The organism is Microbulbifer aggregans (genome assembly GCF_020524005.1).
GTDB classification, from domain to species: Bacteria; Pseudomonadota; Gammaproteobacteria; order Pseudomonadales; family Cellvibrionaceae; genus Microbulbifer; species Microbulbifer aggregans_A.
Genome location: NZ_JAIVKK010000003.1, coordinates 1 through 115,343 on the forward strand (window position 1 = coordinate 1; position 115,343 = coordinate 115,343).

82 protein-coding genes, 1 tRNA gene and 2 pseudogenes (1 of these 85 running past the window's edge) are annotated in these 115,343 nt (G+C 54.0%); 31 read left to right on the plus strand and 54 right to left on the minus strand.

Annotated elements, in window-relative coordinates; translation table 11 throughout:
- Nucleotides 1-237: 237 nt before the first annotated feature.
- From LC093_RS05100 to purU, 10 genes and pseudogenes are all read right to left on the minus strand, one after another.
- Nucleotides 238-972: an MHYT domain-containing protein gene (locus LC093_RS05100; RefSeq protein ID WP_226662901.1), complete on the minus strand. Its 735-nt coding sequence runs from the start codon at nucleotides 970-972 to the stop codon at nucleotides 238-240.
- Nucleotides 973-1,349: 377 nt separating this feature from the next.
- Nucleotides 1,350-8,987, minus strand: coding sequence for a calcium-binding protein (locus LC093_RS05105; protein WP_226662903.1), 7,638 nt, complete (start codon nucleotides 8,985-8,987; stop codon nucleotides 1,350-1,352).
- Between the two features lie 89 nt (nucleotides 8,988-9,076).
- Entirely contained in the window at nucleotides 9,077-9,382 is a 306-nt protein-coding gene (locus LC093_RS05110) for a hypothetical protein (RefSeq protein WP_226662905.1), read from the minus strand.
- 21 nt (nucleotides 9,383-9,403) lie between these two features.
- A pseudogene (locus LC093_RS05115) lies at nucleotides 9,404-9,676 on the minus strand (transposase); the annotation flags it as partial.
- Nucleotides 9,677-10,168: 492 nt separating this feature from the next.
- The gene (locus LC093_RS05120; protein WP_226662909.1) at nucleotides 10,169-14,521 is read right to left on the minus strand and encodes an RHS repeat-associated core domain-containing protein; all 4,353 of its coding nucleotides are present in this window, start codon (nucleotides 14,519-14,521) and stop codon (nucleotides 10,169-10,171) included.
- 200 nt (nucleotides 14,522-14,721) lie between these two features.
- Complete coding sequence (locus tag LC093_RS05125) at nucleotides 14,722-26,124, minus strand: fibronectin type III domain-containing protein (RefSeq protein WP_226662911.1); 11,403 nt, start codon at nucleotides 26,122-26,124, stop codon at nucleotides 14,722-14,724.
- A gap of 3,731 nt (nucleotides 26,125-29,855) precedes the next feature.
- The gene (locus tag LC093_RS20425) at nucleotides 29,856-30,731 is read right to left on the minus strand and encodes a transglutaminase-like domain-containing protein (protein ID WP_226662913.1); all 876 of its coding nucleotides are present in this window, start codon (nucleotides 30,729-30,731) and stop codon (nucleotides 29,856-29,858) included.
- On the minus strand, nucleotides 30,721-31,530 hold the full coding sequence (locus LC093_RS05135; RefSeq protein ID WP_226662915.1) for a hypothetical protein: 810 nt from the start codon (nucleotides 31,528-31,530) through the stop codon (nucleotides 30,721-30,723). The genes LC093_RS20425 and LC093_RS05135 overlap by 11 nt, the downstream gene beginning before the upstream one ends.
- Nucleotides 31,531-31,726: 196 nt before the next feature.
- On the minus strand, nucleotides 31,727-32,122 hold the full coding sequence (locus tag LC093_RS05140; protein WP_226662917.1) for a hypothetical protein: 396 nt from the start codon (nucleotides 32,120-32,122) through the stop codon (nucleotides 31,727-31,729).
- 152 nt (nucleotides 32,123-32,274) lie between these two features.
- Nucleotides 32,275-33,111, minus strand: a complete 837-nt coding sequence (purU, locus tag LC093_RS05145) for a formyltetrahydrofolate deformylase (RefSeq protein WP_226662918.1) — start codon at nucleotides 33,109-33,111, stop codon at nucleotides 32,275-32,277.
- Nucleotides 33,112-33,221: 110 nt separating this feature from the next.
- Between purU and pepQ the strand changes: the two genes are divergently transcribed.
- The gene (gene pepQ / locus LC093_RS05150) at nucleotides 33,222-34,526 is read left to right on the plus strand and encodes a Xaa-Pro dipeptidase (protein ID WP_226662920.1); all 1,305 of its coding nucleotides are present in this window, start codon (nucleotides 33,222-33,224) and stop codon (nucleotides 34,524-34,526) included.
- Between the two features lie 337 nt (nucleotides 34,527-34,863).
- The gene (locus tag LC093_RS05155) at nucleotides 34,864-36,909 is read left to right on the plus strand and encodes an amidohydrolase family protein (protein WP_226662922.1); all 2,046 of its coding nucleotides are present in this window, start codon (nucleotides 34,864-34,866) and stop codon (nucleotides 36,907-36,909) included.
- Between the two features lie 68 nt (nucleotides 36,910-36,977).
- Here the strand turns inward: LC093_RS05155 and metE are convergent, their stop codons facing one another.
- On the minus strand, nucleotides 36,978-39,212 hold the full coding sequence (metE, locus tag LC093_RS05160; protein ID WP_226662924.1) for a 5-methyltetrahydropteroyltriglutamate--homocysteine S-methyltransferase: 2,235 nt from the start codon (nucleotides 39,210-39,212) through the stop codon (nucleotides 36,978-36,980).
- 617 nt (nucleotides 39,213-39,829) lie between these two features.
- Between metE and LC093_RS05165 the strand changes: the two genes are divergently transcribed.
- Both LC093_RS05165 and LC093_RS05170 read left to right on the plus strand, forming a co-directional pair.
- Nucleotides 39,830-40,750, plus strand: coding sequence for a LysR family transcriptional regulator (locus LC093_RS05165; protein WP_226662926.1), 921 nt, complete (start codon nucleotides 39,830-39,832; stop codon nucleotides 40,748-40,750).
- A gap of 41 nt (nucleotides 40,751-40,791) precedes the next feature.
- Nucleotides 40,792-41,340, plus strand: coding sequence for a cytochrome b (locus tag LC093_RS05170; protein WP_226662928.1), 549 nt, complete (start codon nucleotides 40,792-40,794; stop codon nucleotides 41,338-41,340).
- A 91-nt stretch (nucleotides 41,341-41,431) separates the two neighbouring features.
- Here LC093_RS05170 and LC093_RS05175 read toward each other — a convergent pair whose 3' ends face one another.
- From LC093_RS05175 to LC093_RS05205, 7 genes are all read right to left on the minus strand, one after another.
- The gene (locus tag LC093_RS05175; protein WP_226662929.1) at nucleotides 41,432-43,195 is read right to left on the minus strand and encodes a DEAD/DEAH box helicase; all 1,764 of its coding nucleotides are present in this window, start codon (nucleotides 43,193-43,195) and stop codon (nucleotides 41,432-41,434) included.
- Nucleotides 43,196-43,937: 742 nt separating this feature from the next.
- Nucleotides 43,938-45,182: a capsule biosynthesis protein gene (locus tag LC093_RS05180; RefSeq protein ID WP_226662931.1), complete on the minus strand. Its 1,245-nt coding sequence runs from the start codon at nucleotides 45,180-45,182 to the stop codon at nucleotides 43,938-43,940.
- Nucleotides 45,183-45,386: 204 nt separating this feature from the next.
- Nucleotides 45,387-46,415: a phytanoyl-CoA dioxygenase family protein gene (locus LC093_RS05185; protein WP_226662933.1), complete on the minus strand. Its 1,029-nt coding sequence runs from the start codon at nucleotides 46,413-46,415 to the stop codon at nucleotides 45,387-45,389.
- A 38-nt stretch (nucleotides 46,416-46,453) separates the two neighbouring features.
- Nucleotides 46,454-46,690 carry a hypothetical protein gene (locus LC093_RS05190; protein ID WP_226662935.1) on the minus strand — a complete coding sequence of 79 codons (237 nt, stop codon included), beginning with the start codon at nucleotides 46,688-46,690 and terminating at the stop codon, nucleotides 46,454-46,456.
- 432 nt (nucleotides 46,691-47,122) lie between these two features.
- The gene (locus tag LC093_RS05195; protein WP_226662937.1) at nucleotides 47,123-49,195 is read right to left on the minus strand and encodes a capsular polysaccharide biosynthesis protein; all 2,073 of its coding nucleotides are present in this window, start codon (nucleotides 49,193-49,195) and stop codon (nucleotides 47,123-47,125) included.
- Nucleotides 49,186-50,148, minus strand: coding sequence for a glycosyltransferase family 1 protein (locus LC093_RS05200; protein ID WP_226662939.1), 963 nt, complete (start codon nucleotides 50,146-50,148; stop codon nucleotides 49,186-49,188). Before LC093_RS05200 ends, LC093_RS05195 begins: the two co-directional genes overlap by 10 nt.
- 46 nt (nucleotides 50,149-50,194) lie before the next feature.
- Complete coding sequence (locus LC093_RS05205; protein ID WP_226662941.1) at nucleotides 50,195-51,928, minus strand: SLC13 family permease; 1,734 nt, start codon at nucleotides 51,926-51,928, stop codon at nucleotides 50,195-50,197.
- Nucleotides 51,929-52,440: 512 nt separating this feature from the next.
- On the opposite strand from LC093_RS05205, the gene LC093_RS05210 reads away from it, so the two are divergent.
- The 7 genes and pseudogenes from LC093_RS05210 (at nucleotide 52,441) to tnpC (ending at nucleotide 58,097) form a co-directional block, all read left to right on the plus strand.
- Nucleotides 52,441-53,328: a hypothetical protein gene (locus LC093_RS05210; protein WP_226662942.1), complete on the plus strand. Its 888-nt coding sequence runs from the start codon at nucleotides 52,441-52,443 to the stop codon at nucleotides 53,326-53,328.
- Nucleotides 53,329-53,370: 42 nt separating this feature from the next.
- A complete protein-coding gene (locus LC093_RS05215) occupies nucleotides 53,371-54,546 on the plus strand; it encodes a hypothetical protein (RefSeq protein ID WP_226662944.1) in 1,176 nt (391 codons plus the stop codon).
- Nucleotides 54,547-54,627: 81 nt separating this feature from the next.
- The gene (locus tag LC093_RS05220; protein ID WP_226662945.1) at nucleotides 54,628-54,795 is read left to right on the plus strand and encodes a hypothetical protein; all 168 of its coding nucleotides are present in this window, start codon (nucleotides 54,628-54,630) and stop codon (nucleotides 54,793-54,795) included.
- A gap of 177 nt (nucleotides 54,796-54,972) precedes the next feature.
- Nucleotides 54,973-55,733 (plus strand): annotated as a pseudogene (locus LC093_RS05225) (IS3 family transposase); the annotation flags it as partial.
- 83 nt (nucleotides 55,734-55,816) lie between these two features.
- Nucleotides 55,817-56,149 carry an IS66-like element accessory protein TnpA gene (tnpA, locus tag LC093_RS05230; protein WP_226662947.1) on the plus strand — a complete coding sequence of 111 codons (333 nt, stop codon included), beginning with the start codon at nucleotides 55,817-55,819 and terminating at the stop codon, nucleotides 56,147-56,149.
- Nucleotides 56,146-56,481 carry an IS66 family insertion sequence element accessory protein TnpB gene (gene tnpB, locus LC093_RS05235; RefSeq protein ID WP_226662948.1) on the plus strand — a complete coding sequence of 112 codons (336 nt, stop codon included), beginning with the start codon at nucleotides 56,146-56,148 and terminating at the stop codon, nucleotides 56,479-56,481. Before tnpA ends, tnpB begins: the two co-directional genes overlap by 4 nt.
- Nucleotides 56,482-56,567: 86 nt before the next feature.
- Nucleotides 56,568-58,097: an IS66 family transposase gene (gene tnpC / locus LC093_RS05240; protein ID WP_226662950.1), complete on the plus strand. Its 1,530-nt coding sequence runs from the start codon at nucleotides 56,568-56,570 to the stop codon at nucleotides 58,095-58,097.
- Nucleotides 58,098-58,886: 789 nt separating this feature from the next.
- On the opposite strand, the gene LC093_RS05245 is transcribed toward tnpC, so the two are convergent.
- The 24 genes from LC093_RS05245 to gltX all read right to left on the minus strand — a co-directional run bounded on the left by LC093_RS05245 (nucleotide 58,887) and on the right by gltX (nucleotide 84,277).
- Nucleotides 58,887-59,552 carry a CatB-related O-acetyltransferase gene (locus LC093_RS05245; RefSeq protein WP_226662951.1) on the minus strand — a complete coding sequence of 222 codons (666 nt, stop codon included), beginning with the start codon at nucleotides 59,550-59,552 and terminating at the stop codon, nucleotides 58,887-58,889.
- Nucleotides 59,553-59,800: 248 nt separating this feature from the next.
- On the minus strand, nucleotides 59,801-62,053 hold the full coding sequence (locus LC093_RS05250) for a glycosyltransferase family 2 protein (protein ID WP_226662952.1): 2,253 nt from the start codon (nucleotides 62,051-62,053) through the stop codon (nucleotides 59,801-59,803).
- 95 nt (nucleotides 62,054-62,148) lie between these two features.
- Nucleotides 62,149-63,291 (minus strand): glycosyltransferase family 2 protein, encoded by a 1,143-nt coding sequence (locus LC093_RS05255; RefSeq protein ID WP_226662953.1) that lies wholly within the window; start codon nucleotides 63,289-63,291, stop codon nucleotides 62,149-62,151.
- 44 nt (nucleotides 63,292-63,335) lie between these two features.
- Nucleotides 63,336-64,322 carry a hypothetical protein gene (locus tag LC093_RS05260; RefSeq protein WP_226662955.1) on the minus strand — a complete coding sequence of 329 codons (987 nt, stop codon included), beginning with the start codon at nucleotides 64,320-64,322 and terminating at the stop codon, nucleotides 63,336-63,338.
- A gap of 447 nt (nucleotides 64,323-64,769) precedes the next feature.
- Complete coding sequence (locus LC093_RS05265; RefSeq protein ID WP_226662957.1) at nucleotides 64,770-65,699, minus strand: KpsF/GutQ family sugar-phosphate isomerase; 930 nt, start codon at nucleotides 65,697-65,699, stop codon at nucleotides 64,770-64,772.
- 2 nt (nucleotides 65,700-65,701) lie between these two features.
- The gene (kdsB, locus tag LC093_RS05270; RefSeq protein ID WP_226662958.1) at nucleotides 65,702-66,469 is read right to left on the minus strand and encodes a 3-deoxy-manno-octulosonate cytidylyltransferase; all 768 of its coding nucleotides are present in this window, start codon (nucleotides 66,467-66,469) and stop codon (nucleotides 65,702-65,704) included.
- A 1-nt stretch (nucleotide 66,470) separates the two neighbouring features.
- Nucleotides 66,471-67,016 (minus strand): KdsC family phosphatase, encoded by a 546-nt coding sequence (locus tag LC093_RS05275; RefSeq protein WP_226662959.1) that lies wholly within the window; start codon nucleotides 67,014-67,016, stop codon nucleotides 66,471-66,473.
- 2 nt (nucleotides 67,017-67,018) lie between these two features.
- Complete coding sequence (kdsA, locus tag LC093_RS05280; RefSeq protein ID WP_226662961.1) at nucleotides 67,019-67,843, minus strand: 3-deoxy-8-phosphooctulonate synthase; 825 nt, start codon at nucleotides 67,841-67,843, stop codon at nucleotides 67,019-67,021.
- 88 nt (nucleotides 67,844-67,931) lie between these two features.
- Entirely contained in the window at nucleotides 67,932-68,636 is a 705-nt protein-coding gene (locus LC093_RS05285; protein WP_226662963.1) for a hypothetical protein, read from the minus strand.
- 145 nt (nucleotides 68,637-68,781) lie between these two features.
- Entirely contained in the window at nucleotides 68,782-69,429 is a 648-nt protein-coding gene (locus LC093_RS05290) for a hypothetical protein (RefSeq protein WP_226662966.1), read from the minus strand.
- 34 nt (nucleotides 69,430-69,463) lie between these two features.
- The gene (locus LC093_RS05295; RefSeq protein ID WP_226662968.1) at nucleotides 69,464-70,591 is read right to left on the minus strand and encodes a glycosyltransferase; all 1,128 of its coding nucleotides are present in this window, start codon (nucleotides 70,589-70,591) and stop codon (nucleotides 69,464-69,466) included.
- A gap of 21 nt (nucleotides 70,592-70,612) precedes the next feature.
- Nucleotides 70,613-71,008: a hypothetical protein gene (locus tag LC093_RS05300; protein ID WP_226662969.1), complete on the minus strand. Its 396-nt coding sequence runs from the start codon at nucleotides 71,006-71,008 to the stop codon at nucleotides 70,613-70,615.
- The gene (locus tag LC093_RS05305; RefSeq protein WP_226662972.1) at nucleotides 71,001-72,314 is read right to left on the minus strand and encodes a GT99 family glycosyltransferase N-terminal domain-containing protein; all 1,314 of its coding nucleotides are present in this window, start codon (nucleotides 72,312-72,314) and stop codon (nucleotides 71,001-71,003) included. Before LC093_RS05305 ends, LC093_RS05300 begins: the two co-directional genes overlap by 8 nt.
- A gap of 66 nt (nucleotides 72,315-72,380) precedes the next feature.
- On the minus strand, nucleotides 72,381-73,445 hold the full coding sequence (rfbB, locus tag LC093_RS05310) for a dTDP-glucose 4,6-dehydratase (protein WP_226662974.1): 1,065 nt from the start codon (nucleotides 73,443-73,445) through the stop codon (nucleotides 72,381-72,383).
- 158 nt (nucleotides 73,446-73,603) lie between these two features.
- Nucleotides 73,604-74,464, minus strand: coding sequence for a dTDP-4-dehydrorhamnose reductase (gene rfbD / locus LC093_RS05315; RefSeq protein ID WP_226662976.1), 861 nt, complete (start codon nucleotides 74,462-74,464; stop codon nucleotides 73,604-73,606).
- 332 nt (nucleotides 74,465-74,796) lie between these two features.
- Nucleotides 74,797-75,345, minus strand: coding sequence for a dTDP-4-dehydrorhamnose 3,5-epimerase (rfbC, locus tag LC093_RS05320; protein ID WP_226662978.1), 549 nt, complete (start codon nucleotides 75,343-75,345; stop codon nucleotides 74,797-74,799).
- Nucleotides 75,346-75,394: 49 nt separating this feature from the next.
- Complete coding sequence (rfbA, locus tag LC093_RS05325) at nucleotides 75,395-76,309, minus strand: glucose-1-phosphate thymidylyltransferase RfbA (RefSeq protein ID WP_226662980.1); 915 nt, start codon at nucleotides 76,307-76,309, stop codon at nucleotides 75,395-75,397.
- A gap of 144 nt (nucleotides 76,310-76,453) precedes the next feature.
- On the minus strand, nucleotides 76,454-78,088 hold the full coding sequence (locus tag LC093_RS05330) for a polysaccharide biosynthesis/export family protein (RefSeq protein WP_226662982.1): 1,635 nt from the start codon (nucleotides 78,086-78,088) through the stop codon (nucleotides 76,454-76,456).
- 46 nt (nucleotides 78,089-78,134) lie between these two features.
- Nucleotides 78,135-79,352, minus strand: a complete 1,218-nt coding sequence (locus tag LC093_RS05335) for a hypothetical protein (protein WP_226662984.1) — start codon at nucleotides 79,350-79,352, stop codon at nucleotides 78,135-78,137.
- A 24-nt stretch (nucleotides 79,353-79,376) separates the two neighbouring features.
- Nucleotides 79,377-80,081 carry an ABC transporter ATP-binding protein gene (locus tag LC093_RS05340; RefSeq protein WP_226662985.1) on the minus strand — a complete coding sequence of 235 codons (705 nt, stop codon included), beginning with the start codon at nucleotides 80,079-80,081 and terminating at the stop codon, nucleotides 79,377-79,379.
- The gene (locus LC093_RS05345; protein WP_226662987.1) at nucleotides 80,078-80,869 is read right to left on the minus strand and encodes an ABC transporter permease; all 792 of its coding nucleotides are present in this window, start codon (nucleotides 80,867-80,869) and stop codon (nucleotides 80,078-80,080) included. Before LC093_RS05345 ends, LC093_RS05340 begins: the two co-directional genes overlap by 4 nt.
- A 412-nt stretch (nucleotides 80,870-81,281) precedes the next feature.
- A tRNA-Ala gene (locus LC093_RS05350) sits at nucleotides 81,282-81,357 on the minus strand.
- 167 nt (nucleotides 81,358-81,524) lie between these two features.
- Complete coding sequence (galU, locus tag LC093_RS05355) at nucleotides 81,525-82,436, minus strand: UTP--glucose-1-phosphate uridylyltransferase GalU (RefSeq protein WP_226662989.1); 912 nt, start codon at nucleotides 82,434-82,436, stop codon at nucleotides 81,525-81,527.
- A 365-nt stretch (nucleotides 82,437-82,801) separates the two neighbouring features.
- Nucleotides 82,802-84,277 (minus strand): glutamate--tRNA ligase, encoded by a 1,476-nt coding sequence (gene gltX / locus LC093_RS05360; RefSeq protein WP_226662991.1) that lies wholly within the window; start codon nucleotides 84,275-84,277, stop codon nucleotides 82,802-82,804.
- Nucleotides 84,278-84,602: 325 nt separating this feature from the next.
- On the opposite strand from gltX, the gene LC093_RS05365 reads away from it, so the two are divergent.
- Genes LC093_RS05365 through LC093_RS05375 form a run of 3 tightly spaced genes read left to right on the plus strand, consistent with a single transcriptional unit; the run spans nucleotide 84,603 to nucleotide 88,786 of the window.
- A complete protein-coding gene (locus tag LC093_RS05365) occupies nucleotides 84,603-85,145 on the plus strand; it encodes a hypothetical protein (protein ID WP_226662992.1) in 543 nt (180 codons plus the stop codon).
- Nucleotides 85,146-85,191: 46 nt separating this feature from the next.
- Nucleotides 85,192-87,705 (plus strand): TcfC E-set like domain-containing protein, encoded by a 2,514-nt coding sequence (locus tag LC093_RS05370; protein ID WP_226662994.1) that lies wholly within the window; start codon nucleotides 85,192-85,194, stop codon nucleotides 87,703-87,705.
- Complete coding sequence (locus tag LC093_RS05375; RefSeq protein ID WP_226662996.1) at nucleotides 87,689-88,786, plus strand: hypothetical protein; 1,098 nt, start codon at nucleotides 87,689-87,691, stop codon at nucleotides 88,784-88,786. Before LC093_RS05370 ends, LC093_RS05375 begins: the two co-directional genes overlap by 17 nt.
- A 24-nt stretch (nucleotides 88,787-88,810) precedes the next feature.
- Here the strand turns inward: LC093_RS05375 and LC093_RS05380 are convergent, their stop codons facing one another.
- The 9 genes from LC093_RS05380 to fliD form a co-directional block, all read right to left on the minus strand.
- A complete protein-coding gene (locus LC093_RS05380) occupies nucleotides 88,811-89,488 on the minus strand; it encodes a fimbria/pilus periplasmic chaperone (RefSeq protein WP_226662999.1) in 678 nt (225 codons plus the stop codon).
- Nucleotides 89,489-89,572: 84 nt separating this feature from the next.
- Entirely contained in the window at nucleotides 89,573-89,902 is a 330-nt protein-coding gene (locus LC093_RS05385; RefSeq protein WP_226663000.1) for a hypothetical protein, read from the minus strand.
- Nucleotides 89,903-90,256: 354 nt separating this feature from the next.
- On the minus strand, nucleotides 90,257-90,820 hold the full coding sequence (flhC, locus tag LC093_RS05390) for a flagellar transcriptional regulator FlhC (protein ID WP_226663002.1): 564 nt from the start codon (nucleotides 90,818-90,820) through the stop codon (nucleotides 90,257-90,259).
- 12 nt (nucleotides 90,821-90,832) lie between these two features.
- Nucleotides 90,833-91,144 carry a flagellar transcriptional regulator FlhD gene (gene flhD, locus LC093_RS05395; protein ID WP_226663004.1) on the minus strand — a complete coding sequence of 104 codons (312 nt, stop codon included), beginning with the start codon at nucleotides 91,142-91,144 and terminating at the stop codon, nucleotides 90,833-90,835.
- A gap of 546 nt (nucleotides 91,145-91,690) precedes the next feature.
- Nucleotides 91,691-91,972: an EscU/YscU/HrcU family type III secretion system export apparatus switch protein gene (locus LC093_RS05400; RefSeq protein ID WP_226663006.1), complete on the minus strand. Its 282-nt coding sequence runs from the start codon at nucleotides 91,970-91,972 to the stop codon at nucleotides 91,691-91,693.
- Nucleotides 91,962-92,858 carry a flagellar hook-length control protein FliK gene (locus LC093_RS05405; RefSeq protein ID WP_226663812.1) on the minus strand — a complete coding sequence of 299 codons (897 nt, stop codon included), beginning with the start codon at nucleotides 92,856-92,858 and terminating at the stop codon, nucleotides 91,962-91,964. Before LC093_RS05405 ends, LC093_RS05400 begins: the two co-directional genes overlap by 11 nt.
- Before the next feature lie 38 nt (nucleotides 92,859-92,896).
- A complete protein-coding gene (locus LC093_RS05410; RefSeq protein ID WP_226663007.1) occupies nucleotides 92,897-93,283 on the minus strand; it encodes a flagellar protein FliT in 387 nt (128 codons plus the stop codon).
- Nucleotides 93,280-93,696: a flagellar export chaperone FliS gene (gene fliS, locus LC093_RS05415; RefSeq protein ID WP_226663009.1), complete on the minus strand. Its 417-nt coding sequence runs from the start codon at nucleotides 93,694-93,696 to the stop codon at nucleotides 93,280-93,282. Before fliS ends, LC093_RS05410 begins: the two co-directional genes overlap by 4 nt.
- Nucleotides 93,697-93,714: 18 nt before the next feature.
- Nucleotides 93,715-95,070 carry a flagellar filament capping protein FliD gene (gene fliD, locus LC093_RS05420; RefSeq protein ID WP_226663010.1) on the minus strand — a complete coding sequence of 452 codons (1,356 nt, stop codon included), beginning with the start codon at nucleotides 95,068-95,070 and terminating at the stop codon, nucleotides 93,715-93,717.
- Nucleotides 95,071-95,335: 265 nt separating this feature from the next.
- On the opposite strand from fliD, the gene LC093_RS05425 reads away from it, so the two are divergent.
- The 4 genes from LC093_RS05425 (at nucleotide 95,336) to LC093_RS05440 (ending at nucleotide 101,844) form a co-directional block, all read left to right on the plus strand.
- Nucleotides 95,336-96,439, plus strand: a complete 1,104-nt coding sequence (locus tag LC093_RS05425; RefSeq protein WP_226663012.1) for a FliC/FljB family flagellin — start codon at nucleotides 95,336-95,338, stop codon at nucleotides 96,437-96,439.
- A gap of 215 nt (nucleotides 96,440-96,654) precedes the next feature.
- Nucleotides 96,655-97,794: a FliC/FljB family flagellin gene (locus tag LC093_RS05430; RefSeq protein WP_226663014.1), complete on the plus strand. Its 1,140-nt coding sequence runs from the start codon at nucleotides 96,655-96,657 to the stop codon at nucleotides 97,792-97,794.
- 228 nt (nucleotides 97,795-98,022) lie between these two features.
- Nucleotides 98,023-101,436 carry a tetratricopeptide repeat protein gene (locus tag LC093_RS05435; RefSeq protein ID WP_226663020.1) on the plus strand — a complete coding sequence of 1,138 codons (3,414 nt, stop codon included), beginning with the start codon at nucleotides 98,023-98,025 and terminating at the stop codon, nucleotides 101,434-101,436.
- A gap of 57 nt (nucleotides 101,437-101,493) precedes the next feature.
- Nucleotides 101,494-101,844, plus strand: a complete 351-nt coding sequence (locus LC093_RS05440; RefSeq protein ID WP_226663021.1) for a flagellar protein FlaG — start codon at nucleotides 101,494-101,496, stop codon at nucleotides 101,842-101,844.
- 6 nt (nucleotides 101,845-101,850) lie between these two features.
- On the opposite strand, the gene fliE is transcribed toward LC093_RS05440, so the two are convergent.
- Nucleotides 101,851-102,180, minus strand: coding sequence for a flagellar hook-basal body complex protein FliE (gene fliE, locus LC093_RS05445; protein ID WP_226663024.1), 330 nt, complete (start codon nucleotides 102,178-102,180; stop codon nucleotides 101,851-101,853).
- Nucleotides 102,181-102,402: 222 nt separating this feature from the next.
- On the opposite strand from fliE, the gene fliF reads away from it, so the two are divergent.
- From fliF to fliR, 13 genes are all read left to right on the plus strand, one after another.
- The gene (fliF, locus tag LC093_RS05450) at nucleotides 102,403-104,106 is read left to right on the plus strand and encodes a flagellar basal-body MS-ring/collar protein FliF (protein WP_226663026.1); all 1,704 of its coding nucleotides are present in this window, start codon (nucleotides 102,403-102,405) and stop codon (nucleotides 104,104-104,106) included.
- A complete protein-coding gene (gene fliG / locus LC093_RS05455) occupies nucleotides 104,099-105,133 on the plus strand; it encodes a flagellar motor switch protein FliG (protein WP_226663028.1) in 1,035 nt (344 codons plus the stop codon). The genes fliF and fliG overlap by 8 nt, the downstream gene beginning before the upstream one ends.
- Complete coding sequence (locus tag LC093_RS05460; protein WP_226663029.1) at nucleotides 105,126-105,830, plus strand: flagellar assembly protein FliH; 705 nt, start codon at nucleotides 105,126-105,128, stop codon at nucleotides 105,828-105,830. Before fliG ends, LC093_RS05460 begins: the two co-directional genes overlap by 8 nt.
- A gap of 53 nt (nucleotides 105,831-105,883) precedes the next feature.
- Nucleotides 105,884-107,230, plus strand: coding sequence for a flagellar protein export ATPase FliI (gene fliI, locus LC093_RS05465; RefSeq protein WP_226663814.1), 1,347 nt, complete (start codon nucleotides 105,884-105,886; stop codon nucleotides 107,228-107,230).
- Entirely contained in the window at nucleotides 107,227-107,691 is a 465-nt protein-coding gene (fliJ, locus tag LC093_RS05470) for a flagellar export protein FliJ (protein WP_226663031.1), read from the plus strand. The genes fliI and fliJ overlap by 4 nt, the downstream gene beginning before the upstream one ends.
- A 30-nt stretch (nucleotides 107,692-107,721) precedes the next feature.
- Entirely contained in the window at nucleotides 107,722-108,966 is a 1,245-nt protein-coding gene (locus tag LC093_RS05475; RefSeq protein WP_226663032.1) for a flagellar hook-length control protein FliK, read from the plus strand.
- A 234-nt stretch (nucleotides 108,967-109,200) separates the two neighbouring features.
- On the plus strand, nucleotides 109,201-109,686 hold the full coding sequence (gene fliL / locus LC093_RS05480) for a flagellar basal body-associated protein FliL (RefSeq protein WP_226663034.1): 486 nt from the start codon (nucleotides 109,201-109,203) through the stop codon (nucleotides 109,684-109,686).
- Nucleotides 109,687-109,697: 11 nt separating this feature from the next.
- The gene (gene fliM / locus LC093_RS05485) at nucleotides 109,698-110,750 is read left to right on the plus strand and encodes a flagellar motor switch protein FliM (RefSeq protein ID WP_226663036.1); all 1,053 of its coding nucleotides are present in this window, start codon (nucleotides 109,698-109,700) and stop codon (nucleotides 110,748-110,750) included.
- On the plus strand, nucleotides 110,747-111,217 hold the full coding sequence (gene fliN / locus LC093_RS05490) for a flagellar motor switch protein FliN (RefSeq protein ID WP_413231489.1): 471 nt from the start codon (nucleotides 110,747-110,749) through the stop codon (nucleotides 111,215-111,217). The genes fliM and fliN overlap by 4 nt, the downstream gene beginning before the upstream one ends.
- Entirely contained in the window at nucleotides 111,214-111,612 is a 399-nt protein-coding gene (fliO, locus tag LC093_RS05495; RefSeq protein ID WP_226663037.1) for a flagellar biosynthetic protein FliO, read from the plus strand. The genes fliN and fliO overlap by 4 nt, the downstream gene beginning before the upstream one ends.
- Before the next feature lie 83 nt (nucleotides 111,613-111,695).
- Nucleotides 111,696-112,400, plus strand: coding sequence for a flagellar type III secretion system pore protein FliP (gene fliP, locus LC093_RS05500; protein ID WP_319004910.1), 705 nt, complete (start codon nucleotides 111,696-111,698; stop codon nucleotides 112,398-112,400).
- Between the two features lie 248 nt (nucleotides 112,401-112,648).
- Nucleotides 112,649-112,879, plus strand: a complete 231-nt coding sequence (gene fliQ / locus LC093_RS05505; protein WP_413231492.1) for a flagellar biosynthesis protein FliQ — start codon at nucleotides 112,649-112,651, stop codon at nucleotides 112,877-112,879.
- 40 nt (nucleotides 112,880-112,919) lie between these two features.
- Nucleotides 112,920-113,705, plus strand: a complete 786-nt coding sequence (gene fliR / locus LC093_RS05510; protein ID WP_226663041.1) for a flagellar biosynthetic protein FliR — start codon at nucleotides 112,920-112,922, stop codon at nucleotides 113,703-113,705.
- A gap of 83 nt (nucleotides 113,706-113,788) precedes the next feature.
- On the opposite strand, the gene flgL is transcribed toward fliR, so the two are convergent.
- Together flgL and flgK are read right to left on the minus strand one after the other, a co-directional pair.
- Entirely contained in the window at nucleotides 113,789-114,985 is a 1,197-nt protein-coding gene (gene flgL / locus LC093_RS05515) for a flagellar hook-associated protein FlgL (RefSeq protein ID WP_226663042.1), read from the minus strand.
- Between the two features lie 77 nt (nucleotides 114,986-115,062).
- Nucleotides 115,063-115,343: the final stretch of a flagellar hook-associated protein FlgK gene (gene flgK / locus LC093_RS05520; RefSeq protein WP_226663043.1), read on the minus strand. It continues 1,339 nt past the right edge of the window; only the last 281 of its 1,620 coding nucleotides appear in the window; its start codon lies beyond the right edge, outside the window — the gene reads right to left on this strand; the stop codon is at nucleotides 115,063-115,065.

Here is a 115,343-nt window from a genome sequence, read left to right on the forward strand (position 1 = left end):
TTCCCGCTTTCGCGGGAATGACGTGAAGCCGCTACCGTCATCCCGGCCTTGAGCCGGGATCCAGCCACTCCGGATCCTCAGCAGCCCACAATCTGGATTCCCGCTTTCGCGGGAATGACGTGAAGCCGCTACCGTCATCCCGGCCTTGAGCCGGGATCCAGCCACTCCGGATCCTCAGCAGCCCACAATCTGGATTCCCGCTTTCGCGGGAATGACGATGGGTTCTTATATTGGGGTTTAGCTCGCAAGTACCGGCTGGCTGCGGTGCCAGCGGGCAACGCCGATTGCGAGCACGAGCACACACAGCGCGATAACTCCCGCGAAAACTTCTACCATTGCCTCGCTCACAGATCCAGCCCAACCTGCCGCAGGCATAACACCGGTCATTTTGTAGCTGCCCGCCGCCATCCCGGTGTAATGCATACCGCACACAGCCACGCCCATCACCAGCGCACTGAGGAGTTTTCGCCCGTTGCCCTGCATATTGAACGCCATCCACAACGCCGCAAACGAAGCCACCACCGCGATAATTACCGAGATAATAATAATGTTCAGGTTGTAGCTGACTTCCGCCGGCATCAGCATCGATGCCATACCGAAATAGTGCATACCGGCCACACCCGCGCCCATAAAGACCGAAGCCGGCAGCAGGCGGTCAATGCTGAACCGTCCCGAACCACAGATCGCCATCCCCGTCGTACAGGCAGCGACCGCAACCGCCAGCGACACCAGCGTACCCCACACATCGTAGGCCATTTTCATATCGGTCTTCAGCGCCAGCATGCCCACGAAGTGCATGGACCAGATAGCGCCAATTCCCAGAGCCGCCCCGGCGGACACAATCGCCACACGCCGCTGTGCCCGGGTTGCCGCTGTGGGAATTGCGGTCACCAGTTGCAGCGCGGCAAACGAGCCCATGACAGAGATGACGTACGAGAGGAAGACAATCGCGGGATTGTATTGAGAAAGCATGGGATATTTTCCAGAGAAACAAACAGAGAGAAAGTAAGAAGAAAGCAGCCCTTGGGGCACTTAATTCTGGATACGCATCAAAATGCGAAATAGATCACACGATGAGTTCTGATTGCAACAGGAAAAGGGGGAAGCACACGGCTTACCGCATTGAGCATGAAAGATTACTGGCGTACTGCGGCATCCCGACACTCGCCCCGCACTTCACCGCCCATCTGCGAAACCACACGATCAATCATGGAGTAACCATAGGGCCCCCCAACACTCCAAAACGAGATTGGTTTAGCCTTTTAAAATTGTTTGATATAGATCTTTTAGGATGCAAGGGAAGGCCGCTAAAAGTCGTCTGAACGGATTACTTTTAGCGGCATTTACAATTACTGCCAGGCCATCTGTATAGCCTCAGCTACCAGAGCCTGCTGTTCACCGTCCAACACTATTGTTCCACTTTCCGGCACACCAATAGCGGTCATAGTGTCAGCTAAGCTCTCAATTGAATTGAAATCCAACAACGCTCCAGACTCGGTTGAAATCACTTCAATTCGATTTTCAAGCGACTGCCAGTTCACAATCTGGACTTTCTCCGACCCGGCAAGCAAGTAGATATCAAGGTGATTGCCATTTTTGACGACCCAAATGTCATCAGATGTAATAGCACCCTCAAAATACAGGGTATCGCCGTCACTGGAGCCGGAATCGCGAATGGAGTCGACACCATCGCCGCGCGCAAAGATATAGATATCCCCACCACCGTTGCCGAATAGGGTATCGGTACCCTCTCCGCCGCGAATCGTATCGCTGCCGGATGAGCCTTTAACTGTATCGTTGCCTTTCGACGCATCAATTTCAGCAATACCCACGAGCTCAGTAGAAGAGAAGTCCAGCACGTTATTGCCTGTACTTCCCTGAACAATATCGGTACCACCATTACCGTTGATTAATTCAACCGTATTGACTCCGGAATAAGCAGCGAGACGTATCAAATCATTGCCGATGGTTCCTCGTACCTCATCGGAACCATCGCCACCTGCGTAGCGGTCATAGCCCGTATCGCCTGCGGTCACTACAAATACATCATCTCCACCTTCGCCATACAGGTTATCACTCCCTGCACCACCTTCGATGGTGTCGTCTCCAGAAGTGCCGTAAACCGTATCGTTACCAGACTGGGCATTGATACGCACAATGTTTATCAACGATGCATTGCGGAAATCCAACGTGTTGTTCGCGCTGCTACCCAGGATTTGGTCACTACCACCATTTCCGTCAACTACCTCCACGGTGTTATCACCTGAGAAAACGGTAAAACGGAATTCATCATCACCACTCGAGCCTTGTAGGGTATCTGTACCCTCGCCGCCTTGGTAACGGTCATGGCCGGTATCCCCTGGCGTATGGATAAATACGTCATCACCTGCATTGCCGTGAACGCTATCACTACCCAACCCGCCAATGATGACATCGGCGGCTGCCGTGCCATAAACCGTATCATTCCCTGCGGCGGCATCAATCTGGGAAATATTCAGCAGTGTCGCTTCGGAGAAATCCAAAACATTGTTGCTGTCATTGGAAAGAATCCGGTTAACACCAGCTTTCCCGTCAATCTGCTCCACAGTGTAGGCACCGTTAAATACAGCAAAGATCAGGTCATCATCGGCATCGGTTCCTACGATTTGGTCAAACCCATTGCCACCAATGTAGCGATCACTGCCGGGATCACCTGCGGTAATCAAGAAAGTATCGTCACCATCGCCGCCGTCGACGTAGTCGCTTCCCATGCCTCCGATAATGGTGTCAGCCGCACTGGTTCCGTATACCGTGTCGTTCCCGCCCGCGGCATCTATCGAAACGATTCCGATGAGCTGAGTATTGGAGAAATCCAGAGTGTTATTGGTATCCGTTCCCAGTATGCGGTCTTCGCCTCCGTACCCATCAATGATTTCTACCGATGCCTCACCGGCGAATGCCGAGAAGCGGAACTCATCATTGCCAGGTGTGCCTTGCAGGGTGTCTGTTCCTGCACCGCCTCGATATTGGTCAAACCCGGTATCACCCTCGGTGAGTTTGAAGAGATCGTCACCCGCTTCACCGTATACGATGTCGCTGCCAGCACCGCCCAGAATGACATCCGCCAGCTCAGACCCATAGACGGTGTCATTGCCATCACCCGCGTTAATCAGTGCGATATTGACCAGTTCGGTGCCACGGAAATCGAGTACGTTATTGCTGGCGGTACCGGAAATAATATTGAGGCCAGCTGCACCATCGATTTTTTCTACCTGAGCGTCGCCCCTGAAAACACTAAAGATCAAGGTGTCATCGGCGTCAGAGCCAATCAATGTATCGTAGCCGTCGCCACCTTCTATTCGATCGGCACCAGTATCGCCCTCAGTAACAATAAAGATATCGTCACCGCCATTGCCATACAGGTAATCGGAACCGTTACCACCGATAATACGATCTGCATTGTCAGTGCCATACGCTGTATCGTTCCCGTCGCCCATATCGATTTCCTGGATATTGAGCAACTGGGTTTCACTGAAGTCGAACACATTGTTCGTACTGGATGCGACCAAACGGTTAATACCCGCCCCACCGTCAATGATCTCTACGCGGCTATTACCCCGGAATACACTCAACCTGATATCGTCGTTTGCATCCGTACCCAGCAGGCGGTCTACACCATCCCCACCGTCATAGTGATCAAAGCCGGTGTCACCCTCGGTTATGTGGAAAGTATCGGCCCCGCCATTGCCGTAAAGGAGGTCAGAGCCCAGGCCGCCAATGATCACATCGGGCGACGCTGACCCCTTAACCGTGTCATTGCCAGCACCTGCATCAATCAAATCAATCGATATCAGCTGGGTTTCTGAGAAATCGAGTACGTTGTTGGTAGAACTACCCAGGATCTGGTTCATTCCGCCATCACCATCGATAACCTCTACCCGGGCAATACCATTAAACACACTGAATTGGATCGTATCGTCTGCGGGAGTACCGACTATCCAGTCTTCGCCTTCACCACCTTCATAGCGATCAAAGCCTGTATCTCCGGCAGTTAGAGGGAAACGGTCGTCACCGGCCTCACCGTAGAGCCGGTCACTGCCCATTCCGCCGACGATCGTATCGGCAGAACTGGAACCATAGATACTGTCATTGCCTGCACCACCCGCGATACGGGCAATATTGATCAGGCTCACACCACGGAAATCAAGCGTGTTGTTGGTATCCGAACCCTGAATCAGATTGACTCCGGCACCACCATCAATGGCCTCGACCCGTGCATCGCCGTTAAAGACACTGAAGCGGAACCAGTCATCGCCATCACCACCAATGACCTGGTCAAAGCCCGCGCCGCCTTCAACCCGATCGAAGCCTGCGTCATTGCCTTCGATAACGAATATATCGTCGCCCGCATTGCCATAGAGACGATCACTGCCTTTATTACCGATAATCTTATCGTTCGATGAACTACCGTATACGGTGTCATTACCACCGAGAGCATCGATAAACGCGATATTCAGCAACTCGGTATTTGAAAAGTCCAATACGTTGTTTGCACTGGTGCCGTAAATCGCATTAAAGCCACCACTGCCGTCAATACGCTCCACCGTGGCCGCGCCGGTAAATACACTCAGGCGTATGGCATCATCGCTGCCACCGCCCAGTATCTGGTCAAAACCATCGCCGCCTTCAATACGGTCCGCATGGCCATCATTACCTTCAATGACAAACGTATCGTTGCCGCCTTCGCCATACAGTTTATCGGCGCCTGCGCCACCAATAACGACGTCATCGCCTTCGCCTGCGAAGATCGTATCGTTACCCGCTTTGCCATCAATGATGTCGGCACCATCACTGCCTTGCAGATTGTTGTTACCAGAGTCGCCTTCAACATTGACCAGTGAATCGCCCGGCTGAATTGCCCAAACAAACTTGGAGAAATCGATCACTTGAGATGCCGGATGGCGGATCACCAAGACCTCATCACCAGGCACCGTGGCATCAGCGCCTATATTCTGGAATGTTTGAGTGACGCCACTGATTACGCTGGCAGAATAGTTCAGGTCCGGGGATTCCAGCAGTGTAAGAGTCGCACTCGCAGACACCAGCCCACTGCCGTTATTGGTTAAACCTGTACGGTAGTGGGAATCCACTTCCTCGCCACCCGCTACGGACACTTCCTGCTCAAGCGTGTACTGGCAAATAAAGAGCGTCTGTCCGGGAGCTTCGCTATCAGCGTTGATCAACTCAATGCTATCCAGCAAATAACCACTGTACGCGGTATCGGCGCTCTGGGCCGGCTGGAACACCAGGTTGAACGGGCGATTGCCATCTACCTCACAGTCATCAACACCTTGTATTTGAATGGTCTGGGGGGTGTCCCAGTTGTCGGCGGTAAACTGTAGATAGTTTTCACCTAACAAACGCGCTTCACTGCTGTCTGACACCGACACATTCAGAGTCAGGCTGGTGCCCGTCTGTAATGGCTGGTCCAGCACCACATTTACCGCTGCGATTACTGTTCCGGCCTCATCCGTCAACAGATCCGTCTGCGGCGTGGCGGTAATACGCTTGGTCTGCGATGGCACTACTATATTGCAGCAGCCGTCCGCCACGACCGTGCTGTCTTCATCGGAAATTTCCAGCTGCAATGTGTAGTTGCCCGGCATCAGGCCGGATGCATCCCAGCGGTACTGATCACCAGCGCCATCAGCATCTTCCGCAATATCGGCCGCAATCAACGTGCGTCCACTACCTTCGTACAGGTAGTAAATGGAGATGGTGGCACTGCTGTCTGGGTCAGTGTCTTGCCATTGAATCAGGATTTCCGGCTCGGCCAGTGTAATTTGGCTGTCGGGCAGGATCAGGGCGATTGTGGGCGCATCGTTCACACCGTTTTCGTTGACCGCAAACGAATTCACTTCACTCCAGTCGCTAACGCCACCTTTGCCGTCGTTCGCACTCGCACGCCAGTAATAATGGGTGTTGTCATCAAGATCAAAGCCCGGTGTCCATTGGGTTCCGGCCTGAAGCTGGCTGGCGACCAGCAGCGTCAGTGCGGCATCGGAGTAGATCTCGAACTGGTATTGCACCGCATCCCCGTCCGGATCCACGACTGGATTGACCTCGAACAATGGGCGTAGCGACTCGACCACCGCACTGGCACCGGGATTGTGCAAGGTGGGTACTGGCGGTGCCGTGTTGTCTGCATCCACGCTGAAACTGGCTGTTACCCAGTCGCTCTCCACCGCACCATCACTGACCTTCACCCGCCAATAGTAGGTGGTGTCTTCCAGCAGGCCGTCAACGGTCCACGAGGTTTCCTGTGCCGCTTCAGTAATGGCCCCCGAAGCACGTTTTTTCGCACTGTCAAAGCTCGACAGGCTATCCACTTCAAAATAATAAGTAAGAGGTTGCTGCTCCGGGTCTACGCCATTGCGCACCCGCAACGCCACACCGTTGTTCGGCAACCAATCCTGCAGTGCGCCAGTTGGCGCAAGAATCGTGGGCGCTAGGGGTTTGTTATTTTCTGTGCTGACCAGAAAGGTGCCCGGTGCGCTATCGGTACGCACGCCGTGCTCATCCTGTACCCAGGCGTTCCAGACATAGGCATTGTCTTCCGCAAGCGGGTTTGGCACCTGCCACTTGGTCTGGAAGTTGCCGCCAGGCAACAGGCCGGAAACCTGGGCGATGGGGTTTTCCAGATCGGACTCGTGAAACAGGTCAAAGCCGTAAGAGAGGGTATCGCGGTCCAGATCCAATGCGTGAGCCACGACCAGCGTGGGCCGCAAGTCCGCCACTATGGCATTCGCCGCCGGGGCAACGATGGCTGCGGCGCTGGGCGCATCGTTCGCGGTGTTTACAAAGAAGCGGCTCGCCTGCCACTCGGAGGCGACCGGCACATCGCCACTGCCTTCCTCTACCTGAGTGATTGCGCGCACACGCCAGTAATAGAGAGTGTTATCGGAAATGGCTTTACCGGACAACAGCTCACCGGCCGCCACCGTCCAGGTAGTTGTCACCGAGCCTTCTACTTGAGTCGATTCCGCCACCTTGTTCAGCATGGCTTCTTCGGCATAAATCTCGAACTGGTAGCCGACCGTCATCTCCGGTGCGTGCTCACCGTTGGTGACCACCAGCGTCGGCAACAGGCTGCTGGCACCGGCAAGCACTTCACCGTCGTACACTGGGCTGGCTATTTGCGGTACACCGGGCGCCACCTCTGGCTCCGTGGGATCACTGCCCACGGCTTCTTCCTGGGCGTCGGTACGGCCATCTTCGTCGTAATCACCCGTTCCGTCGCGATCCAGATTTCCGAAGTGTTCCATTTCCCAGGCATCGTTCAGGCCATCGCCGTCGGTGTCGTCTGCCGGGTTTACCGCGATATTGACCGAGCGCTGGCTGGAGAGCACACCGTCTGTTGCGGTAAATGTAATCGCGTAATTGCCGGCCTGACCGATCGCCGGCAGCCAGCGGAAAATACCTGTGCCGTCACCGCCATCGGTAAAGGAGGCACCGGCGGGAAGCGTAGTTGCGCTCAGCTTGGGCACCGAGCCATTGGGGTCGGAAGACTGCACCAGGAAGCCAACCTGGCTCCCTTCATGGGTATTGCGATCCAGAATGGCCTGGATCACCGGCGCCTGGGGCACCTCGCTGGCATCCACAAAATACAGGGTATAGCTACCGGTACTGCCGAAATCGAACACATTGATAAAGTGATCGAAGTCGATGTTGTTCTCGGCGCGCTCCTTGGAGATCCAGTAGTTGGCGCTATCGAGCTGCTTGCCGTCATCCCGCACCACTTTGTGCAGTACTTTTTCACCGGCATACGGGTCGGATACCTTGACGAAACCAAAACCGGCTTCCGCAGAACCGGTCAGCGCACGGGTACCCGCATTCTCGGCACCCAGGTTATAACTGAGCTGCGGCACTTGCGCACAGCTTTTACACAGTGCCAGATCGGCACCCGTGGTTTGGCTTTCGTACACGTAGTAGTTGTCGTCCGCACCATAGGCCAGGAAATCCGGCACAGCATCGCGCCCGGCAAGATCCACTTTTACATCCCGCACCAGCAGATGCGCATTTGTGGCTTCGATTAGCGACGTGAGCTCACCACCCAGTTCGTTGGCATGGGTAAAGCTCGCATTAAACGAAGTAAATTTTCCGGAGAGCGTGGACTCCATGATCCAGCGGCCCGCTTTCATCGCACTGGGCTCAATCTGGCCGAAATCGATCAACAGGCTGGGCTGTGCGGCCTGATTCTCGACGAAACTTTTGGTGATGGTGAAGTCGATCGCCAGGCCCTGCTCATTATCGACGATCTTGGGCTGGGCAGATTCGATCTTGACCTTGTTCGCCGCACCAAAGCCACTGTTATCGATGCGCACGCCAAGGGTGTAGGGTTCTGGGGGCTCTATCTCGGTAGTAAATGCATCGTCGCCGATGACTTCTTCGGTGAGGAAGTAATCCAGGGTGAGCAGCGGTTGGGGTTTAACCACGATGGAATCCGGGGCCACTTCCACCACTTCTTCTTTACCGCCGTACGCGTAGGAAAGAGTGGCGCCGACAAAGAACAGCTTGCCATTGTCGGTCTCCCCCGCAGCATTGGCCGTGGGGACAATCAACCAGCGGAACTCGCCGACATTACCAGCATTGATCACCGCATCGGTCACGGCACCATTATCACCGGTGACCAGGGAATTCACACTCTGGGTATCATCGATACGGATAAAAAAAGCCGCATCACTGGCGGAGGTATCTGAGGTCGCAGTAACGGCATTGCCATCGGCATCGGTAAAATTGACCGAAATAGCAATATCCTCAATGGAATAGGTATCCAGGCTATTGGTAATGCGCATGATGGCTTCAAAGCCCTGGCGCTCCAGTGTCAGCTCCTGAAGAATTTCAATGCGCACTTCTGCGCAAAGCGCCTCTTCCTGAGCAGTAGCGGCCGCCGGCACTATCAATGTGCTGATCCAAATCGCCGCCAGAATCCCCCAACGCTGCAACATGTTCCCTATTCCTAATTTTCGTAATGCTTTTAATTAATTCTTTTGAAATCGAGCCCTTCGGCTACACCATTTCCGCAACAGCTCGACCTTCAATCTATTTCCATTCGCGGCCGCCCAGGCCTGCGATGCTCTACCCTGAGCCCTACCCTGCGTTCGATCTCATCCACAAACCGGCCATTACCGGTCAGCTGGTTGCGAGACCAGGCCTCATTCAAAAAGGCCAGCTCGTCGGCCGATACCCCAGCCTGAACAAATTCTTTATACGCCGCTAAGCGCTCGACGCTATTGCGCCCCATTCGCTGCAGCTCTACGTGCTTATCCAGCGCACAACCTTCATTGGCACCAACCCGCTCACGATAACTGGACCACTTGTATTGGCGTGGCCCACGCACCATGCCGGCGCGCACCGGGTTCAGCTAGATATAACGGCAACAGGCAAGAAAATATGACTCCACCTGCACAACGCTCGCTTTGAAACGCCCCTCCCACAGAGAACCCCGGCGCCCTTCCAGCTTGTTCACATAGGCCGCCTGCCGCCCGGCAACCCGCTTCATCAGCAGCGAAATCGATTCCGCCGTATCTCCTGGTTCCAACAGCAGATGGACATGGTTGGTCATCAAGCACCAGGCGTACAACTTGATCCCCAACTTATCCTTCCACTCGAACAAGTTGTCCCGGTAAAACTGATAATCCTCATCCGCAAGACTACTTACTTATTTTGGCGCCTCGCGGTTGTGCCCACGCTGCACAATATGATGTGGCATATTCGCCACCAATATTCTCGCCTTCCTTGGCATAGCTCTTCTCAATCGTTTCTGGCGTCACTCCCTGCCTTGTTTATTTGGGCGTCTTAAATAGATCTGTCCCCTTTTATTATACCGCCTTTACGTCGTCCCCTTTACGTCCCTTATTTATGGTCCCCTTTATTTATGTCTATCGCCCCCTTTATCCTTGCTTATTTATGGTTTTAAAATATACGCATTACTTTTATGCCCAATTAGACCTGATATATTTAGTCCACAATTGAAGTTATCTAAGCCATCTATTAATAATCTGACCACCACCCAGTAGTATTATCGCCAAAATTACAAGACCACCAATAGGCGATTCTAATTTATATCTAACGAACCCATAGGCTACACCTGCCAGAGCACATAAAATCAAATAGATTGCGACCCGCTTCATTTACACTCTCCGTCTTCACCATCTTGATTCCCACAGGGGGGATCATTTAAGAATTTCTTTCCGACATTATTGACAATTTGGCCGCCTACGATACCAGCACCTAGATCATGAACATTAAACTCATGTCTTTCCATCCGTCTCTTGAGCTTTCTTTTTCGACTTTCTGCCTGAGCTCTCGACAACTGCTTACTAAGCTCCTTAGAGGCCTTATGAGAGTGATACACATCTTTAACTTTTGTTACACCAGGAAAAGCTGCACCCGCAATTGCGGCCACACCAACATCCACCCAGTCAATATCAATGCACTTAAGACTCTTACCTTGTAGAAAATATTGCTTCCCCGCTTGCATACCGATTTCAAAAAGTGCAGAAACTACAGCCTTTCCAGCCATCGCGGCAAGCCAAACGAGTGGCACAATCTCACCTGTAGGATCAATTAATACGGTAGGGGAATTGTAGGTGTATGCGAAATAATTAATCCCCCCCAAAAAACCTACAGGATCATTTTGAATGTATCGGCCAATCCCGTGGTCATATTCTCGGAAATAATTCTGATACAACCCACTCTCTTCGTCAAAATACTGCCCCGGAAACCGCAACGTATTCCCAACAGTTTCAATTAGAACCTCAGCGTTACCAAAAGCCTCATACCGAGCCTCCCAAACCACAGCCCCAGACTTATCCACCATCCGCTGCGGCGTACCCAAATGATCATTCTGGTAGTAATAAAGCTCCCCAGAAGCCACCCGCTGGAACAACGGCTCAGTCATCCAAGGCATACCCGGCTTGAAGTGGTACTCCTTAATCAGATTCCCGCTCGCATCATATTCCGCTGCCATACCTTCTTCGTTATAGAGGAAATAAGTTTCGCTGTCGGTCTGTTTGCGAATCCGCTGGCCGTAAGGGTTGTACTGATACTGCCCGACCGTCTGGGTATTTTTATCGACGGCGATCAGGCGTTCTTCATGGTTGTAGTGGTAGTCCCAGGTAACCCCGCCCTGCACTTTCTGGGCGGTGTGACCGTTATCGTTGTACTGGAAGCTGGCCGGATCATCACCGGTGGATGCGGTTAGCTGGTTTTGGTTGTTGTAGGTGCTTTGGGTGGGGGACAGATTAAAATCTGCCCCCGCCGCTTCGCCGCCAGTCCCCGTGGCAGAATCCGCTCGCTCCGCACGGTCTGTGCGGTTGCCAACGCCATCGTATTCAAACTGCTCGTCGTTCGCCGACAACTCCAGCGGATAATCCGCCACTGTGAGCCGATAAAGATCGTCATAACCAAACGCATAAGCCCCATGCTCGGTATTGATCCCCTTGATATTACTCTCAAGGTCATACTCGTACAGCGCGGTCGCTTTATCGTTACCGGCAGAGTCTTCCAGAATGCGCTCTTTCACGCGCAGGAAGTCGTCATAGGTCAGGGTGATCTTATTACCGCCGGGCAACAACAAGGTTTGCGGAGCCAGCCAGTTGAAGTTGGTCCACGCCAGCTGCCCTTCCCCGGGCACATGCACCGCAGCCAGCTGGTTGTTCTTGTTGTAGTAATAGGTGTAGGTAATACCTTCCGGGTTGGTATAGGTTTTCTTCAGGCCATTGCCGTAATAGCTGTAGCTGTAACCTTTGGAGAACGCGATTTCCGCGGCCTTATCGCCTTCACCGTAATAATCCACCTGCACGGATTCCAGACGATTCAGCGCATCGTAGGTATAGGTTTCCCCGTGGTGGACGATATCCGCGGTGGCATTGGCAGTATCCGCACCGGGCTGCTGGGTGTAGCCGGTATACTGGCCCTTGCTGTTGTAGCTGTAATCCACCACCTTTACCGGCTGTGCATTGTCTTTCTGTGCAAAGACTTCCAGCTTGCTCAGGCGGTTGGCGTCGTCGTAGCTGTAGCTGCGTTTTTCCTGCTGTGGATTGATCACCTCAACGAGATTGCCATTGGCATCGTAGTTGTAAACGCGCTGTTTGTTGGTACCGATAAAGTCGTGCTTGGTCTCGGTCTTCAGGCGGTCGACCTTATCGTAGGTGTAGACCGTCAGGCGACCTTCCGGATCTGTCACTTGCAGCAAGTTGTCGCGGGCATCGTAGGTGAATTTGGTCTTCTTGGCTTCACCATTGACCGGATCGACAATGGCCACCAGCCTGCTCAGCTTGTCGTACTCGTACTTCTCGGTATTTTCCAGCGCATCGGTGTCGCTGTTGAGATTACTGGTCAGGTCGTAGCCGTACTTACGCAGATACTCGAGGTTATTGGCCTTCTGCTTGCTCTGCTCGATACGGTCGCGCTTGTCGTAACCCAGCTCTTCGGCATAGGTGGGGTATTCGATTTTTGACAGCAGGTTTTGCTGGTAGGTGTATTTGGTGCGGTTCTGCTCCCCATCGACGATGGCGCCCAGGCGGTTCTGGCTGTCGTACTCCAGGCCGATAGAGGAACCCTCGGCATCGGTGATGGTAGCGAGGCGATTGCCTTTGTCGTAATCCAGCTTGAGCAGGTTGCCAGCATCGTCAGTGACAGTGCGCGGCAGGCCGGAGGCGTTGTTGGTGATATGCAGGCTGCTGCCACTGGCGTCCGTCACTTTGACCAGATCGCCGGCGGCATCGTACTCGTATTTAAAGCCCTGGCTGTAGGGGTTGAGGTCTGACAGCAGGTTGCCTACGGTATCGAAGTTGCGGGTCCAGGTTTTCTGGCGCGCATCCACGACGGTGTGGGCGTAACCGTTTACGTCATAGTTCTTGTATTCCGTAACTTCCTGCTCGGGACTGGTGACCTTGGTGACGTTGCCGTAATCGTCGTATTCCCAGCTGGTGGTGGCCAACGCGGTATTGGCTGCGGTGGATTCACCGGTGATCTGGGTTTTCAGCTGGCCATAGGCATCGTATGTGTAGCGGGTTATACGCTGGTCAGCCGTACCTACCGCTTCGGTCAGGGTCAGCAGGTTGCCTTTGCTGTCATACTCGTACTCGGTGATGAACCCGCGCTCATCGCGTTCTTTCAGCGGCAGCGTGAGTACCGTATTCCACTCCGTAGTAGTGTAAGTACCATCGGGATTTTCGGTACGGGTAACATTGCGGAACGTATCGTAATAGCGCTTGGTTTCCAGGCCCCGGGCATCTGTAGTGACACTGCTCAGGATACGAACGGGGGCATCGTTGGCGTTGGCAACCAACTGTGTGGTTCCCGCATAGCGGTACTGTTTGGCCACATCTTTGGCCGTTTTGTTTTCCGAGTAGGTATATTCAACTTCGTATTGCAGCTCGCCACCCACCTGCTGCTTAAGCGGCATACCCATAACGTTGTACCAGGTCTCGGTGACTACACCGGATTTGTCACGCTGGGTTGCCTTAAACACTTCGTCACTATCGACACTGTGCGAGTAACTAACTCCTGTACTATCCTCGGTCACATAGCCATTTACATGGCCATCCGCATTAACGGAATAAGTTGTTATACGTCCATTTGGATCCGTGACACTTTTCAATACCCGCTGTTCACTACTGCGAGCAGCATACTGGTATTTCCAGGTCTGGCCGCGAACATCGACCACTTCAGTTAACAGACGGTAGTTAAGTGTGTCGGTGCTATCGGCACCGTATTTATAGGTGACGGTACGGCCGGTGTAGTCTTCGAGCTTTGTTAGCTGGTGAGAAACGACCATCACACCATTTTTTTCATCTTGTATCTGTTGCCAGTAGTAAGTGATGATAGTGTTGCCATGATGATCCTTGACCGCAGTAATTCGATCTCCTTCGTACTCCATACTCACTCGGACATTATTTTTATCTTCGTAGTAGGAGATATTCTGGTTTTCGTACTGGATTAGATTGCCGTGCCGATCACGCCAAGTGTAATCATCACCATCTTTAATGATTGTTTGGTCAAGAAGGGAATGGTAGGTGTCTCCATCCGGTGCAATACAAGTCACATAATCCGCGCGGAATTTTTCCGGACGAAAAGACTGGCCATTGCGGAACAGGTAAAACTCAAAAGGCTGGTCACAGTTGGGGGCTGCGTTCTGCTGCCTGGAAGCAAGCGCGAACCGGCCTCCAGCGCCACCCGAACGGTAAAATACGCCCTTGCCAAACGTATCTAGCGCCGCATAGCGGGCTTCAGACTCAAATGCATCAAGCTCGGCAACCTCTTCATACTTTGCCTGATACCTCAGGTTGCCGTAAGTAAGAATCGGGTTCCAACGGCTATTCCATTCCCAACCTTTTTTGGTCCAGCGGCGCGTCATACGTACGCTGCCACCGAGAACTTTGACCTGCATATCTTCCAGGTCTTCCATATTTTGCGAGGTGACCGCGCGCGGCTTGGCGCCATCGCTGATGATGCCAGGCTTGGCATGGGCCAAAGGGCCTAATAATAGAAGCGCGCAAACTGATAAAGCCAAAGCCCCATAACTGGCAATCAGCCCTCGCCTTGATTTACCAGCAAGTGCGATGTATTCCGACTTTTCGTCCCTGGCACAAAACTTCATTGTTATATTCCTGGTCTTCATTCAATCAGCGGGAGTTCGAGCCTCCCGCTTCTCCAAATTTTTATATTCGGTTCTTACTGGGCGCTGCTGTTGTCTTTATTGCAGTCATCACAGCTCGGATCCGGCTCGCAGCGCAGCGTTTCTACCGCCCCTCCTATCGGAGAGTAGCCGCCGCCATAACCCGACCCACTACCCGTGCCACCACCGTAGTAGTAACTACTACCGCCACCACCGCCGCCGCCTGAACAGGAACCATAGGTGGCAGTGGCCCAGCGCGTGGAGGTACCCCCCGGCACTATTTGCCCGTTCGCACACTGGCTCTGGTAACTCACGCGGTACTGGAAGCTGTAACTGCTACAACCAGCACCGGTAGCGTCGCCCTCTTCAGCCGGGTTGAAGTCTCTGAGCGCGGTGATCCGGTAGGGGATATACGCGACCTCACCTGCTTCCAGGGTGTCAGGTACTTCGGCGAGGAACTCGAACGCGACGACGTCGTTGCCGGTGGGCAGGGTGTTGGTGACGCTGTCGGCACGGATCAGGCCGTAGTTGGTGACACTCAGTTCGCCGGTAAACACGTCGCCCTTCTGCATGTCGGGCAGGGTGATACTGAGCGGGTCGAGCATGACCACGGCAACGGGGACGTGGGTTTCGAAGGTGGCTTCGAGTTTGATTTCGTAGCGGTCTTCGAGGTTGATCTCGTTCACTTGCCATTCGACGCTGATGATCTGGTTCATCAGGAACACGTCTTCGGCGACGGTGATGCCGGGTTTGACCCACAGCCGGCCGGCGACGCTTTCGTGGTCGAAGGCGGTGACCCGGTAGCTGTAGCGACCGGCGGGCAGGTCATTGAGCAGGGCTTCGCCGTTAGCGTCACTGTTGATAGTGCGGGTTTCGGAGAGCACCTGTTCGTTCTGCAGTTCGATCTTGGCACCTTGCAGGCCGGGGATCAGCTGGTTGTCTTCTCCCAGGGTGGCGGTGTAGATGTCACTGATATGGAAGAAGGCGTCGCCCATTTCCGAGGTGACGACGGCAACGTAGATAGGCACGCTGAAGCTGTGGCCGCCGTCGCCGGTGATCTGCAGTTTGAAGCTGTAGTTACCCTGGGCAACGCTGCTGTCCGGGGCGAAGCGCAGACTGACGTCGCGGCTGGCCCCGATATCCAGGTCGCCGAGGCTGTTGGTGCCGTTGAGGCCGATCCAGTCCGGGGCGGGGTTGCCGGCGTCGTCCAGCAGTTCCAGGGCGCCGTTGTGCAGCACGTCGAAGCCGGTGTTGTTGAGGGTGAGGGCTTCGGTGGTGCTGTCGCCCAGTAATACGCCGGTGTCGATAAACGCCGGTTTGGTGGTGATCACCGGGCGGCTTTCCGAGAGGCGGTATTCCACGGCGATGTCTTCCAGCACTTGTGCGCTGCCGTTGACGTCGGCGAGGACCTGGAAGTACAGGAAGCCGTTTTCCGGGGCGAGGTTGTCGCCCATCAGGGTGAGGTTGATCACGCCTTTGGCTTTCGGGGCCAGGTCGATGATGGCGCCCGGGTCCAGGTGGAGTCCACTCGGGATCTGCAGCTGGGCGTCGTCAGGGGCGTCGTCAGGGGCGTCGTCAGGGGCGGCGTCAGGGGCGGCGACGGAGACCAGGCGGACGTTGCTCAGGTCGCTGCTGTAGCCGGCCTTGACGGTGATCGGGATCACCTGGTTGTAGTTGCGCGGTACCCGGATGTTGACCTGGTTCGGGGTCACTTCAGAAGTGAGTACGCTGAACTCGCCTTGATTGGGGCGCGCGAGACTCTCCGGATGGATCACCGAGACGCGCCAGGTACCACTCTGCCCTTGCGGGTCGAAGGTGTAGCTGAAGCGGCCGTCGCTGTCGGTGATGACGGCGGCCTGACGCTCGAACCCGCGCAGTGCCATCACCAGGGTCAGGGGGACGTTGCCGGTGGCGGTGTCGCTGCTGCGGTCAATGGCCTGGCCGGTGAGGGTCACGGTGTCTTCGGTGGTGTAGATCTCCGCTGGCGTCACGGCATCCAGGGCCCCGTAGTAGGCGGTCTCCTGCAGGGAGGCCTGGGTGCGGGTGCCGTTGCCGTCGATGATCACTTCGGTGGCTTTGCCGGTGTGGTAGCGGAAGTGATCCACTTCCAGCGCGACGGTGACCAGGTCCGGGGCGGCGGCGGGGATAGGCACTTCGATCCAGTCGGAGACGAAGCTTTGCCCCGCCTGCAGGCGCGCGACGGTAGCACCATTGGCGACGGTGATGACGTTGCCGGTGAACTGCTGCACGGGCTGCTGTGACAGGAGGTTGCCGTCGCTGTCTTCGATCCGCAGACGAACCTCGTTGGAGGCGGTCTTGCCGTTGCTGCGGGCCATGAGCAGTTCGGTTTCCACGGCGGAGGTGTTTTCCAGGGTAAAGCGGAACTTGCCGAGGCCGCCGCGATAGACGGTGTCGGACTCGAGCGACAGGCGCAGGGCGGCGTCGCCGACGAGCACCTGGTCTTGGGCCTGGATAAACACGAGTTCGCCGGGCAATGGTGACTGTTCGAGGCGCAGCTGGATATCGCTCAGGGTGCTCAGCTTGGCGTAACCACCAATGACGATAGGCACTTCGACGAGGCCGCCGGCGGCGACGCTGAAGCTGGCGGACTGGTGCTCACGCGGTGTGCCATTGTCACTGACGGTGGCGAACAGCCGTACGCCGGTGGCATTTTGCGTGCCGCGGTTTTGTACCCGGAAGCGCACTTCGTTCATCACACCGCGCTCCAGGACCGATTGGCCTTCGGCCGGCTCGATCACTTCGACCGAGAGTGCTGGCAACAGCAGGCTGTGACCAATGCTGGTCGCGCCCTGGTCGTCTTCGGCGATCACGGTGTAACGGCGCTCGGCGGTGACGCCCTGGGCGCCGGCGGTGAAGCCTTCATCGACGAAGGTGGTGGGGTTGCCGCTGTGGGAGATCAGCGCGGTGGTGATCTCCTGCAGGTTCTCTACACCTTCACCCGCGTCCCCGTCGCCCGCTGTCCCGGCACCGTCCACATACACCCGGTAGCCGGCAATGGCAGCACCGCTGTGGTGCCATTGCAGTTGCGGGTGGCCGTCGGCGTTGACAGTGATGCTGAGGTCGCTCACCGGCAGCAGGCCGAAGTTGAGGTAGGCGGTGTCGCTGGGCACGGACTCGTTGCCGGCGTCGTCCAGTGCGGTAATCGCATAGGCGTGCTGGCTCTCGCTGGGGTTGCTGTCCAGCGCGATGGGCTCGGGGATACCAGTCTGCAACGGGGTGACGTTCTGCAACAGCTCGGCGGTGGCGTTTTCCCCTTCGCCGAGGTTGAGACGGTAGAGGTTGTAGGTAAGTGCCACGCCCTCTTCTGTATTGCCCTCGGCATCGCTGGCAGGCGCGGTCCAGGTGGCGACGATGCCGGCACCGTTCAGTTCCAGCGCCAGATCCGCCGGCGCGGCCGGGGCGATGCTGTCAGCACGCACGGCCACCGGGGCGCTCAGGGCACTGACGGCGATCTGCTCGTTGCTGCGGCGTTCACTGGCAATGGCGTAGTAGTACTGGCCATCGCTGGGCAGCTGGTCGACAGTATTGGTGTCGGTAAGGCGCAGCAGCTCGGTGAACTCGGCGTCGTTCTCAGCACGGCGATACAGGACGTAGCGCGCGTCTTCTACCGGATCCCACTCAAGGGCCACGCCGGCATTGGGCTGGGCGATCGCCTTGAGGTTCTGCGGGATATCCAGTGGCGGCAGGTCGCCCTGGTACACCTGGAAGGCGTTGCGCACACGCACTTTGTCGCCCAGGTTATCCAGGTCGTCGGCGGCCTGGTAACTGAAGCTGAGGTTGGCCACCGATGGGTTGCCCTCGGTATCTTGTCCGGCACTGGTAGGCAGGGTGAAGCTGCCCACCCAGAGGGGTTCGCCTTCGATGGACTGGGCATCGCGGGCCAGGCTGATACCGGCGCTGTACTCGGCGAGGGCAACCGTGTCGAGCTGTGGAATCAGGGTGGGCTGTGAACCGGGCTTCACTTCGTCGTTCAACTTGGCTACCACTTCCACCAACAAACCGTTCTGCTCGTCGACCTTGAGCGGTTGTCCGGGGTTGAGGGTCAGGGCGATGACTTCGGGACCCTTGGCGTCGATCAGCAGGGTGCCGCCGGCGTCGATCAGGGTACCGCGGTTACCGACGTCATCGTGGGCCGACATGACCGCATACGCGGTGCCGGAGAGCATGCCGGGCTCGATGATAAAGCTGCCGGTATACAGGGTGTCGTCGCTGTAGTCTTTACGCAGTTCAACGGTCAGCGGGACACCGCCTTCCGGCACCAGCGCGAAGTAGGGTTTGTTGCGCAGGGGTTCATCAAACTGCACCGCCAGTTCCACGGTGCCCGGGGCATAGCGGCCCGTGGCGCTATCCACAAGCCCATTGGACTGGTAGTTGATGTCCACAACACGGGGACCGGCACTGTCGGCGCTGGCTTCAACCACACTGGACAGCGCGCTTTCCGTGGCCGCGACATTGACGGCGGTGACGGCGTAGAAGTAATGGCCATCCTCCGCAGGCAGGTCGCTGAACTTGGGTTCCTTCAACAGCTGGCTGTTGAGCTTCTGCGCCTGTTGCGGGTTGCCGAAGGTCGCCGTTGCCCGATACACGTTGTAACCGGCGATGACGTTGTTGGCATCACTGCTCTCCACCAGATCCCAAGACAGGGAGATCTGCCCCAGCTCCCGCTCGATGACCGTCAGGTTGGCCGGGGCATCCGGGATCGAAGTGTTGAGTTCGATGGTGCGCACCGCACTTTGCGGACCAAAGCCACTACTGCGGCTCGGGTACTCCGCCGCGGCGGTAATATTGTTATGGCCTTCTTCCAGGGCTACTTCGATCTGGAACTTGCCATAGCTGTTCACCAATTGAACGTCACCAGCTGCAGAGCCATCGCGGTACAGCTGCACATGGGTGCCCTTCTCGGCCTCTCCCTGGATCAGCACCAGCGGCTGGTTGCTGATGGTGCCTTCCACCGGGGCGGTGATCTGCGGAGCTGCAGGCGGAGCCAGTAACACACCGAAGGCGTACTGGCCAATAGTGCTGTTCTCCCACACGTCGTAGACCTTGACTGTCAGGGCGTGATCGCCATCAGTCAGGGGCTGCAGGGTGAGATTACGGCCAAAGGTGCCGTTGCTGGCGGCGTACTCAGTACCCAGCAAAATACCGTCAACGAAGAACTCCACGCGGGCGATACCCGAGTCATCGCTGGTGGTGATTTTGAAGCGGCCGTCTTGGGACAGTTGCGGTACCGCCAGCAGATCCAGCTGGTCGCTGCCCTGCTGATAGTGCGCAGCGTCAATCACCGGGCCGTCCGTATCCGCTACCGGAGTAACCGCCACCGAGGTTACTTGCAGGTCGCTACCACCGGAAATGTTGACCGATGCCACGGCCACATAATAGGTGGTGCCGTTCTTCAGGCCGGCCAGGGACCAGGTCTGCTCGCTATCAGAGGCGAGCCCCTTGCTCAGGATTTGCTTCGCCTGCAGACCTTCCAGTGAACTGAAGTTGGCCTCCTGTACATACACGGCGTAGTTCTTCAGCAAGTTGTACGGGGCAACACTGGACCAAGTGATCTCGATCTGACTGCTCTTCGGTACCGCCGTGACCGTCGCGGGATTTGGCAACAGGGTGGTGCCAGCATCGGTCACACCAGAGGAGCCATTACCGTTGTTATCGTAAGCGGACACGCGGATCGGATAAGACGTGGCCGGGCTCAGGCCCGTAACCGTGTACTGCACAACCGCCGCGGGATCAGACAGGGACGCCAACGGGATATTATCAACCCGCCCATCGGCGTCATTTACAAACACCACTTGATAACCGGCCAGATCACCGTCGCTATTGGCGGACGGGTTCCAGCTCAGGGACAGGCTATCCGCACCAGGCACCACAACCAGGTTGGCGACCTCATCCGGCGCCTGGGTATCAACCGGCACCGCAGAAGTGGAAGCCACCAGCGGGTTGAAAAGATCCTGAGTGTCGAAAGCAACTACAGCGAAGTGCGCTTCAACTGCACGAGGTAAGCCCTCCACGCGGAATTGCTTGGTGCCCTGCGCGACCACCGCTACCGGGGTTTTACCCGCAATATCCGTAAAGGCTGCAGCACTTTGATAGATACGATACTCACCGATGTCGTTACCGTTGGTGAACTCGTCGTAGCTGCTCCAGTCCAGTAACAGATCGGTACCACGGCCATTGGGATCGATCGACAAGGCGACTTGGCCCGGCGGATTGTTATCGTACCGGATCGCCGCTATGGTCGGCGTGCTCACATTACCGGCCGCATCACGCACCGTAAACTCGATGGCGTTATCCCCCTGCAGCAGCGCGACCTGGGTACTCCAGGTGGTCTCCGCAGACGCCACCACCGCCAGGCTGCCGTTGACCAAGACCGCACTGCCCGCTTCTTTACTACCTGTAAAGGTTTGCGCGTTAACGGTAGTGATCGATGGGTACTCACCCAACACAGTGGGTGCGGGTGGGGTGTAGTCCAGAACGAAAGAATAGGTCTTCTGGATGGACAGGTTACCGAGCTTGTCTGCAATACGCGCGACGATCTCGTACTCGCCATCGAGGAATGGGGCTTCCGGTGTGAACTGCACCTGGCCTTCGTACAAGGACACAGAGCCAGACAGGGCTACGCCATTGCGCTTAACCACGAGGGAGCTGGCATCGAGGTCTATGCCGCTGCCTTCTTCGGTAACGACCAGCGTAATATAAGGCGGCACTAAGTTTTGGGAGCCTGTTGGGTCAGCGCCTTTGATGGCAGGCGCTTGGCTATCAACATTGAAGATCAGGGATACAGGCTCAGACTGATTGCCACTCATATCCTGTGCTACGACCGAAATCGTTGACTCCCCCTCAGGCAAGTAATAGCTACCGGTCCAGCTTCCTGAACCATTTGCCACCACCTCGTTACCATCAATCAGGATTGCAGTATCGTCTTCACGGCTGCCGGAAATACTCACCCAGCGTTTGCTGGAGGCAATAACTGCAGGGGCCAATGGCTGATCAATCGACAGAGCATCAGGCTGTGTAAGGTCTATGATTATCTGAGTGGTGAATCTATCATCGATCGGCTCCAGTTCAATGCCATCTTGATCCTGGTCCATACCTAGGCCATTGGTACCGAAAATATCCGGACCAACATAAAACGTATAAGTACCTTCGGTGAGCGTCTCGGAGAAATCAACTTGATAGCGGATATCATCTAGCGACAAAACCGAGGCAATTTCGATCGGGCCACCGGAACTATCGACAAGCTCAAAATCGCTAGTATCCAGAGTTACACTATCGATACCGGTACTAAATTGGACAACTGTGCCGCTAACAGATGCATCGTGATAACCGCTCGCCGAAACTTCACGAACTCGAGGCGGCGCAGTGATTTCCGTAATATGGACAGAGCCAGCTTCGCCGTATGCGCCAAGGTAATGTGACCCACTGCTTGCAGTTATTCTCGCGGTATTCAGCCCTGTTATTGATTCATAATAAATTGCAATACGACCACCGCCGCCAGCACCTGCCCGACTACCGTAGCCGCCATTGGCTTGAATATAGCCATTGCTTCCCGCGACTAACTCGCCAACATCAAGCCAAATAGATCCACCGCTACCTGCACCTTTATAGTTATAACTTCCTGAACCATTAGCATAAATATATCCATAGTGCTGCAAGCGGTCTGCTACCAGTTTGATAGCACCGCCACCTCTCAGTCCTTCCTGGCTATCGTCTTGATAACGGCCACCCATTCCAAAATCAACGGGCGCGATAGCGCTACCGTAAATGGCATTGGTTACAGCGTCAGAAACTACGCCACCCAAGCCTCCGTAGCTGCCGCCAGATTTGTAACCAATCTCTTCTGAAGGGAAATACCCTTTCCCACTAACATCGACATAAGAATTAGAACTAATGTAGAAGTCAGTAGCACTGAGGGTGATTCCCGACGCAAAGGTATCAGAGGCCGCTGGCGTGGTGATCTTGCCACTGTTTTGCACAGCAATGGATTCAAAGGTGTAATCTTGGGCTACCTCAAGCGTCACCCCATCGACAACAAGGGCATTATTAGCAACAGTAAAATCGCCTTCCGCGGTCATGTAGACATTACTGTAGCTGGAGCCAGATATCGAAGCCACCAAGTGAGCACCATCTTCAATGGCGACCCTAGTGTTATAGAGATTCAGCGGAGTATTAAGCTCACCACTAATTCTATAGGGCTCGTAAATCCCGCTCACACTCCAATTGGTGATCAGTAATTTTTCATTATTGGATGGTAAAGAGCGATCATAGAGGTAGACCGTACCAGGTCCGCCATACGCCGAGGCGCTCGAATAGTTTGCACCGGCACGTGCAAAGATTCGATCCCGTGGCACAAAGCCAGTCAAGGCATCATAATAAATCGCTACACGACCGCCGCCGCCGGTGCCCGCTTGGTAACCTGTGCCTCCTGACGCTTCTATCAGTGTACTACTGCCGCCGATTAACTCCTTCGTCTCAATCCAAATCGAGCCGCCACTACCAGCACCTACCTGATACGGTCTATTTTGTCCATATGCCAAAATATCGCCATAGACTTCAAATTTGTTGCTTGCGATGAGCTTAATGGCACCGCCACCTCGACTTGCCTGCACCGTACCATCCACGCCATAGCCACCGACACCGAAATCCGACGGTGCCTCGATCGAACCAAAAATCGGACTGGCTGTTCCCGAGGAGACGTCGCGCCCCCCCAAGCCACCGTAACTACCACCTGACTTCCAGTGCTCACCGGAATCCGGTCTGCGACCTTTCGCACTGACATCAACAAATGAATTGGAACTGATGTAAAAGTCAGTAGTGCTGAGAGTGATTCCCGAAGTAAACGTATCGGAAGCCACTGGCGTAGTGATCTTACCGCTATTTTGAACGGCAATGGATTCGAAACTGTAATCCTGAGGAAGCTCAAGCGTTACACCATCGACAACAAGCGCATTATCGGCGACTGTAAAATCACCTTCCGCAGTTATGTAGACATTGCTGTAGCCGGAACCAGATATCTGAGCCGCTAAGTGAGCGCCATCATCAATGGTTACCCTCGTGTTATAGAGATTCAACGGAGTATTAAGCTCACCGCTAATTCTATAGGGCTCGTAAATTCCGCTGACATCCCTGTTCGTGATCAGCAATTTCTCATTATTGGATGGTAATGAGCGATCATAGAGATAGACCGTACCTGGTCCACCATACGCCGTAGCACTTGAATAGTTTGAACCGGCAAGAGCCAAAATTCGATCCCGCGGCACAAAACCAGTCAAGGAATCATAATAGATCGCTACGCGACCGCCACCGCCGGTGCCCGCTTGGTAACCTGTGCCACCGGACGCTGCGATCATTGTACTACTGCCGCCGATTAACTCCTTTGCCTCAATCCAAATCGAGCCGCCACTGCCGGCACCAACCTGATACGGTCGATTTTGCCCATATGCCAAAATATCGCCGTAGACTTCAAATTTGTTGCTTGCGATAAGCTTAATAGCACCGCCACCTCGACTTCCCTGCACGGTAGCATCAAGGCCATAGCCACCAACACCGAAATCCAACGGTGTCTCGACCGAACCAAAAATCGGGTTGGCTGTTCCCGAGGAGAGATCGCGCCCCCCCAAGCCGCCGTAACTACCACCTGACTTCCAGTGCTCACCAGAATCCGGTCTGCGCCCTTTCGCACTGACATCAACAAATGAATTTGAACTGATGTAAAAGTCAGTAGTGCTTAGAGTGATTCCCGAAGTAAACGTATCGGAAGCCGCCGGCGTAGTGATCTTGCCGCTGTTTTGAACAGTAATGGATTCGAAACTGTAATTTTTATGCAATTCGAGCGTAAGCCCATCGACAACAAGGGCATTATTCGCGACGGTAAAGTCATCTTCTGCGGTTATGTAGACATTACTGTAACTAGAACCTGATACCGAAGCCTCCAGGTGCGCGCCATCTTCAATAACAACTCTCGTGTTATAGAAGTTCAGCGGAGTAGTCACTTGGCCACTAATTCTATAGGGCTCATAAATTTCGCTGCCATCCCTATTGGTGATCAGCAACTGCTCATTATTTGACGCCAAAGACCGATCATAGAGATAGACTGTACCAGGCCCGCCATAAGCCGTTGCGGCTGAATAGTTGTACCCTGCACGCGCAAAAATTCTATCGCGAGGAACAAAGCCACTCAAAGAGTCGTAATAAACGGCAATACGTCCACCACCACCGGTACCGGCTTGGTAGCCCCTACCACCTGATGCCTCGATCAGTGTACTACTGTTGCCCACTAACTCTTTTGCTTCAATCCAGATAGACCCGCCGCTACCTGCTCCAACTCGATACGGGTGGGATTGGCCTTGCGCTAGAATATCGCCGTAGATCTCAAATCTATTGCTCGCTATCAGCTTAATCGCGCCGCCACCTCGGCTCCCCTGCACTGTAGCGTCTACTCCATAGCCCCCTACGCCAAAATCTATTGGCGCTTCAATCGAGCCGAAAATCGGGCTCGCCAGTCCCGACGAAGGATCACGTCCTCCGAGACCACCGTAACTACCACCAGACTTCCAGAGTTCGTCACCATCCGGCATAGGCCCTTTAGAGCTGACATCAATATAGGAATTGGAACTGATATGAAAGTCAGTAGTACTGAGGGTGATGCCTGAAGTAAATGTATCGGAAGCGGCTGGCGTGGTGACCTTGCCACTGTTTTGAACGGTAATGGATTCAAAGCTGTAATCCTGAGCTAACTCAAGTGTAAACCCATCTACAAAAAGGTCACCATTAACTACGGAAAAATCACCCTCCGCAGTTACATAAACAGCACTGTATCCGCTTCCGGAAATAGGCGCTCCCAAATGCACTCCATCTTGCAGAAATACTTTTGCATCTTTGAAATACATCGGAGCAGAAATATCAGCCGACTCGGCAATGGAAACCTGCAGGTCTTCGAAGTAAATAGGGATATCTATATCCCCTGTAAGCTCATATGGCTTATAACTATCGCTCGTACTTCTGTTAATGATTTGCAATCGCGCATTGTCAGAGGACAAAGTGCGATCGTAGAGATACACCGTTCCCGGGCCACCGTAAGCCGTTGCTGCCGAATGGTTGGCTCCCGCCCTTGCAAACACATAAGACTTGGTATTAAAACCCGATATAGAGTCATAGTGGATCGCCACGCGACCACCACCACCGGTTCCGGCTTGATATCCATTACCTCCAGATGCATCAATCAAGGTACTTGAGCTACCAACTAGATCCTTCGCTTCAATCCAAATAGACCCCCCGCTGCCTGCACCTACTTGATAAACTCCACTTTGGCCTTTTGCCAAAATATCCCCATAGACTTCAAACTTATTGCTTGCAACCAGTTTTATCGCACCGCCACCGCGGCTCCCCTGGATACTGCTATCAACACCCAGCCCACCAACGCCAAAATCAGTTGGCATATCGATGGAACCAAATACCGGAGCCACCGAGTCGGAAATTGGATCTACGCCACCAAGTCCGCCATAACTACCACCGGACTTCCAATGATCACCAGAATCAGGACGATATCCCTTAGAATTTACATCAATATACGAATTGGAACTGATATAGAAATCAGCCGCGCTTAATACAATACCAGAAGTAAAAGATTCAGAGGCCGCGGGAGTAGTTATCTTCCCGCTATTTTTTACTGTGATCGTTTCAAAACTGTAATTTTGAGGCAACTGAAGTGTAAACCCATCTACAAAAAGGTCACCATCCGCTACGGAAAAATCACCCTCCGCTGTCACATAAACGGAGCTATATCCGCTCCCTGAAATGGGAACCCCCAAATCCACACCGTCTTTCAGAAAAACTTTTGCATCTTTAAAGAAAATCGGCTTAGAAATATCAACCGACGCAGCAATGGAGACCTGAATATCTTCAAAATACATTGGGATATCTACGTCACCAGAAAGCTCATACGGTTTGTAATTATCACTCGTATCTCTGTTAACTATTTGCAGTCGCGCATTATCTGATGGCAAAGATCGGTCAAAAAGATAAACCGTACCTGGATCACCATATGCTGTTGCAGCCGAGTGATTAGCTCCCGCCCTTGCAAACACGTAATACTTCGTATCAAAACCCGATAAAGATTCATAGTAAATGGCTACGCGACCACCACCGCCGGTCCCAGCTTGGTATCCATTTCCTCCAGAGGCATCTACCAGGGTATTGGAATTACCAATTATCTCCTTCGCCTCAATCCAAATAGAGCCACCACTACCGGCACCAACTTGATAAACACCGCTTTGGCCTTGTGCAAGAATATCCCCGTAAACTTCAAATTTATTGCTTGCAATCAGTTTTATGGCACCACCACCGCGACTTCCCTGGACAGTCTCATCAGCACCCAACCCACCGACACCAAAATCTGTTGGTGTTTCTAGAGAACCAAAGACCGAAGCAACCGACTCCGAAGCAGGGTCCAATCCTCCGGCCCCTCCATAACTACCTCCAGATTTCCAATGCTCACCTGATTCAAGGAGACGTCCTTTTGCACTTACGTCAATATATGAGTTGGAGCTGATATAAAAATCAGCCGCACTTAAAGTAACACCTGAACTAAATGTATCAGAGGCAACAGGCGTGGTTATTTTTCCGATATTTTTTACAGTAATCGTTTCAAAACTGAAGTCTTGAGAAAGCTCGAGCGTAAAACCATCCACTGTCAAGCTTCCACTTTCCGTCGAAAACCCTCCTTCCGCTTCGACATAAACGTAATTAAACCTAGAACCACTAATGTCTGATTCGAGATAGGCCTGATCTTCGATAGTCACCCAAACATCATCAAAATATATAGGCAGGGATAATTGACCGGAAATTCTGTAGGGTTCAAAACTTTTTGAGACAGAGTAGTTAGATATTTGCAACCTGGCATTATCTTCGCTCAAGGATTTATCATACAAATATACGGTTCCCGGCCCACCTAAATCTGTGGCGCCAGAAACGTTGTACCCAGCCCAAGCATGAAATTCGCTTTTGGGATCAAAACCAGATAAAGAGTCGTAGTAAAGAGCGATTCGACCGCCGCCACCGGAGGCCGCTAAGTATCCATTCCCTCCTTTGGCTTCCACATCCATTGATGAGGCGCCTATTAGCTCACCAGCCTCGATCCAGATTGATCCACCGCTTCCGCCTCCAACATTCGAGCTATAGGTTCCATTTGCTTTGATGTCGCCATAAAGCTCAAACTTTTCTAGCGCAACCAGTTTTACTGCTCCTCCCCCCCGAGATTGATTACTTGAGGCATCAGCGCCGAGTCCTCCAATACCAAAATCGGTTGGCTTATCAATAGAGCCGAAAGTAACGCCTCTCGTACCTGATAATGGGTCTATACCTCCCAATCCGCCGTAGCTTCCACCTGATTTATAATGGCTGCCACCATCTGGCAGGAAACCTTTTCCTGAAACATCAATAATTGACCGGTTTCCCAGAAAAATATTACCAGCGCTAATGGTCAGAGGTTCTTCTAGATTTTCTGCAACAGGTGTAGTAACTACCCCACCATTTACGACGACAAATTTATCTCCAAAATTATTATTTCCAGAAAAAACGAATTTAAAGCCATCGACCAGAAAGCCGCTCTCGCCATAAATCGCCAAACCATTGGCATAAACAACGCTAAGGTTTCCATCTCCGATTAATTTTGCATCAGAAAGGTCGACCCCAGTCTCGAAATCTATCGATGATTTCCTTAAAAATATATTCGAATCTATATCGCCACTTATCAAATAACGTTCACTGGTATCGCCAGATGAAACATTATCGATAATCAACGTGCCAACATTTCCAGACTCAGATACAGGATCGTAATTATTTTTATATATCTTCAAATCCAAATTATCGAAATACGCATCGTTATTACTTCCCGCACTACGTACTGAATGGAGAACCAAATCAACCGAGCTTGCACCATGAGGCAATGAGACTGAAAAAAACCTTTTTTCCCAGGATTTAGCCGCAGTACTAGTCAATCCACTTGAGACCTCGGAAAGCATCTCCCCTGAGGAGTCCAAAAACCGAAATATAATTTCTCCACTATCTGAAGAAGCCCATGAAGATTGAAGCCAACTAAGACCCAGTGAAATCTGGCCAGCCTCTACATCTGCTGAAGAAAACTGATCGTAAGGAATTTCAATATTCTGATAAAAACTAGATTCGGCGTTACTATTCCCACCATACAAATAGTAATAGCCGCCAAAATAACTCGGATCTGGATCATTGACTACAGAACGTACACCTGGGGCTCCACCCTCAACGGTCCAGTACTTTAGATCCCCAAATTCCCCACCATTATTCTCAACGACCAATCGTTGTACTGACTGATCATGTAAAAATACAGTCCCTGGACCGCCTACTACTTTTCCCGTACCGCCTTTGGCAGTGACTTTATTTATAAAATCAAAGGGACTTCCGGGGGTGTAGTAAATCGCTACTCGTCCGCCACTACCGCCACTTGCCTGACTGGTATTTGCCGCGCCTCCATTGGCAGAAATAGTTCCATTGCCCTCTACCGATTCGACCTCAATTAATATCGAACCTCCAGCTCCGCCTCCAACATATCCACCATCACTGCTAGAGGTATTAGCCCCACCGTTTGCCAGTATATTTCCGTCTAGAATCAGGTTTTGCGCTTTAAGATAAAGTTGGCCACCGCCGCGGGTGCCCAAAACACCGTCTACAGTGTGCAGCCCACCGTCACCAGGCAAAATGGGATGCTTATAGTCACCATAGGCGTTGACTTCGCTACCGCCTCCCAAGCTGGCGTGCGAGCCACCACATCCCAAACATTCGACTCCAGTTGCTTGCTGCCCCAGCTGGGAAACATCTATTCTTGAATCCCCATCAACATGAATCGTGCCCGTCACATCGAGTTTCAGTATTGACGATGCATCACCAGATCGCGTTAATACCGCCCCGTTTGATAGTGTAATACTTGAAAAGCCGTGTTCTCCGTTGATCGTCAGCGTTGCGCCATCAACAACAAGATCAGTTCCGTCGTAGCTGCTTTCCAGCTCAGAAATTGTAGTATCGTCGATTAAGACAACCTGACCTTCATTCGCATGGATATCATTTGAAATCCAAAATGAAAATATCAACACAACAACTGAAGATAGACATCCCTTCATCAACTTGTCCCTTCTGACTAAAGCATCTGCACACTCAAACGTGTATCGAAGCTTAAAAAGCGATGACTACTCTTTACACGTGAATGTTTGTTGAAGTTATAAAATGCGATATATGACCCATAACCTGAGTCAACAATATTTTTTTGCGGGTCCGCTATTTTCCAGCGATCAGCGTATTTATACTCTGCCCAATTGTGGTAGCTTTCCGAACTTAATTTGCCGGAGTCTTCAATTACAAACCCGCCAATCATCCGCGCCGGAATATCTACAGCTCTAGATAGCGCAACAAATGCAGAAGAAAACTCCGTGCAATCGCCTTTCTTTTCAAGCAATGCGTAGCGTGCACCCCGGTCTTCTGCGACGTAACCAATATCGACAACATTCTTATATAGCCAGGACGATATTTGATTAGGAACATTTGTATTTCGGCGAATTTCTTTCGCCAATTCCACAACTACAGGGGAATCCACCTCAATATTCGGCTCAGACTCAAGAAAATCGCCCGTTGCGCTATAACTCTGGGGGGTTCCAGCCAATGCCATCTGCACCGTGACACTGACAACTTGACTAGAAAATGGCGCCATATCAACTAACTCAAAGTTCAAGGTTTGGTTTCCCTGACCATCTTGAGTAACTTCGTATTTATGACTGGCGCTAATACTTTGTGTCTTTTGGTAGGAGTTCTGAGCCACAGGCGCAAAAACACTAAACTGAGCCTGCTCAATTAGCGAACCTGTTTTATTAGTAACTAAGAAACTATACCTAACTACTTTATTTGTATTGTATTGAATAGTGTCGCTATTCCCCGCCCATAAAAACGACACTATTAAAAGAGGTAATACTATTGCGGCGCAGATCGAAACCTGGAGCGACATGGGGAAATTAATTCGCACACACACCCCGAAAACCTTCACCTGAACGCCTCAAAGCATTTTCTGACCGGATCTCCAAAGCGGCAATCACACTTTGTATTCCACCCTCAACGAAATGGACTGCCTTGTAATCATGGGTGCTCAAAACCTGCCCTTCAGTATCTTCAATATAAAAGACGGGCAGATACCTATTTAAGGAGCTGACTTCGATACTCTGCTTAATTAGCTGCTCAAGACTAATACCCTCACCGGGGTAAATCGCCGTTATTCCAGCCTTTTGCAGCTGGTCTGAAACTGCCTTATTTGGAACAATTGTAACGGCGCTGAATCGTTGAGCTTCCACTAAATAGTGGTCTGCAGACACAGGCACAGGGGGGTGGGATGGAATATCGCTCGGATTCCAAACGGCAATTAATGGTTTATCAAACCCGCTTTGTCTCAGTTCTTGACACAAGGCCGCGAGCTCAAATCGCTTATACGACTCCGCGCCAATTGCTACTCGCCGAGTTTTTAAGAACTGATTTGCCTTAACTCGATGAATGGGGAGATGGAGAGAATTTGATGGGAATACGCTGAGAGGAGGCCTTTGGGACACATCCACGTAGATATATGAATCGTTAAGCGCTGCAATTGGAACAAAACACTCTTCGGATAAAGAAGAGCTATTTACAACAAGCGAATTCGGCCAGTCCTTGCGCTGACCAACCTCACTGTAAAATCCATTTTCAGTCCCAACCGCTTCACCGCTCAACGCCCGAAGAGAAATCGAAGCGAGAATAAGAACAGCACAAACAGGCAGAGATGTGACGTTCCGTTTCACACCCAACCACTCATTCTAGTTACTATTACTTCACAGCCAAACGTCCGGCTGTATTTTGGAAGCGATAGATCCTATTTGAATATTTGACACGCCGCGATAAAAAGAGGATTAGAACTCACCTTTTGTGATTCAGGTCACAAAAGGAAACTGCCTAAATTGACAATAGTGCATTATGGCCACTTGCCACAGTTAGTTGCTATCGTGAGGCAGCATCCCGGCACTCGCCCCGCACTTCACCGCCCATCTGCGAAATCACACGATCAATTACGAAGTAACCATCGCGACAAAACCCGGTCTCTTTCAATTTCAGGTTCATCGCGTAATCAAAATCTGCGGTTCGCCGCCGGCGCGGCTGGGCGCCCATCATTTCCTGATTGCGCATCATGCCGTTGCGGGAATTTGGGTTTTCTGTAAACGGGCCGCGCAACTGCGGTGCCGCGACTTCCAGACTGTAGGTAAATCGCTTGGAGCCGTTGGCGGTGATTTCAGTATGGAATGATTCTTTCAGTCCCGGGTTTGGCGCCTGGGGTTCACTCGCGCAGCCGGCCAGAAACAATATAGCTAAAATAGCAGCGATATAACGGGTGAGCATTCATCCCCCTTTTCGTAATCGTTCAATTTCGTCATCTAGGCACAGAAGCAGCTAGAGCCGTAGGAGCCTGCTTGCAGGCGAAAGCCCCCACACTCTGCACCATTCGCCTGCAAGCAGGCTCCTACAACCGGGCTCTCAGAAAAAGAGTGGGATTATTTAAATACCACGGTGCGGTTACCGTGAATAAATACCCGCTCTTCCAACACCAGCTGCAACGCCCGGCTCAACACCTGTTTTTCCACATCCCGGCCAGCACTGGCCATGGACTCTGCAGAATAGCCATGATCCACATGAATCACATCCTGTTCAATGATCGGGCCTTCGTCCAAATCATCGGTAACAAAGTGCGCGGTGGCACCGATGATTTTTACTCCGCGCTCAAACGCCTGTTGATAGGGCTTGGCCCCGATAAACGCCGGCAGGAAGGAGTGGTGAATATTGATGATGCGCTTTTTATAATGCTCCACGAACTGCGGAGTAAGCACGCGCATATATTTGGCCAGGATCAGGTAATCCGGCTGATAACTGTCCACCAGCTGCATCACCTGCTCCTCATGTTGTGCACGCTCCAGGCCTTCGGCGGACAAACAATGGAAGGGGATATCGAACTTTTCCACCAGCGGCTGCAGGGTCTCGTGGTTGCCGATCACCGCGGCAATCTCCACATCCATCGCGCCTGAGTAGCACTTCATCAGGATATCGCCCAGGCAGTGGGCCTCTTTGGTGACCATCAGTACCAGGCGCTTGCGGCCACTGGCGACCAGCTTGCGCACTGCGCCTTCCGGCAGCGCCAGATCCAGGTCTTCCAGCAGTGTCGTATCGTTAAAGTTACCCTCAAGGGCGGTGCGCATGAAGAAGCGCCCCTGATCACGGTCAACGAACTCATCGTTCTTAGTGATATTGAGCTGATGCTTGTAGCAGATGTTGGTGATCTTGGCGATCAACCCTTTGGCGTCCGGGCAATCCGTTAGCAGTATCTTCTTTTCCATCGGTAAAAATCAGACTAATTATTCAGAAGGCTGACTATACACTATGTGCATTCGTATACCCGCCAAGGGTTCATTTTTTGACCAATAGTATTCCGACCAACAGGGTGATCATGGATAAGACCTTATTTGCCGAACATCTGGCCACACTGCGCAAACGCTACGACGATATTCTGGAGCAGTGCGGTTTTGAGACCCTGAACGTATTCAGCGGCGCGCCCTCGGTGCAATTCCTCGATGACAACTACTACCCCTTCCGGGTCAACCCGCAGTTCAAGGCCCTGGTGCCGGTCACCGACAACCCGCACAGCTGGGTGGTCTACCGCCGCGGTCAGAAGCCCAAGCTGCTGTTCTACCGCCCGGTGGACTTCTGGCACTACGTGCCGCCCGCACCGCAAACCTTCTGGAGCGACGAGTACGATATCGAGCTGCTGGCCAAGCCGGACGAGGCCAAGGCCTTCCTGTCCGGTGAAAACGCCGCGTTTATCGGTGAGACCGGCAAACTGGAAGGCTGGGATATCGGCGAGCGCAACCCGCACCACCTGATCGACCGCCTGCACTGGGCGCGCGCCTATAAAACCCCTTACGAAATGGCCTGCATGCGGGAAGCCAACCGTATCGCCGTGCGCGCGCACCAGGCCGCTGAAGACGCCTTCCGTGCTGGCGCCAGTGAGTTCGAGATCAACCTCGCGTACATGAAAGCCGCCGGTCAGGGCGAGGGCCGCATGCCCTACGGCAATATTGTGGCGCTGAACGAGCACGGTGCCATCCTGCACTACACCCACCTGGGAACTGAGTCTCTGCCCGAGAGCGAGCGCCGCAGCTTCCTGATCGACGCCGGTGCTGACTGCAATGGCTATGCCGCGGACATTACCCGCAGCTACGCCTACCGCGACGGCGAGTTCGCGGACCTGGTAGCCGCAATGGACGAGAAAGAGCTTGAGCTTGTAGCAGGCCTCACACCGGGAGCCTCCTATGTGGACCTGCACCGCGAATGCCACCACAAAGTCGGTCAGCTGCTACAGCAGTTCGGCGTCATCAAGACGTCTCCAGAAAGCGCAGTGGAGTCGGGCCTGACCAGCACCTTTATGCCCCACGGCCTCGGCCACTTCCTCGGCCTGCAAGTGCACGATGTGGGCGGTCACCAGACCGCACCGGAAGGCGGCAAGACACCCCCACCCGCAGAATACCCCTTCCTGCGTACCACGCGCACAATTGAAGAAAACCAGGTGTTCACCATCGAGCCTGGACTCTACTTTATCGAAAGCCTGCTGGCAGAGCTGAAGGAATCCCAGCTTGCCGGTGAAGTGAACTGGGATAAAGTGGAAACCCTGCGACCGTTTGGCGGCGTGCGTATCGAAGACAACGTCATCGTGCACGCCGATCGCGTTGAGAATATGACGCGGGATTGTTACTGAGCTGAGTCTATTCGCTTGCAAGCAGGCTCCTACAGGGCAATTCTCTCGTAGGAGCCTGCTTGCAGGCGAACGCCCACGCTACCGGATATCAGCACTGGATCCCGGCTCAAGGCCGGGATGACGGTTGCTAAAATTCGGTGCAGGCGGTCCACCAAATTACATCTGCTCGCGCCACCTAAGCCGCCTCCTCTACCAGCTAACCCCAATAGCCGACACCCCGTTCAACATTTTTGTCGCCCCCTACGCCAATATCGCTGTGCACGATCAAGGTCCATTGTCGGACTGTCAAAAAATCTTCACTATGGGCTGGTCATAAAAAAGCATAAAGGCAACCACCATGAAGCTCCTGACTTTATCTGTGGTACTCACCGGTGTTCTTCTATCGACCTCATCCAATTTATACGCAGCATCGTTGGAATATGTCTTCTACGACAAAGAAGGCATTGCTGGCACCGAGACCATTACGACCTCTGGTGACAAACTGGACGGGAAACTGCAACTCGGCTGGAACAACCGCCGTATCAACCTGAAGGAATCATTCACCCTCGGGAAGCACCATGTTCCCACCGCGATCCATATCCAGGGGATCAGCCCATTTGGGGCCCCTGTTGATGAAAAATATCAGTTTTCCAACGGTCTGGCGCAATGGAGCAGTACCGACGAAAACGGAAATGCAAAATCCTCAACGCCACAGTTCTACGTCCCCAAAAATACCACGCTGGCCATCCAGTCCCAGCTGGTTAAAGCGCTGCAGGCAGCTCCCGAAAAAAGTATCCAACTCCTTCCCCAGGGCGTTGCCCGACTGGAAACACTGGACGAACAAACCCTGACTCAGGGCGAAGAAAAAATTACCGTATACCTGCAGGGCATCAGCGGACTTTCGTTCACCCCGCAGTTGGCCTGGTATGACAAGGACGGCAACCTGTTCGCGGAAGATGACGGGGGCTGGTTTGCGATTCTGCGTAAAGGTTGGGACAAGTCTCACCTGGATCAACTTAAGGAACGCCAGATAAAAGCCGCGGATGTCTACCTGCAGGATCTATCTGCAAAACACACCCACACATCAAACACTCCGATCCTGATCACGAATGTCGATATAGTCGATGTCGAATTGGGAGAACTGCGTAAAAGTCAGTTTGTCCTGGTCGAGAATGGCAAGATCACACGCATCAGCAATACACCGCTGAAGATTCCCGGCATTACCCAGATTGACGGGCAAGGGAAGACGTTGATGCCCGGACTCTGGGACATGCACGGACACCTGTCGCTATCGGATGGCGTGCTCAATATGGCCGCGGGAGTGATCAATGTCCGTGATATTGGCAATGTGCATGAAAATGTCATGCGCATCGAGGAGGAGTTCGAAACCGGAAGAGTCATCGGTGGCAAAATTTATCGCGCTGGCTTTATGGATCGCGACAGTGAAAATGCGATGCGTATGGGTAAGACCGCCAAGAGCCTGAAAGATGCCATGGACATTGTCGACTGGTACTCAGAGCAGGGCTATCAGCAGATAAAAACCTACAGCTCGATGGAACCGGAGTGGATGGCACCTCTGGCGAAACATATTCACGAGAAAGGACTCCGCCTTTCCGGCCACATTCCTGCGTTCATGACAGCCGAAGAAGCCGTGGATGCAGGATTCGATGAAATCCATCACATCAACATGCTGTTCCTGAACTTCATGGGCTCAATCGATACACGGAAAAAACTTCGATTTACCGAGGTAGGCGAACACGCCCATGAACTGGACCTGGACAGTCCTGAAGTGAGCGCTTTCCTGGATAAGCTGGCAGCGAAAGGCACAGTAGTGGATAGCACCACCACGATCTTCAGCTCCATGTTATCCCGCGAGCCTGGGAAGCTGGATCCGGAGTACGCCGATATAGCAGATCATCTGCCAGTGAATGTACGCCGCCAGTTTATCGGCGCCGAACTGGATGTTAAGCCCGAGCACAGGGACGACTACGACCTGTCCGCCAAAGCCCTGCTCGATATGGTCCTGAAACTCCATGAGCATAAGGTGAAAATGGTTGCAGGCACCGATGGCCTCCCCGGTCTCACCCTGATACGAGAACTGGAGCTCTATTCGAAAGCCGGCATACCCAACGCCGATGTATTGCGCACGGCAACGATTACACCTGCACAGGTGGTTGGTGCCGACAACCTTAGCGGCTCTATTTCCGTCGGCAAAAATGCGGACCTGGTCCTGCTCGACGGCAACCCTCTGGAAGATATCTCGGCGCTGCGCCGCACCGCCCTGGTCATTGAAGGGCAGAATCTGTATCGACCGGATGAGCTTTACCAGGCGGTCGGTATCAAGCCTTTCCATGAATCCATGCCATTCAAACTGAACGGCGCCACCGACGTTGCGATCCAATAGGTTTGTTATATACGAAAAAAGGGGGCGGACCTTTGGCCCGCCCCCTTTTTCTTTGCGCTAAATAATATTTACGCTACTTCCGCACGTACCGTGCGCGCCGCCTCCACCATATTCAGCAGTGAAGAGCCCACCTCTGCCCAACTCCGGGTTTTCAGTCCACAATCCGGATTGACCCACAGCTTTTCCAGTGGAATCACCCCCAGCAATTGATACAGCCGGTAAACCAGTTCCTTTCGCTCCGGCACATTCGGCGAGTGGATGTCGTAAATACCCGGGCCGATCTCATTCGGATACCCACCGCCTTCTCCAGCGAAAGCCTGCAGCAGACGCAGGTCCGAGCGCGCAGATTCGATGGTGATCACGTCAGCATCCAGTGCAACGATCGCATCCATGATCGAGTTAAAGTTGGAGTAACACATATGTGTATGGATCTGGGTTTCCGCCTCTACTTCACTGCAGGTATAACGGAAACAGCCCACTGCCCAGTCGAAGTATTCCTGATGCTCAGATGCGCGCAGTGGCAGGCCTTCACGCAATGCCGGCTCGTCGATCTGGATAATACCGATTCCTGCAGCTTGCAGGTCCTGTACTTCCTGACGCAGTGCGCGAGCAATTTGCAGACAGCTTTCTGCGCGAGGAATATCCTCGCGGGGGAACGACCAGTTCAGAATCGTCACCGGCCCGGTGAGCATGCCTTTGACCGGCTTTTTGGTCAGGCTCTGGGCGTATTCACTCCACTGCACAGTCATGGCCTGCGGGCGGGAAATGTCGCCAGCAATAATCGGCGGTTTCACACAGCGCGAACCGTAGCTCTGTACCCAGCCATTGCCGGTATGGATAAAGCCGTCCAGCTGCTCACCGAAATACTCAACCATGTCGTTGCGTTCAGCTTCGCCGTGCACCAATACATCGAGGCCAAGAATTTCCTGCCGGCGTATCGCTTCGGCAATTTCCGCGCGCAAATGCTCACTGTAGTCCTGCGCTGAAATTTCTCCGTCGCGGAACTGTTTGCGCACCTGGCGCAATACATCCGTCTGGGGAAATGAACCGATGGTGGTGGTCGGCAATGGTGGCAGTTGCCAGTGCTTGCGCTGCACTTCTGCCCGCTCCGGGTATTTCTGCCCGCGCCAGGTATTGGCCAGCTCTGCGAGTATTTCTGATTGCGGGCGGCTTTCACTCTGAATGACCAGGGGGAGCAACTCGGCATCTGGCTGCAATGCGGCCTGCAGTGTTTTCAGTTCATCGAGTTTCTGACGGCTGTAGGCGAGCTTCTGTTTTTGCTCTTCCGGCAGGCCGGTCTCCGTATCCAGGTCCACCGGGCTGTGGAGCAGCGAGCAACTCGCAGACAGCCAAAGGCGATCGCCCAGTTGTTTCGCCAGTGGCTGGAGCTGACGCTGCCAGCGCGCCAGGTCTGTGCGCCATACATTGCGGCCATTCACCACCCCCACAGACAGTACCTGCGTATCCCCAAGGCTGGCGGCAACCTGGTCAATTTCTTCTTCCGCACGCACAGCATCAATGTGCACACCATCTACCGGCAAGGTTGAGGCGAGCTGCAGATTTTCCCGCAATGGCGAAAAGTAGGTCGCCAACAACAGCTTGCTCCCGCTGGCTTTGGACAGCGCTTCATAGGTCGGGCCGAAGGCATCACGCCACTCGGCGGGTAAATCCAGGCCGAGGATCGGTTCATCGATCTGCACCCACTGCGCGGCCGCATTGGCCAACTGTGCCAGGAGCTGCTCGTAACAGGGCAGCAGCTTCGGCAACAGATCGAGCGCGTTATCCACACCACGCCCCAGCCACAGATACGTCAGCGGCCCAATGATGACCGGCTTTACGTTGTGCCCCAATTGCTGCGCTTCTTTTACTTCCGCCAGCAGCCATTCGCTGTCGAGGGTGAAATCCTGGCCTGTGGAAAACTCCGGCACCAGATAGTGGTAGTTGGTATCAAACCATTTAGTCATGGCACTGGCCGCCACCGCGTCGCCGGATGGCGCCCGACCGCGGGCGAGGCGGAAGTACTGGTCCAGCTTGTTATCAGCGGCACCGCTGGCAAAGCGTTCCGGCACAACCCCGAACATCAGTGAATGATTCAGTACCTGGTCGTACCAGGCGAAATCGCCCACGGTGGTCAGTGCCAGGCCGGCCGCCTGCTGGGCCTGCCAGTTTTTGCTGCGCACTTGGGATCCTGCTGCCAGCAGTGCCTGCTGATCGCTTTCACCTTTCCAGTAAGCTTCCTGTGCCCGCTTCAGTTCACGCCGCGCGCCGATACGCGGATAGCCAAGAATATGTGTTTGCGCCATGGGGTGTTCTTCCTTAATTCAATTGGTGGTTCTGCAAGTGCGGTACTTCGTAGCGCTGGATACCGGCATGCGCCGATATGACGACAATTGGGTTACGTCATCCCGGCCTTGAGCCGGGATCCAGGGAGGACTCAAAGTGCAGTGCTCCGTATCACTGGATACCGGCATACGCCGGTATGACGACAATTGGGTTCCGTCATCCCGGCCTTGAGCCGGGATCCAGGGAGGACTCAAAGTGCAGTGCTCCGTATCACTGGATACCGGCATACGCCGGTATGACGACAATTAGCCCCCGTCATCCCGGCCTTGAGCCGGGATCCGGGGAGGACTCAAAGTGCAGTGCTCCGTATCACTGGATACCGGCATACGCCGGTATGACGACAATTGGGTTCCGTCATCCCGGCCTTGAGCCGGGATCCAGGGAGGACTCAAAGTGCAGTGCTCCGTATCACTGGATACCGGCATACGCCGGTATGACGACAATTAGCCCCCGTCATCCCGGCCTTGAGCCGGGATCCAGGGAATACGCGAAAGCGGTAATTCGGAGTTGATTCTGAGGGGAGCATCATGTTCAATCAATTTCATATTTTTTGCCCAAAACATGAAATTTACTAAAGATGATCGAACTAAGGCATTTAAAGGCACTGAGCGTACTGCGTGAGACCGGCAGTATGGTGCGCGCGGCGGAACGGCTGCACCTCACCCAGTCCGCGCTGTCGCACCTGTTCCGGGAAATGGAGGACCGCCATGGGCAAGCGCTGTTTGTGCGCAAGTCGCGTCCGCTGCGCTTTACCAGTGCCGGGCTGCGCCTGTTGCAGCTGGCCGATGATGTTCTGCCGCGGGTGGCCGTGGCACAGCGGGATCTGGCGCGCCTCGCTTCCGGCCAGGCCGGGCGGCTGAATATCGCCATCGAGTGCCACAGCTGCTACCAGTGGCTCATGCCCACCCTCGACGCTTACCGGGACGATTGGCCAGAGGTGGAACTGGACCTTTCCAGCGGCTTTCACTTTGCGCCATTACCGGCACTGGTACGCGGCGACCTGGATCTGGTGGTCACCAGCAACCCGGATGCATCCCTGAAAGGCGTGCACTACGAGCCGCTGTTCAGCTTTGAAATGTGCTTGGCGGTAAGCCGCAAACACCCGCTTGCGGAAAAGAAATGGGTAACACCGGAAGAGCTCGCTGAGGAAGTGCAAATCACCTACCCCGTGGAGCGTGAGCGGCTGGATATCTTCCAGAACTTCCTGGATCCAGCGGGTATAGAACCTGAGTCAGTACGCACCGCGGAGCTCACTGTGATGATGGTGCAACTGGTGGTGAGCGGGCGCGGCGTCTGCGCCTTGCCCAACTGGGCTCTTTACGAATATTTACAGAAGGGACTGGTCAATCAACTTAGACTGGGAAAAACGGGCCTATGGAGTACACTCTACGCCGCGGTGCGGGAAGAGATGCTGGAGCAGGCATTTCTGCAAGATTTTTTCGAAACTGCACGCAGCACCTGTTTTAATACCCTGAATGGTGTACGAGCAGCCAGCTGAATTGGCCGGGCTGTCGCTGAAATAACGAATAAGGAATACCCATGACATCGACCACCAACAGCTGGAGTCCAGCACTCAAGGGCCTGCACTGGCTGATCGCCATTTTTATTCTGTGTGCCTGGGGATCTGTGGAACTGCACGAGTTTTACGAGCGCGATGACCCCATGCGCGGCTGGTGGATGGTGGTGCATTTCTCGCTGGGGTTCAGTGTTCTTTTGCTGGGCATGCTGCGCCTCTACTGGCGCGCCACCCACGGCCGTCCAACACTGTACGGTAGCGGCATCCAGAAACCCGTCTCGCTGCTGGTGCAGAGCCTGATGTATGTGCTGATGCTCGGTATGCCACTGACCGGCCTGCTGATGCGCCAGTTCGCCGGGCGCGATACCACCCTGTTCTGGCTGTTCGACCTGCCGTCATTCGTAACCAAGAACATCGATCTCGCCAAGCAGATTGCCTTCCTGCACAAGGAATTCCTTTGGAACGCGTTGCTAGTAATGCTGGTACTGCATATCGGCGGCGCCCTGTGGCACCACTTCATCAGCAAGGATAATACCCTGCGGCAGATGTTGCCGTTTGGCAAAACGAAGTAATGACTTTGTAGGAACCTGCTCGCAGGCGAACCATTCTTTGCGGGAACAGGTTCGCCTGCAAGCAGGCTCCTACAAGAGGTGGATTAGCTAATTAATCCCGCGCAGGCTTCGGCTTACGCTTTTTCGGCGCGAACTTCGGAGCACCACCGGTTTTGACTTTCGATTCGTCAAATCGGGCGATATTCATCGGCCGGCCATTCACGCGAACTTTTTTCAGGTGCTGGAAGATTTCCTTCGGCATACCTTCCGGCAGATCTACCGTGGTGTAGTCCGGGTAGATCTCGATACGGCCGATGTAGGAGCTGTCCAGATCCACTTCGTTGGCGATGGCACCGACGATGCTACCCGGGCGCACGCCATGCTCACGGCCTACTTCGATGCGGTAGCGCTCTTTGCCCTCATCCGGTGACGGAATGCGCTTGCTGTCCTTGTCGAAAGGTTTTCTGTCGCCCTTTTCACGCTTGTTGCGCTTGCGATCATCAAAGTCGCGGTCACTGCGCTCATTGAAGCTCTTCTGGCGCGGTTCGCGCTCATCCAGCAGCAACGGCTGGTCGCCCTGTGCCATGGCGGCGAGTGCGGCAGCGACATCCAGCGGATCGACGTCGTTGTTTTCCAGGTACTTCTCCACCAGATCGCGGAACGGCGCCAGATCGCGGCGGCCGGCCATGGTGTAGGTGATTTTCTGCTGGAATTTTTCCATGCGCGACGCGTTCACCGCAGCCGCGGTCGGCAGGTCCAGACGCTCAATCGCCTTCTTGGTCGCACGTTCAATGGTGCGCAGCATACGCTGCTCACGCGGCGCCACGAACAGGATCGCGTCGCCTTCACGCCCGGCGCGGCCGGTACGGCCGATACGGTGGATGTAGGCTTCGGTATCGTAAGGAATGTCGTAGTTGATCACGTGGCTGATGCGCTTCACATCCAGACCACGTGCGGCAACGTCGGTGGCTACCACGATGTCGAGTTTGCCAGCCTTGAGCTTGTCGATTACCTGCTCACGCATGCCCTGAGCCATATCACCGTTCAGCGCTGCGCTCGCAAAGCCGCGTGCGGCCAGCTTGTCGGCAACTTCCACAGTGGCGTTTTTGGTGCGCACGAAAATGATGGTGGCGTCCACCGGCTCAGCTTCGAGGATACGGGTCAGAGCATCCATTTTGTGCAGACCGCCCACCGGCCAGTAGCGCTGGCGGATGGTTTCGGCGGTCTCGGTCTTGACCTTGATCTTCACTTCAACCGGGTTATGCAGGTGCTCGCGTGCGATGGACGCAACTTCTCTCGGCATGGTGGCAGAGAACAGCGCGATCTGGCGCTCATCCGGAATCTGCTCCAGTACCCACTTCACGTCATCGATGAAGCCCATGCGCAGCATCTCGTCGGCTTCGTCCAGTACCAGCATCTTCAGGGCGGACAGGTCCAGGGTGCCCTTGCGCATGTGGTCCATTACACGACCGGGGGTACCCACGATCAGCTGTACGCCGCGCTTCAACTGCTGAATCTGGCCACGGTAATCCGCGCCACCGTAGATAGGCGCTACGTGGAAGCCCTTGAGGTTAGACGCGTAAGACTGGCACGCCTCAGCCACCTGAATCGCCAGCTCGCGCGTGGGAGCCAGTACCAGAGCTTGGGGGCGCTTGCTTTTCAGGTCGAGGCTGGCCAGCATCGGCAAGGCAAATGCTGCCGTTTTACCTGTACCGGTCTGCGCCTGGCCCAGCACATCGCGACCTTCCAGCAGTGACGGAATGGTCTGCGCCTGAATCGGCGATGGGGTCTCGTAACCCAGTTTGGTGACGGCATTAAGGATTTCAGTAGGCAATCCCAACTGGTCAAAACCAATTGGTGCTGAATTATCGGTCATTTTGAATTCACTTGAATTTACATAGGGGGCCGGGCCCGGCTATCTACCCATTGGGGTAACCATAGCGCAAGGCTGAGGATTGCAGGGCAAGGCGAAGAAGCCCATTAATAGCACCGGCTATTTCAAGCTCATTCAACTCAATGACAGGGGCCTGTGGCGAGGAGGTCTGTTACCCTTGATGACTAATGTCCCGCTTAAGGCCGCTATCTGGGCGGGGGACAAGAGGCCGCGCAGTCTACCAGTTTGGCGCAATAGTGCCAGTTTATTTTTTGATCGGCTTTTACTGGGCCGGTACAAAAGCGATGTCATACCGGCGCATGCCGGTATCCAGGGGCGCGAAGAGTTGAGCACTCCGACTCACTGGATCCCGGATCAAGTCCGGGATGACGGAATCCGGGGAGCAAGCAATATGAACACCGTCATACCTGTGTAGGGCGATGTCCAGGGATACGAAATATTATGCACTCCGACTCGCTGGATCCCGGATCAAGTCCGGGATGACGGAATCCGGGGAGCAAGCAATAAGAACACCGTCATACCGGCGTAGGCCGGTATCCAGGGATACGGAGTATTAAGTACTTCGACTCGCAGGATCCCGGATCAAGTCTGGGATAACGGAATCCGGGGAGCAAGCAACAGGAACCCCCGTCATACCGGCGTAGGCCGGTATCCAGGGATACGGAGTATTAAGTACTTCGACTCGCTGGATCCGGATCAAGTCCGGGACGACGAAACTAGAGAGTCAGGCCGCGAGGTATTCCTTTTCCGGCTCTTCCAGTGGCTCGACATTCTCCACGGCCGGGACCGGCATCATACGCTGGCATGCTGCCTCAACAGCAGTATGCATAGACCGGTAAAAACTGCCGTCCAGCTGGGTCTTCTCATAGAGGTATGTGCGGTACGCCTTGAACAGCACCGCATTCACTGGCGCCGGTAACTCCCAGAAGCTATCCAGATCGCCCTGATGTGTCAGCTCCGGCAGATCGTAGATCGCGCGTCCTAGAGTCAGGGTCGGCACGCGATGCAATAACGCTGAGATACCGACAGTGCTGTTAATCGTCACCACACCCTTGGCGTGGTCGAGCAAAGTCGGCAGGTGCAGGTCGTGACAATACACCACCCGACCGGCCACTTTATGCTCCCGGGCCAAGTTGCGGATCAAGCGCCCGTAATGGCAAAAGCCCCGGTCCATAGGGTGATGTTTGATGACCAGAAGTTCGTGCGAAGCGGCGTGGGTCGCAAAGGAAGTCACAACCTGACGAATAGACTCCTCAATGGAGCTGTAATCAGAATGCGCTCGGATCTGAAAATCATCCGCCGTTTGCAACGGATAAAGAAAGTATTCACCGCTGTGGTTCCGGATCAGGGACTCGGTGTATTTACGCTGGGTAAGGCGGTACAACCCCTTGCGCAACAAACTGCGCACCCAGCAACCGGCCTCTTGAAGCCAGTTGCGCGGCCGGTGGTGCCGGTAATATGGAAACTGCCGGCGCGCCAAACGCGCGGCCACATAATAGAGAATGGCAAACTGCGCACGCTGCCAAAAGGTCTGCCCAACCTGCACCGTGGTATTACGATTACGTGGACGGTAAGAATCGATGGCATTGCGGGACCAGTCCTGTGACGAGTTTGCATTCACCCCGCCGGACTCCAGCGTTACAAAGTCGGGCCGTAAATAGCCCTCCTCAAATGCCCAGAACCGAATACCCAGGTCGTCGCATACGGTACGAGCTTCTTCGTGGTAATAGCGACAATCACCATAAACCACCACGGTACGGATATCGTTCTGACGAATAAATCCACTGAGATACTCCGGCCAACCAGCTGGGCCACCAGAGTAGTCCACCAAGTGATCCGCCCACGCATAGAAACGGTCGCCACCGTTAAAATTGATTTTGTGGGTTTTTACACCCAGCGCGGAAAAATGGCGCGCGCAACGGGCAAAAAAAGGCCCGAGCGGCCCCTGTAAAAACAAGACCCCAGACATGGTCCCCCACAAAGCTCCACGGCACTGCAATTGCCGCTCCCCCGGAGCATTACATTTTCAGGTGCAATATTTGCACCTCAAGATTGAAATCAAACAGCCCCCATCGAGGGCCCTAATACCGAAGCATATGATTGATACATGCGTCTCAGAATCGACGTGAAATTCTACACCTTTTGTAACAGTCTGTCTCGCCAGTCCGCCGAGTTAACTATTCCGGGTAAAACATCCGTAAAACTTGCGTTGTTCACCGCTGGCAATACGTGGGCTGTCCAATCGGGTCAATACTCGAGACCATACGGACTCGAACAACCCAGCCGTCGCCTGCGGCCAAAAAGTAAACAACGGATTAAAAGGGTTGTCCCGCGCCTGCATCCAAACCGTCATGCGTTGAGACTTCGTCATCGCCTCACCACGCCGGTGAAAGCCGTAGACATTGGCCACAACGAGCGTGTTCCTCGGCACCTTGAACTTTTTGGGTTCAAAGCCCATTTTTGCCAACTCATCCCCGGCTACCCGGAATGACCCATCCCAGTAGCGCCCCGGCTGCCGATCTGTCCCACGTTTGCAGGCTTCCAGACTCTGGCTGTACTCCCACTTCAGCCGACGCCAGCTCAGGCGGTGCGAACCGGGTGCATACACAAAAGGCCCGTTGCCATCATCCACATCATCCAGGTACAGCCAGCCCTTTACGCAGGGATGGAAAGTGTCCGCATGCATATCCCGCTGGGGGTCGGCGCGCGGTGTAACATTGGCCTGATTACACAGATTCTCCACATAAAACAGCGGTGGCCTGTTCTTGGACGAGCAATAACGCATCAATCGATCCAGCTCAGGCCGCGCTACGAGCGCCTGCATAGCCGGTACTTCCGCGCGGACATCCGCCGTCATAAAGGCCCGCTCCGTGAGCGTGGTTCCTTCTACCGTCTCGCGAATCTCACCTTTAAAGTTTTGCAATTCACGGGCCAATTCTTCGAATTCGGCCTCTGGCAAAAAGTTTTGCTTAAGGATAAACCCGTACTTAATAAACTGACGGCGATCCTCCGCGGGCACCAAGGGTGACAGCAGCAGCAGACGAAACCGGAACAATCCATGTGCGAGTACAATTCTCGCAATATGAAGTCCGCATCGATTCAGTAAATAGCTGCCGATAATGGGGTTATTTTTGAAGCTCTTGCCCCAGGAAAGCAGTTCGAACAGCCATTTGGGCAATAAATAGATTTTTTTGAAAAACACGGTGTTCACGTAATTCTTGTGCGTAATTAATAACTGCGTCATTCCCGCGAAGGCGGGAATCCAGTGCGGTCTGGCTCAGCACTCCGCATCCCTGGATCCCGGCTCAAGGCCGGGATGACGAATGTGCCGATGCCGTCATTCCCGCGTAGGCGGGAATCCGGTGCGGTCTGGCTCAGCACTCCGCCCCCTGGATCCCGGCTCAAGGCCGGGATGACGAATGTGCCGATGCCGTCATTCCCGCGTAGGCGGGAATCCAGTGCGGTCTGGCTCAGCACTCCGCATCCCTGGATCCCGGCTCAAGGCCGGGATGACGAATGTGCCGATGCCGTCATTCCCGCGAAGGCGGGAATCCGGTGCGGTCTGGATCAGCACTCCGCATCCCTGGATCCCGGCTCAAGGCCGGGATGACGAATGTGCCGATGGCGTCATTCCCGCGAAGGCGGGAATCCAGTGTGGTCTGGCTCAGCACTGCGCATCCCTGGATCCCGGCTCAAGGCCGGGATGACGAATGTGCCGATGCCGTCATTCCCGCGTAGGCGGGAATCCAGTGCGGTCTGGCTCGCCACTCCGTATCCCTGGATCCCGGCTCAAGGCCGGGATGACGAATGTGCCGATGCCGTCATTCCCGCGAAGGCGGGAATCCAGTGCGGTCTGGCTCAACACTCCGTATCCCTGGATCCCGGCTCAAGGCCGGGATGACGACGGCATTACCGTCTGAAAAAACGGTTACGCACCTTGCGATAGATCCATTGCCGTAACCCGCCTTCTGCAAAAGCTTCTCTCTGGGCACGGAGCAATGCCATAGCTGTTTCCACATCCACGATATCCCCGCTCCGGGGATCCGCATAAATCGGATACAGAATCAATGTTGCTGCCACCAGCTCATCCAGAGAAAGCGCCCTACCGCGAGCCTTTTTACAACGGCTCACTGAAGCCAAAACCTGTAGTGCCTCAGGCGCGCCGGATTCACCTTCTGCCAATAAGCGGTCTTCGCTCAGGCCCCAGCCAGCATAAAAAGGTAAGCCATAAGTCACGACCTTTACGCCCCGCAACAACGCTTCAAAGCCGCTCAGGGAACAAAGCGTATGTACCTCATCGACCCTTTCAAGCAGCGCTGGCATGGGTAAGTCAGTGACCAGACAATCGTATAGGCCTTCACCATCCACAGACAGTTCACCCACACGACCGCCGGCCAAAACATCCGGATGTGGCTTATAGATGATATAAGCCCCCGGATTTGCACGGCGCACCTCCGCAAGCAGTTGCCGGTTGTTTTTGATCCACGGTGAGCCGTGCCGGATCGAAGCATCGGTTTCCACCTGGCCGGGCACGAGAATGGAGACCTTATCCTCAGGCAACGGCAGATCAGTACTCGCCTGTACCCCGAGGTTGTACTTACTCAAGCGCTGCTCTACCAGGAATTTGCGCAGCGCCGCGGCACGATCCAAAAGCGCCGGAGTGAAGACTTCCTTACTCAGGATACTCTCCAGGTCTGAGCGTGCGGTGGCATCGTAATAAATGCCAGAACTGTCCAGTACCAGGGATAGCGGTCGCACCAGGTCGGAGCCCAAACCTACCGAGCGCAGGAATCCATCCTCCAGCTGCCACAAACGAAGCCCTCTTTTTTTACTGGTTTCAGCAACCACTCGAGAGAGACCACTGGCCCAAGCCACCACTTGCGTATCCCTGGCGCGGCCATTGAGCTGCGAAGGGTCATCCGCAACAAACTGTAATGACGCTGGTCGCCCCAAAAAATCCGGCACAAACTGGCGCTTCCAGGGAGAGAACCCGAGGGCCAGCCAGTTGCCCCGCAACTGCTGACTGTAACGCTTCTGTTCCGCAAGCAGGCGGATAGTGTCCTCTAAGGTACCGCGTTTCCCGGTGTAAGGATTCACATACCGGCAATACCGCAAATACGCCGCGGAAAATACCTGTTCCAATGTCCGGGCCACACCACGGCGGTCACAGGTTTGCCTATCCTGCGTAAGCCCCCAACCCGCGTAAAACGGCATACCAAAACAATGCACCGGCTTACCGGCGAGGAGCGCGTCAAATCCGTATTGGCTGGTGACCACATAGACCCGCTCCACCGCATCCAGCAGCGCCCATGGAGAAATATCCTCAGACCACAATCGGCAGTTGTATTCCCGCGCGGCATCCAGCAGATAACCGCGCTTTTTGCCGGCAATCACATCCGGATGCACCTTGACGACCACTTCTGCTCCAGGATTGTCGGCAATAGCCGCCTCCAGCATATCCGTGAAACTGGAATCATCAGCACCGCCATAAAAGACCGAAGCATCACCAAAGGTCTGGTCAACAACGAGTACCCGGGGGCGCTCGTCTGGCCAGCTCACCGGGGTATCCGGCGCAGCATTGTATTTAGACAACCGGTGCGAACGCAGGAGATCCATACAAATGCGTGCCCGCGCGAGTTCATCAGCGGTGAACTCCGCCTCGCGAATCAGAGTCTCCAGATCACTTGGCACCGTGGCGTCGTAGTAGATACCGGAATAGTCCACCACCAGGCTATGCAATGGAGCTCCATTCACGCCCAGCCCAAATGAGCGTAAAAAACCATCCTCCAGGCTCACAAACGGCAGCCCAGACTGAGCAGCAATCTTGCGCGCTCGCGCCACAGTAGGCTTGCGGCCCCAGCCGGCAATATGAGTAGTACCCTGTGCCGGGCGCAGTGCAAACCAATAGCTATGTGCTTCAAGCAGCGTATCGAGGTGGGGTTGCCGGCGCAGACCGTGGGCGCAAAAACCAATTAAAGACACGCACGGGCCCCGTTCAGAATGTGTTGACGCAGTGGCGCATCCGCGGCCAGCTGTAAAATACCCTCTACCCAAGCATTGTGATCCATGGGCAATACCAATCCGTTCTCCCGATGACGAACCATGCCGCCATACACAGGCCCGGCCGCGTAAATACCGGCAGCCCCCGCCAGCGTGATATCCAGAAATTTGGTGTGAGAACGCGCGCGATTAAACGCGCTATCCAACAGCGGCGCCAAGCCAATTGACCGCCCCGGGCGCCCAATCAATGCCTGGTAGCTTGGCCATTTCATCGGGTGCACAACATGCACTCGGGGCAAGCCGCGGAACAAGCGGTTTACCGAAGCATCACCGACCACCTCAAACACCAACCGAGTATCCGCCGCCAGCACCCGCTCAATCACTGGCCGCAACCACGCAAGATCCGCGCCGTGGGAAGCCGAACCGTGATAAAACAGGGTTATTGGGGCATCAACGGACTGCACTACATCATCGCGCGTCAGTAAGGAAGTCAGCGCCTCCGGAACCTGCGGTGCCAGCAATTGCGGTTGCCAGTCGCTATAGCGCTCCTGGAGATACGGCGTGGAGACCAGTATTTTCGCACCCGTTCCCCGTAACCATGGCTGGCGTCGCCAGCTTAAGCGCAAAAGTTTCCACTGGTAGCGCAGAGGCATACGGGCAAAGGACGACCAGGAAAACAGGTCGTCATCCATAAAAAAGTTGACGGATGCAATCGCAGCGCGGTGAGTATCAACGAACCGCCGCCAGTTTGCCGGTACATAGCGAACAAAGGTTACGTCGGCCCCGGCCAGCTGCTCAGGAGGGGGAAGTTGTGTAAACGTACAGCGAGTGACCGATACACCACTCGCATTCAGATAGGGCACTACAAAATAATCAGAAGAGGGATTCTGGCCCTCTTCCACCACAAAATGACTCGTAACTGCTGCCTGCTTCACCACAACCTGCCCAATGCCCTCGTTACCCCCTACCGGAATTTGGCAGTTAGCCAGAGAAGGGAAACACCCATGGTAAAAGAGACAGCACGGTCACACTATAGGCAATGGTCAGCGGCAAGCCCGCTCGCAGGAAATCTTTCAGATGGTAGCCACCCAGGTTCTGAACCATCAGATTAGTCTGGTACCCGAACGGGGTCAGGAAGCTGGCGCTGGCCCCGTAGGCCACCGCCATAACAAAGGGTATCCAGCTCACCCCGAAACTGTCCGCAAGGCTCCAGGCCAGCGGGAATGCCAATGCTGCAGCTGCGTTGTTGGTCATCAACTCAGTCAACGCCAAGGTCAACAGGAAGATGCCGATCAGTGCAACGTAAGGCCCGGCGTCCTGAACCAAGTCCCGCAAAGCACCGGCCAGCGCTGCTGCCAGACCACTGCCTGAAAAAGCCTCAGCCAGAACCAGGGCGCTGGTGATAATCAGCCAGATCTGAAATGGAAAACGCCGCTGCAGCTCAGTCGTACTGACGATACCAAGGGCAATCATCCCCCCTAACAGTACCAACAACCCCTTCAGCAAAGAAAAAATGCCGAGTGCTGCGCCGGCCACGACGCCGGTAAATCCCAGGGCCAGCAGCCAACTGTCCCGGTGCGACAGTTGCCGCTGAACACCATTGCCGCTCACTACATAGAAGTTCTTGTCGATATTGCGGTGGTGCTTGAAGTCCGGCCCCACCGCCAGCAGCAGGGCATCCCCAGCCCGCAGCTCTATCTCCCCGAGCTTGCCGGAAAGACGCTCACCGCCCCGGCGCATGGCCACCACCGCCGCATCAAAACGGGTACGGAACTGGCAGCTCTTCAGGGTTTCACCGAGGATACTGGAGCTTGGGGTAAGCACCACTTCGAGCAAATCGAGCTCGAGCTTTTCATCTTCCAGCGCAAACTGGTGCAAGCCCTCTATATCCTGCAAACGGCTTACATCACGAACATCACCACTGAAAATCAGTTTATCGCCAGAGCGTACGATCTCGGTAGGCGCCACCGGGGTAATGGTGCGCCCGCCCCGAACAACTTCCACCAGGTACAGCGTCTCGAGCTGACGCAGCCCGTTCTGCTCTACCGTTTTGCCATCCAGTGGAGAATCAAGGGTGACCTCTGCCTCCAGCAGATATTCAGTCACTGATTCCGCACCGCCACGCCCCTGGGGCAACAGGCGATTGCACAGCAACAGCACGATCAGGCCAACCGCAGTCACCGCCAGCCCGATCGGCAAAAAAGCAAAGAAATCCAGCCCCGGCTGCCCGCGGTCAAGCACAAAGCTGTTAACAATCAGGTTGGTGGAGGTGCCAATAAGGGTCAGCGTACCACCGAGAATGGCCGCGTAAGACAGAGGTAGCAGCAGCTTGCCAGCAGGGTGCCGGCGCTGGTTTTTAATACTGGATGCGAGAGCAGCTACCACTGCCGTGTTGTTCAGGAAGGCTGAACTGATAGCGGTGGCTCCGGCAAGCCGGAGCAGGCTGAGCTTTAGAGAACCGCTAATCAAACGGTCAGAAATGGCACGTAACCAGCGGGCCTTCTCCAGCCCAACTGATACCAGCATAAGTGCAACCAGTGTCACCAAACCGGGGTTGACCGCTTTCTGCAGAGCCGATTCGGTCGGCACCAAACCGACCAAAAAGCAAAACCCCGCTGCCCCGGCAAACACCAGCGATGGCCGCAAGCGCGTAAAGATCAGCGCTCCGATGAGGAGCACAAATATGCTGGATACCAAAACCTGCGTCAGAGCCATAGGGGTTCAATTGGATTCTACTTGGGGCCCACAGAGCATCGCGGGCGAGGAATTTTTGACTGACGGTGATTATGCAACAACATCCCCGCGGCCACTAATCCGATATGACGGGATTTGGGTTCGTGTTTCGGGGCTTTGCACTGAAACACAACCGTTCTTACGGCAATATGGAATATCAGAGCTATAAATAGTCCCGAGGAAACCAGCAGCAAGCAATCAGAATGGAATTGTATTCATCCGCAAACAGCTAGCGGCAGGAATATGAGACGGTGTTCCGGTCTCTGGGGTAAACAGTTCCTGTTGATCCAGTCGGTGTCCATAGCCGCGTATAAAATGCCTCCATCGTTTCCCCACGAGCCAAAAGGCATTTATCTTGCACGCAAGTGCCTGATTTTCCAGCAAGAAACGGGTAATTTTGCGACCCCCCGCGTTGTATCCAAGCTGTCGCCCCGGTAGCATCTCCGAACACACTCACTGGAATAAACAGGGCCCATGGATGGCCCCGGAAGCCCATGCTGAAACGACTCTTCGCCTCCCGCAAGCACCCCTATATTCCCGGCCTAAACCGCCCCGAAAAAGTGGAAATAGATTTATCCGGCAGCAAGCTCACCATGCTGATGCCGCCGCACTCCAACTACGAGGGATTTGCCGGCAAGGAGCCGCCGGCTCGTGTCAATATTTATGACGACGGGCAATATGTCGATGACAGTCCGCTGCCTGAATGGCAGCGTGAGGGGACATCTTACTTCCGCCTGTTCAGTCGCAGGTGGGAGCTTTACGGCCCACCTTGGCGCGAGCGGCCTATCGGTAGTATCCATTTTGGCGTGAGCATCTCGCGTTACGATGCCCTGCCGGAAGGCATGAGCGCGTTCAATCCCTGTCACTTTGAGCAGATGGCCATGCGCAGCCTCTGGTTCACAGGGCCTGCGCATCCTGACTTAGGCAGATTCCGCTCCCCGGTCAACTGGGATATGCGCAATAGAGAGTCCGGCTCCCCCTGGCTCTACTATGAATATCAATCCGACTACTCCCACAATCCAGAACCGCCGCCGGAATTTATGCACACCTACAGAGGCGGCTGCCTACGCACCCCCTTGGACGATCGTTACTACCTGAATATGGGGTACAACTACCTCGGCTACGCACCGGTAGACATTTGCCTGAAACATATGAATGCACTGACCAGTAAGGTGCTCGGCTCGGTACACCTGGAACTAGGCTCAGTCGCAAAACAAAAACTGGCGGAGGCCAAGCGCAAATGGCCCGACGCCCAAGCCACCAAGCACCGCGGGCCGGAACCCTGGGTTTATCCTGAATGGCGTCGCGGAGATGATCGCAAAGGCGAAGACAATATAGTAATTCTCAAGCCCGGCAGCCCACCGCCGGCTCTAACCCCCTGAACACTTTTCTCCCAATGCCTGTTACAAAGACAAGGAACTGTCATGCAACGCAAAAACAAAACATGGAAGTTGATACTCGGTCGCGCTAACAACCGCAGCCGCGGCGTTTATATCCTGCACACCCAGCAGGAAAAGTGGCAAGAGATCTTGCGGGATCATCATGGAAACTACTATTTAACCAGTGTCGCCAGAGCCATTTATGCGCTCAGTGGTATCGACACAGGTCGTAGCTTCAAGAACGAAAGACTGCGCTTTGATGGAGCCGCCATCCATTATCAGCTGGATAGTGATGGCGACGTGCTCATCATGGGGCTCGAAGTCAATAGTGAATACAAGCTCACGAGGGGCCGGCAAACCACCGGACTCTATCAAGTCCAGTGTTTCAAAAATCAAGACGGTGACCCCCAGTGGATAACTGCCCAAGATTCTGATCCGAAAATGGCCCTATCCCACCGCTGGAACAATTCCCACTACGCCGCGGTAAGCGGCAAGTTTGAGAGCAAGGAAGACGCAGGCAGTATGCTGATTAGTCACATCAGCAACGCTTACCGAGCGGGAGTAAAAGATCACGACATTAACCGCCCCAATAATCATTACTCCCTCTACTGGCAAAATGACAACCACAAGAGCGACAACCAGCGGAACCATCTGGTTTCCCTGATACAGCAGGCCATCGCTACCAGCGCCCGGGTAAACTGGCTGGTACACGGCGAAGGGGCGACCACCTTTGTCCGTGCCATGCAGGCACTGGAAAAAAGCTTATCTCCCACGCCCGTGGCACCCGAGCAAGAAAAAGAACTGCGAAGCAACCTGAAACTCCAAACCGTTTACTTCTCTAACCCTCGTGGCAAGGAAGCGGGCAAAAACACGCTGGAAGCGTTGAGTAAAAAATTGGGTTTCGACTACATGGGTACCAACGTCAACCCCGGTGATGTATTCCACAATCCAGATGCCCGCAGTGCAGCGCTTGGCAAGGGCGGCGCAGTCATTGGCACAATCACTCTGGGCAATGCTGCGGGCACCCTGGGTGCCGACGACATCCTGAAGAGCTTCACTCAAGCCGTGAATGCCGAAACCCTCGGCTGGAGCGCCGCGGTATTAATTTCCGGCTACTTCGTCGTGCGTGACAAAATCAAAACCAACAGCGGCTACGCTCGCAACCTACCCGGATTTTTCAGCACTACCTTTGGCGATGGAAACCAGCGCTGGGTGGGTTGATCTCTGGACACAGGCTGAAATTGGATTCGCCTTGGGGCCGCATAGCGTTGGCAAAATAACGTGAAGCGGCCCCGGAACCCCATGCTGAAAAGACTCTTCGCCTCCCGCAAGCACCCCTTTATTCCCGGCCTCAACCGCCCCGAAAAAGTGGAAATTGATTTATCCGGCAGCAAGCTCACCATGCTGATGCCGCCGCACTCCAACTACCAGGGGTTTGCCGGCAAGGAGCCTCCGGCTCTAACCCCCTGAACACTTTTCTCTTAATGCCTATTACAAAGACAAGGAACCGTCATGCAAGGCGAAAGTAAAACATGTCAGCATGTTCGAGATCGTCCTCATAAATGAACCACCGGGGAAGTGTAGTGGTCTACTGATCCCGGACACCAATTTAGGTGGTAAAGTTGCCCCCTGAGACAAAGGTGTTCAATGAGTAGACAACGTCGATCCTTCTCTCCCGAGTTCAAGCTGGATGCTGCCCGCTTGGTTGTGGATCAAGGATATTCCATATCTGAGGCCGGCCGTTCGCTGGATGTCGGTGCCAACGTCATCCGACGATGGGTGAAGCAGCTGGAGGCTGAGCGCGGCGGAGAGACGCCAACAAGTAAAGCCCTTACCTCGGAGCAGCAGAGAATCCAGGAGCTTGAAGCCCGCATCAATCGCTTAGAGCGGGAGAAAGAGATACTAAAAAAGGCTACCGCTCTCTTGATGTCCGACGAGATGAATCGTACGCGCTGATAGACCGATTAAGTGAGCAAGAGCCTGTGGATCTGGTCTGTGAAGCGTTTGGAGTACCTCGATCATGCTACTACGAATATAAGAGCAAGCAGGCCTCGATTGATGCGCCTAGGGTTCAACTCCGCGCCAAGGTGAACGAGATCTTCAAGTGCAGTCGTAGCGCTGCTGGCAGTCGAACAATCGTGGGGCTGCTCAACGAGCAGGGAATCACTATTGGACGATTTAAGGTCCGCAGTTTGATGCGTGAAGCTGGATTGATCTGCAAGCAGCCGGGCCCGCACAAATACAAGAAGGCCACGGTTGAGCGACCGGACATACCGAATGAGCTTGATCGTCAGTTCAATGTGCCGCGGCCGAATCAAGTGTGGTGCGGCGATATCACCTATATCTGGGCCGGTTCTCGCTGGTGCTACTTAGCTACGGTGATCGACCTGTATGCCCGCCGTATCGTTGTATGCATCCGGTAATCCCATCTACCCAGCGAAAATCTTCGCTGTAATTTAGGTGTCCACCTATCAACAAGTGGGCACCTAATATGAGTGACATCATCCCTGCTAAAACACCGGTTAAGCGCCGCCGGCATTCCCCGGAGCTTAAGGCCAAGATTCTCCAAGAGTGCCAAGAACCCGGCACGTCCGTCGCGAGCGTTGCCCTCCTGCACGGTATCAATGCTAATCTGATCCACAAGTGGCGGCGGGAAGCTGATGGCAGTCACAAGCCTGCCGAGCCGAAGTTTGTTCCGCTAGCTCTGCCTGTTCCTTCTGGGGTGCCACAAGAAGTGGTCTTTGAACTCCGCGGTATCAAGGTGCGCTGGCCGCTTGCCCAAATTGACCGCGCCATTCCCTGGCTCCAGGCGCTGCAAGCGTGATCCAGATTGATGAGATCTGGATGGCGACTGAACCAATGGATATGCGCGCCGGGGCGGATACGGCTCTGGCCCGTGTCGTGCAGGTGTTCGGTGAAGCCAGACCTCACTGCGCCTACCTATTTGCCAACAAGCGCGGTAACCGCATGAAGGTTCTGGTACACGATGGCTTTGGCCTGTGGCTCGCGGCGCGTCGCCTGCATCAGGGCAGCTTTGCCTGGGGTAAACCCTGGCAAGGCGAACGGGTTGGGCTGACGCCAGAACAGCTGCAGGCACTGGTGATCGGACTGCCCTGGCACCAGGTCGGTCGCGATCACCGGATTGCTTTGCTTTAGCAGATCAACTTCTCTGGCCAACACAGCCGTCAAAACGTCCTATCTGGTAATCACCATGGGCGGTGAAATCTGGCAGGATGCTGGCCATGACAACACCGCCTGATCTCAACAATCTCAATGCCGACCAACTGCGCCAGCTCGCGGCGCAGTTGCTTGCTGAGTCAGCGGAAAACAAAAAGCTCATCCACAACCAGCAACTGCTGAACGACAAGCTCAAACACGAACTCGCCGTCCTCAAGCGTCACAGCTTCGGTAAGAGCAGTGAAGCACTGAATGTCCATCAGGCCAGCCTGCTGGATGAACTGATACAGGCCGATATTGCCGCGGTCGAGATGGAGTTATGCCACGCCGACACCAGGACGAAACCCGAGAAGCGCCAGCCCAAGCGTTCGCCATTACCTCCCGAGCTGCCCCGTCAGATCATTGAGCACGAGCCTGACAACACTCAGTGCGACTGTGGTTGTCAGCTCCAACGCATCGGCGAAGACATCAGTGAAAAGCTCGATTACACCCCGGGCACCTTCACCGTAGAACGTCATATCCGCGGCAAGTGGGCCTGTAAACGCTGTGAACGCATTACCCAGGCACCGGTGCCACTGCAGATTATCGACAAGGGTATCCCCACCAGTGGCCTGCTGGCCCATCTGCTGATCGCCAAGTATGCCGATCATCTGCCGCTTTACCGGCAGGAGAAGATCTTTGCCCGCGCTGGTCTCGCCATCTCCCGTTCCACCCTGGCAGAGTGGGTTGGCCGCTGCGGTGTTGCCCTGCAACCCCTGGTCGATGCCCTGCGCGAAGAACTGCTGCAGCAGCCGGTCCTCCACGCGGATGAAACCCCGGTGCCCATGTTGGATCCGGGCAAAAAGAAAACCCACCGCGCCTACATATGGGCTTACTGCAGTACCTCGGCAGCAACCGTCAAAGCCGTGGTCTACGACTTCGCGGAAACCCGCGCTGGTGCCAATGCCCGCCGCTTCCTCGAAGGCAGGCAGGGCAAGCTGGTGTGTGACGACTACAGTGGCTACAAGGCCGGCTTCACGAACGGGATTACCGAGATCGGGTGTATGGCCCATGCTCGTCGGAAGTTCTACGACCTGCACCTGGCGAATAAAAGCCAGATCGCCGAACAGGCCCTGCAACAGATCCAGAGGCTCTATGACATTGAGCGGGAAGCCAAAGCGCTTACCGCTGAAGCGAGAAAGCAGCTGCGTCGGGAACAATCAACCCCAATCCTGGAGCGCCTCCACCAGTGGCTGATGCTACATCGACAAAAGGTGCCGAATGGATCGGCGACCGCCAAAGCCATCGATTACAGCCTCAAGCGCTGGCAGGCGCTGACGCACTACTGTGATGATGGCAATGTGCCCATCGACAACAACCATGTAGAAAACCAGATCCGACCGTGGGCCTTGGGACGCAGTAACTGGTTGTTCGCCGGCAGCTTGCGTAGTGGCCAGCGTGCGGCAGCGATCATGAGTTTAATCCAGTCAGCCAAGCTGAATGGTCATGATCCTTATGCGTACCTGAAAGACGTCATGCAGCGATTACCGATGCAGCGTGCCAGTGCTATCAGCGAGCTGCTGCCTCATAACTGGGTGCCTGCTGGCAAGGTGTGATGGCCGGACGCTTACTGAAAAACTAGGTAAATACTTTGATCAAAAAATTGATGGAAAAAAAATATGGAAAAGCAACCAATCGGGGGGAATACGGACTCGACAAACCTGACGGGCCATTTGAAAGAAAATTCTAGTGCTTATACGAATGTGTACCGCTACAACAATATCGTTAACCACGATTTTTACAAAAAAAACTGGTCTGGACTTCAACCCGCACCGCTAACCAGCTGGAAATTCTGAGGTATTCTCGGCTACGCCTATCGCAAATCTGAGGCTAATTCCCAACCTCTATATAGATACCGCCACAAATCTGGAACCGATCACCTTTACACTACCGTCTACGGTGAGCTTGGCAGAGCCGGTGCGGCTGGAGCTACAATGGAGTGGCCGCCTACCTCCCAGCCACAGGCAATACAGAAGACCTATACCACTATTACAGTAGCAAGGTGCAAGATCATTTCCACACAACGAATTGGAATAAGCTTGAAAGTGGAAGTTCCAGCTAGAAGTACGAGTCCGTAATTGGCAAGCAATACCCCTGCCCTCAAGACTGATAGCATATAGCCCTGACAATCATATTATCAGGGCTATATGCTTCGACATTTGAAGCCCGAATTTATACTTTTTCCTCTCAGGCATAGCAAAGGGACCAAGAAAAATTTGGCATATCATTCTATGGATACATAGAATATCTCATAATGTAGTTTAGTGCACAGTGATGGAGAGAGTGTCCAGTTAAGATCGCTTACGGATATATGTGAGACGCGACCCGAACTAACCCAGATAAAATCAGGTACAATCCACACTCCAGCTTTTCATTATTTCAATGCATTTTTCTATTTCGTTTCTTGGCAATAACGCAATCTGTTTTGTGTCGAGATCCCACCATTTTAGCTCCTCTAAGTCTGAGATGATTTGCTCATCAAACCTGTAGCGAATTAACCTTGCGGGGATTCCTCCATAGATTCCGTAAGGTTCTATGTCTCCAGAAACAACAGCTCCAGCAGCTATGATAGCTCCGTTGCCAATAGTCACTCCGGACTTAACAGTCACGCCACACCCTAGCCATACGTCGTGTCCTATAGTTGTCGGGGGGTGCGATATATTGTGAAAATTCTTGGAGGATCCTAGGTCTGGGTGTTTGGGAAAATATGGTTTGAAATTTCCGAGCGTCGACAGCCAATTTAACGGATGGTTAGCTACGCCGATTTCACAGTTCCTTGCGATGGTGCAGTATTTCCCTATAGTGGTTTTTCCGTAAACTACCGAATATTGATTTATGAATGTAAATTTTCCGATGACTGCTTGTGCGTGAATTTCAACATTTTTTGCTAGATTCACGGGGTGATTGATATGGGCATCAGAGCTTACTGAAGCTAATTTTGCAATGGTAGAGAATTGCTCATCTATCATTTTTAAGTATCCGTCAAATTTCAGCATATCTAAAAATATCATGAGGGACTTTTCTTGAAAATCCCACGGTTTCACAGCCTATCAACAAGGGCCGACCTTGTTTGAAATTTTTACCAATCGCGACCGCGCTCCTTCCGTAATCCCAATGGATGGAGATCAAGCCGTTCTTGGCAAAAAAATGATTAAGGCTTGTTGTCTCACATTTATTAAAACCGGCCTGAAAAAACCTCACATACGCCTAAACACATAAAACCGGCTCTTATAAAATTAAGAAAACGGACCATATCAAATCAGGCCAGAGAAAAGTCTTCATGCACCAGAGTCAAATTCGGATTGTAAGCAGGGTCTGAGTCAAGTATCGGCCCCCAACGTTCGCGCATGTAGGCTGTTTCACCATCCATACGCCGGCGCTTAGCGGAAGTATCATCGCTGCCGCGGGACACAGATTCGTGATGGTAGAGCTCCGCATAAGGGGTCCACAGATTACGATAGCCAGCTTCACGTACCTTCAGGCACAAATCCACATCATTAAACGCTACGGGAAGACTCTCTTCGTTAAGTCCCCCAACTTCCTCGTATACGGACTTTCTCAGTAACAAACAGGCACCGGTGACCGCAGAAAGATTCTGCACCAAGCTCAGTCTCGCGAAATAGCCGTGCTCACCCCGGTTGAAATGCTTGTGTGCATGATTCGCCACACCGCCTACGCCGAGAATAACACCGCCGTGCTGAATCGTATCGTTAGGGTAGTAGAGCTTGGCACCCACGCAACCGATTTCTGCTCTACAAACGTGGCTGACCATTTCCGCTAGCCAGCCACCATTTATCGGCTCGATATCATTATTGACCAAGCCAATGATTTCACCTTTTGCCTGACGAACACCAAAATTATTGATCGCCGAATAGTTAAACGGGCGATCCCAGCGGTGCACACTGACTCTTGGATCGGCGCTGACCTTCGCCAAATAACTCAACGTTTCCTGGCAAGTCGACTGATTATCCAGGATCAACAGTTCAAAATTTTGGTAATCCGTCAGCGATAGTATTTTGTCAACGCAGGGCTGCAGTATGTCAACACGATCGCGAGTTGGTACCAGAAGACTGACCAGCGGCTTTTCCTTTGGCAAATTCCAGCGCGTACGGTAAGTGTTGGGTACAACACCTCGCTCTACCTGCGCACCCAGATTCTGGGAAGCTACATAGTGCTTCAGTGCCGCGATACCCGCCTCGGTCGTGTAACTCTTCTCACCGCCGTCCAATGCAGTTGACCCCTCAATGGCACGCCAGTGGTAGAGGATTTCCGGGATATGTACCACTTTGTCGGCGTTCAAGTGGGGCAGACAGCGTAGTAGTAAGTCATGATCCTGACTGCCCTCAACACCTGTACGCAACCCACCGACTTGCCTCACCAAATCAGCCTTGAGCACCGTAAAGTGGCAGATGTAGTTGTTCGACAACAGCAGATCAGGATTCCAGTCCGGTTTGAAATGCGGGTCAAATCGGTAGCCCGCCCGGTTGATCTTGTCTTCATCGCTGTAAATCAACTGCGCGTGCGGCGAATTTGAGATTGCCTCGCACACGCGCTCCAATGCGTGAGGGGCAAGAGTATCGTCGTGATCCAGGAAAGCGACAAAGTCTCCCTTAGCGAGAGCCAACGCACTATTGCTCGTCGCCGAGATATGGCCATTTTCCGTGCGGAATACCACGTCAATACGCGGGTCCATGGCTTGGTAGTTAGAGAGGCACTCCCGCACTCGGGAGTCCGGCGATGCATCATCGGCGATACACAACTGCCAGTTGGGGTACGACTGCGCCAATACTGAGTCGATACACGCACTCAGAAACTCAATGCCCGTGTTATAAGTGGGGAGAATAATGGAAATCAGTGGCCCTTTCACAGCAGCAGCGGATTGCGGTGCTGGCAGCCGTAGTGCCTCTACCTGATTGATCCACTCCTGGTAATCCCGTCCCCGGCATCTACGGGTAAAGGTCTCCGCATAGTGGGCCAAGCTTAGATCAAGCCAGCCGCGTCCCAAAGTATCGGCATCCGTCTTGAGACGAGCCAAAACCTCCTGCCTATTGAGGCCCCTGAACCCGGGGTGCCTTGCCGCCAGACGCCGTGCGAGGAGACCTTGCGCAAACCTAGGCGTCAGTGGCTGCAAACGCAAATGCTCAATACTGAACATGCCCGCTTCTTCCAAAGGATCGAAGCGAAGGCTACGCACCATTTTCGGGAAGTATAGTAGCCGTTTTACAATCTGATCGGAGTTGCTGATAAGGAAAAAGCGCTGCTCCTCATTGTAGCCGGAGCCGGTATCGATATAGACACTGGCATTCACACTCTCGCAGCTGTGAACCAATCCCAATTCCAGCATGTACCAGCCTGGCAGCAGGTGGCACTTGGGCACAGTAAACTGAGGGTCAACACCCAGTGAGCGCCATCGAAAGCCGTGTTCTTCGCCTTCCAGTAATTCAACTTCAGCAGTGGGCGAGAGACGAGGGGCCAAATTGATGCTAAACAGCGATTTGATAAATCTAAGCACAGTTTCAGGTTTTCTATTTTGTGTTTTTAATAATATGTTCAGCCTTGGGAAGTAGCGGTTTTACTATCGCAAAGCTATGACATTGCCGGCGATTCCTAGCTCCCAAGTTCGGGAGAGTAGATCACATTAGCCTTTACTGACGAACCGTAGATATGCGCTTCCACCTTATCGTGCACAGTCATATCCCTACCTGGCCTGAAATTGAAGCCACAGTATAATTGACCGGATATACCTTTCCGTACAAGGTCGGGGCGCTCGCGGTCCACGTCCACAAGATGCTCCTTACCATTAATCAAAAGACGGACCTTCAAAGGCTTATCCAAATCTGATACTGCCCAACCACCAATTAACTTCGGCATGACATTCACATGCGCCTTACCAAAGCAAAGGTACGGCGATTCCATCGCCAGTTGCGAGCGTAGGACTTCGACCCCTCGCGCTACGTCTCCAGTGTACCTGGTCAGAGCATCATCAAACTCATCGTTCAAGTCATGTGCCTTGAAATAAGCCTCGCCTTTGCCTCTGTCAGCACTGCCAGCTCCGGAGCCCTTACTCTCTTTTTTCAGCATATGCTCCTGGCGGGATTTGACCACATAGTGATTCACCCTGATTCGGTCATACAGTACTTCACGTGTCTTAGGCTCGCATGCGCCCCCTTTTTCGAATACGGCAGGTTCCAAATTCGGCGAATAGTAGCGGCCGGACTCCAGGATACACTCGTGAATGTTCATCCGTTGAACCATGCCAGGCTTTAGAATCGTTTTGATATGGCAATTCGCGGGGTGATCTTTCCTGGAGGCTTGCTTAAAGCGCTCAATAACTAGCCCTTCCCCTTTGAACTTGTGCCCAGAAGAACCAAAATTTCGCCAATTCAACGCCAATGCCCCCGCATCTTCCATCGCATGAAAAGCGGATAAATTTTCCTTTAGTGAAAGCCCATTAGTATTGGCAATAAACTCATCTGCATCGATGAAACACAGCAAATCCACCTCACCGCCATATTGGCGCAATATGTAGTTATAAGCTGGAGCCTGGGGTCCTGTCTCGCCAACCCTGGGGAAATAGACCCTATTGATTACCCCCAGGAAGTCCAAAGCCTCCAACAACTGTGAAGAGCCATCATCACTAACATTATCGGCAATGAAGAACCTATCGACACCGATTAGCTGGTGATATGCAATCCACTCCAGAATATAGTCGCACTCATTCTTGAAAATAGCGGCAACACCTAACCTCATTTACACCCCAAAAATCTACGTAAATTGTGCTACCTGTAAGCCACTTAACTTTGGTTTTCCGCATGCCACTCCTTAACCGTCATCCAACGATCAAGGTCGTTAAACTGAATAGGTTGAGAATTCAGAGGGATAACATCGTCGCGCACGCGAACATTAATAACGTCTTTTGGCATAACACCCAATTGCTTTAAGTCCATCTCGTAACCGCACTCGCCTGTTGGGTGTACATTTGGCTTATGTAAATGTTCCCGATAAATGTTTGCTTCGAGAGAAGCTGCAATCTTACCATTTACCTCTACATCCACCGTGACCGGATTAACATGATGTATACCCCGCGCCCATCCCTTTAGCACGCCAGTTTTAAGGAATTTTATATTGACAGCACCGCGTGCTTTGGTTATGCGCGTTTTGTCCATATAGTCTTTCGGCTCTGTAGAGATGAACTGGGAAGCCTTGTCCATCTGTGTAGCAGTCGGCTCCAAACCGCAGAAATCGCTTAACCCTTTCAAAAATGCCTGCTTGTATCGAACGACTTTATCCGAAGACACCAGCATTACAGGGCTTTCTACGCGATGAAGAAATCCCACTACCGACGCATAACTATCCAGAGCATCTTGCAGACCTTGCCGCATATCGCTTTTCATTGAAATTGAATTTCTATTCGCAATAGAAAATAAATCTCGGAAAACCACAATAAAATGCGGATTGCGCAATTTTTCTTGAAGCATATCCAGTTGCGAAATGGAAGATGGTCGTTTCCAGCCCCAAACCGAATGGACGCTATTATACTCACTGACTACATCCTCGAACTGCTCTTCGCTTTTACTCTCGAAAGCAAGGCTCAGGCGCAGATCCTCGTAAACCGGCCCATAGCACTTATCGCCCATTGGCAAGCCCAGTGCATGCAGGGCACCCGCGACGATCGATGTACCTCCTCGCGCAACTCCGACCACAACAATAGTGCGGCTGCCACTGTCAGTGGCGGGGTTTAATATATTGACACCTTTATTTATCAGCGCGTCAGCGGTCATAAACTTCTCACAAAACGTAATGAGCAATAAACATATACGACAATAGGCACAAATTAGAATTACACCTTCGCTGCCTAGGGCCACATAAAAGAAGAACTGCTTGACGAAAAGCCAAAATCTGGCCCCCTCGAAACGAGGTATTCTCCCGGAACCTGGCACTTTGTCCACAACAGCGCGCCAATAAACCGCCAACTCCGTCACAAAAAAAAGTGAGTGCGCGACAGTCTATTTTCCAAGCGTACTTGTAACGAAGTGCGAAGTTATGAAAATCCGCATAGGCATAATCGGGCACGCCTGCCAGTCGTCTATCGACTAAACCAACATAATTGGAATTCATAACAAAAATTTACACTCGCGCTAATCATTAACGCTCTGATCTCCCCAATACAGCGATCACCCCATGCGTGGCGGATATCAATCCGATACGCCAGTAGGCTGCCTATAAAATCACTTTTTAAACACACCTACTACATTACCGTTGTCAGCAACAAGCACAGACGTAATTTTTCGAGAATCCATTAATTGAATCGCATCTTCCACCCGCGTCCCCTTAGAAATAGTTATCGGATCTGCAGACATAAAATCTTCCGCCCGCACTTCAAAAATTCCAACGCCATAGGATTCAACCGCGCGTCTGATATCTCCATCTGTAACAACGCCGTACTTATCTCCCGCATTCACTATGGCAAGCCCAAGTCGGCCGCGGCTCATTGCACTAATGATTTCAGTTACTGAAGCATCACTACCAACAAATGGAAGATCTCCCTCTTCCATTTCCTCATCCACTCTTGCCAATAAACGACGCCCCAGTGAACCACCAGGATGAAAACGTGCAAATTCCTCAGGCTGAAAGCCCCTTGCTTTCATCAACGTTACAGCCAGAGCATCACCCATTGCCAAAGTCGCTGTTGTTGATGCTGTAGGAGCCAGTTGAAGTGGACAAGCCTCTGCTTCTACACCTATGTCTAAATGGCTGTCTGACGCTCTAGCCAAAGTAGAACACGGATTGCCGGTCATCGAGACTAAATAATTGCCGTTATCCTTGAGAAAAGGAATTAACTTCAGTACCTCATCTGTTTCACCGGAATTCGAAATCGCCAAGAATACATCACCCGGCGTAACCATACCTAAATCGCCATGGTACGCTTCCCCGGGATGCATGAAGAAACTGGGTGTTCCGGTACTCGCTAAAGTCGCAGCGATCTTTTTCCCAATAATCCCTGACTTTCCCATCCCACAAATAATTACCCGGTCTTTAGACTCCAAAATTCGCGAGACAGCGTCTTCAAAGCTCACATCCAATTTATCAGCCAATGCGCGTACCGCGTTAGCCTCAATATCAAATACATCTTTCGCTATTGACTTATAACCCAACATTTTTACTTCTGTTCCAAAAACCACTTAACTACTGATTCCGCATCAGAATACGTATCAACACCATGAGGGGGGCAGGAGTGCCAATCAAAAACACTAACTCTGACGCCTTCTCGGAGAGCTCTCATCTGCTCTAATTTTTCCAAAGACTCCACCGTGTCTACAGGAATTTTCGATAAAGATGCAAGAACCTCATATTTATAGGCATAAATGCCAACATGTCTCCGAAAATGTTCAAGCGGCCAATCCTGAGTGCTCGAAAAATCTCGTACATAAGGAACTGGGCTACGAGAAAAATAAAGAGCATCGCCCCTTACATTTGACACTATTTTCACAACGTTAGGATCCACCAATTCTTTTGAATTAGAAATCGGAGCCGATACTGTGGCCATCTCTAAACCCTTCAACTTGAGGCAGAAATCTGCAAAACCTGCCAACAAATCTATCGGGATTAACGGTTCATCTCCCTGAACATTTATTATGCAATCATCCCCAGACCAACCGAGAGTGGCACCTACTTCCGAAGCTCGATCTGTCCCTGACTCGTGTCGTGGGTCAGTTAAAACTCCGTGAATGGAGTGCGCCTCAAGAACCCGCATAATTCTCTCATCGTCTGTAGCAACGACAATTGAGTCGGCGAATGATGCGGCTCTAACTTGTTGAAAAACACGTACAACCATCGGTATGCCCGCAATATCTAAAAGCGGCTTACCTGGTAGGCGGGTGGAAGAGTAACGTGCGGGAATAACGACCCTTATAGGAGTTTTTTTCACTTTACTGTACCACTATGGTTCTTTCATCTTTTATCAGCAGCGGCTGGTACATTTCCTCGAGAGAGAGCCCCCTGCTGAATAAAATATGCTCTGCGACTTCGCGCGCGACTCCAGCACCACCGGGACATTCTAGAATGATATCCGCACGCCTCTTTGCCAGCACATGGCCATCCGCAGGAGAGTAACTAACTCCTACAAAATCCATTACCGAAAGATCAATTATGTCATCCCCAACGAAGACAATCTGGGATGGTGCAATATTCATTTCAGACACGAGCCTTTGCGCAGCACTTAGTTTATCCGAACACCCAGTAATAATGACATCTAGTGCCAGCTGTTTGCATCGGTAGTCCAATGCAGCACTTTGCTTACCTGATACCACACCAGTTCTGATACCATGTGCTTTCAACAAAGCAATGGCCACACCATCTTTAACATTAAACTGTTTATAGATTTCGCCTTCAGAGGTGATATTTAAACCACCATCAGTTAATACGCCATCAACATCAAATAGGACCAGCTGAATTCCAGTATATTTATCTCGCATATTTACTGTATTTCTAGCTTTGGCAAAGACTTTATTAAATCATCTACAGCCTTAACCTGAACAAGAAAAGGCTCTAATTTACTTAACGGCAAAGCACTTGGACCATCGCAACGAGCCTTGTCTGGATCAGGATGGGCCTCCAAAAATAGTCCAGCCAAGCCCACAGCCATACCCGCTCGCGCCAGCTCAAGAACTTGAGCTCGACGACCTCCAGAAGCCGCCCCCATAGGATCACGCATTTGCAGACTGTGAGTTACATCAAAAATAATTGGACAATTACCGGAAGCGTCTTTCATTTTTTGAAAGCCAAGCATATCTACAACAAGGTTGTCGTAACCAAAGCATGTACCTCGCTCACACAAGATGACCTGGCTATTTCCAGCCTCGCGACACTTCTCCACAATATTGCCAACTTGAGTCGGGCTTAAATACTGTGGTTTTTTTATATTAATTGGCTTCCCAGTTCGAGCCACCTTAACTACCAAATCCGTCTGACGTGCGAGAAACGCTGGCACTTGGATCACATCCACTACATCAGCCACAGGATCAACCTGCTCAAGCTCGTGGACGTCAGTGACTACCTCAACGCCAAATTCCCTCTTAACTGCGCTAAAAATTTCTAACCCTTCGTGCACGCCAACCCCTCGAAAAGAGTTTATGGACGAACGGTTGGCTTTATCATATGAGGCTTTAAAAACAAAAGGGATTCCTAGTTTTTCCGTAACCTTTACATATTCAGAGCAAGCAAACAGAGTAGTGTCCAAGTCTTCCAGGACGTTAATACCACCAAACAGAGTAAATGGTGATCGATTACTTAGATTCTTCATTAATATTTTTCTATATTCGGTAATTAAACGACTAACAAAACATTTCAGACATTAAAAAATGTATTGACTAAATCCATAGTCAGCAAGATCAAAACCCAAACATCATTCGAGAAACCCCAGGATACACTCGACACAAGAATTTATGAGACTCATCGAACCCTCCATCTTGCTGGAGCGCATTCACCAGTAACCCATAACCCTTAAAGGAAGGATGCCCCTGTTGATCCAAAAAATATGCGGAACACTCGCTCTTTGAAACGAGATTGGATAACCCGATAATATTGTCAGAATACCGACTCTCTAACTCATGTAAGTTCCATACGGGGTGACTAAAGCAACCGAATTCATTCAAGTATTTCCCGGCAGATCTATTTCGAAATTCCCTTGAAAACAATGACCAAAAAACAAATTTTAGGTTATCTTTCGCATTTTCGTAATCTAGAAACTCATCTAAATAAGATAATGCCTGCGAATACATGAATCTGTCATTACTATCAGAAATAAAGGATCTATCGAGCTTTATATGTTCGTGATTGGGAACGATCTTTCCATTTTTTATAAATCGATCATCTTTCAAAACCGAATTTCCCATTCGAAAATCGGGCACCAAGAGTACAACTTTTTTTTGAGCCGCTAAACCAGCGCGAATTGTTTCAATCAACAAATTCGAAAAAATAGGACACCCCATGCGCCCCCAAAGTTCAAGCCCCGGAATCTTTGGCAAAGAACCGACTTTAACCTCATAACGCCAGCGGGTTAAATGCGAAGGGCCCACGAGTAGAGTTTTCGACATATGAATCTTTTACACCTATTAAGACAACCTAAGCCAATATAGAGCTTTCATTCGGAAGCCTACAAACAAGACGAAAAAGGGCACAAAGGAATCTCCCACAGTGCCCTAAACAACGCCTAAACGTCCGTTAAGACCTATTATCAGCTTACTTTATGGAAGACAACTGACTTCTCTTAAGATAGTCGCCTTTCTTTCCATATACCGCCGACAGCTGCTTTTCATTTAGTGTCAAATCACGACCAATCTGAGCACCCACTGCTGCAAGTAGCAGATTTATGTCTTTATTAACTTTTTCAAAGGACGCCAACACACAATTCCCCTCGTTTGACTCAATAAAATCGATCAATCTTAGGTATGATCTTGTGGCAGACCTTAAAGAAGTCACACATTCCCTACCAATGGAGATTTCATTCCTCTTGGAAATTGCCATAACGTCTCTAAACAGACAAATATATAATGGAGCTCTGAGGCGACCATTAAATTTTTCAATATGGTTTATAGTTGACGGTCGCTTCCATCCCCAAAGCCGATGACTTAGATTTCGCTCCGCTATGATGCCATCTAGCTCCTTCTCACGACCGTTTTCCATAGCCCCTGCAAACTTAACGTCTTCAGCGGTGGGACTATCATGAACTCCCATATAAACACCCGCAGCTTCTAAGGCGTTTGCCACCAATGACGTACCAGACCTTCCAGGCCCTAAAACTACAATCGTTGCTCCGCCCGAATAATCTACTTCAGTTGCAGCATGGCGGACATAGATCCCATCATTTTCAAAATTGTTCGTATCCAACTTAAATACCTTTATATTTTTTCACTAGCAGAAATCAAAAGCCTAATCTTTGGCCGAGTCTTCTAAACTTAGAAATAGAAGCGACATTTCGCACACCTAAGTTAATTGAGGGATGACGCCTGCTTGAGATCATCATAGCTCGCAGCTTGCTGCACTCTGAATCAAGATTGGCTGACTGCAAAACATCCTCTCTCAGTATTGTTCTATTGTCGATCGCTACACTAGCAGCAAAATCAAGAAGTGACTTTTCCCAATCTTCAGGCAAAGTACATTTACTCAATAAGTCACTATCGAATCGAGCAATATCCGGTATTGGCGACGCAAAGACCTTCGTATTAAAAATTGCACTTTCGAAAAACTTTAACCCACTCTTACATGAATTAAACACTGAATCCTCAAGAGGAGCGATAATCGCACTACACTGAGAAACATACGATGCCATTTTATAGTAACTTTGCAGGGGAAGATGAATCACCTGTCCGGTATTCATTAATCTATCACTAACTTCAAGCGGGCCCATTAGTAATAGAGAAAACTCTCTATTAGAGCTAAGAAGCTTTAACAGGGCCTCTTCCACCATTTTAAAATCTTTATCATGGCTCTTTGTGCCGGAAAAATAGCCGACCGTATATTTTTTCACACCTTTCTTAGCGCAAATAATTCGAGCAAAGTCTATGTAATCAGAACTTAATCCATTGTGAACAACTCGCACATCGACTTCTGGAAAAGCCTCTTTCATCTTTTCAGCGAGAGGCTCGGTTGACACGGTAGCCTTTTCAAATAAAGTGAGCGCCGACGCATTTCTATCGAAGATCTCACAAACTTCGCGCGCACCCGCTCTTCCATTCTTATAAATTGAACTCTTCAGCGCGCTACTAACATCGAAAATCAGGTCATCATAGTCAGCAGACAGATATTTTTTCTTCTCTTTTGCCTTGGTAACAAACTCAATAAGCTTTTCTGAAAAACTCGGTCGATGAAAAACAAAGGCATCAAAATTATCAAGGAACTCATTTTTCAGCTCGTGCTGAGAGATGACGCACGTCTTCCAACCGTATATACGCTCGAGTGAAAACGCGAAGTTGAAACAACGATACCGAACCGATGGATCAAAGTAGGGTCTACTTGTCCTTGACGTATTTGTTACAAATAATACCTTCACAAAACCTCTCCCCTCTACGGCTTAAACTTCTTTCATTAAGAGAAATTCCGACATGGAATTTTCACTAACAAAACCGATCTTCAATTCGCTTTTTTCAACGTCACTGGATTTTATTTTCAAGTGGAATCCAACCATTTCAGAATTCAAATCAAATACACGTTTTACATCTGGCCTTTTCAAAGCACAAGATGAAATCATGTAATTTTCTCCAGCGCGAAAATAGATCAAATCCGGGGAAAATTTTTTGCCTAAATTAAACGCCCACCCCCTAACCTGCAAAATATCTTCATTGATCTCTAGAGCATCAATATGGTGCTTAGTTAAACCCCCTCCGGAGGTTAACTCTTTACCTAGAAATACAGAAACAAATCGCTCAAAGCTCTGACGAGTAATCATCTTATTGATGAATTCAACCATCTAACGCAACTCCGCCTAAAAAGTCATTATTTAGTCCCAGATCGGAAAGCTCAGCAAATTCTTTTCCACGCAAAGATTTAGCTGATCTTAATTTTAAGAGTTCAATTCTCTGGAAAAATTTTGGGGAATTCACAAGCCCAGGGCTAAGGAAGTAGTTACGCAATATAAAGCCAATCAAGCTTTCAGCTTTTTTCTGGTATGCAGCAACATCAAAACTCTTGGAAAAAACGTCCTCAAGTGTCGGGAAGACCCCCTTCACTTTATACATCGCGTCCCCAAGAACACAAACCACCTTACCAAATAGCAGGCTTTCAAACCCTAAGGAACTATTTATAGTAACGACCAAATCTACGGAGTTGATAAGCTCTAAATTTTCTAGTGCTGAAACACTTTCGTCTAATATAGAGACGTTTGGCAGACTTTTAGCGTATTCCACACACTCTTTTTGATGTAGATAATTTACCGGCCGCCCCTTGGCTGCTGGATGTGTTTTAACTACCACATGATATCCTTGCTCCACCAATAGATGAGCCGTCTTCTTCAAAAAATCGAGCGGTGTTTCAAATGGCGAATACAACAATATATTTGCGTCATCAAAGAGCTGGAGAGGAAGTAAGGCTACCTTTTCATTTTGAAAAAAATCGCCTTTTTTGAACACTCTTTTACCAGCATCAAATGCCGTTCTGGAGTCTGCTTGATTCTGAGCGTCAATAGTCAGTAAAAGCCGTGCAAAATGCGGTTCTAGTGTTTCGGAAAATTCCTCAATTTCCTCAATGGAAAGATTGAGCGGGGAAGCTTTACCATTGACTCCGCGGGGATCTAAAATTAAATATTCTGGAAATGGATTACGTATGCTTCCCAACTCCATATGCAGCAAAAGTACTCCGTGATTTTCACAGAATCTTTCCAGGGCACCATTTTGCCCCCAGCAAATCAGCACATCGAAATCAAAGCTTTTAGTTTTGATTTCATTAAGGATTTCATCTGTATAAATGGAGATTTCCCCATCTCCACACATCAGATCCTTCCAAGCCCCAATTCCCTTGGTTCTCCAGTCAACCAGCATATCTTCAATTTTGGAATCAACTTCAGGATCGAGAATATGAAGAAAAGGCCTCACCTCAGGCCTTTTCTCCAAAAGCTCATTATGTACGTGCTGGTTTGCAACTATCTTAACCCTGATTTCATTTTCCAGGAGATAAGCTAGGTTACTTGAAATAATGTCAGCAAACTTCAACGCTACAGCTGAATGCTGATGAAAGCTGTTTCTAATGGGTAAAGGTTCTGCGTAAAACAATACATTCATTTTTGTGCCGACTTCTACATTTACTTACTTGGCAATAGCTTAAACAATCAATACATAATGTTGTGATCAGGCAGGAATATTGGTCCACCAGCTTTCATTATTTAAGTACCAATCGACCGTCTTCTCAATTCCTTGAGAGAAAGTAAAGCTCGGCGCGTAATCAAGTTCTATTCTCGACTTTTCAGGGTCAATCGCGTAACGCCGATCATGGCCCGCGCGATCAGTCACATAAGTGATTAAATCCACAGATTTACCTTCCCGAACCTTACCCGCCTTAGGGAAGCGCTCCGCCAGTTCAGGATTCTCTGCGAAGGCTTTATCCATCAGGCTGCAGATCAGTTTAACAATGTCGATATTCGCCCACTCGTTGATCCCCCCGATGTTGTAACACTCGCCGAGGCGTCCTTTTTTGATAACTAGATCAATTCCCCGTGCGTGGTCTTCCACATACAACCAATCGCGGATCTGTTGGCCGTCACCGTAAATTGGCAGCGGTTTGTCATGAAGAATATTAGTGATTACCAGTGGAATCAGCTTCTCAGGGAAGTGGTAGGGCCCGTAGTTATTGGAGCAGTTGCTGGTAGTGACATTCAGGTCGTAGGTGTGGTGGTAGGCGCGCACCAGGTGGTCAGATGCTGCCTTACTCGCGGAGTACGGGCTGTTGGGGGCGTATGGTGTGGTTTCGCTGAAGGCTGGATCGTTCGGGCCCAGGGTGCCATACACCTCATCCGTAGATACATGATGGAAACGGTGGTTCTCTTTGTTCACGCCCTCATCTAACCAGATTTTCTTTGCCGCCTTGAGCAGGCTGTGAGTACCGATAATATTGGTTTCGATGAAAGCGTCCGGCCCGGTGATGGAGCGGTCTACATGGCTCTCTGCGGCGAAATGTACCAGCGTATCGATACAGTGTTCTTTGAGCAGAGTTTCTACTAAGTCTGTATCGCAAATATTTCCGTGGCAGAACACAAAGTTGGCATTGCCCGCAACAGGATCAAGGTTTGCTTTGTTACCGGCATAGGTCAGCGCGTCGAGCACGACCACTTTGTCTTGCGGGTAAGTGTTCATCCAATAGTGGACAAAGTTTGCGCCGATGAAGCCGGCTCCGCCGGTTACCAGTAGATTGCTCATTTTTTCAGTTCCGTTGGTCTGGATTCCGGCTTCCGCCGGAATGACGATGCTTTGGTAATTGGTTTGATACTAGAATCTGGGTTAGGCCCGGGTATCGGCGCTCTGAATTTCTGGATTCCGGATCAAGTCTGGAATGACGGAGCGCGGGGAAACGCGGATCAGGTCGCTAGTACGTTACGGAGTACCTCGCGCCAGTGATTTAGCGCTATTCCGGAGTCTTCGACTAGGCGTGTTTTGTCCAACACGCTGTAGGCCGGGCGGGAGGCCGGCGTTGGGTAATCGCTAGTGGCGATTGGGTTTACCTTTACAGACTTTTCTTCCGCTATAAGGCCTGCCGCTTTACCTTCCTCAAAAATGGCTACGGCAAAGTCATACCAGCTGGCGGCACCGGCGTCGGTGCAGTGATAGATACCTTTGGCTGAGGGATTTTTCGCCAGGGCGAAAATGCCCTGCGCCAAGGTACCTGCCCAGGTGGGTGTGCCGATCTGGTCAGCAACTACGCCAAGTTGATCGCGCTCGTTCATCAGGCGCAGCATGGTGTTTACGAAATTGCCGCCTTGTCGATCGTATACCCAAGCGGTACGGACGATAATGGCTTCCGGCAGAATCGCCTCAATGGCTTCTTCGCCCCGCGCCTTGCTTTCACCGTACACACCCAGCGGCTTGCGTAGATCCGATGGAAGGTACGGGCTGGATTGTTTACCGTCGAACACGAAGTCAGTCGAGACGTGGATCAGGCGAATTCCGAGTTCATGGCACGCCAAGGCCAGGTTTTCCGCGCCGCGGGCGTTGATTGCGTGGGCTTGGTCGACATCCGATTCAGCTTTGTCTACAGCAGTGTAGGCAGCAGCGTTAATAACTATAACCGGCTGAGTTTCTTTGAGAACTGCGAATACCTGATCTTTATCTGCGATATTCAAGGTATCGCGGCCATGGGCGATAAGTGTGATATCGGCAGGTGCCTGCTTTTGCAGTTGCTGGCCCAGCTGGCCGTTTTTTCCGGTTACTAAGACTTTCATAATTTTTTTTGGATTCCGGTTTATGTCGGAATGGCTAAACTTTTTTATGGATCCCGGATCAAGTCCGGGATGACGAAATTCGGTGCACTGGATCCCGGATCAGGTCCGGGATGACGAAATTCGGTGCACTGGATCCCGGATCAGGTCCGGGATGACGGAATTCGGTGCACTGGATCCCGGATCAGGTCCGGGATGACGAAATTCGGTGCGCTGGATCCCGGATCAGGTCCGGGATGACGGAATTTGGTGCCCTGGATTCCGGATCTAGTCTGGGATCTCGGGGCTCGGCGCTCCGGGTTCGCCTGCAAGCAGGCTCCTACTGTGGCTGTGGTTTAGTCGAAGGTTACTGCTTCCGTTAGGAGTTTGCCTTCGGCGTCTTTGGCGGAGAGTTTTGGTTGTTCTCCGTTTACCAGGGGCCATTCGATACCGATTTCCGGGTCGTCCCAGCGTAGGGAGTGTTCGTGCTCCGGTGCGTAGTAATCGGTGCACTTGTAAACGAACTCAGCGGATTCGCTGGTGACGTAGAAGCCGTGGGCGAAGCCTTCGGGTACCCAGAGTTGGCGTTTGTTGTCTTCATTCAGCAGTACGCCTACCCATTGACCGAAGGTGGGGGAGCTTTTGCGGAGGTCTACGGCTACGTCGAACACTTCGCCCGCGGTTACGCGTACCAGTTTGCCCTGGGTGCTTTGGGTCTGGTAGTGCAAGCCGCGGAGGATGCCCTGGCTGGACTTGCTATGATTGTCTTGCACGAAGGTGCGTTCGGCGCATTCGCGGTTGAAGAAATCCTGGCGGAAGGTTTCCAGGAAGAAGCCGCGTTCGTCGCCGAAGACTTTGGGCTCGATGATTTTTACATCGGGGATTCTGGTTTCTATTACTTTCATGATTCTGTTCGCCTGCTAGCAGGCTCCTACATCGATCGTTAGGGCCTGGTTAGCGGGAGAAGACGTGGTCGGTTTTGGATTCGGCGAGTATTTGCATCAGATATTCGCCGTAGCCGCTCTTAATCAGCGGTTGAGCCTGTTTTTCCAGCATTTCTGCATCAATGAACCCCTTACGGAAAGCGACCTCTTCCGGGCAGGCGACTTTCAGACCCTGGCGGCGCTCGATGGTTTGCACGAAGTGTGCGGCTTCCAGCAGGTTGTCGTGAGTACCGGTATCCAGCCAGGCCGAGCCGCGGCCCATCAGTTCTACATGCAAGCTGCCTTGTTCCAGATACATACTATTGAGGTCTGTGATTTCCAGCTCGCCACGGGGGCTGGGTTTAATCTCTTGCGCGAGGTCACATACCTGGTTGTCGTAAAAGTACAGACCGGTAACGGCGTAATTGGATTTTGGCTCGGCCGGTTTTTCTTCCAGACTAATCACCTTGCCGGCGCTATCAAACTCGGCAACGCCATAAGCGCGCGGATCCGCCACGTGGTAACCGAATACCGTAGCGCCTTCAGTGCGCTGGTCGGCACTCTTCAGTACGTCACTGAAGCGCTCTGCGTAGTAAATATTGTCACCCAGCACCAGGGCGCTGGGGTTATTACCCACGTGTTCGCGGCCTATGAGGAACGCCTGCGCCAGGCCATCCGGAGAGGGCTGAACGGCATAAGTGATATTGATCCCCCACTGGCTACCATCTTCCAGCAATTTCTGGAACAGAGACTGCTCTTCCGGTGTGGTGATGATCAGAATATCGCGGATACCCGCCATCATCAGGGTGGTAAGGGGGTAGTAAATCATGGGTTTGTCGTACACAGCCATCAGCTGCTTACTCACACCCTTGGTGAGCGGATAAAGGCGCGTTCCTGAACCGCCGGCCAAAATAATTCCTTTTCGTGACGTATTCCCTGTTTTCATTCATTTCTCCAAATACAATTTATTTATAGTTGGCCCGATATCGTGCAGCAAAATTGGGGCCAAATAATACCCTTGGATCATTCCCCGCTACACAATATCAATTTTGGGTGGCTCGCCCTCTCCAAACCACCCCGAATCCTTAACTTAAAACGAAAGTACTGCCGCAGTCCCTACCGCAATACGGTAAAGGATTTCCGTTACGTCTTTGGTGACCTGCAGCTCACTAGCCTGAATTTTTGGCATCACCATGATCTCATCACCGGGACGCAGTACCCCTTTGAGACGATTATCAAATTTGCTTTCTTTGATACGGCTGATCGTACCGTCCAGGTGCAGCACGACCAGTTCATCAGTATTGGCATTATTCGAGAAACCACCGGCGAGCTCTATATAGTCTTCCAGTGTATTCCGCTCACTGAATACCAGCGAAGTGGGGAACACCACCTCGCCCACAATGGATACAGTGGAGGCCCGCAGCGGTACCAGCAACTCATCCCCATCCTCCAGCAACATATCGCCAGCATTGGCATTATTCGCCAGTACTACCTGCCCCCGCGGCTGGGCTCTACGCGCCTTGGAGATAAAATTCTGAATCATGGAGGCGGTGTCTTTGAGCGATGCACTATCGGCGGTGGTCGTAGGCTGGCGAGTAAGCGCCTCCATTTCCAGCGCATCCAGTGAGCGCTCAAGCGCTACCTTTTGCTTTTTCGCTACGCTCTTGCGATACAGCTGGACAGCAAAAGGATTGGCGTTATCCCGGTAGCGGAGTTTGTCCAACAGATCCTGCAGGGTTGCACCGTAGGGCAGTACATACGCTGCTGGCCCTTCAACCTCGCCGTTCACGCGCACGGAAATACTGCTGATTTCGCTATCACTCACCAGCTCTACATGGGCACCTGGATACAATGGTGCAGCCATCGCCTCAGCCAGTGGCAAGTAGCTAGCCTGCTGCACACCATTGATCACCTGCGTAATACGTGCATAGTTGGCCTGCGGGTGTGGCTTGGCCACCAACAACATCTCACTCAAACTTGTGGATGGGCCAACAAATTCAATCTGGCCGGATTCCTGCACCGCACCTTCGACACTGATGTACCCCTGCCGCGGGCCGACAACGATAGAATCGCCATTGCGCAGCTGCAAAGCGGGCATCTGGCCTTCAACCAGGAAGCTGTACAGGTTGACGCGCTGCACTTCTTTGCCCTGGCGCAATACCTTGATATCGATAAAGCTCCCACTTTCCCGACTTATGCCACCGGCACTATCCAGGTAATAGAGCACGGAATCAGAAGAAAACCCTGGGTACAACCCCGGGCTTTCTACATAACCCGTTACAAATACTTTTACCGGTTGACTGGCCTCCAGGTTGGCATAAGCCTGTACATTATTCTTGAATACACGCTTAACATGACGCAGCACAAAGCTGTTCAACTCACCATTTTCTACACCAGCTACGTGTACTGGCCCCACTTCAGGGATAAAAATATTACCCTGGGCATCCACAGTGAGCACTGCATTGAAACTGTATGCTCCCCACAGTTGTAGGGCAATCTGATCCCCCACCGTTACGCGGTAGCCGCCATTAAACCCACGGAATGGCTGATCCTTGAACGCCCCCTTGAACAAAGAAGCACCAAATGCAGGTAGCTGATCGCCTGGCGCTACCTTTGCCCGCTCTTTCTCAAGCTGCTGTGTATCCAGCGCAAAAGCATTGGCTGAAAGACCAACCGCCAGCAGCACACCGAAAACCCAGCTATCTATAGAAGACTTTTTTGCCATAACACTTATCGACTTCAGGAACGTTTTATTTTTTCTAAACTGCAATCTATACACGGTGATCGCGGATACTGGCGACCAGCATTTTGGCAATGCCATAAATCAGCAGCAGGACAATGGCTAGGCTCGCGAGGTTATATAACTTGTGCGGATATTCAGCATCTTCGGCAATGGATGGTTGACTAACCACCATCAGGTGCTTGAGCTTGCCAGAAGCCTCCATACGCGCAGTTTCCAGGGCTTTCAGCGAGGCTTGATAGGCATCCATAGCGAACTGAAGCTCCAACTGCAGATTCTGAAAGTGTGCATTGAGACTATTCAGGCGCTCCTCACCGTCCTCTTTTGACACACCTACGAGACGCACCTTTTCCGCTTCGATCTGCTGCTGGAGAGAATCAATCTCTGCCTGCAGCGACACCACTTGAGGAGAGCTTGCATGGAGGTAAGTTTTCGCCGCGGTGCGCTTGGCCCGCAACTCGGCGAGCTTAGCCTCCAGCCCTTGGATAATGGCACTGATCCCCGCGGTCAACTCTTCCGGACTGATAATGTTATTGCGGTTCTGGAAATCGAGAATCTGCTGCTTACTTGTCCGCAGCTTGGTCTGAGCCAGCTCCAGCTCACCGCGCACGAATGCTACCTGCTTATCGGCAAGCTGGTTGCTGATCGCATTTACAAACTCTTCTGACTTGCGAATAACCGTATTTACCAGCTGCTGGGCAAAGCTCGGTTCAAAGGCTTGCATCTCGATGCTGATAATGCCAGTGACCTCATCGTGATCTACGGCGATATGGTTCCGGTAATATTCCAGATAGTCCTCTTGCGAAGCATCAGCAGCGAGACGGGAAAACATGTCATACCGATCACTTTTAAAGTAATCAGCCAACCCCAACTCCTGATCCAGGTACAGCGCCATATCCAGTGACTGGATGTAGTTCACTACCAGAAAAGCATCCTGATTGTCTGACCCCATACCCGGCACCAGAAAACCGAGACTGGATGACATCCCCTGGCTACTTCCGCTGTCTTTAACGATCACCTGGGTAGCACTCACGTACCGCTCTGACACCCAGAACAGGTAATAAGCACTTACCAGCAACAGCGGCAAAAAAACAAACAACGCAGGGGCACCCCAACGCTTGGCTTTGACCGGGCTAGCACCAACACTTGCCGCAGAAAGCTTGTTGAGAATACTGCGCGCAGTTTTTGCAGCCTTCTTCTGCCCCGTTACACTAGTCTCGGCAGGCGAGGATTCTTTTACTACTTCCATAATGCTTTCTTTTTATGCGCCTGTTTATACTTTACTGGCAGGTTGCGCGGGAGTGCCTTGGGCAGGTTTTGGCACCCCGGCCTGGTACAGGTCTATCGCTTCCTGAACCGTATCGAAAATCTGCAGGCCTGAGGGGCCAAGATATATACCCACATCACAATTCTTCTTCAGGGTAGCCATACTATGCGCCACTATGATGAAGTTTGAGGTTTTCCGCTTCTCGGCAATTACCTGCTCGCACTTGTGTTTGAAGTGCGCATCGCCCACGGACATCACCTCATCCACGAGGTAATAGTCAAAATCTACCGAAATACTCAAACCGAAGGCGAGACGTGAGCGCATACCAGACGAATAGGTTTTTACCGGCGCATCGAAGTAGCTACCAATTTCGGCAAACTCCTGTACTCGGTCCAAAACCTTGCGTTTTTCCGCCCCCCAAATCCCGTGAATACCACAGATAAAGGCGGCATTTTCGCGCCCGGTCATACTGCCCTGGAAGCCACCAGAAAGCCCCATGGGCCAGGAAATACGCTGATCAGTGATCACGGCTCCGGAGTCCGGGTAGTCGATACCGCCCATAAGCTTCAGAAGGGTCGACTTACCCGCACCGTTGCGACCGAGAATGCCGATATTTTTCCCTTCAGGGAAAATTGCGTTCACATCCCGGAAGAGCACCTTGCGGCCAGCCGGCGTGCGGAATGACTTGGTGAGGTTGCGCAACTCGATCATTGGCTGCGCACCAGATCTCGCCACTGACTGCGATATACAAGCAAGCCAAAGGCCAACATAGCCAACGAGCTCGTCGCCAAGTAGGGTAAATTCGCGAACATACCGTGGTAACTGGCAAACAGCCCCTCACGAGTCAGCTCGATCATGTGCAGCAAGGGGTTCCAGGATAGATAGCCGTGATACTCCTGTGGCACCTGCTCCAGGGAGAAAAATACCCCAGAAATAAAATACAGCGGCCGCACGATCATTGGGGCAAATTTAGAAGCTTCAGGAAATTTAGTGCCCACCACACACATGGTGAGACTGACTCCAAAACAGAAGCCGAAAAATAGGAGGTTTACGACAACCAGCAGCAGGAAATCATTAAACTCTGCCACCACCCCAAACCACGCGAGAATGCCCAACAGTGTAACCAGGCTAAACACGTAGATGGCAAACTCTAGAAGTACGCGAGAGAGGACGGCATCAAAGGGGCGCAGCTGACGGTAATTGAACAAGCCGCGGTTGGACTCTACGGCGGCAACACCTTTGCCGAAACTGCTGCTAAAGAAGATAAAAGGCGCTATCCCACCCAGCATAAAAAGCAATGTAGGAATGCCTGGGTAGAACTCCCGCCCCAACAAGCTGAAGATTGTTGCCAACACCATGATATGCATAGCAGGCTCCAACAACACCCACGCGTAGCCGAGACGCCACTTGCCGAAGCGGGTCTTCATCTCGCGGATCAATAAAGCGTGTATAACATCGCGCTGAATCCGCCAGGGACTGCGCTGAATTGTTGGATGCATTGTTTTTGGTATTTCGGATTTTTATTACTTGGTCGCCTTCACCCCAAAGGCGCCACCCCATTCCCGGGAATACTGCTATTCCAAATCCCTTCCCCCACTACCACATCTTAAAAATGTGAAGTGCATCCCTGAAAGCAAGCGAGAAATACTACTAGAACTAAGCAGCCAATTCACCTCAAAATCGACCACAAAGAGCTAGTGAGCAAAGAAATTTGTGACTACAAAGACACGAGGCTTGCCGGAGAGTTCCTGAAGAACTCCCGCTGCCCACACTCATCGAACGAACTACAGGCAACTTTAGTACGAGCGCTTCGCGCGGCACCTTGTGAACCGAGAGCTAAGCCTCACTCACGGGCAGTTCTGCCAAATACGAAAAAGGCCGCACTCATTCGAGTGCGGCCTTTTTCGTATTTGGTGGAGCTAAGCGGGATCGAACCGCTGACCTCAACACTGCCAGTGTTGCGCTCTCCCAGCTGAGCTATAGCCCCAAATTGGGTTGCTTTCGTGTTTGCGTTTCCCCCGAAAGCGAGGCGCATTTTAACAGCGCTTCCGGGGGTGTCAACAAGAAAAAACAACTTTTTAATCAAATAGTTAGCAAAACTTGTGAACGCATGGTCAGCCGTCTGAACCTTGCGTCCACCTCCCCGACTCCCACTTACGCGGGAGCAACTTCTTCTTGCTTCTGGGCTTGCAGGAATTCACGCAAACCCGCGCCAACTTCTGCGTGCTGCAGGCCATACGCGAACTGGGCTTTCATATAACCCAGCTTGTTACCACAGTCGTGACTGTGGCCGACAATACGATAGGCATCTACGGTCTGAACTTTGAGAAGTTCGTCGATCGCATCGGTCAGCTGGATTTCACCGCCGGCGCCCGGCTGGGTTTTTTCCAGCAGGTCCCAGATTTCGGCGGGTAATACATAGCGCCCAACGACCGCCATGTTGGAGGGGGCCGCATCGACGCTGGGCTTCTCGACCATACCGTCGATCTTCGCCACGCCGCCTACGTGCAGGTCTGCGCCCAGGCAATCAACCACGCCGTATTTGTTGACCTCTTCCCAGGCGACAGACTCCACCATGATCTGGCTCGCCTTGGTCTGCTCGAAGTTGCGCACCATGGCAGCGAGGTTGGTGGTCTTAAGGTCCGCGGTGTACTGGTCTATCAGCACGTCTGGCAGCAAAACGGCAAACGGATTGTCACCCACTACCGGGCGGGCACAGGAAATTGCATGACCGAGACCTTTGGCTTCGGCCTGGCGGACGGAAATAACGGTCACATCTTTGGGTACGATGGAGCGGACTTCATCCAGCAGCTGGCGCTTCAAACGGTTTTCCAGCTGAGCTTCGAGCTCAAAGGAGGTATCGAAGTGGTTTTCGATCGCGTTTTTACTGGCGTGGGTGACCAGCACGATTTCTTTGATACCCGCAGCAACGGCTTCATTAACCACATACTGGATCAACGGCTTGTCGACAATGGGCAGCATCTCTTTGGGGATGGCCTTGGTTGCCGGCAACATTCTGGTCCCCAAACCCGCAACAGGAATGACTGCTTTTTTCACTTCGGTCATGCTTTTTCCTTTTATTTAAAACTTCTTGGTTAATCCATTAATCCTGATTTTTTCAGCATTCTACCCTTGAAATGTGACAGATGTCACACGAGACAAAAAGTAGACAACCCCACCAATTTCTAGCCATTCCTAGCGTATTTATCACAATTAAATTACAGGCAAAAAAAATGCCACCTCCGAATACAGGTGGCATTGGTGAGGCCCTGTAGCTGGATCCTGAGGCTGGATCCCGGATCAAGTCCGGGATGACAGGTTTGTGCTGGCCCTTGCCTATGCTGGATCCCAGATCAAGTCCCGGATGACAGGTTTCTGCTGGCCCTTTCCTATACTGGATCCCGGATCACGTCCGGGATGACGGGAGCCCACTAAGCCAGAGAGGCGTATTCCTTTTCCCAGCGCTTCAGTACCTTTTTACCGGCCCCACCCAGTACGTCAATCGCCTGGCGCAGGCGCGCGCGGCTCAGGTCGGCGCCCAGCAGGTCCATGGCGTCCATGACCGAGAAGGACGCGGTGGTTCCGCTGATCGCCACGAACAGCGGCGCGTTGAAGTCCTTGAGTTTGAGTTCCATCGCGGTCGACAGGGCCTTCACTGCCGCGAAGATCTCGTCTTTGCTCCAGGTACGCAGGGCCTCCAGGCGCCACAGGGTGAACTGTAGGACTTTCTTCTGATCGTCCAGTTCCAGCTTGTTGTCGGCGAAGCTGGCTTCAGTCAGGGGCAATTTGCCAGCGGCGAGGAAGCTCACCAGCGGTGCGAAGTCGCCGAAGGTTTCCATACGGCCCTTGGCATGGGGCAGTACCTTCATCAGGTTTTCGCGGTTGAGCAGCCAGTTTTGCAGGCGCTCCGCCAGGGCCGCGTCTTCCAGCTCACGGATCCACAGGCCGTTGAGCCAGCTCAACTTCTCCACATCGAATACCGGGCCGCCCAGGGAGACACGCTGGATATCGAAATGCTTGAGCATTTCATCCAGGGTGAACTTCTCGCTCTCATCCGGCATGGACCAGCCCATACGGCCGAGGTAGTTCAACAGGGCTTCTGGCATAAAGCCGGCGCGCTGGTAGTACAGGATGGAGGTTGGGTTCTTGCGCTTGGACAGCTTGGTCTTGTCCGGGTTGCGCAACAGCGGCAGGTGGCACAGCACCGGCATTTCCCAGCCGAAGTATTCGTACAGCAGCTTGTGCTTGGGCGCGGAGTTGATCCACTCCTCGCCGCGCAGTACGTGGGTGATTTCCATCAGGTGGTCATCTACCACGTTGGCCAGGTGGTAAGTGGGCATGCCGTCAGATTTGAGCAGTACCTGGGCGTCTACCTGGGCCCAGTCGATCTCGATGGTGCCACGCAGCAGGTCGTCCACTACGCAGGTACCGCTTTCCGGTACGTTCATCCGTACCACGTAAGGTTCGCCCGCGGCTTTGCGCTTGGCGACTTCTTCTTCGGGCAGTGCCAGATCACTGGGCTTCAGCGTGGTGCGGCCGGCCTCCTGCAGGCCTGCGCGCAGGTGCTCCAGTTCGTCTGCGGTGCGGTAGCAGTGGAAGGCATGGCCTTTCTCGACCAGCTCATCACAGTACTTCTTATAGATGTCGCCGCGTTCACTCTGGCGATAGGGGCCGTGTGGGCCGCCCACGTCCGGGCCTTCCTGCCATTCCAGTCCCAGCCAGCGCAGGCTGTCGAGGATCGCCTGCTCGGATTCCGGCGTGCTGCGAACCTGGTCGGTATCTTCAATACGCAGAATAAACTGGCCACCCTGGGCCTGCGCGAAGCACTGGTTGAACAGGGCAATGTAGGCGGTGCCTACGTGGGGATCGCCGGTGGGAGAAGGAGCAATACGGGTTCTTACGGTCATGATTCGCCTGACAGGGTTGATTTGGGTCAATTGGCTGACTTTGAGGCGCGGCATTATATCGCCGGGATTCATTAGCGCACAGGGCCGTGAGCAGGAAGGTGCCCGAGCGATGTTTACAGTCCGTAAACGATTAAAAAACAATCACAAAAAGTGAACGACCAGACTCCCCAATATAATCCGTGACTCGCGTCACAAAATAAGTATCATTGCGCCTGAAAAACCCAAAGTGGGGGAAAAACCGCCAACTTGTTCGAATAGGCGACACGGTACGGCGCGGAATGCAGTGCCCCATATAAGAATGACTTTCAGGATTAGGGATAAATAGATGAAACCATTGGTTCGTTTTCTGATTGCAGGTTCTATCGCCATTGCCGCGATCAATGCAAATGCACAGGTGACTTCAGCCCAGTCTGCTGATACCGATATCACTGTGAGCTTGACTCTACCCCAGTTGATCGAGCTGGAAGGCTTGAACGACATCACGATCGATGCCGGCAGCTTTCTGGGCGCCAACGCCACCGGTAGTGATGATTTTTGCGTGGGCGGATACGGCTACTCAACCTATTCCATTCAGTTCGACAGCGCCAACGCCAGCGGTACGCAGTTCAGAATGGCTGATAGCGGCACTACCCCGAGCTACGTCAACTACAACGTTGATTTTGCCAATGATCTCGGCAGTGTAAGCCATATCCCCGCGGAGTCTGGTGTTGCACTGACCGGGAACGAACGCGGCGTGGCCAATATCGCCTGTGCCACCAGCGGCGAAAACCGCCAGTTGCTGGTCACTGTCCTGCAGTCAGACTGGGAAAACGCAAATGCGCTTTCCACATTCAGCGACACGCTGACCGTGACAGTCACGGCGGAATAAGCCCGCGGACAACGACCGCCCCTGGCGGTCGTTCGCGACCATCACCATGAACCAGACCACTGCGCGGGGCATTCTCACGCTGGCATTGATGTTCTCCAGCTGGGCAAACAATGCGGCGGCCACGGCCGCATTTACCCTGGAAACCACAATTCCTGAGGGCTTTGCCGACCTGGCCGCTCCGCAGCAACTGGTTGCCGACGTCTATTTCGGTAATCGCGCAATTGGCACTGCGCAAGTCGTGGTGACACCGGAATCTGTGCAGTTTCTCGATCCCGACCGGGTACTGGAGATGCTGCCACAAACGCTCGATCCGGAAGTCGTTTTATCCCAGCTATCCCGGCCGCAGCAGAAAAACGCACACCGTGTTTGTTACTCCCGGCAGCAGGCAAACTGCGGAGTTTTGTTGCCGGAGACATTGGGAATTATTTATGACGACAGCCGGTTCCGCGTTGACGTCTTCCTGTCGCCAGCATTGCTTCCTCAGACCGAGGCGATAAAAAACCCTTTTCTGCCCGAGGCAAGCAGTCGCCTCTCCTTTGTCCAGAACCTTACTGGCAGCTGGTCCGGTGTCCGCAACGATACGGGGCAGTCCCTGCAGAATAATGCGTTGTTTGGTCAAAGCATTCTGAGCTTCGGCGAGAGCGGCCTCCACAGTCAGTGGGCTGTGGATAACCTGTCTGGTAGCCAGGTGTATCAGCTGCACTGGACGCGGGACTACCAGGGTAAATCCTACTCCCTCGGGTTGATCCAACCGCAAAACCAGTACAACAACATCAGCTCCAGCCCCTATTTTTACGGTGTAGAGTACCGCTCCTCCCTTAACAGCCGCACCGACCGTGTTTATCAACAGGGCGCACAGCTGGAAGTGAATATGCCGGTGCGCGGCCGCGTCGAATTGCGCAAAGACGATCGGCTTGTGCACAGTGAGTTTATCGAGGCGGGCAATCAGCTCATCGACACCAGCACCTTGCCCGGAGGTGCCTACACCCTGGATATCCGGACACTGGATGAAAACGGCCGCCTGATTACCGAGTACAGCCATTTTTTTGCCAAAGACGCCATTTTGCCCGCGCCAGACGAGTGGCAGTGGAGCCTGCAAGCAGGCGCCCCGGCACAACTCAGCCAGGACCGGGTTCTTCCGGATAGTTCAGAAACCTATCTGATTCAGGGAGCACTTGCGCGGCGACTGCTGGACAATACCGGTCTGTTTACCGGATTTGCGGCAACCGAATCGGAGCAGATTTTCGAGCTTGGGGCGCGCTGGATTGGTGAACACCTGGAAATTTCTCCCAGTGCACTGACCACGCAGGATGGTCGCTACGGCTACCGTGTCTACGGAAGCCTGCAAATGCCATGGATGTCTTTGAGTGCTTCCGAATCCTTTCTGGAGGACGACCAAACCGCCGAGCCTCTGGAATACTCTTTACTGAACCAGGGCTACCTGCAACGCAATGCCATGCTGAGTGCACCACTCTGGAATGGACAACTTTCGTTGCGCTACCAGGAAAGAAGCGCTCCGATTTATTTCGACTCTCAGGAATTCAATCTGGATACGGCAACGACAGGCGCCCGGCGACTGAAAACCCTCCAGTTTCGAAAGAACCTGTTCCGCAGTCGCTATTGGCAGGGCGATGTATTGCTCGCCCACAACGATGCGGATGGGGAGCAGCTATCCACTCTTACTGTTCAGTTCCGCTTCCAGGACGGCAACTGGACCCACAGTACAAACGCAAGAACAGACTCTGGGCGCAGCGACGACCAGAATACCCGCCTCGGCTTTCAGTCGCGCTGGCGGGATGGTGATCGCTGGGTCGCTGAAGTCAATCAGGACTTCGCCGGCGAAGCCAGTGCCGATGCCTACTTGCTCAGCAGCAACACACGCATCGCAGGACACCGCGGGCAAGTCACCTCAAGCCTGAATTACCGCAACACTTCACGCGGCAACAGTACCAGTAAATCCCTGAATTATCTGGGAAGCTTCAGCACCAGTATTATTGCCAATCAGTCCGGGGCAGCCTGGGGCGGCGAGCGCGCGCTGGACAGTGCGCTGCTGGTAAATATTGACGGCAGCCCGGACCAGGACTTCGAGATCCTCGTGGACGGTGTGCGACGCGGCTACGCGAAAGGCGGTGAACGCTCAGTGGTAAACCTCTCGGCATTCCAGAGCTATGACATCAGTGTAAAACCGCTGGGCGATGGCTTCTTCGAATACCAGGACAACCAGGAATCGGTAACGCTCTACCCCGGTAATGTCGCGGATGTCGATTACGCGATTCGCCCGTTGATTCTGGTTATCGGCCGCCTCTTTCGCGGCGGCGCCCCGGTTGTAGCCAAGAAAATATCCATCGGCGAATACACGGCCACCACCGACGACTTTGGCGTTTTTCAGATGGAAATGTTCGCCAACCCGCGCACGATGCGCGCACCGGATGTGCTTTGGAATGGATGCCGGGTGCCGATCCCGGAGCAGGAAGCGGGAGATGACTGGTTGAATTTAGGGATAATTGATCTCGACCGGGCAGTTTGCGAGAAGGAGGCTGCTCATGTCGCCAACCGCTAAATGCGCCCTACTGTTTTTACATTTTGTTCTACTGGCAGTCACGGCCGAATACTCGGCCGCGCAGAGTACCAATACGGATCCCTGCGGCAACGGCACTGCGATCCCGCTGACACAGGAAAACAACTACGACCGCAATCGGTTTGTCGGCGTATGTGGGCTGGAAAACAATACGCTCACCTTCACCCATAACGAAACCGCAGGACACCTGGGGGAATACCCCTTTTCAGTGCGCAGCTGTTTCGTCGAGTGGGGAGAAACCTGTACTACTGCCCTGCCCTATACCGTGCTTATTTCCGGCGAATACGATGAAAAAGAAGAAGGCTTTATTCTGCGCAGGGACAGGGGGCAGGGTAACCAAACCACCAATATCAACCTTACGCTCTCCAGCGGTGGCGTAAGCCATTTGATCCCGCCGGAGACGGAAGTCCCTGCCGCCTCCACGGGTGACGGTTCGGTTTCTTCGATGTTTCCCGGCGGCGCCAACGGCATGCAGGTCCCGGTCACGCTGTCTGTGCAACTGGTCAACCCCAACGACAAGCTCCAGCCGGGCGTCTACTCGGGGACATTCACTTTATCAATCTATCAATGCGGCACCTATGCCGGTAGCGGCTGGCACTCCGTGTGCAACGGCTCGGTGCGCTATACCTACCTGGAAAATATTGCATTCACTATCGAGCTGCGAACAGAATCCACCATTGATATCAGCGGTGTGGAAGATGTTGCCCTCATATTCACTCCGGGCGAGGGTGCGTCGGGCAGTACGCAGTTTTGCGTAAGTAGCAGTGGCGGAGCACTGTTTCGTATCACGGCCGACAGCGCCAACGGTAACGGACAGTTTATCCTGCAGGGCAGCGATCAGCTGCAGTACTCGGCACAGGCGGCGCACCTCCCCAGTGGGCGCAGTGAGCAACTTCAGGAATCTCAGGCTTCGCCAGGCTGGCCCGGCCATACGGATAGCCAGTGTCTGGGCAATACCCAGGAGAATATGGAAATTCTGATCAGGGTCGATCAATCACAAATTGATCAGGCTCGCGATACCAATTACCTGGATACTCTGACACTGACCGTGGAACTCGAGTAAGCAGGCAACAGGCATCACCGATTTCTAAAGTGGGAGACGCACTTCTTCGCTAATGCGACCCCGCACCTGGAGGCGTAGATACCCTCCGGAAAGCTTTTCGTTTAACGGCAGGCTGGCTCCGGCATAGAGGCGTCCCTTGGTTGCCAACGATTTACAGTTGTCATCAGAAAGGCAGTGCTGGACGTCACCAACCTCCACGTTGATATTGCCCTTATTTACCAGCTGCAGCTCCCCGCCACTGCGTTCCAGGGCAATACGGTACAGTCCATCTTCCGGCTGCACAAAGACCAGGATCTGGTAGGCAACCAGGACTTTCAGTGCCGAACGGTCGGTTTTGACATCCCCAACTACCGGTTTGAAAGTCACGCGATAGACTTTTTCCTGCTGCAGGTTTTGTTCGAGCGACATAAGCCGGAAGCGTTTTTTCTCGCCCGCTCCAATCACGGCGCGCGCCGGGCTGACCAGTAATTTGAACTCCTTGGGATCCACCACCCTGACCCGGTTCTCATCCGGCATCCCCGGGTTATCCACCCGATAGATTTCGGTTTGCAGGTACAGGGTTTCCGGGTCAGGGTTTGACACGAGAATATCTTCCCGCGAATTTGGCTGGTCGTTGAGGTGAACAATGATCTTGTCCAATGACATGGCAGCCAGCACCGGCTGGGCCAACAGACACAACAGAAAAGCAGCTATCTTTTGCATGAAACCGTGCAACTGTCCGAAAGGTGAGCAACAAAGCGTCATTCTATCGTCGCCATGACGCCCTAGCTACCTTTACGGAACCCGCTACTCGGCGACCACAAACACTAATTTGCCCACGGAGGATGAGGGTAAGGACACGCAATGCTGCCCAGGTTTTCCGACTGAGCGCAAATCCGCGCTGGGGGGCTGATCGACATCGCGAACATACACATGATACGTCCAGGCTGGCACATGGTTCAGGCACAACAGGTCATCGCTGCCTGACGCATTCGGCGCAAGTGTGACGCGCGTTGGCAGGCTTAACATGATCCGCGCAGACGCCCGGGCCGTCGTTTCCGTTTTACCCGGCGGCAAAGGGACGACTAACAACAGCGCCAGCGTCACCGTCACCGTCTTTATCCCCGCATATTTCATAGCGCGCTTCCCGAGCCCGGCATTCATAGCACATGCCTTGCCGATCCCGACTGTGTTGCTCCAATGACTTTTCAGTGTAGTCAGGGCACGTCTGCGGATTACCTGGGCTGGCTGCTTAAGGCCGATATTTCTTTATTACTGAAATTATCGGCTGCCGGGTGCAGAACTTTAGTAACGAGCGGGATCCAGTAGCGCGAGAAATACGCCAGCAAGGCAATACAGACACGGCAGAACTGCCAACGGTGCCTACGAGAGCAGTGGGGATCCGGGAGGAAAAAAACGGAAATGGCGGCGGAAATCGGCCCAATCCCTGGTGCCGATTTCCGCCATAGTACGGAATGCCCTCGATAAGGGTCAGACCGCAGCTGCGGCTTTCGTCTCGCTGAGCGCCTGAGCAGCGCGCCGCTTACGTGTCTTGCCCGCGCGGGATGGTGGCTGGCAGATCCCGCAGACAAAATTCTGGCTGGGAGTATGTGCGTGATTCACAAAATGGCCTGAACAGTTGGTACACGCGGAAAGCTCGAACAAGCCACTCTCGAAGAATCGCACCAGTGTCCAGGCTCGAGTCAACCCGAGAACCGGCTCTTCGCTGTCCTCTTCGGTTAGCTCCATATACAGGCGGTAGGCTTTGATAAAACCTTCCATACGCTCGCACCCCTGCTCCCCGGTAAGACGCAGGTAAATGCCATAAAACAGCGAGGCATGGATATTGGGCATCCAGGTAGTAAACCAGTCCGTTGAAAACGGCAGCATCCCCTTGGGCGGCGACATCCCCCGCACCTCTTTATAGAGGCGGATCAGACGGCCACGGCTGAGATCGGTTTCAGATTCGAGCACCTGCAGACGCGCATTCAACTCAATGAGCTCAATGGCCAGCTTTACCTGCTGCATTTCATCGAGCAGACTTTTCTCCGACATAACAGCGCCCGCTCAGTTTACGCAGGGCGATGCCGAGGACATCAGCAGAGCAGCATGGATATGCTCCAGACCTTCTGCACGCTTGTTAGCGGTGACCTGCTCCAACTGGTTGGCATCTTCGATGTTCAACCGGAACAGTAGTTGATTGGAACGCGCCAGCTTGGTCAGCTGTTTCGCGGTAAGAGAGGCCAATACGCTGGCCATTGAGTCGTCAAGCTTAAGCCTGAACAGAGCAGTCGCGTAGTCATCCTTGAGCAAGCGTTGTGCCAACAACAGGTAACTGAGATTGATATCCTGAATCTCATTAAGTGCACTATCAAACATGATACAGCTTTACTCCTTACTTCTTTTTATTCGTACCAGGCCTTAGCCCGGGTGCGCTCATTTTTTAATCAAGAAGCAAAGGGAGTCCCCAAAACCGCATCCATTCCCCATGTCAAAGTGATAGTGGCTTTACATCACCTTACGTCGGTGAATTCCGCTACCCCAAATCCCGTTACCATCCCTGGAATCACCAGTGGACTGCACTAAATGTTGCTTTGGCAACTTGTACAAAATGCAACCACTACTTTTGGAAGATTCCGCTTTGCGCCGCGCGCTCGTCGAGAAGGGCCGCACCACACAGTTCCAAAATACCCCAAGAACTGTGTGGGCGTATGAGGACGGGAGAGCCAAGTGACAACTACGATCTTGCCGATCGAAACAACATGATTCACACCAATTCCTTGACCCACTTCACAAAAATAAAGTGATGCAGGTCACCCTTGGCGTAAAAATTACCACGGTAGCCCTATTTGGTTACATCTTTTTTTATCTTTTTTTGAAATAAATGTTATTTCGTGACTAACTGTTACTCGGGGCGAGTAATTTTTATTCAGTGCCAATATTGACACAACGTTCGTCCAGCTCTTGGGCCCAGATCAAAATTTCGGCAACAACTTGATAGAGACGATCTGGAATTTGCTCATCCAGGTTCAACTGCATCAACAACGACACCAATTCCGGCGCATCGTGCACATAAATCCCCCGCTGCTTCGCCGTTTGAACAATCCGTTCGGCCACTTCCCCATAGCCCGACGCCACAACGGTAGGTGCACTATGGTTTTCGTCATATGCCAGGGCCACGGCACGGCGGCGTGGATTATCCTTCATCGATGTTCCCAACTATGACCTGAACCTCACGGAATCCGAGGGCTTCAATCTGTCCACGCAAGCGCGCAAGCCCGCTGAAAAGCATATCTTCGGCCTGCTCGCTCGCCGGTGTGGCAATCACTTTTACCTTGTCGCCCTGAAGGACCAGATGTACCCCGAGATTGCCCAGTTGCGGTAAGGCGAAGGTTAAATCGGCCTGCCAGGCCTCAATATCTTCTCTGTTGGCATCGTCAGCGCGCTCATCATCCGAGCGTTCATTGAACACATCTTCAGCAAACTGGTGATATTGCAGACTAATTTCCAGATGAAGCCCGGACCACGCTTCGCCTTCCCAGCGAAGTTGCGGTACCGACAGTAATTCAAGTTGCTGCCGTATCAGTCCCCGCATCGGCTCGTCTTTATAAAGGTCCGCTAACCCGGGAGAAGTTTCCGCTTGCCGGTTCATCTGGGGTTCTGACTGGAGCTTTGCCCAGTCCCACTTTCCCTGATAACTACGTAAAAGGTGGGATTCGTAGAACAGGCCGCTGTAATCCACACTGCGCTGTAAATTGCTGGCTAATTTTTCAGCACCTTGCTCAGCCTTGGGAATTAGCGGCAGCGGTGAACGAATGACCGGCGAGCTCCTGGTCTGCCCATTAACCAGTTCGGATAAAAAACGAGCGACACCGGTGAATTGGGTGCGCACATCGGCAGAGTCCGACGGAAAGGGAGCCGACGGCATATATCCACCAGATGCCCGGGCGATATCCCCGTAGGATGTGCTATTGGCGCGGGGATCGAGACGGGAATCACTTCGCACCGCCTGAATGGCTTCGGTGGGAACCAGCGGTTTTATCGGTGCTGGCTGGCGCTCCGGAGAGGCGGTATCTACCCTCTTGCCCAACACCTGGTGCAAAAGGGTATCCAGTATTGGCGTTATGCCACTCACCGCGCGCCGGAGTCCATGGGAATCAACGCACCGTAGGAACGGGACAGGTCCCGCTTGCGCTGGTTTACGCCAATCAGTTGCTGCAACTCGTCCTGGCGCTCCCGCAACCGGCGGCGAATTTCCAGGTCCTGAGACAAAATCTGCTCCAGCAACTCAGCCTTGCGACGACGCTCCACGTCGTTAAGCTCCAGATTGACCTCTGCGGAGGCAATCGATTCAACTTCGATGGCATAACAGGTCTGCTCTTCCACCAGGTTGAACCAGTCGTGCTCACGTACCCATGCCAGCATGCGCGTGGAACGCGCCAACAGATTTGCGTAAGCCGCCAGCAGGCGGGGCGCAGTTGTCAGCAGGCTACTATCGACCACTTGTTGATTTGTCATACGGATTGCAACCCCGGGTCGATCTCATTCCATGCCGATGCGAGGTCCGCGAGCAAACGGCGGGCCTCCAGCAACGCCTCGCTGTCGTTGTGCAAATTGGCCTTGAGCAACTGCCGGGCAATGTAGTCGTACAGGGCAGCCATCTGCTCCGCCAGTTGGCCACCCTGCTCGCGATCCAGTGCGGCCAGCAAGCCATTGTTCACAATATCCAATGCCTTGGAGATTGCCCGCCCTTTTTCCACCACATTGCCATCATTCAAATGCACCAGAGCAGTACCTATCGCCGTATCGGCACCCTGGAACAACAACACGATCAGGCGGTGCGGGCTCGCCGACAGTACATCGCTTTCAAGCCCTACTCGGGCGTAACTGGCGGCGCCGTAAGCGCGGCCAGCGGATCCTTTTGAGTACAACTAAGACCTCTCTTACTTTTATTGTTCTAACTGCGCAGCCAGTGCATCAAACTGCTGGGTTAGGTATGAACTGGTGGAGTTCATCTGCGCGATCAGGCTATCCAGCTGGCTAAACTGTGTGCGATAACGTGCAACTGTGCTCGCGATCTGTGACTCGACGCTCTCATATCGTCGATCCAGAGATTCAATACTCGCTTCCAGGCCACTGGTCGCATTTTCCAGCAATCCACCTTCTTCCGTCATTCCCCCCAACGCATCTTCGATACGATCGGCGAAACCGTCGCTCTCTTCGCTGGCCCCCGCGAAGAATGTAGTCAGGTCGCTGAGATTATTCGCCACCAGGTCTTCGACCTTTTCCTCATCGAGAGTCAGCGTGCCATCGACTTCCAGGGTCATCCCCAGATCGGCCAGGGAGGAGAACGCATCGCTCTCCAGGGAGCCGCCAATCAGACTGCGCAGTCGCGACTCAACCCCACGCACGGTGGCATTGCCCTGCAGCACACCACCCACACCGGAAGCGCTATCGAACTCTGTCAGGTCATCCAGGCGGCCCTGTAAACTGTTGTAGGCCTCAACGAATGTATTCAGTTTCTTTTCGATACCGGCCGTATCCCGGGTCACTTCCAGTGTGGCGGTGCCGGTTTCTTCAAGATCGAGAGTCACTCCCTGGATCGCGTCTTCCACGCGATTACTTTGTGACTGGATCGCGATTCCGTTAACCGTCAGCTCTGCGTTCTGCCCGGATACTTCGGTAGCACTGTCGAGAGACAGCACATCGCCAAGCCCACCGGAGCCAAAGTCGATGGCACTGATCGCGGCATCGGTGCCGGTTTCCGCGGACGAAAACACCAGGCGGTAGGGTGTGCCGCTGCCATCGTTAACGATCGAGGCCACCACACCGGCATCTGCATCATTGATTGCATCGCGCACATCTTCCAGAGAACTGTCCGCGTCATCCAGCGTTACACTGAATGATTCGCCATTGCCAAGGGTAAAACCGATAGTGCCACCGCCCAGTTGCTCGGTTTTATCAGCCACCCCCAGGGTTGCGATGCTGTAACTCTTGGCGCGCTGGGTAACTTCAATTTCATAGTTCCCGACCAGGGTATCTTCACCGGAAGTAATCGTCAGGGCCTCGCCACTGACGTTGGTTTTGACTCCGGCAAAGTCTTCTGCGTCGCTGAGCGCTGCGGCGGCATCCTTGACTTTATCCAGCGCGCTTTCCAGAAAACCAAACGCAGAAATTTTGGTTTCATAACTTTTTTGTTGCTGGAGGATTGGAGTCAGCTTCTGGTTTTCAGCAGATTCCAGCTGTTCCAGCAGGCCGCTCAAGTCCAGTCCAGAACCGATACCTAAGGATGAAATGGTAGCCATTGATGCTCCCTATTAATGCAGTGCACAAGCATTTATTACCACAGCCGCTGCGCGGCGCTCATGGGCAATTGCCTGCGGTTATTTCCCAGATCGGCAATTAGCGCCGCAACTTTAGGTTTCACCTTCATAAATTCATTCGCCAAACGCCTTTCGGCAAATATTTTCCCCAAAATACTAAAGCCCTAGCCCCAGTTGCCGAAAAACGGAGTAACGGCCAGCGCCGTTGTATCCACATTTAAACGGTGACACACCAAGGGACACAACTATGTCAGTGATCAATACCAACATCACGGCCATGATCGGCCAGCAAAACCTGAGCAAATCCCAGAGCGCCCTGCAGACCTCCATGGAGCGTCTGTCTTCCGGCCTGCGCATTAACAGCGCTGCCGACGATGCCGCCGGCCAGGCCATCGCCAACCGCATGAGCGCACAGATCACCGGTCTGTCTCAGGCTCAGCGCAATGCCAACGACGGCATCTCCGTTGCACAAACTGCAGAAGGCGCCCTGAACCAGGTGAACGACAACCTGCAGCGCATTCGTGAGCTGACTGTTCAAGCGCAGAACGACACCAACTCCCAGAGCGACCTGAACTCTATCCAGGACGAAATCAACCAGCGCCTGTCCGAAGTTGACCGTATCTCCTCCGAGACCAACTTCAACGGCGTTAATGTGCTGGCTGAAGATCGTGCTTTCACCATTCAAGTCGGCGCGAACGACGGCGAAGTGATCAGCATGAACCTGAAGCAGATCGACTCTTCCACCCTGAATCTGGACACCTTCAACGTGAACGGCTACGAAGGTTCCCTCACAGCAGCAGCGACTGATAGCAGCCTTACTCTTACCGCTTCTGACGACGACACCCAGTCCATCGCCCTCGATGGCACTACCGCTGTCAGCCTGGTAGACAGCAGCGGCGCCACTGTTTCTGGCACCCTGGTTACCGACGACGCAGGCAACTATTTCGTTGATGACGGTGCAGGCGGCGTCTTCGCTGTATCTGACATTGACGCGGTCGCAGACAACGTAGGTAACGGTACCGGAACCGCTGAAATCACCTTTACCGTCGATACTGACACCGCGCTGTCCGCCAAGTCCGAAGGCCCCATGGCCGCACTGGACTCCGCACTGAGCGACGTCGACGCCCTGCGCTCCGACCTGGGTGCAATCCAGAACCGTTTCGATTCCGCGATCAGCAACCTGAGCACCACCGAGACCAATCTGTCTGCGGCGCGCTCTCGTATTGAAGATGCGGACTACGCGACCGAAGTTTCCAACATGACCCGCGCACAGATCCTGCAGCAGGCCGGTACTTCTGTACTGTCCCAGGCCAACCAGCTGCCGCAAAGCGTACTGTCCCTGCTGGGCTAATCAGCGAGAGTCAACTCCGACTTTCTCTCCTATTTGGGGCCCTATTCAGGGCCCCTTTTTTTGCCTGCGTTTTAGGTTTTCACACCCCACTCGAAAACCACACCGGAATTTTTTTCTTCCAAAACTAAAGTCCCAGGCAATATCGCCGACATTATTGGTAACGGCCCGCGCCGTTGTATTCACAAATTAACGGTGACATACCGAGGGACAAAACAATGTCAGTGATCAACACCAATATCACGGCCATGATCGGCCAGCAAAACCTGAGCAAATCCCAAAGCGCCCTGCAGACCTCCATGGAGCGTCTGTCTTCCGGCCTGCGCATTAACAGCGCTGCCGACGACGCTGCAGGCCAGGCTATTGCAAACCGCATGAGCGCTCAGATTACCGGTCTGTCTCAGGCTCAGCGCAACGCCAACGACGGTATCTCTGTTGCACAAACCGCGGAAGGTGCCCTGAACCAGGTGAACGACAACCTACAGCGCATTCGTGAGCTGACTGTTCAAGCGCAGAACGACACCAACTCCCAGAGCGACCTGAACTCCATCCAGGACGAAATCAACCAGCGCCTGTCCGAAATCGACCGCGTTTCTTCCGAAACCAACTTCAACGGCGTGAACGTTCTGGCAGAAGACCGCGGCTTTACCATTCAGGTAGGCGCCAACGATGGTGAACAGATCACCATGAACCTGAAAGAAATCAACGCCGAGACTCTGGGCCTTGATACCTTCAATGTGAACAATACTCTGGCAACTGCGGCTTCTACCGGCGACAGCATCGAAATCGATGGCCAGAGCTACACCATGACCGCTTCAGCGACCGAAACCGCATCGGATATCGTTGTCAGCGCAGGCACTCTCACCGGCACCCCGGCAGATGGCAATACCAACAGCCTGGTTCTCGATGACGCCGGCACAGCCTATGTACGCAGCGAAACAAGCGGCGGTACTGTGAGCTACTACGAAGCAGAAATGACTGTAACTGCGGGCACCACCTCCAGCTCCGCAACAGCCACTTACACCATTTCCGCTGACGCTGAAGCAGTGAGCTACATCACTGAAGACGCTACCGAAGTTGCTACCAGCAACCCGCTGGCCGCACTGGACTCCGCACTGAGCGACGTAGATGCCCTGCGTTCCGACCTGGGTGCAATCCAGAACCGCTTTGAGTCTGCGATCAGCAACCTGAGCACCACCGAGACCAACCTGTCTGCGGCGCGCTCTCGTATCGAAGATGCGGACTACGCAACCGAAGTATCCAACATGACCCGCGCGCAGATTCTGCAACAAGCCGGTACTTCTGTACTGTCGCAAGCCAACCAGCTGCCGCAAAGCGTGCTGTCACTGCTGGGCTAATACCATCCTCTCAGGGCGTACCGGCCCTGATTTTTTCGGCCCCTTTATGGGGCCTTTTTTATGCCTGCCGTACTCGTAGCCGCGCTGCTTTTCCAAAAGAAACTTTAATCCGGATTAAAAGTTCTCCCCCGGCGAAAAGCCCACAAAATACGTGGCTAATTCACCCTTTGCTCGACCTTGTCACTGTTAGGCTACAGGTAAGTTGCCAGTAAAACAGTCGAGTCCAGTATGCCTGCGAAAGCGAAAGCGAACACCAGCAACAGCCAATTCAGTCGCACTCAACAGGCGTATCAGCACGCCTGGGAGCGCAAAGACTTTTCCATGGCGGAAAAGCATGCGCGCAAATTAGTCAAAAGCAGTCCTACCCAGGCGTATTCCTGGCGGGCGCTTGGTGCTTGCCAGATTGAATTGGCGCAGCCAGAACAGGCCCTGGACTCCTTGCAGGAAGCAATGCGGGTAGCACCGGACGACGCCCACGCAGCTTACCTCGCAGGCACCGCGCACCGGACCCTCAAACAATGGGATGCAGCTAAAGAACAGTTTGAGCAGGCGCTGCACTTGAATCCACGCCATGCCATGGCGCACACCCAGTACGCAAGTATCCTACACACCAAGGGTGACACTGCGGGAGCACTCGATAGCATCCAAACCGCCAGGGCACTGGCCCCCGACAACCCGGTCATCCTCACCCAATCCATAAGCATTCATTCAGCCGCGCGAAAAATCGCGGACGTGATGAGCGACTGTGAGCAACTGCTACGTCTGGATGACAGTAACCCGCAGTACTTCAATCTAGTTGCGGCAAAACACTGTGAAATGGGGCTATTCGACCAGGCGGCGGAATACTACGAAAAAGCATTGGCACTGAAACCTGACTACCTGGAGGCATTCTCCAACCGGGTATTCAACGCCCACTACGATCCCAACTTGAGTGCCGAAGACATCGCCCGTCTAACGACACGCTGGCACAACGTTTTTAATCCCAAAAACCGTCCATCACGCCCGGAAACCGGGCGCGATGCCGAACGCCCGCTAACTCTGGGATTACTGTCTGCCGGATTGCGCAATCACCCAGTAGGACAAATGATTACGTCCGCGTTGGAGCAACTGCCTGCGGCCGAGTTCAAGCTGATCGCCTACTCCACCAGCGATACCGAAGATCGCGTTACCGCACGACTGCAAAAAATTTGTTCCGGCTGGCACCGAATGAAGGGCTATTCCGACGATGTGCTGGAAACGAAAATCCGCGAAGACAAGATCGACATCCTGATCGACCTGAGTGGTCATACCGACGGCAACCGCTTACAACTCGTCGCCCGCGAACCCGCACCGCTGATCGTGAAATGGGTAGGCGGCCTGGTAAATACCACGGGCCTGGAGGCTATCGACTACCTGATTAGCGACGCGGTGGAAACGCCACCGGGATGCGATGAGCAATATTACGAAAACCTGATCCGCCTGCCGGATGACTATATCTGCTACATGCCTCCGAACCACGCACCAGCGGTTGGCGAATTACCGGCACGACGCCAGGGCCACATCACTTTTGGCTGCCTGAACAACCCCGCCAAACTGAATGACACCCTGATTCGCGAATGGGCCACCCTGCTACACGAAGTGGCCAACAGCCAGCTGCTGCTGCGCAGTGCACAGTACAGCGATCCCACTTTTTGCGAGCGCGTGTGGCAACGATTTGAAACAGCGGGTATCGAGCGCTCGCGTATTGTTATGGAAGGCCCGGCCGCGCATGCCGAATTCCTGGATACCTATAACCGCATTGATATTGCACTGGACCCCTGGCCCTACTCCGGCGGCCTCACCACCTGCGAAGCGCTACTGATGGGCGTGCCGGTGATCACCCTGCCCGGCCCCACGTTTGCCGGGCGTCACGCCGCGACGCATTTGGTGAATGCCGGTCTGCCCGAATTGGTGGTTGATAGTTGGGAGAGCTACCGCACGCAGGCACGCAACCTGGCCGGTGACCTGGACAGCCTGGGTACCATTCGCCAACACTTACGTGAAATTCTGAAACAATCCCCGGTGTGCGATGCGCCCCGTTTCGCTGGCCATCTGACCACCGCACTGCGCGGTATCTGGCAGCGTCACTGCCTAGAGCAGGCCCCGGCCGCACTGACCTTTAAGCGTGACGGCAGCGCGCTCTTCGAAGGTCAGGCTGCACCGCTGCAACCACGACAAACCGAAGGACCGAATCTCCTCGAAGCGAGCTACAGCGACGAGAAAGACAGTTTTCAGTTCAATTTCAACGGCAAGCTGATCGTCCTCGATAACGGTGGCCGCCTGCTGGAAGAAGATATGGCGGAAACGCTCGGTAAACTCGGGGCTTTTGAGCAGCTGATCTTCGACCCCACAAGCCGCCATCTCGGCACTGAGCAGAAAAATGGCCTGCAGTATTTCCCAAACACCAGCCTTGGCAACGGTGCCCCCGCAACCATGTACGCCTGCCTGGATCCTGCGCTGAGTTCGGCCCTGCGACCCATAGATAGCACTGACCCAAATAGCCGGGTGCTGGCCGAATTGCCCCTGCCGACCATTGCCCTGGACAGTATTGAAGGCCTGCCAGGTCTCGACTGGCTGATACTCGACCAACGCAGTGAATCCCCAGCAATTTTGCAGGCGGGAAAAAATTTGCTGGCGTCCACACTGTTGCTACAGGTGCGGGTATTGATCCAGCCTTTCTATGAAGGTCAGCCGGATATTGGTGCCATTACCAAGTGGACTCACCAGCATGGCTTCCAGCTCTACCGTTTCGAGCGTCCGCAACATGTGAGCCGCCTGCCCAGAGAAATGGCCGCAGATTACCCAGCCACACAGCTACACGCGATAGACATGCTGTTTATCCCGGATGCCCGCAGGATGCTTGAACTCGACGGCAGCCAAAGAGAAAAACTTGCGTTCCTGTTGCATACCGTCTTCGGTTATTACGACCTCACCTATGATTTGATCAGTATGGACAGCGCTGAACGTGCCGCGCAGTACCTGCAGGAAACCAAATCCCCTGCGGATTCAGCTCAGCAAAACGCCTCCCCTAAACCACAGCACGCTGTGAGCATTCCGGATGCCCCCTTTATGTCTGAAGCCGAGCGCGCACTGTTCAAATCCCACATTGCGCGTGCTGCACGCTACTTCGAATTCGGTTCCGGTGGCTCCACCGTATGGGCCTGCGAAGCGGGCCTTACGGTACACGGTGTTGAAAGCGATGAAGACTGGGTAAATGCGTTGAGAGACCAGCTGGGTGAACACTGCCAGGTACAAGCTGTGGATATCGGCCCCACCCGCGAATGGGGATTCCCCGTTGGCCATACCGGCCGCGCTCGCTTCCCGGACTATAGCGAAGCAATCCTGCATTACGACTGCAGCTTCGACCTGGTATTGGTGGATGGCCGCTTCCGTGTCGCATGTACACTTAATGCCATCCGGCAGACTCTCAATACCGCGGTAAACCCGCAGTCTACCCGGTTCTTCATTCACGACTTCTGGAACCGAAAGCACTACCACGCAGTACTGGAGTTCCTCGAGGAAGTGGAATCCGCAGAAACGGCCGGCGTATTCCGAATCAAGCCCGATCTGGATATGCAGAAATTAACGGAGTTGCTGGAGCGCTACCGTTACCAGCCGGATTAAGTTTCCGACTCACGGGCCGATACCTCTCTTCAGTTTTATCTGGAAAAGGAACGGCCCGTGGCTTCCCTCATCGAAAAGACTGTAGCGCAGTCAGTACCCTCCCAGTTTTCCTATATTGCTGGCCGTCAGCGCGTGGAAAAGGCACTCGCACAGATAGCGGTTAGCGCCAAAACAGAAAATGAAGTAATTAGTCACGGTGATCTGTTGAAGCCCATAGAGCGCGTCAACAAAGTATTGCGTAACTACAGTGTTCAATTCGAGATTAGTGAAGACTCAGGGCGCACAGTGATCCGGCTAGTGGATCGGGAGAATGGCGAACTGATTCGGCAGATACCGCCGGAAGAGGCACTGAACGCAGCCCAGCGCCTGGAGGATATCAAGGGAATACTGCTAAAACTGCAGGCCTGACCGAAATCAAACCTGCATATTCATAATATCTTTATACGCATTAAGTAAGCGGTTACGTACCTGCACGCCTATCTCAAATGCAATACTGGCCTTCTGCCCGGCAATCATCACTTCGTGCAGTGCCACATCCGGGTCACCACTCTGAAAAGCACGCGACTTCGACGCGCTGTCATTTTGCAGTGTATTAATTCGTTCGAGGCTGGTGCGCAGTGCGGCACTGAAGCCACCGCCCACCGCCAGATCGACCGGCGCGCTCTTGCCCGCGGCCTCGCCGGCCAGGCCCTGCATCTGGTTGAGCAGGCTTTGCATCTGCACAGTAGTGGTCGGTGTGGTCATGATTGCATCTCTTGTTATTCCGCAGCGCAAAGGTATCAGTGCCGGCGCGCAACCCAAGCGACCAATTAGCGGCAAAACATTGGGCTTTTCTTTCCTTTACCTCTTCCCCGGCTGTCGATAATCAGCGCAGCTTCCCAAACCGCCTTCAAAGTAGGATGAACAAGCAGTAATGCCTTCAACAAACCGAACGAAGCCCAGTATCCACTGCGGAGATGCCCCGCGATGAGCAGCGCAACCCAGAGCGCGGCCGCGCCGGCACAGTCCCTGAACCAGCTGTCTGCGCGATTGCTGGCCAATCCGCTGATCCCGCTATTGGTAGCGGGCGCTGCTGCCATTGCGCTGGTGGCGGCGGTGCTTCTGTGGTCACAGGCACCGCAATACCGGGTACTGTTCAGTAATCTCAGCGAGGAAGACGGTGGTCGTATTATTGGCGAGCTGGAAAGCCGCGCGATCCCGTACGAATTCAGCCAGGGCGGCCGCACCTTGCTGGTGCCGGACGACCAGGTCTACCGGTTGCGCCTGCAGCTCGCCGAGCAGGGCCTCCCCAGTGGTGGCAACGCCGGCTTTGAGATCATGGACCGCCAGGCCTTCGGTATCAGCCAGTTTGCCGAGCGAGTGAATTTCCAGCGCAGCCTGCAGGGCGAGCTGGCCAGTTCCATCGAATCCCTCGGCCCGGTCACCCGCGCGCGCGTGCACCTGTCCATGGCCAAGCCCTCGGTATTTATTCGCGAGCGCGAGCCGGCCAAGGCATCCGTGATTCTCACCCTGGCCCCCGGCCGGGTTTTGGGCGATGGCCAGGCCGCGGCCATCGTGCACCTGGTATCGAGCAGCGTGCCGGATCTCGGGGCCGACCATGTCACCCTGGTGGATCAGAACGGCCGCCTGCTGTCGCGCCCGGGCTCTGACGAGAACAGCCTCGACGGCACCCAGCTGGACTACGTGCATACCATTGAAGCCAGTTACCAACAGCGGATCGAGCGTATTCTCGAGCCGATGCTCGGCAGCCACAATGTACGCGCGCAGGTAACCGCCCAGGTAGATTTTGACCGCCGCGAAGAAACCAGCGAACGCTACAGCCCCAACCAGGACGGCCAGCCAGCCGCGGTGCGCAGCAAGCAGCACAACACCGACTTTAACGGCGATGCCGCGAGCATCGGCGGTATTCCCGGCGCCCTCACCAACACCCCGCCCGGCAGTGCACCTTCCACCATCGACGGCAAGAACAAAAAAGAGAAGGAAGATACCGCTGAAGACCGCAGCCGTCTGCGCCAGGAACAGCTGGTCAATTACGAAATCGATCGCGATATCACCCATATCCAGCGTCAGCGCGGCCGCGTGGAGCGCCTGACTGCCGCCGTGGTGGTGAACTACCGTGAAGTCACCGATGAGGAAGGCGCTGTAACACAGGCACCGCTGAGCGAAGCAGAGCTGCAGCACATTGAACAGCTGGTACGCCAGGCCATGGGTTTTTCAGAGACCCGCGGCGATGGCCTGGAAGTGGTCAACAGCCCCTTCTCTCCGAAAGAAGAAAGCGTATTACCGGAACTGGCCTGGCACGAAGACCCGTTCTGGCGTCAGTTGATGCTGGCCTTCGGCCGCTATCTGCTGATCGGCATCACCATGCTGTTTGCATTCCGCTGGCTGGTGCGCCCGCTGCTTGAGCGCCACGTACAGCTGAGCGCTGCAACACCGGCAGCCGCCGCAATTCCCGCGCCCCAACAAACCGCACAGACACCGGCCACGGCACCGGCGGAAGTCGCAGAAGGCAGAGAAAACTACGAGGAAGAGCCCCCGGAACCGCAGCCGCGCCGCAAGCGCCGCTCCTCAGTCTACGAACAGAACCTGCTGGACCTGCAGGGAATGGCAAAAGACGATCCGGCCATGGTGGCAATGATCGTACGCAGCTGGATAAGCCAGAATGACTAATAACGTCCATTTACAAAACGCCATGCAGCGCGAAAAAAAGATGAGCAATCTGCGCCGCAGCGCCATCCTGTTGCTCGCGCTGGATGAAGACGCCGCAGCGGAAGTGTTCAAGCACCTGAGTGCCCGTGAAGTGCAGGATATCAGCCAGGAGATGGCCTCCCTGCGCACGGTCACCCACGATGAAATGCGTACCGTACTGCGGGACTTCCACATGGAATCCGAGGAGTTCGGTGCGCTCAACCTCTACTCGAGCGACCGTATCCGCGCGGTACTGACCAAGGCGCTGGGCAACGAGCGCGCCTCCAGCCTGCTGGAAGATATTTTCGAAATGACGTCCAGTGAGTCAGGCATTGATGCACTCAATATCATGGACGCAAATACCGTGGCGGAAATGATCCGCGACGAGCACCCGCAGATCATCGCCACCATCCTCGTGCACCTCGAACGCCGACAGGCGGCGGCGGTGCTGGAATATTTCGAGGAAAAACTGCGCGAGGACGTGGTGTTGCGTATCGCCACCTTCAGCGGTGTGCAGCCGGCGGCCTTGCAGGAACTTACCGAGGTGCTCACCGGCATGCTCGACGGCCAGAACCTGAAGCGCGCGAAGATGGGCGGCGCCCGCACCGCGGCGGAAATTCTCAACCTGATGAATTCCAATGCCGAGGAAACGGTCATCGATCGCGTGCGCGAACACAGCGAAGACCTGGCCCAGAAGATCATCGACGAAATGTTCCTGTTCGAAAACCTGCTGGATCTCGACAACCGCGCGATTCAGCTGGTGCTGAAGGAAGTGGACAACAAGCAGCTGGTCACCGCGCTCAAGGGCAGCAACCCCGCGCTGCTGGAAAAATTCCTGCACAACATGTCCAGCCGTGCCGGCACCCTGCTGCGCGAAGAGCTGGAGGCCAGCGGACCACTGCGTATGTCGCAGGTGGAGCGCGAACGCAAAGCGATCCTGCAGATTGTGCGCCGCCTGGCAGATTCCGGAGAAATCGTCCTGAGTGGTGGAGAAGAGGTTTATGTCTGAGACCACGATCCCGGAAGCGGCCACAGCAAACGAATCCGACGGTATTACCTGGCGCCGCTGGCAGCCCGACGACCTCACTGGCAATCGCGCCCGCGAGCGCCGCGAGTCGGCACAGCGTACGCTCACTGAAGAACTCAAGATCCTGCGCGAGCAGGCCCGCGCAGAGGGCCTGCGCGAGGGCTATGACGCGGGCTTCACCGAGGGTTACGAAAAAGGCGAACAGGAAGGCCGCACCGCCGGCCTCGCAGAAACAGAACAGCAGCGGGATGCGCTGCTTGCACCACTGGCCGAACTGGCGCGCAACTTCAGTGACGCTTTGGCATCCCTCGATAGCGACATCGCCGAAGACATCAGCGCCCTCGCCATCGCCGTCGGCCGCCAGCTCGCTGACGATGCCCTGCAGGCGCAACCCCAGCAGGTTGCGGAGCTGGTGCGTTCCCTGTTGCGGGACGAGCCAACCCTGAATGGCGGCACCCGACTGTGGCTGCATCCGGACGATCTGGTTCTGGTTCAGCAGGTGCTCAGCGCAGAACTGGAAGGCGCCGGCTGGCGACTGGATCAGGATCCGCGCATTGCGCGTGGCGGCTGCCGGGTAACCACCGCCAGTGGCGAGATCGATGCGAGCCGCGATACCCGCTGGCAGGCACTGCTGTCACGAGTAGGGCCAGCCAACAATAATTCCGGAGCGCCGCAGTGACCGCTGCCGAACGCCGTCAAGACGGCGTACATCAGGCGCGCTGGCGTGCCGCGCTGGCACATACTGGCGAGCGTGCCGCGCAAACCCCGCGCTACCGCACCAGCGGTAAAATCGTGCGCGCCACCGGTCTGGTGCTGGAAGCAGTCGGCCTGAAAATTCCCCTCGGCAGCGGTTGCCAGATCGAGCTTACTGCGCCGGGCAGTGATACCCCCACCTATGCGGAAGCCGAAGTTGTCGGTTTTACCGGCGAGCGTCTTTACCTGATGCCACTGGAAGAAATCAGTGGCCTGACACCGGGCGCACGGGTTTTCCCCCTCGGTGGCAGCGGCGCGCGTCGCTTCCCGCTGGGTGACCAGTTACTCGGCCGCGTAGTGGATGGCAGCGGCCGCCCACTCGATGGCGGCCCGGAGCTGGATACAGCGACCAGCGGCAGCCTCGCCGCGGTGCCATTTAACCCTCTGAACCGCGCCCCGATCCGCGAGCAGATTGACGTGGGTATCCGCGCGATAAACAGCCTGCTGAGTGTGGGGCGCGGCCAGCGGCTGGGCCTGTTTGCCGGCTCCGGTGTGGGCAAGTCGGTACTGCTGGGGATGATGGCCCGCTACACCAGTGCGGAAGTCATCGTGGTCGGTCTTATCGGCGAGCGCGGTCGCGAAGTAAAAGATTTTATCGACAATATCCTCGGTGAAGAGGGCCGCCGCCGCGCCGCGGTGGTCGCCGCACCCGCAGATACCTCCGCACTGCAGCGTCTTCAGGGCGCCGCCTACGCCACGCGCATTGCGGAGCATTTCCGCGATCAGGGCAAAAACGTTCTGCTGATTATGGATTCCCTCACCCGCTACGCCATGGCACAGCGGGAAATTGCCCTGGCCATCGGCGAGCCGCCGGCCACAAAAGGTTATCCGCCTTCCGTGTTCGCGCGCCTGCCGGTGCTGGTGGAGCGCGCCGGCAACGGCGAGAACGGTGGTTCCATTACCGCGTTTTATACCGTGCTTGCCGAGGGCGACGATCAGCAGGATCCGATTGCCGACTCCGCGCGCGCGATTCTCGATGGCCACATTGTGCTGTCGCGTTCACTCGCGGAATCCGGCCACTACCCGGCGATCGACATCGAGGCGTCCATCAGTCGCGCCATGAGTGCGATCGTCGACAGTACCCAGCAACGCCGCGCACAACGCTTGAAACAACTGTTCTCTCGCTACCAGCGCAATCGCGACCTGATCAGCGTCGGTGCCTACAGCCCGGGCCACGACCCACAGTTGGATCAGGCGGTTCAGCGTTATCCACATATCGAACATTTTCTGCAACAGGGCATGGAAGAGCGCGCGGATCTCCAGTCCACCGCCGCCGCCATGGCCGCGCTGCTTCCCGATGTTGCAACGGCAGGAGTCAAACCGTGAGCCGACCCGCACCACTGGATATTCTGATCGACCAGAGCCGCAAGGCCCGCGATAGCGCCGGGCGCCTGCTGGCCGAAGAGCGCCAGACCCGCGAGCAGACCTCGGGGCAGCTGGAAACTCTGCAACGCTACCGCCGCGAATACAGTGAGCGCCTGCACCAGGCCATGACCCAGGGTATCAGCACCGCCACCCTGGACGACTACAACCGGTTTATCCGCTCACTGGACAACGCCATTGAACGCGCGCGTGCGGTACTGGCACAGCAGCAGGAGCGCGTGGACGCAAGCAGTGAACACTGGCGCCAGCGCCAGAGTGAACTGTCTTCGTTCAGCACCCTGGAATCCCGTCGTGCGCAGCAGGAACAGCAGCGCGAGCAGCGCCGCGAGCGCCTGTTAGCGGACGAAATGACCCAGAACTTACTCGCCCGCCGCCCACAGGCGGGCGGGCAAAATCCGTTTTAAGCCCTTTATAAGCCTTCGGGAATTTAGCGTATGGATATCTCCGCCCTGCTCGGCGCACAGCCAGCAAGTACCGGACAACTCAGCGGCACAAACAGCGGCAAAACCGGCAGCCCGGTAAACGGTGAGAGCCCCCGGTCTTTTGCCGGTACTCTTCAGTCGGCAATGCAATCCGCAATGCAGCCGGCGATGCAACCAAATCTGCAATCCAATATGCAATCCGCTATCGCACAAACACTGGCACAGCCCGCGCTCAACGAGACCGGAATGCACACAGCGCTGATTCCGCTTGCGGACGTAACGGGCGCGCTCGGTGAACTGGGTACCGGCAACTTCGCCGCGCTCGCCGACGCCGGCCAACTCGACTCGTCAAAACTACTGGAACGCCTCGCGCTGGACGCCTCTGGCGCAGATGATGAGGCACTGAACGCGAGCGAAAGCCGCATAGACAGTACCGACAGCGCACTGATGGCACTGCTTGGCGGCACCGCACCGCCAGCGCAGCAAACCATCGCCGCCAACCCGGACACCGGCCTGCAAAACAATGCAGCGGCGTTGCGCGCCGGGTTTGCGACTGCGCAAGATGGTCAACAGTTGCCAGCACAAACAGCCACAACCGATCCAGACAGCGAAGTCGAGTTCTCAACTGCCGGTATCGAGCAGCGCAGCCAGCCACTGGCGGCGTCCAGCACCGGTATGGTGACATCCGGGCAGGCAACCGCCGACAGTGCACTGCCCGCGACAGTGACCTCGGACACCGCGCAGTTTTCAGTGAGCGCCTCCGCGCAGCCAGCGACTACAAGCGCTACTGCGACAACCAACTTATCCACAACCCCAAATCCGGCGCTGGCATTGCAATCACCACTGGGTAGCAGCGCCTGGGGCGAAGAATTTGGCCAGCACCTTCTCGGCATGGCCCACCGCGGCGACCAGCAGGTGGACTTGTACCTGCACCCGCGGGAGCTGGGGGCGCTGTCTGTTAGCCTGAGCCTTGACGACCAGGGTGCGCGGGCGCAGTTCCTTTCCGCCAATGCCGCCGTGCGCGGTGCAGTGGAACAGGCCCTGCCGCAATTGCGTGAAGCCCTCGCGCAACAGGGGATCGCTCTGGGAGAAACCTCCGTGGGTGAGCAACAGCAGCACGCCTCACAACAGCAACGCGGCCAGTCCTGGACCGACGCCACCGGCACAGGCATTGATCAGGAAACCTTGCTGGATACCCAGCCCACAGTGGCACCAGCCACCCCAGCGCGCTTGAATGGAGTCGATCTCTACGCGTGACACTGGAGTCTGACCACTACACAACCTCGGTGGCGCAACGCCACTGAGGTAACACCGCGCTAGCCATCTCCGCTACGCCATTTTTCAGGCGCTGGCTAAACGCCGAGATAGGGCTAATTCGCCGCCCTATTCTTCCCTTCATCCCTCCGCAGCCCCGGCATACTCCCCGGCAAGCTCCCCCGCAACCGCGGGCGGGCAACCGCTCACTAACGCTGGTACTAAGGCGCAACACACATGGCTGAAGAAAATTCCGGAAAATCCCGTGGCCTGTTCTGGCTCGCGGTCGTTGCGGTGGTGCTGATTGCAGCACTGGTAGCGATGAACCTATATCTGCTGTTAAGGGAAGATCCCCAAAACAAAGCGGCCGTCGCAGAGCAAGCCGCCGGCCCCGAGCGCTCAGCCAACCCGATTTTCGTAAAAATCAGTCCATTCACCGTCAACCTGCAGGGCGACCAGTTTGCCTCTCGCCTGCTGTATGTGGGCATTTCACTGCAAGTCGGCAACGAAAAAACCCGTGAATTTCTTCTCGAGCATATGCCTCAGGTGCGCAGCCGTCTGCTGATGCTGCACTCGGCAAAAGCACCGGAGGAGCTGGCAAGTATCGAGGGCAAACAGGCACTGGTGCAGGGTATTCTGGAAACTCTCGCCGAGCCCATGGGCGGCGATCAGCCCGAACTGCTGATCGACGATGTACTGTTCACCGAGTTCATCGTGCAATAGGGAATTCCAACATGTCCCAGGACGATCTGCTTTCCCAGGAAGAAATCGACGCGCTACTGCATGGCGGCGATGGCGACAGTGGCGATAGCGGCGGCACTACAGCCGCCGAATCACCGAAAATGCGCCCCTATGACCCGGCGTCGCAACAGCGGGTAATCCGCGAACGCCTGCACAGCATCGATATCATCAACGAACGTTTTGCGCGGCACTTCCGCGTGAACCTGTTCAATATGATACGCCGCTCTGCGGATATCACCGTGGAATCGGTGCGCTATCAGGGGTTCAAGGAGTTCGCACGCAATCTGCCCGTGCCCACCAACCTGAACCTGATATCCATGAAGCCGCTGCGCGGCACCGCACTGGTGGTGTTTCCGCCGGCGATGGTATTCATGGTGGTGGATAGCCTGTTCGGCGGTAACGGCCGCTTCGTAACCCGTTCCGAAGGCCGCGAATTTACCAACACCGAGCAGCGTGTGATCCAGCGTATTCTGGATCTCGCCATTAACGCCTATCAGGATTCCTGGCGCTCGGTGTACCCGCTGGAAATTTCCTTCCTGCGTTCCGAACTACAGGCGCGTTTCGCCAACATCACGAATTCGCCGAACGAAATTATCGTTACCACGACCTTCCACCTGGAAGTGGGCAACCTGTCTGAACGTTTCCAGATCTGTATGCCCTATTCGATGATCGAGCCGCTGCGGGATCGCCTTGCGAACCCGGTAGTAGATGGCCGCGATCCCGGCGACCAGACCTGGAACCGGCGTATGGCCGGCGAAATCCGCCAGTCCGAAGTGGAACTGGTCGCGGAGTTCGCCAATATCCCCAGCCGCATCGGCAAAGTGCTGGCGCTCAAAGCCGGCGATGTATTGCCCATTGAACTACCGTCCACCGTCACCGCACGGGTCGATGGCGTACCGGTACTGGAATGTGAATTCGGCAGCCGCAACGGCCAGAGCGCCCTGCGGGTGAACCGGGTGATTGAGCGCACGGCACCACGACCGACCTCTCTCACCAGCAATTTCAACGCGGGCCTGGCCCCGCAACCCGAGGAATCTGAAGCATGAGCGACAGCGACGCGACTGAGAACAAGACCGAACAGCAAGGCGGAGAAGACAGCTGGGCCGCCGCGATGGCGGAACAGTTTACTGAAAACGCCGACGACGCCTGGTCAGAAGCACTGGCGGAACAGGAGAGCACCGACAGCGAGCCACGCAGCGCCGCCGACCAGGTCTTTAAGCCTCTGGAAAACAGCGCAATCAGCGGCGCCGCACGCGACCTGGAAATGGTGATGGATATTCCGGTGAAGCTCAGCGTCGAGCTGGGCCGCACCCGCATCACCATCAAGCAGCTGCTGGAACTCGCGCAGGGTTCGGTGGTTGAACTGGACGGACTCGCCGGCGAGCCGATGGATATCCTGATCAACGGCTATCTGGTAGCGCAAGGTGAAGTTGTGGTGATTGAAGACAAATACGGGATCCGTATTACTGAAATCGTCACACCGCAGGAACGTATCCACAAACTGAACCGATGAACCCTGCAAGCGCCGCTGCCGGCGAATCCGTAATCGGCCTGGCGATGCTGGGTAAGGTGGCCGGCGTGCTAATTGCACTGATCGCGCTGATCCTGCTGTGCGCATGGCTGACCCGCCGCCTGGCCCCCGGACTGGCACAGGCCAACGGTGGCCCGCAGTTGAATATTGTGGCGAGCAAAGCACTGGGTACCCGGGAAAAAGTGGTGGTGCTACAGGTTGAGGAGCAGTGGCTGGTGCTCGGCGTGGGCGGCGGACAGATTAATCACCTGCATACGCTGCCAGCCAAAGCGCCCACAGAAAAAAGTCCGGCTACTCCAGCGAATACCGACAGCTTCGCCGAGCGCTTTGCCCGCGCCGTTGCGCAGAACCTGGGCGGGCGGGGGAAGCAGCCTTGAGCGGTAGTAGAACGGCCTTGAGCGTCGATAGAACAGCCTTGAGCTTGTTAAGAAAAAGTACCCTCCTACCCGCGGTATTTTTCCTGACCCTGCCTGCACTCGGCTGGACACAGGACCTGGCCGGTCTGATCAGCCAGCCCACCGCCGATGGCGGCCAGCAGTGGTCAATCAAGCTGCAAACACTGCTGCTGCTCACCAGCCTGGCTTTTCTGCCGGCCGTCCTGCTGATGATGACCTGCTTTACCCGCATCATCATTGTGCTTGGCCTGCTGCGTACCGCCATGGGCACCCAGGCGGCACCACCCAATCAGGTGTTGTTGGGTATCACACTGTTCCTGACATTTTTTGTGATGTCGCCGGTATTCGAGAAGATCTACGACGATGCCTGGCAACCGCTGACCCGGGATGAAATCCAGTTTGAGGAGTTTTTGCAGCGCGGCAGCGAGCCACTGAAAAGTTTTATGTTGGCACAAACCCGTGAGCCGGATATCGCGTTGTTTGCGAAGCTGGCGAACATTGGTCCGCTGCAGGGGCCGGAGGCAGTACCCATGCGGGTGCTGGTGCCGGCATTTGTGACCAGTGAATTGAAAACCGCGTTTCAGATTGGCTTCACGATTTTTATTCCGTTCCTGATTATCGACCTGGTTGTGGCCAGTGTGTTGATGGCTCTGGGGATGATGATGGTCCCCCCGGCCACGATTTCACTGCCGTTTAAATTGATGCTGTTTGTATTGGTGGATGGCTGGCAGTTGTTGATTGGATCATTGGCACAAAGTTTCTACCCCTAGCAAATTGGGTGCTCTGAATCACCACTGTGGCGGTACTGCTACCGGGTACAGCCTTGTGAGACACACCGTGAACCCATCCCTGGGGGCTCTTCCGCGAGGTCCCTCTCGCGGAAGGTCTCACAAGGCTGCACCCGGCATCAGTACCTTCGCACGAAGTACTGATAAATAAACGGCTTGCGAATAGCTTTAACTTACCGATCAGAAATTCCATGACTCCAGAAACCGTAATGAATCTCGCCTATCAGGCGATGCTGGTTGCCCTGACTCTTGGTGCGCCGATGTTGCTGACCGCGCTGTTGGTGGGCTTGCTGGTGAGCCTGTTTCAGGCAGCCACCCAGATCAATGAAATGACGCTGTCATTTATCCCGAAAATTCTCGCAGTGTTTGCGGTTCTGGTGATTGCCGGTCCTTTTCTACTGGGCCTGATTACCGACTTTACCCGCACGCTGTTCCAGAATATTCCGTTAATGATTTCCTGATACAGCCTGCTTACCAAACCGTGATCAATACAATCTGTTTATGATCGACGTCACCTACGCACAGCTACACGCATGGCTCGTGGCCTTTCTCTGGCCCTTTGTGCGCCTCATCGGATTCTTTATGGCCGCGCCACTGCTCGGCCACAAATCGGCCCCTACGCGGATAAAAATCGGGCTCGCAGCGTTGATCACCTTCGCCATTGCTCCAGGCCTGCCACCTTTACCTTCGGTACCCGTCTGGTCCTGGGCGGGGCTTGGGATCACTATTGAGCAGACCTTGATCGGCGCCGCGATCGGATTGGTATTGCGGGTGATGTTTTCGGTAGTTCAGGCAGCGGGCGATTTTATCGGCCTGCAGATGGGACTGGCCTTCGCCACATTCGTTACGCCGGATGGTGTGAACACCATGGTGTTATCGCGCTTCCTCCACCTCGTCACAATGATGGTATTTCTGGCAGTGGATGGGCATTTGATTGTCATTGATACCCTGGCAGGCAGCTTTCAGACATTGCCCATTGGCTTTAGTGGACTCAACCCGGCGGGATTTGAAATGCTTGCGCGTTTTGGTGGAACGATTTTTTCGTCAGGCCTGATACTGGCACTGCCAATGGTAGCCGCGCTCTTGATTGTTAACCTTTCCCTGGGAATCCTGAACCGTTCAGCGCCGCAGTTGACAGTTTTTTCCATCGGCTTCCCGGTGTCACTCACCCTCGGCCTGTTTTTGCTAACGGTGCTGATGACAGATCTGGGGCGTTTTCTACAGCTGTTGTTTCAGCAGGGACTGACCACCATCGTACAGCTTCTTGCCGCACTCGCGCCCGTTTAACGCTTTCACGCCGTCGGAGCCTGCTTGCAGGCGAATGACTGTTCGCCTACAAGCAGGCTCCTACAAGTGCGTGATACGCGGTTTTACATACGGTCAAACAGGGTCATGCCCTTGATGTCGATAAACGCCTGCTGTGCGGCCTGCAGGCCTACCTGGCGCAGGCTGTATTCGGCAATCGCGGAGACGTAATCCAGATCCACCAGCCCGGAGAGCTTTTCTTCGTAGTTCAGGCTGCGGTTACTCGCCACGGAATCCACCACGTCCAACTCGTTGATACGCGAACCCACGGAAGCGCGGGTGGTGAGTACATTATCGAGGCTGTTGTCGAATTCGCGCAGTACGCTACTCATGGTATTTTTACGCGCAGCTTTTTCTGCATCGGTACCGGCGGGCTGCTCCAGTACCGCGAGCGCTTTTTCAAACGTTTTGAACAGATCCGTGTTCATATTCTCTGCTTTGTCCATTCGGATGCTGTCGCCATCGGCCGGCGTGCCATCGAGGGTCATGGACAGTCCGCCAAAGCGGATCGCCTGGCCCGGCTCGTATGCCTGCGGCGCGCCACCGTTTACGGAATACGTGGTTACACCGGCGGTTTCGGAAAAGGTAATATCGAAGGCACTGCCATAGGCAGGATCAGATTCATCGACAACCTGAGGGCCTTTGAAGGTTACGTTGCCCTGGTTACCGCTGTCGGCCTCCGCCACATAGCCAGCGCCGCTGTGTACACTGCGGAAAATGGCATCGCCGTTATCGGCTACAGGCATCAGGCGGGATGCGTCCACACGCACTTCGCGGCTGTTGTTGTCACCCACGTAATCCACATTGCCGCTGCCATCACGCACGAAGGGTGCACTGCTGTCTTTGTAACCGCCAAACAGGTAGCGGCCGTTGCCATCGGTGGCGTTCGCCTGACCGATTACGGTTTCGTAGATACCGCGCAGTTCACTGGCAACAGATGCGCGATCCGCATCGCTCAGGGTATCGCTGGAGGCCTGAACGATCAGGGTACGCGCGCTACCGATGGCATCGCTTACGCTGTTCAATATACTCTCTTCCTGCGACAGGGCATTGCGCGCACTGGTACGCGCATCGGCGTACTGGCTGTTGATCGCCAGGGCCTGCGAAACCTGTACCGCCTGAGACGCCGCTTGCGGATCGTCGGATGGGTTGACCACGCGACGGCCGGTGGCGATCTGCTGGCTTACCTGCATCAGGCTGCCCTGCTGGCGGTTTAACGAGCTCATGCTCTGTTCATAAATGGTGAGCGTACTGATACGCATGGCATTGGCCTCTTATAAATTCGCGCTTACTCGTGACTCATCGGCACGGGCACTCGGTACTGCACTCGCTAAAGGGATCAGCGCAGACCGAGGATTTCATCCAGTACCGTGGATGCGGTCTGGATCACTTTGGCGTTAGCTTGATAGAACTGCTGGTAACGAATCAGGTTCGCGGCTTCTTCGTCCAGGTTTACCCCGGATTCCGATTGCTGCAGTGCATAAAGTTGCTCACTCAAGCCCTGACGGGCATCGAGGTTTACCTGTGCAATGTTCGAGCTGCTGCCCACATCGCTGACCATGATCGCGTAAGCACCATTAAACGTAGAGCTGCCGCCCACCAGGCTTTGCTGTTGTAGCT

What these genes read in the sequence shown, in the direction of transcription:
- fliO (WP_226663037.1), top strand. Translation starts at nt 111,214, where the DNA reads ATGAACCCTGCAAGCGCCGCTGCCGGCGAATCCGTAATCGGCCTGGCG.
- LC093_RS05275 (WP_226662959.1), bottom strand. Translation starts at nt 67,016, where the DNA reads ATGCGAGATAAATATACTGGAATTCAGCTGGTCCTATTTGATGTTGAT.
- fliQ (WP_413231492.1), top strand. Translation starts at nt 112,649, where the DNA reads ATGCTGGTTGCCCTGACTCTTGGTGCGCCGATGTTGCTGACCGCGCTG.
- LC093_RS05105 (WP_226662903.1), bottom strand. Translation starts at nt 8,987, where the DNA reads ATGTTGCAGCGTTGGGGGATTCTGGCGGCGATTTGGATCAGCACATTG.
- LC093_RS05155 (WP_226662922.1), top strand. Translation starts at nt 34,864, where the DNA reads ATGAAGCTCCTGACTTTATCTGTGGTACTCACCGGTGTTCTTCTATCG.
- LC093_RS05435 (WP_226663020.1), top strand. Translation starts at nt 98,023, where the DNA reads ATGCCTGCGAAAGCGAAAGCGAACACCAGCAACAGCCAATTCAGTCGC.
- LC093_RS05380 (WP_226662999.1), bottom strand. Translation starts at nt 89,488, where the DNA reads ATGCAAAAGATAGCTGCTTTTCTGTTGTGTCTGTTGGCCCAGCCGGTG.
- fliF (WP_226663026.1), top strand. Translation starts at nt 102,403, where the DNA reads ATGAGCAGCGCAACCCAGAGCGCGGCCGCGCCGGCACAGTCCCTGAAC.
- LC093_RS05205 (WP_226662941.1), bottom strand. Translation starts at nt 51,928, where the DNA reads ATGGCTCTGACGCAGGTTTTGGTATCCAGCATATTTGTGCTCCTCATC.
- LC093_RS05330 (WP_226662982.1), bottom strand. Translation starts at nt 78,088, where the DNA reads ATGGCAAAAAAGTCTTCTATAGATAGCTGGGTTTTCGGTGTGCTGCTG.
- LC093_RS05215 (WP_226662944.1), top strand. Translation starts at nt 53,371, where the DNA reads ATGCAACGCAAAAACAAAACATGGAAGTTGATACTCGGTCGCGCTAAC.
- flhC (WP_226663002.1), bottom strand. Translation starts at nt 90,820, where the DNA reads ATGTCGGAGAAAAGTCTGCTCGATGAAATGCAGCAGGTAAAGCTGGCC.
- LC093_RS05180 (WP_226662931.1), bottom strand. Translation starts at nt 45,182, where the DNA reads ATGTCTGGGGTCTTGTTTTTACAGGGGCCGCTCGGGCCTTTTTTTGCC.
- rfbB (WP_226662974.1), bottom strand. Translation starts at nt 73,445, where the DNA reads ATGAGCAATCTACTGGTAACCGGCGGAGCCGGCTTCATCGGCGCAAAC.
- fliD (WP_226663010.1), bottom strand. Translation starts at nt 95,070, where the DNA reads ATGGCTACCATTTCATCCTTAGGTATCGGTTCTGGACTGGACTTGAGC.
- LC093_RS05370 (WP_226662994.1), top strand. Translation starts at nt 85,192, where the DNA reads ATGAACCAGACCACTGCGCGGGGCATTCTCACGCTGGCATTGATGTTC.
- LC093_RS05375 (WP_226662996.1), top strand. Translation starts at nt 87,689, where the DNA reads ATGTCGCCAACCGCTAAATGCGCCCTACTGTTTTTACATTTTGTTCTA.
- LC093_RS05245 (WP_226662951.1), bottom strand. Translation starts at nt 59,552, where the DNA reads ATGATATTTTTAGATATGCTGAAATTTGACGGATACTTAAAAATGATA.
- LC093_RS05365 (WP_226662992.1), top strand. Translation starts at nt 84,603, where the DNA reads ATGAAACCATTGGTTCGTTTTCTGATTGCAGGTTCTATCGCCATTGCC.
- rfbC (WP_226662978.1), bottom strand. Translation starts at nt 75,345, where the DNA reads ATGAAAGTAATAGAAACCAGAATCCCCGATGTAAAAATCATCGAGCCC.
- LC093_RS05300 (WP_226662969.1), bottom strand. Translation starts at nt 71,008, where the DNA reads ATGGTTGAATTCATCAATAAGATGATTACTCGTCAGAGCTTTGAGCGA.
- LC093_RS05475 (WP_226663032.1), top strand. Translation starts at nt 107,722, where the DNA reads ATGGATATCTCCGCCCTGCTCGGCGCACAGCCAGCAAGTACCGGACAA.
- LC093_RS05340 (WP_226662985.1), bottom strand. Translation starts at nt 80,081, where the DNA reads ATGATCGAGTTGCGCAACCTCACCAAGTCATTCCGCACGCCGGCTGGC.
- tnpA (WP_226662947.1), top strand. Translation starts at nt 55,817, where the DNA reads ATGAGTGACATCATCCCTGCTAAAACACCGGTTAAGCGCCGCCGGCAT.
- fliL (WP_226663034.1), top strand. Translation starts at nt 109,201, where the DNA reads ATGGCTGAAGAAAATTCCGGAAAATCCCGTGGCCTGTTCTGGCTCGCG.
- LC093_RS05410 (WP_226663007.1), bottom strand. Translation starts at nt 93,283, where the DNA reads ATGACAAATCAACAAGTGGTCGATAGTAGCCTGCTGACAACTGCGCCC.
- LC093_RS05100 (WP_226662901.1), bottom strand. Translation starts at nt 972, where the DNA reads ATGCTTTCTCAATACAATCCCGCGATTGTCTTCCTCTCGTACGTCATC.
- gltX (WP_226662991.1), bottom strand. Translation starts at nt 84,277, where the DNA reads ATGACCGTAAGAACCCGTATTGCTCCTTCTCCCACCGGCGATCCCCAC.
- flhD (WP_226663004.1), bottom strand. Translation starts at nt 91,144, where the DNA reads ATGTTTGATAGTGCACTTAATGAGATTCAGGATATCAATCTCAGTTAC.
- LC093_RS05210 (WP_226662942.1), top strand. Translation starts at nt 52,441, where the DNA reads ATGCTGAAACGACTCTTCGCCTCCCGCAAGCACCCCTATATTCCCGGC.
- LC093_RS05385 (WP_226663000.1), bottom strand. Translation starts at nt 89,902, where the DNA reads ATGAAATATGCGGGGATAAAGACGGTGACGGTGACGCTGGCGCTGTTG.
- LC093_RS05260 (WP_226662955.1), bottom strand. Translation starts at nt 64,322, where the DNA reads ATGACCGCTGACGCGCTGATAAATAAAGGTGTCAATATATTAAACCCC.
- flgL (WP_226663042.1), bottom strand. Translation starts at nt 114,985, where the DNA reads ATGCGTATCAGTACGCTCACCATTTATGAACAGAGCATGAGCTCGTTA.
- LC093_RS05335 (WP_226662984.1), bottom strand. Translation starts at nt 79,352, where the DNA reads ATGGAAGTAGTAAAAGAATCCTCGCCTGCCGAGACTAGTGTAACGGGG.
- LC093_RS05175 (WP_226662929.1), bottom strand. Translation starts at nt 43,195, where the DNA reads ATGACCGATAATTCAGCACCAATTGGTTTTGACCAGTTGGGATTGCCT.
- galU (WP_226662989.1), bottom strand. Translation starts at nt 82,436, where the DNA reads ATGACCGAAGTGAAAAAAGCAGTCATTCCTGTTGCGGGTTTGGGGACC.
- fliE (WP_226663024.1), bottom strand. Translation starts at nt 102,180, where the DNA reads ATGACCACACCGACCACTACTGTGCAGATGCAAAGCCTGCTCAACCAG.
- LC093_RS05345 (WP_226662987.1), bottom strand. Translation starts at nt 80,869, where the DNA reads ATGCATCCAACAATTCAGCGCAGTCCCTGGCGGATTCAGCGCGATGTT.
- LC093_RS05460 (WP_226663029.1), top strand. Translation starts at nt 105,126, where the DNA reads ATGTCTGAGACCACGATCCCGGAAGCGGCCACAGCAAACGAATCCGAC.
- LC093_RS05430 (WP_226663014.1), top strand. Translation starts at nt 96,655, where the DNA reads ATGTCAGTGATCAACACCAATATCACGGCCATGATCGGCCAGCAAAAC.
- kdsA (WP_226662961.1), bottom strand. Translation starts at nt 67,843, where the DNA reads ATGAAGAATCTAAGTAATCGATCACCATTTACTCTGTTTGGTGGTATT.
- metE (WP_226662924.1), bottom strand. Translation starts at nt 39,212, where the DNA reads ATGGCGCAAACACATATTCTTGGCTATCCGCGTATCGGCGCGCGGCGT.
- fliN (WP_413231489.1), top strand. Translation starts at nt 110,747, where the DNA reads ATGAGCGACAGCGACGCGACTGAGAACAAGACCGAACAGCAAGGCGGA.
- LC093_RS05425 (WP_226663012.1), top strand. Translation starts at nt 95,336, where the DNA reads ATGTCAGTGATCAATACCAACATCACGGCCATGATCGGCCAGCAAAAC.
- LC093_RS05400 (WP_226663006.1), bottom strand. Translation starts at nt 91,972, where the DNA reads ATGAAGGATAATCCACGCCGCCGTGCCGTGGCCCTGGCATATGACGAA.
- fliM (WP_226663036.1), top strand. Translation starts at nt 109,698, where the DNA reads ATGTCCCAGGACGATCTGCTTTCCCAGGAAGAAATCGACGCGCTACTG.
- LC093_RS05285 (WP_226662963.1), bottom strand. Translation starts at nt 68,636, where the DNA reads ATGTCGAAAACTCTACTCGTGGGCCCTTCGCATTTAACCCGCTGGCGT.
- LC093_RS05255 (WP_226662953.1), bottom strand. Translation starts at nt 63,291, where the DNA reads ATGAGGTTAGGTGTTGCCGCTATTTTCAAGAATGAGTGCGACTATATT.
- LC093_RS05265 (WP_226662957.1), bottom strand. Translation starts at nt 65,699, where the DNA reads ATGTTGGGTTATAAGTCAATAGCGAAAGATGTATTTGATATTGAGGCT.
- pepQ (WP_226662920.1), top strand. Translation starts at nt 33,222, where the DNA reads ATGGATAAGACCTTATTTGCCGAACATCTGGCCACACTGCGCAAACGC.
- purU (WP_226662918.1), bottom strand. Translation starts at nt 33,111, where the DNA reads ATGGAAAAGAAGATACTGCTAACGGATTGCCCGGACGCCAAAGGGTTG.
- LC093_RS05110 (WP_226662905.1), bottom strand. Translation starts at nt 9,382, where the DNA reads ATGGTGCGTGGGCCACGCCAATACAAGTGGTCCAGTTATCGTGAGCGG.
- tnpC (WP_226662950.1), top strand. Translation starts at nt 56,568, where the DNA reads ATGACAACACCGCCTGATCTCAACAATCTCAATGCCGACCAACTGCGC.
- LC093_RS05165 (WP_226662926.1), top strand. Translation starts at nt 39,830, where the DNA reads ATGATCGAACTAAGGCATTTAAAGGCACTGAGCGTACTGCGTGAGACC.
- rfbA (WP_226662980.1), bottom strand. Translation starts at nt 76,309, where the DNA reads ATGAAAACAGGGAATACGTCACGAAAAGGAATTATTTTGGCCGGCGGT.
- LC093_RS05220 (WP_226662945.1), top strand. Translation starts at nt 54,628, where the DNA reads ATGCTGAAAAGACTCTTCGCCTCCCGCAAGCACCCCTTTATTCCCGGC.
- rfbD (WP_226662976.1), bottom strand. Translation starts at nt 74,464, where the DNA reads ATGAAAGTCTTAGTAACCGGAAAAAACGGCCAGCTGGGCCAGCAACTG.
- fliR (WP_226663041.1), top strand. Translation starts at nt 112,920, where the DNA reads ATGATCGACGTCACCTACGCACAGCTACACGCATGGCTCGTGGCCTTT.
- fliG (WP_226663028.1), top strand. Translation starts at nt 104,099, where the DNA reads ATGACTAATAACGTCCATTTACAAAACGCCATGCAGCGCGAAAAAAAG.
- LC093_RS05140 (WP_226662917.1), bottom strand. Translation starts at nt 32,122, where the DNA reads ATGCTCACCCGTTATATCGCTGCTATTTTAGCTATATTGTTTCTGGCC.
- LC093_RS05125 (WP_226662911.1), bottom strand. Translation starts at nt 26,124, where the DNA reads ATGCCAACTGATTTTGGCGTTGGTGGGCTGGGTGTTGATAGCAGTATC.
- LC093_RS05305 (WP_226662972.1), bottom strand. Translation starts at nt 72,314, where the DNA reads ATGAATGTATTGTTTTACGCAGAACCTTTACCCATTAGAAACAGCTTT.
- LC093_RS05170 (WP_226662928.1), top strand. Translation starts at nt 40,792, where the DNA reads ATGACATCGACCACCAACAGCTGGAGTCCAGCACTCAAGGGCCTGCAC.